The 112,412-nt window shown below is 66.7% G+C and carries 101 protein-coding genes, 2 tRNA genes and 1 pseudogene (2 of these 104 cut by a window edge); 70 read left to right on the top strand and 34 right to left on the bottom strand.

Annotated elements, in window-relative coordinates; all coding sequences use genetic code 11:
• The 6 genes from orn to ACAM55_RS17540 form a co-directional block, all read left to right on the top strand.
• Window positions 1-417 carry the 3' portion of an oligoribonuclease gene (orn, locus tag ACAM55_RS17565; RefSeq protein ID WP_369652773.1) on the top strand. Its footprint begins 180 nt before the window's first position, so 417 of the gene's 597 nt are visible here — the last part of the coding sequence; its start codon lies beyond the left edge, outside the window; the stop codon is at window positions 415-417.
• A gap of 245 nt (window positions 418-662) precedes the next feature.
• Window positions 663-2,585 carry a DEAD/DEAH box helicase gene (locus tag ACAM55_RS17560; protein ID WP_369652772.1) on the top strand — a complete coding sequence of 641 codons (1,923 nt, stop codon included), beginning with the start codon at window positions 663-665 and terminating at the stop codon, window positions 2,583-2,585.
• Window positions 2,586-2,799: 214 nt separating this feature from the next.
• On the top strand, window positions 2,800-3,873 hold the full coding sequence (locus ACAM55_RS17555) for an NAD/NADP octopine/nopaline dehydrogenase family protein (RefSeq protein WP_369652771.1): 1,074 nt from the start codon (window positions 2,800-2,802) through the stop codon (window positions 3,871-3,873).
• A complete protein-coding gene (locus ACAM55_RS17550; RefSeq protein ID WP_369652770.1) occupies window positions 3,863-4,864 on the top strand; it encodes a 3-hydroxybutyryl-CoA dehydrogenase in 1,002 nt (333 codons plus the stop codon). Before ACAM55_RS17555 ends, ACAM55_RS17550 begins: the two co-directional genes overlap by 11 nt.
• On the top strand, window positions 4,861-5,661 hold the full coding sequence (locus ACAM55_RS17545) for an alpha/beta fold hydrolase (protein WP_369652769.1): 801 nt from the start codon (window positions 4,861-4,863) through the stop codon (window positions 5,659-5,661). The genes ACAM55_RS17550 and ACAM55_RS17545 overlap by 4 nt, the downstream gene beginning before the upstream one ends.
• Window positions 5,658-6,536, top strand: coding sequence for a zinc-binding alcohol dehydrogenase family protein (locus ACAM55_RS17540; RefSeq protein ID WP_369652768.1), 879 nt, complete (start codon window positions 5,658-5,660; stop codon window positions 6,534-6,536). Before ACAM55_RS17545 ends, ACAM55_RS17540 begins: the two co-directional genes overlap by 4 nt.
• On the opposite strand, the gene ACAM55_RS17535 is transcribed toward ACAM55_RS17540, so the two are convergent.
• Window positions 6,533-7,009, bottom strand: a complete 477-nt coding sequence (locus ACAM55_RS17535; RefSeq protein WP_126749203.1) for a MarR family winged helix-turn-helix transcriptional regulator — start codon at window positions 7,007-7,009, stop codon at window positions 6,533-6,535. The genes ACAM55_RS17540 and ACAM55_RS17535 overlap by 4 nt on opposite strands.
• Before the next feature lie 159 nt (window positions 7,010-7,168).
• Here ACAM55_RS17535 and ACAM55_RS17530 point away from each other — a divergent pair, with 159 nt between their 5' ends.
• The 23 genes and pseudogenes from ACAM55_RS17530 to ACAM55_RS17420 all read left to right on the top strand — a co-directional run.
• Window positions 7,169-9,361, top strand: a complete 2,193-nt coding sequence (locus ACAM55_RS17530; protein WP_369652767.1) for a thiamine pyrophosphate-dependent enzyme — start codon at window positions 7,169-7,171, stop codon at window positions 9,359-9,361.
• 3 nt (window positions 9,362-9,364) lie between these two features.
• Window positions 9,365-10,870 carry an indolepyruvate oxidoreductase subunit beta family protein gene (locus ACAM55_RS17525; RefSeq protein ID WP_369652766.1) on the top strand — a complete coding sequence of 502 codons (1,506 nt, stop codon included), beginning with the start codon at window positions 9,365-9,367 and terminating at the stop codon, window positions 10,868-10,870.
• Window positions 10,871-10,883: 13 nt separating this feature from the next.
• Window positions 10,884-11,876 carry a 2Fe-2S iron-sulfur cluster-binding protein gene (locus tag ACAM55_RS17520; protein ID WP_369652765.1) on the top strand — a complete coding sequence of 331 codons (993 nt, stop codon included), beginning with the start codon at window positions 10,884-10,886 and terminating at the stop codon, window positions 11,874-11,876.
• A 20-nt stretch (window positions 11,877-11,896) separates the two neighbouring features.
• Complete coding sequence (locus tag ACAM55_RS17515) at window positions 11,897-13,210, top strand: aromatic ring-hydroxylating dioxygenase subunit alpha (protein ID WP_369652764.1); 1,314 nt, start codon at window positions 11,897-11,899, stop codon at window positions 13,208-13,210.
• On the top strand, window positions 13,210-13,698 hold the full coding sequence (locus ACAM55_RS17510; RefSeq protein WP_369652763.1) for an aromatic-ring-hydroxylating dioxygenase subunit beta: 489 nt from the start codon (window positions 13,210-13,212) through the stop codon (window positions 13,696-13,698). The genes ACAM55_RS17515 and ACAM55_RS17510 overlap by 1 nt, the downstream gene beginning before the upstream one ends.
• Before the next feature lie 7 nt (window positions 13,699-13,705).
• Window positions 13,706-15,343 carry an AMP-binding protein gene (locus ACAM55_RS17505; RefSeq protein ID WP_369652762.1) on the top strand — a complete coding sequence of 546 codons (1,638 nt, stop codon included), beginning with the start codon at window positions 13,706-13,708 and terminating at the stop codon, window positions 15,341-15,343.
• Window positions 15,340-16,512 (top strand): thiolase family protein, encoded by a 1,173-nt coding sequence (locus tag ACAM55_RS17500; protein WP_369652761.1) that lies wholly within the window; start codon window positions 15,340-15,342, stop codon window positions 16,510-16,512. The genes ACAM55_RS17505 and ACAM55_RS17500 overlap by 4 nt, the downstream gene beginning before the upstream one ends.
• Window positions 16,509-17,762 (top strand): SDR family NAD(P)-dependent oxidoreductase, encoded by a 1,254-nt coding sequence (locus ACAM55_RS17495; protein ID WP_369652760.1) that lies wholly within the window; start codon window positions 16,509-16,511, stop codon window positions 17,760-17,762. Before ACAM55_RS17500 ends, ACAM55_RS17495 begins: the two co-directional genes overlap by 4 nt.
• Window positions 17,763-17,776: 14 nt before the next feature.
• A complete protein-coding gene (locus tag ACAM55_RS17490; RefSeq protein ID WP_369652759.1) occupies window positions 17,777-18,589 on the top strand; it encodes a cyclase family protein in 813 nt (270 codons plus the stop codon).
• Window positions 18,586-19,317: an SDR family oxidoreductase gene (locus ACAM55_RS17485; RefSeq protein ID WP_369652758.1), complete on the top strand. Its 732-nt coding sequence runs from the start codon at window positions 18,586-18,588 to the stop codon at window positions 19,315-19,317. Before ACAM55_RS17490 ends, ACAM55_RS17485 begins: the two co-directional genes overlap by 4 nt.
• Before the next feature lie 47 nt (window positions 19,318-19,364).
• Window positions 19,365-20,531, top strand: a complete 1,167-nt coding sequence (locus tag ACAM55_RS17480) for an ABC transporter substrate-binding protein (RefSeq protein WP_369652757.1) — start codon at window positions 19,365-19,367, stop codon at window positions 20,529-20,531.
• A gap of 1 nt (window position 20,532) precedes the next feature.
• On the top strand, window positions 20,533-21,675 hold the full coding sequence (locus ACAM55_RS17475) for an ABC transporter substrate-binding protein (RefSeq protein ID WP_369652756.1): 1,143 nt from the start codon (window positions 20,533-20,535) through the stop codon (window positions 21,673-21,675).
• A gap of 19 nt (window positions 21,676-21,694) precedes the next feature.
• The gene (locus ACAM55_RS17470; RefSeq protein WP_369652755.1) at window positions 21,695-23,020 is read left to right on the top strand and encodes an aromatic ring-hydroxylating dioxygenase subunit alpha; all 1,326 of its coding nucleotides are present in this window, start codon (window positions 21,695-21,697) and stop codon (window positions 23,018-23,020) included.
• Complete coding sequence (locus tag ACAM55_RS17465) at window positions 23,017-23,484, top strand: aromatic-ring-hydroxylating dioxygenase subunit beta (RefSeq protein ID WP_369652754.1); 468 nt, start codon at window positions 23,017-23,019, stop codon at window positions 23,482-23,484. Before ACAM55_RS17470 ends, ACAM55_RS17465 begins: the two co-directional genes overlap by 4 nt.
• A gap of 41 nt (window positions 23,485-23,525) precedes the next feature.
• Window positions 23,526-24,689: an ABC transporter substrate-binding protein gene (locus ACAM55_RS17460; RefSeq protein WP_093018569.1), complete on the top strand. Its 1,164-nt coding sequence runs from the start codon at window positions 23,526-23,528 to the stop codon at window positions 24,687-24,689.
• A 43-nt stretch (window positions 24,690-24,732) separates the two neighbouring features.
• On the top strand, window positions 24,733-25,788 hold the full coding sequence (locus ACAM55_RS17455) for a branched-chain amino acid ABC transporter permease (protein WP_369652753.1): 1,056 nt from the start codon (window positions 24,733-24,735) through the stop codon (window positions 25,786-25,788).
• On the top strand, window positions 25,785-27,584 hold the full coding sequence (locus tag ACAM55_RS17450; protein ID WP_369652752.1) for an ATP-binding cassette domain-containing protein: 1,800 nt from the start codon (window positions 25,785-25,787) through the stop codon (window positions 27,582-27,584). The genes ACAM55_RS17455 and ACAM55_RS17450 overlap by 4 nt, the downstream gene beginning before the upstream one ends.
• Window positions 27,581-28,312 (top strand): ABC transporter ATP-binding protein, encoded by a 732-nt coding sequence (locus tag ACAM55_RS17445; RefSeq protein WP_369652751.1) that lies wholly within the window; start codon window positions 27,581-27,583, stop codon window positions 28,310-28,312. Before ACAM55_RS17450 ends, ACAM55_RS17445 begins: the two co-directional genes overlap by 4 nt.
• Complete coding sequence (locus tag ACAM55_RS17440; RefSeq protein WP_369652750.1) at window positions 28,302-29,918, top strand: ATP-dependent acyl-CoA ligase; 1,617 nt, start codon at window positions 28,302-28,304, stop codon at window positions 29,916-29,918. The genes ACAM55_RS17445 and ACAM55_RS17440 overlap by 11 nt, the downstream gene beginning before the upstream one ends.
• Window positions 29,915-30,676: an SDR family NAD(P)-dependent oxidoreductase gene (locus ACAM55_RS17435; protein ID WP_369652749.1), complete on the top strand. Its 762-nt coding sequence runs from the start codon at window positions 29,915-29,917 to the stop codon at window positions 30,674-30,676. Before ACAM55_RS17440 ends, ACAM55_RS17435 begins: the two co-directional genes overlap by 4 nt.
• Window positions 30,677-30,732: 56 nt before the next feature.
• The gene (locus ACAM55_RS17430) at window positions 30,733-31,509 is read left to right on the top strand and encodes an SDR family NAD(P)-dependent oxidoreductase (RefSeq protein ID WP_369652748.1); all 777 of its coding nucleotides are present in this window, start codon (window positions 30,733-30,735) and stop codon (window positions 31,507-31,509) included.
• Entirely contained in the window at window positions 31,509-32,036 is a 528-nt protein-coding gene (locus ACAM55_RS17425) for a MarR family winged helix-turn-helix transcriptional regulator (RefSeq protein ID WP_369652747.1), read from the top strand. The genes ACAM55_RS17430 and ACAM55_RS17425 overlap by 1 nt, the downstream gene beginning before the upstream one ends.
• 2 nt (window positions 32,037-32,038) lie before the next feature.
• Window positions 32,039-32,473: pseudogene (locus tag ACAM55_RS17420) on the top strand (acyl-CoA thioesterase); the annotation flags it as partial.
• Between the two features lie 525 nt (window positions 32,474-32,998).
• Here the strand turns inward: ACAM55_RS17420 and ACAM55_RS17415 are convergent.
• Window positions 32,999-33,074: transfer RNA gene (locus tag ACAM55_RS17415), tRNA-Lys, on the bottom strand.
• A 142-nt stretch (window positions 33,075-33,216) separates the two neighbouring features.
• Here ACAM55_RS17415 and ACAM55_RS17410 point away from each other — a divergent pair.
• The 15 genes from ACAM55_RS17410 (at window position 33,217) to ACAM55_RS17340 (ending at window position 45,044) form a co-directional block, all read left to right on the top strand.
• The gene (locus ACAM55_RS17410) at window positions 33,217-33,924 is read left to right on the top strand and encodes an SDR family NAD(P)-dependent oxidoreductase (RefSeq protein WP_369652746.1); all 708 of its coding nucleotides are present in this window, start codon (window positions 33,217-33,219) and stop codon (window positions 33,922-33,924) included.
• Between the two features lie 269 nt (window positions 33,925-34,193).
• Entirely contained in the window at window positions 34,194-34,340 is a 147-nt protein-coding gene (locus ACAM55_RS17405) for a hypothetical protein (protein WP_369652745.1), read from the top strand.
• Window positions 34,341-34,383: 43 nt separating this feature from the next.
• Complete coding sequence (locus ACAM55_RS17400; RefSeq protein ID WP_369652744.1) at window positions 34,384-34,968, top strand: prepilin peptidase; 585 nt, start codon at window positions 34,384-34,386, stop codon at window positions 34,966-34,968.
• Between the two features lie 36 nt (window positions 34,969-35,004).
• The gene (cpaB, locus tag ACAM55_RS17395) at window positions 35,005-35,847 is read left to right on the top strand and encodes a Flp pilus assembly protein CpaB (RefSeq protein WP_369652743.1); all 843 of its coding nucleotides are present in this window, start codon (window positions 35,005-35,007) and stop codon (window positions 35,845-35,847) included.
• A 24-nt stretch (window positions 35,848-35,871) separates the two neighbouring features.
• Window positions 35,872-37,389 (top strand): type II and III secretion system protein family protein, encoded by a 1,518-nt coding sequence (locus ACAM55_RS17390; RefSeq protein ID WP_369652742.1) that lies wholly within the window; start codon window positions 35,872-35,874, stop codon window positions 37,387-37,389.
• 20 nt (window positions 37,390-37,409) lie between these two features.
• Window positions 37,410-37,697: a hypothetical protein gene (locus ACAM55_RS17385; protein WP_369652741.1), complete on the top strand. Its 288-nt coding sequence runs from the start codon at window positions 37,410-37,412 to the stop codon at window positions 37,695-37,697.
• Window positions 37,698-37,822: 125 nt separating this feature from the next.
• On the top strand, window positions 37,823-38,038 hold the full coding sequence (locus tag ACAM55_RS17380) for a Flp family type IVb pilin (protein ID WP_369652740.1): 216 nt from the start codon (window positions 37,823-37,825) through the stop codon (window positions 38,036-38,038).
• A gap of 113 nt (window positions 38,039-38,151) precedes the next feature.
• Window positions 38,152-38,328 (top strand): Flp family type IVb pilin, encoded by a 177-nt coding sequence (locus ACAM55_RS17375; RefSeq protein WP_369652739.1) that lies wholly within the window; start codon window positions 38,152-38,154, stop codon window positions 38,326-38,328.
• 46 nt (window positions 38,329-38,374) lie between these two features.
• On the top strand, window positions 38,375-39,616 hold the full coding sequence (locus ACAM55_RS17370) for a pilus assembly protein TadG-related protein (protein ID WP_369652738.1): 1,242 nt from the start codon (window positions 38,375-38,377) through the stop codon (window positions 39,614-39,616).
• Window positions 39,613-40,071 carry a TadE/TadG family type IV pilus assembly protein gene (locus tag ACAM55_RS17365; protein WP_369652737.1) on the top strand — a complete coding sequence of 153 codons (459 nt, stop codon included), beginning with the start codon at window positions 39,613-39,615 and terminating at the stop codon, window positions 40,069-40,071. Before ACAM55_RS17370 ends, ACAM55_RS17365 begins: the two co-directional genes overlap by 4 nt.
• Window positions 40,068-40,517 (top strand): TadE/TadG family type IV pilus assembly protein, encoded by a 450-nt coding sequence (locus ACAM55_RS17360; protein WP_369652736.1) that lies wholly within the window; start codon window positions 40,068-40,070, stop codon window positions 40,515-40,517. The genes ACAM55_RS17365 and ACAM55_RS17360 overlap by 4 nt, the downstream gene beginning before the upstream one ends.
• Window positions 40,518-40,545: 28 nt before the next feature.
• Entirely contained in the window at window positions 40,546-41,697 is a 1,152-nt protein-coding gene (locus tag ACAM55_RS17355; protein ID WP_369652735.1) for a CpaE family protein, read from the top strand.
• Window positions 41,698-41,750: 53 nt separating this feature from the next.
• Window positions 41,751-43,124 (top strand): CpaF family protein, encoded by a 1,374-nt coding sequence (locus ACAM55_RS17350; protein WP_369652734.1) that lies wholly within the window; start codon window positions 41,751-41,753, stop codon window positions 43,122-43,124.
• Window positions 43,125-43,133: 9 nt separating this feature from the next.
• On the top strand, window positions 43,134-44,126 hold the full coding sequence (locus ACAM55_RS17345) for a type II secretion system F family protein (protein ID WP_369652733.1): 993 nt from the start codon (window positions 43,134-43,136) through the stop codon (window positions 44,124-44,126).
• Between the two features lie 12 nt (window positions 44,127-44,138).
• Window positions 44,139-45,044 carry a type II secretion system F family protein gene (locus ACAM55_RS17340; RefSeq protein ID WP_369652732.1) on the top strand — a complete coding sequence of 302 codons (906 nt, stop codon included), beginning with the start codon at window positions 44,139-44,141 and terminating at the stop codon, window positions 45,042-45,044.
• Between the two features lie 15 nt (window positions 45,045-45,059).
• Here the strand turns inward: ACAM55_RS17340 and ACAM55_RS17335 are convergent, their stop codons facing one another.
• The 5 genes from ACAM55_RS17335 to ACAM55_RS17315 form a co-directional block, all read right to left on the bottom strand.
• Window positions 45,060-45,179 carry a hypothetical protein gene (locus ACAM55_RS17335; protein WP_369652731.1) on the bottom strand — a complete coding sequence of 40 codons (120 nt, stop codon included), beginning with the start codon at window positions 45,177-45,179 and terminating at the stop codon, window positions 45,060-45,062.
• The gene (locus ACAM55_RS17330) at window positions 45,176-45,298 is read right to left on the bottom strand and encodes a hypothetical protein (protein WP_369652730.1); all 123 of its coding nucleotides are present in this window, start codon (window positions 45,296-45,298) and stop codon (window positions 45,176-45,178) included. Before ACAM55_RS17330 ends, ACAM55_RS17335 begins: the two co-directional genes overlap by 4 nt.
• Window positions 45,299-45,392: 94 nt before the next feature.
• On the bottom strand, window positions 45,393-46,085 hold the full coding sequence (locus tag ACAM55_RS17325) for a response regulator (RefSeq protein ID WP_369652729.1): 693 nt from the start codon (window positions 46,083-46,085) through the stop codon (window positions 45,393-45,395).
• Between the two features lie 22 nt (window positions 46,086-46,107).
• Window positions 46,108-47,796, bottom strand: coding sequence for a sensor histidine kinase (locus ACAM55_RS17320; RefSeq protein ID WP_369652728.1), 1,689 nt, complete (start codon window positions 47,794-47,796; stop codon window positions 46,108-46,110).
• 318 nt (window positions 47,797-48,114) lie between these two features.
• Window positions 48,115-48,190: transfer RNA gene (locus ACAM55_RS17315), tRNA-Ala, on the bottom strand.
• Window positions 48,191-48,278: 88 nt separating this feature from the next.
• Between ACAM55_RS17315 and ACAM55_RS17310 the strand changes: the two genes are divergently transcribed.
• On the top strand, window positions 48,279-49,145 hold the full coding sequence (locus ACAM55_RS17310) for an alpha/beta hydrolase (RefSeq protein ID WP_369652727.1): 867 nt from the start codon (window positions 48,279-48,281) through the stop codon (window positions 49,143-49,145).
• A 25-nt stretch (window positions 49,146-49,170) separates the two neighbouring features.
• Here ACAM55_RS17310 and ACAM55_RS17305 read toward each other — a convergent pair whose 3' ends face one another.
• On the bottom strand, window positions 49,171-50,148 hold the full coding sequence (locus ACAM55_RS17305) for a GMP reductase (RefSeq protein WP_369652726.1): 978 nt from the start codon (window positions 50,146-50,148) through the stop codon (window positions 49,171-49,173).
• A 206-nt stretch (window positions 50,149-50,354) separates the two neighbouring features.
• Between ACAM55_RS17305 and ACAM55_RS17300 the strand changes: the two genes are divergently transcribed.
• From ACAM55_RS17300 to ACAM55_RS17290, 3 genes are all read left to right on the top strand, one after another.
• Window positions 50,355-52,760: a UvrD-helicase domain-containing protein gene (locus ACAM55_RS17300; protein WP_369652725.1), complete on the top strand. Its 2,406-nt coding sequence runs from the start codon at window positions 50,355-50,357 to the stop codon at window positions 52,758-52,760.
• A 147-nt stretch (window positions 52,761-52,907) separates the two neighbouring features.
• Window positions 52,908-56,651, top strand: coding sequence for a DUF2339 domain-containing protein (locus tag ACAM55_RS17295; protein WP_369652724.1), 3,744 nt, complete (start codon window positions 52,908-52,910; stop codon window positions 56,649-56,651).
• Window positions 56,648-58,183, top strand: a complete 1,536-nt coding sequence (locus ACAM55_RS17290; RefSeq protein ID WP_369652723.1) for a DUF3999 domain-containing protein — start codon at window positions 56,648-56,650, stop codon at window positions 58,181-58,183. The genes ACAM55_RS17295 and ACAM55_RS17290 overlap by 4 nt, the downstream gene beginning before the upstream one ends.
• A gap of 18 nt (window positions 58,184-58,201) precedes the next feature.
• On the opposite strand, the gene ACAM55_RS17285 is transcribed toward ACAM55_RS17290, so the two are convergent.
• The 3 genes from ACAM55_RS17285 to ACAM55_RS17275 are packed head-to-tail and all read right to left on the bottom strand — an operon-like array spanning window position 58,202 to window position 60,498.
• Window positions 58,202-59,032: a BPSS1780 family membrane protein gene (locus ACAM55_RS17285; protein WP_369652722.1), complete on the bottom strand. Its 831-nt coding sequence runs from the start codon at window positions 59,030-59,032 to the stop codon at window positions 58,202-58,204.
• Window positions 59,033-59,042: 10 nt separating this feature from the next.
• The gene (locus tag ACAM55_RS17280) at window positions 59,043-60,089 is read right to left on the bottom strand and encodes a homoserine kinase (protein ID WP_369652721.1); all 1,047 of its coding nucleotides are present in this window, start codon (window positions 60,087-60,089) and stop codon (window positions 59,043-59,045) included.
• 43 nt (window positions 60,090-60,132) lie between these two features.
• The gene (locus tag ACAM55_RS17275; protein ID WP_369652720.1) at window positions 60,133-60,498 is read right to left on the bottom strand and encodes a hypothetical protein; all 366 of its coding nucleotides are present in this window, start codon (window positions 60,496-60,498) and stop codon (window positions 60,133-60,135) included.
• A gap of 97 nt (window positions 60,499-60,595) precedes the next feature.
• On the opposite strand from ACAM55_RS17275, the gene polA reads away from it, so the two are divergent.
• Genes polA through ACAM55_RS17260 form a run of 3 tightly spaced genes read left to right on the top strand, consistent with a single transcriptional unit; the run spans window position 60,596 to window position 65,649 of the window.
• Window positions 60,596-63,418 carry a DNA polymerase I gene (gene polA, locus ACAM55_RS17270; protein WP_369652719.1) on the top strand — a complete coding sequence of 941 codons (2,823 nt, stop codon included), beginning with the start codon at window positions 60,596-60,598 and terminating at the stop codon, window positions 63,416-63,418.
• A gap of 34 nt (window positions 63,419-63,452) precedes the next feature.
• Entirely contained in the window at window positions 63,453-64,739 is a 1,287-nt protein-coding gene (locus tag ACAM55_RS17265) for a M20/M25/M40 family metallo-hydrolase (RefSeq protein WP_369652718.1), read from the top strand.
• 7 nt (window positions 64,740-64,746) lie between these two features.
• A complete protein-coding gene (locus ACAM55_RS17260; protein ID WP_369652717.1) occupies window positions 64,747-65,649 on the top strand; it encodes a LysR family transcriptional regulator in 903 nt (300 codons plus the stop codon).
• Window positions 65,650-65,670: 21 nt separating this feature from the next.
• Here the strand turns inward: ACAM55_RS17260 and ACAM55_RS17255 are convergent, their stop codons facing one another.
• Window positions 65,671-66,891: a D-amino acid dehydrogenase gene (locus tag ACAM55_RS17255; protein ID WP_369652716.1), complete on the bottom strand. Its 1,221-nt coding sequence runs from the start codon at window positions 66,889-66,891 to the stop codon at window positions 65,671-65,673.
• 217 nt (window positions 66,892-67,108) lie between these two features.
• On the opposite strand from ACAM55_RS17255, the gene ACAM55_RS17250 reads away from it, so the two are divergent.
• The 5 genes from ACAM55_RS17250 to ACAM55_RS17230 all read left to right on the top strand — a co-directional run bounded on the left by ACAM55_RS17250 (window position 67,109) and on the right by ACAM55_RS17230 (window position 71,256).
• The gene (locus tag ACAM55_RS17250; protein ID WP_369652715.1) at window positions 67,109-67,996 is read left to right on the top strand and encodes a transporter substrate-binding domain-containing protein; all 888 of its coding nucleotides are present in this window, start codon (window positions 67,109-67,111) and stop codon (window positions 67,994-67,996) included.
• Window positions 67,997-68,107: 111 nt separating this feature from the next.
• Complete coding sequence (locus ACAM55_RS17245) at window positions 68,108-68,845, top strand: aspartate/glutamate racemase family protein (protein ID WP_369652714.1); 738 nt, start codon at window positions 68,108-68,110, stop codon at window positions 68,843-68,845.
• 126 nt (window positions 68,846-68,971) lie between these two features.
• The gene (locus ACAM55_RS17240; RefSeq protein WP_369652713.1) at window positions 68,972-69,871 is read left to right on the top strand and encodes a dienelactone hydrolase family protein; all 900 of its coding nucleotides are present in this window, start codon (window positions 68,972-68,974) and stop codon (window positions 69,869-69,871) included.
• A gap of 99 nt (window positions 69,872-69,970) precedes the next feature.
• Window positions 69,971-70,915 (top strand): ZIP family metal transporter, encoded by a 945-nt coding sequence (locus tag ACAM55_RS17235; RefSeq protein ID WP_369652712.1) that lies wholly within the window; start codon window positions 69,971-69,973, stop codon window positions 70,913-70,915.
• Window positions 70,916-71,040: 125 nt separating this feature from the next.
• Window positions 71,041-71,256: a hypothetical protein gene (locus tag ACAM55_RS17230; RefSeq protein WP_369652711.1), complete on the top strand. Its 216-nt coding sequence runs from the start codon at window positions 71,041-71,043 to the stop codon at window positions 71,254-71,256.
• A 9-nt stretch (window positions 71,257-71,265) separates the two neighbouring features.
• Here the strand turns inward: ACAM55_RS17230 and ACAM55_RS17225 are convergent, their stop codons facing one another.
• From ACAM55_RS17225 to ACAM55_RS17190, 8 genes are read right to left on the bottom strand one after another with little or no spacing between them, the layout of a single operon-like run.
• A complete protein-coding gene (locus ACAM55_RS17225) occupies window positions 71,266-72,723 on the bottom strand; it encodes an amidohydrolase family protein (protein WP_369652710.1) in 1,458 nt (485 codons plus the stop codon).
• A 12-nt stretch (window positions 72,724-72,735) separates the two neighbouring features.
• Window positions 72,736-73,731 carry an ABC transporter ATP-binding protein gene (locus ACAM55_RS17220; RefSeq protein ID WP_369652709.1) on the bottom strand — a complete coding sequence of 332 codons (996 nt, stop codon included), beginning with the start codon at window positions 73,729-73,731 and terminating at the stop codon, window positions 72,736-72,738.
• Complete coding sequence (locus tag ACAM55_RS17215; RefSeq protein WP_369652708.1) at window positions 73,728-74,753, bottom strand: ABC transporter ATP-binding protein; 1,026 nt, start codon at window positions 74,751-74,753, stop codon at window positions 73,728-73,730. Before ACAM55_RS17215 ends, ACAM55_RS17220 begins: the two co-directional genes overlap by 4 nt.
• A gap of 8 nt (window positions 74,754-74,761) precedes the next feature.
• Window positions 74,762-75,670 carry an ABC transporter permease gene (locus tag ACAM55_RS17210; RefSeq protein WP_369652707.1) on the bottom strand — a complete coding sequence of 303 codons (909 nt, stop codon included), beginning with the start codon at window positions 75,668-75,670 and terminating at the stop codon, window positions 74,762-74,764.
• A gap of 7 nt (window positions 75,671-75,677) precedes the next feature.
• Window positions 75,678-76,613 carry an ABC transporter permease gene (locus ACAM55_RS17205; protein WP_369652706.1) on the bottom strand — a complete coding sequence of 312 codons (936 nt, stop codon included), beginning with the start codon at window positions 76,611-76,613 and terminating at the stop codon, window positions 75,678-75,680.
• A 21-nt stretch (window positions 76,614-76,634) separates the two neighbouring features.
• Complete coding sequence (locus ACAM55_RS17200) at window positions 76,635-78,212, bottom strand: ABC transporter substrate-binding protein (RefSeq protein WP_369652705.1); 1,578 nt, start codon at window positions 78,210-78,212, stop codon at window positions 76,635-76,637.
• Between the two features lie 55 nt (window positions 78,213-78,267).
• Entirely contained in the window at window positions 78,268-79,719 is a 1,452-nt protein-coding gene (locus tag ACAM55_RS17195) for a M81 family metallopeptidase (protein ID WP_369652704.1), read from the bottom strand.
• A 33-nt stretch (window positions 79,720-79,752) separates the two neighbouring features.
• Window positions 79,753-80,916, bottom strand: a complete 1,164-nt coding sequence (locus ACAM55_RS17190; RefSeq protein WP_369652703.1) for an NAD(P)/FAD-dependent oxidoreductase — start codon at window positions 80,914-80,916, stop codon at window positions 79,753-79,755.
• 203 nt (window positions 80,917-81,119) lie between these two features.
• On the opposite strand from ACAM55_RS17190, the gene ACAM55_RS17185 reads away from it, so the two are divergent.
• Together ACAM55_RS17185 and ACAM55_RS17180 are read left to right on the top strand one after the other, a co-directional pair.
• Entirely contained in the window at window positions 81,120-81,866 is a 747-nt protein-coding gene (locus ACAM55_RS17185; RefSeq protein WP_369652702.1) for a helix-turn-helix domain-containing protein, read from the top strand.
• Window positions 81,867-81,963: 97 nt separating this feature from the next.
• Complete coding sequence (locus tag ACAM55_RS17180; protein WP_369652701.1) at window positions 81,964-83,232, top strand: glutamate carboxypeptidase; 1,269 nt, start codon at window positions 81,964-81,966, stop codon at window positions 83,230-83,232.
• A gap of 21 nt (window positions 83,233-83,253) precedes the next feature.
• On the opposite strand, the gene ACAM55_RS17175 is transcribed toward ACAM55_RS17180, so the two are convergent.
• The 8 genes from ACAM55_RS17175 to ACAM55_RS17140 form a co-directional block, all read right to left on the bottom strand.
• Window positions 83,254-85,260 carry a DUF3300 domain-containing protein gene (locus ACAM55_RS17175; RefSeq protein ID WP_369652700.1) on the bottom strand — a complete coding sequence of 669 codons (2,007 nt, stop codon included), beginning with the start codon at window positions 85,258-85,260 and terminating at the stop codon, window positions 83,254-83,256.
• A gap of 159 nt (window positions 85,261-85,419) precedes the next feature.
• The gene (locus tag ACAM55_RS17170; RefSeq protein ID WP_369652699.1) at window positions 85,420-85,989 is read right to left on the bottom strand and encodes a DUF3299 domain-containing protein; all 570 of its coding nucleotides are present in this window, start codon (window positions 85,987-85,989) and stop codon (window positions 85,420-85,422) included.
• A gap of 131 nt (window positions 85,990-86,120) precedes the next feature.
• Entirely contained in the window at window positions 86,121-87,383 is a 1,263-nt protein-coding gene (locus ACAM55_RS17165) for an ABC transporter permease (protein ID WP_369652698.1), read from the bottom strand.
• Between the two features lie 10 nt (window positions 87,384-87,393).
• A complete protein-coding gene (locus ACAM55_RS17160) occupies window positions 87,394-88,140 on the bottom strand; it encodes an ABC transporter ATP-binding protein (protein WP_369652697.1) in 747 nt (248 codons plus the stop codon).
• A gap of 4 nt (window positions 88,141-88,144) precedes the next feature.
• Window positions 88,145-88,729, bottom strand: coding sequence for a DUF2796 domain-containing protein (locus ACAM55_RS17155; RefSeq protein ID WP_369652696.1), 585 nt, complete (start codon window positions 88,727-88,729; stop codon window positions 88,145-88,147).
• Window positions 88,726-89,634 (bottom strand): sulfurtransferase, encoded by a 909-nt coding sequence (locus ACAM55_RS17150; protein WP_369652695.1) that lies wholly within the window; start codon window positions 89,632-89,634, stop codon window positions 88,726-88,728. The genes ACAM55_RS17155 and ACAM55_RS17150 overlap by 4 nt, the downstream gene beginning before the upstream one ends.
• 38 nt (window positions 89,635-89,672) lie before the next feature.
• A complete protein-coding gene (locus tag ACAM55_RS17145) occupies window positions 89,673-90,590 on the bottom strand; it encodes a DMT family transporter (protein ID WP_369656419.1) in 918 nt (305 codons plus the stop codon).
• Between the two features lie 147 nt (window positions 90,591-90,737).
• Window positions 90,738-91,880, bottom strand: coding sequence for an aromatic ring-hydroxylating dioxygenase subunit alpha (locus ACAM55_RS17140; protein ID WP_369652694.1), 1,143 nt, complete (start codon window positions 91,878-91,880; stop codon window positions 90,738-90,740).
• Between the two features lie 293 nt (window positions 91,881-92,173).
• Between ACAM55_RS17140 and ACAM55_RS17135 the strand changes: the two genes are divergently transcribed.
• From ACAM55_RS17135 to ACAM55_RS17120, 4 genes are all read left to right on the top strand, one after another.
• Complete coding sequence (locus ACAM55_RS17135) at window positions 92,174-92,440, top strand: exodeoxyribonuclease VII small subunit (protein WP_369652693.1); 267 nt, start codon at window positions 92,174-92,176, stop codon at window positions 92,438-92,440.
• The gene (locus ACAM55_RS17130) at window positions 92,437-93,351 is read left to right on the top strand and encodes a polyprenyl synthetase family protein (RefSeq protein WP_369652692.1); all 915 of its coding nucleotides are present in this window, start codon (window positions 92,437-92,439) and stop codon (window positions 93,349-93,351) included. The genes ACAM55_RS17135 and ACAM55_RS17130 overlap by 4 nt, the downstream gene beginning before the upstream one ends.
• A gap of 38 nt (window positions 93,352-93,389) precedes the next feature.
• Entirely contained in the window at window positions 93,390-95,246 is a 1,857-nt protein-coding gene (gene dxs, locus ACAM55_RS17125; protein ID WP_369652691.1) for a 1-deoxy-D-xylulose-5-phosphate synthase, read from the top strand.
• Window positions 95,247-95,358: 112 nt separating this feature from the next.
• Window positions 95,359-96,441, top strand: a complete 1,083-nt coding sequence (locus tag ACAM55_RS17120; RefSeq protein WP_369652690.1) for a TRAP transporter substrate-binding protein — start codon at window positions 95,359-95,361, stop codon at window positions 96,439-96,441.
• Window positions 96,442-96,569: 128 nt separating this feature from the next.
• Here the strand turns inward: ACAM55_RS17120 and ACAM55_RS17115 are convergent, their stop codons facing one another.
• Both ACAM55_RS17115 and ACAM55_RS17110 read right to left on the bottom strand, forming a co-directional pair.
• A complete protein-coding gene (locus ACAM55_RS17115) occupies window positions 96,570-98,360 on the bottom strand; it encodes a TRAP transporter large permease subunit (protein ID WP_369652689.1) in 1,791 nt (596 codons plus the stop codon).
• Between the two features lie 13 nt (window positions 98,361-98,373).
• Window positions 98,374-98,970 (bottom strand): TRAP transporter small permease subunit, encoded by a 597-nt coding sequence (locus tag ACAM55_RS17110; protein WP_369652688.1) that lies wholly within the window; start codon window positions 98,968-98,970, stop codon window positions 98,374-98,376.
• Window positions 98,971-99,164: 194 nt separating this feature from the next.
• On the opposite strand from ACAM55_RS17110, the gene ACAM55_RS17105 reads away from it, so the two are divergent.
• Window positions 99,165-100,457 (top strand): SUMF1/EgtB/PvdO family nonheme iron enzyme, encoded by a 1,293-nt coding sequence (locus tag ACAM55_RS17105; protein ID WP_369652687.1) that lies wholly within the window; start codon window positions 99,165-99,167, stop codon window positions 100,455-100,457.
• 17 nt (window positions 100,458-100,474) lie between these two features.
• Here the strand turns inward: ACAM55_RS17105 and ACAM55_RS17100 are convergent, their stop codons facing one another.
• The 3 genes from ACAM55_RS17100 to ACAM55_RS17090 form a co-directional block, all read right to left on the bottom strand.
• The gene (locus tag ACAM55_RS17100; protein WP_369652686.1) at window positions 100,475-101,914 is read right to left on the bottom strand and encodes an MFS transporter; all 1,440 of its coding nucleotides are present in this window, start codon (window positions 101,912-101,914) and stop codon (window positions 100,475-100,477) included.
• A 36-nt stretch (window positions 101,915-101,950) separates the two neighbouring features.
• Window positions 101,951-103,057 carry a substrate-binding domain-containing protein gene (locus tag ACAM55_RS17095; RefSeq protein ID WP_369652685.1) on the bottom strand — a complete coding sequence of 369 codons (1,107 nt, stop codon included), beginning with the start codon at window positions 103,055-103,057 and terminating at the stop codon, window positions 101,951-101,953.
• A 66-nt stretch (window positions 103,058-103,123) separates the two neighbouring features.
• Window positions 103,124-104,479: an aspartate aminotransferase family protein gene (locus ACAM55_RS17090; RefSeq protein WP_369652684.1), complete on the bottom strand. Its 1,356-nt coding sequence runs from the start codon at window positions 104,477-104,479 to the stop codon at window positions 103,124-103,126.
• Between the two features lie 108 nt (window positions 104,480-104,587).
• On the opposite strand from ACAM55_RS17090, the gene ACAM55_RS17085 reads away from it, so the two are divergent.
• Window positions 104,588-105,556 (top strand): LysR family transcriptional regulator, encoded by a 969-nt coding sequence (locus ACAM55_RS17085; protein ID WP_369652683.1) that lies wholly within the window; start codon window positions 104,588-104,590, stop codon window positions 105,554-105,556.
• Between the two features lie 72 nt (window positions 105,557-105,628).
• Here ACAM55_RS17085 and ACAM55_RS17080 read toward each other — a convergent pair whose 3' ends face one another.
• Window positions 105,629-106,414: a FadR/GntR family transcriptional regulator gene (locus ACAM55_RS17080; protein ID WP_369652682.1), complete on the bottom strand. Its 786-nt coding sequence runs from the start codon at window positions 106,412-106,414 to the stop codon at window positions 105,629-105,631.
• A gap of 189 nt (window positions 106,415-106,603) precedes the next feature.
• Between ACAM55_RS17080 and ACAM55_RS17075 the strand changes: the two genes are divergently transcribed.
• The 6 genes in view from ACAM55_RS17075 to ACAM55_RS17050 are tightly spaced (at most 31 nt apart) and all read left to right on the top strand, a layout consistent with a single transcriptional unit that may run on beyond the window.
• Window positions 106,604-107,809, top strand: a complete 1,206-nt coding sequence (locus ACAM55_RS17075; RefSeq protein WP_369652681.1) for an ABC transporter substrate-binding protein — start codon at window positions 106,604-106,606, stop codon at window positions 107,807-107,809.
• 25 nt (window positions 107,810-107,834) lie between these two features.
• Window positions 107,835-108,695: a branched-chain amino acid ABC transporter permease gene (locus tag ACAM55_RS17070; RefSeq protein WP_215246389.1), complete on the top strand. Its 861-nt coding sequence runs from the start codon at window positions 107,835-107,837 to the stop codon at window positions 108,693-108,695.
• Between the two features lie 8 nt (window positions 108,696-108,703).
• A complete protein-coding gene (locus tag ACAM55_RS17065; protein WP_369652680.1) occupies window positions 108,704-109,666 on the top strand; it encodes a branched-chain amino acid ABC transporter permease in 963 nt (320 codons plus the stop codon).
• The gene (locus ACAM55_RS17060) at window positions 109,663-110,433 is read left to right on the top strand and encodes an ABC transporter ATP-binding protein (RefSeq protein WP_369652679.1); all 771 of its coding nucleotides are present in this window, start codon (window positions 109,663-109,665) and stop codon (window positions 110,431-110,433) included. Before ACAM55_RS17065 ends, ACAM55_RS17060 begins: the two co-directional genes overlap by 4 nt.
• On the top strand, window positions 110,430-111,140 hold the full coding sequence (locus ACAM55_RS17055; protein ID WP_369652678.1) for an ABC transporter ATP-binding protein: 711 nt from the start codon (window positions 110,430-110,432) through the stop codon (window positions 111,138-111,140). The genes ACAM55_RS17060 and ACAM55_RS17055 overlap by 4 nt, the downstream gene beginning before the upstream one ends.
• Before the next feature lie 31 nt (window positions 111,141-111,171).
• On the top strand, window positions 111,172-112,412 hold the 5' portion of the coding sequence (locus tag ACAM55_RS17050) for a Zn-dependent hydrolase (RefSeq protein ID WP_369652677.1). 16 nt of this gene lie beyond the right edge of the window; 1,241 of the gene's 1,257 nt are visible here — the first part of the coding sequence; its start codon is at window positions 111,172-111,174; its stop codon lies beyond the right edge, outside the window.

Here is a 112,412-nt window from a genome sequence, read left to right as displayed (position 1 = left end):
CTGGTCATCCACCAGAGCGACGCGGTGCTCGACGCCATGGATGCCTGGAACAAGGGCACGCACGGCCGCAGCGGCCTGATCGACAAGGTGAAGGCCTCCACGCTGGACGAAGCCGCGGCCGAGCAGCAGCTGCTGGAATTCATTGCCAAGTACATTCCGCGCAGCGGCTCGCCCATGTGCGGCAACACCATCGGCCAGGACCGGCGCTTCCTGGTCAAGTTCATGCCCAAGCTCGAGGCGTACTTCCACTACCGCAACCTCGACGTCAGCACCCTCAAGGAGCTGGCCAAGCGCTGGAAGCCCGCCGCCTACAGCTCCTTCAAGAAACAGCAGGCGCACACGGCGCTGGCCGACGTGCACGAATCCATCGAGGAGCTCGCGCACTACCGGGAAACCTTTCTTAAACTGACGGATTAGGTAAAAACCCCGACTCGTGCCATAATCGAAGGCTTCGCTGATCCGGGCTCCGGTATTTTGGGTTTTCTGGTCAGCGTCTCTTGCATCTCCCTATCTTGCACACCGCGCCCGATCGCATCCGCTGATCAAAAAGGGCCGCAGCCTCCGGCGTAAGCCAGAAGTTGAATGTCGTTGGATGGTTGATGTTTTTAACCACCAACGGGGCGCCGCCTGCGGCAGCGCTCGCGTTTGAGATTGATATTCACATGACCGACGCTTTTGAAGCGCAGGGCGAGTTCGCGCCTGTGCAATCCACCAACAACAACGAATTCATCGCCGCCGCGGACACCGTGTCCGAAGCGCCGATTCTCGAGGCGCTCGAAGCAGCAGCCCCCGAAGCGGCCGTGGCCGAAGAACCCCGCCTGCCCAACGGCTTCATCAAGCTCGGCCTCGCGCCGGAACTGATCGCCGCCGTGGCCGACCTGGGCTTTACCCAGCCGACCACCGTACAAGACAAGGTGATCCCGCTCGCCATGGGCGGTGAAGCCGGCCAGGACGGCAAGGCCCGCTTCGTCGACCTGATGGTCTCCAGCCAGACCGGCTCCGGCAAGACCGCTGCCTTCCTGCTGCCCGTGCTGCACACGCTGCTCAAGCGCCAGGCCGAGGCCGAAGCCGAAGCCAAGGCCGAATTCCAGCGCCTGGCCGCCGAAGCCGCTGCCCGCGGCGAAGCCGTGCCCAAGAAGCCGAAGCGCAAGGACCCGACCAACGCACGCCATTTCAAGGCCGCCACCCCCGGCGCCCTGATCCTGTGCCCGACGCGTGAACTCGCGCAGCAAGTTGCGCACGACGCCATCGAACTGGTTCGCCATTGCCGGGGCCTGCGCGTTGCCAACGTGGTGGGCGGCATGCCCTACCAGTTGCAGATCGCCAAGCTGCAGAACGCCGACCTCGTGGTGGCCACGCCGGGCCGCCTGCTCGACCTGCAGCGCTCGTCGCAGCTCAAGCTCGACCAGGTCAAGTTCCTGGTGGTCGACGAAGCCGACCGCATGCTCGACCTCGGCTTCTCCGACGACCTGGCCGAAGTGAACCAGCTCACCATCGAGCGCCAGCAAACCATGATGTTCAGCGCCACCTTCGCGCCGCGCATCCAGCAGCTGGCCCAGCGCGTCATGCGCGAGCCGCAGCGCATCACCATCGACAGCCCGCAAGAGAAGCACGCCAACATCAAGCAATCGCTGTACTGGGCCGACAACAGCCAGCACAAGCGCAAGCTGCTCGACCACTGGCTGCGCGACACCAGCATCAACCAGGCGATCGTGTTCGCCAGCACGCAAGTCGAATGCGACGGCCTCGCCGGCGACCTGCAGCAAGAAGGCTTCAGCGCCGTGGCGCTGCACGGTGCCCTGAGCCAGGGCCTGCGCAACCGCCGCCTGATGGCGCTGCGCCAGGGCCAGGTGCAGATCCTGGTGGCCACCGACGTTGCCGCCCGCGGCATCGACGTGCCGACGATCACCCACGTCTTCAACTTCGGCCTGCCGATGAAGGCCGAGGACTACACCCACCGCATCGGCCGCACCGGCCGCGCAGGCCGCGACGGCCTGGCCATCACCTTTGCCGAGTTCCGCGATCGCCGCAAGATCATGGACATCGAGCAGTACAGCCGCCAGCAATTCAAGGCTGAAGTGGTCGCCGGTCTCGAGCCGCAGCAGCGCATGCCGCAATCGCGTCCGCCGATGGGCGAGTACCGCGGTGGCCGCGGTGACAACCAATCGCGCGATCGCAAGTTCGGCAATGGCGGCGCGGGCGGCGGCGGTGGCTACCGCGGCGGCAACAGCGGCGGCTACGCCGGTGCCAGCGGCTTCAACGACCGCAACGCACGTGGTCCGGCCCCGAGCCAGGGTCAGGGCCCGCGCGGCTTCCAGGGCGGCAACAATGCCGGCTTCGGCGGTGGCCGCGACGACGGTGGCAATGGCGGCGGCTACGGCCGCAAGCCGGGCTGGGGCGACAGCGCCCCGCGCGGCGGCCATGGCCATGGTGGCGGCCGTGGCGACGGCGGCTTCGCGCCCCGTGAAGGCTTTGCACCCCGCGAAGGTTTCGCACCGCGCGGCAATGGCGCAGGCCATGGCGGCCCGGGCAAGGTGTTCGTGCCCCGCGACGCACAAAAACGTGCGTTCAAGCCCACGCGCTGATCCATTCCGAAGCGGCCGGCCGGCCGCCTCGCCCCAAAAGAAAGCCCGCGCTTCGCAAGAAGCGCGGGCTTTTTCATTGCGGGTTTCCGAGAGGCTCTCCGCAACGGAATTTGATTGACACATGAATCGATGAAAAGTAATGTAATGGCGCATTGCTTCCCCGGTCCGCACCGCGGCCGCCGGTTCATCGACATCTGCTTTTCAAATCTCGAACATGAAAATTGCGATTCTTGGGGGTGGCCACGGCGCCTATGCGGCGGCCGCCGACCTGTCCGAAGCCGGCCACGAGGTGCGCCTGTGGCGCCGCGACGCGGCCGCGCTCGCGCCGGTCGTGCAAGCCGGCGCCATCACGCTGAAGGATGCCGATGGCGCGCGCGAGGTGCCGCTCGCGCTCGCCACCGCCGACATTGCCGCGGCGCTCGAGGGTGCAGAACTCATCGTCGTTCCCACGCCCGCCATCGCCCAGCACGACATCGCTCTCGCCATGGCGCCGCACCTGGCCGACGGCCAGGTCGTCTTCCTGCCGCCGGGCACCTTCGGCAGCTACGTGATGGCAAGAACGGTGAGGCAGGCCGGCAACCTCGCCGACGTGGCCTGGGCCGAGACCGGCACCTTGCCGTACCTCGCGCGCAAGCATGGCGAGCGCGAAGTGAACGTCACGATCCGCGCCATTCGCCTGCCCACCGGCGTGTACCCGGCCCGCAAGGAGGCCGAGGCCATCGAGGTGATCCGCAGGGCCTACCCGGCCGTGCATGCCTGCGGCGATGCGCTCTCCGGCGCGCTCATGAACGCCGGCCCCGTCATCCACCCGCCGCTGATGGTGATGAACGCCGCACCGCTGCAGCACTTCGAGCGCTGGGATATCCACAACGAAGGCACCCAGCGGGCCGTGCGCGACGTGACCGACCGGCTCGACCGCGAGCGCATCGCGGTGCGCGACGCCTTCGGGCAGGGCGCGCCGCACTATCCGCTGGCCGACCACTACAACAACGACCGGTGGATGTACGGCGATGCGCACAAGCAGCTCGTCAAGTCGGGCGACTGGCGCGAGAACATCGACCTGCACACGCACCGCTACATCACCGAAGACACCGAACTCGGGCTCGCGTTCCTGGCCTCGGCCGCGCGCCATGCCGGGGTGGATGCACCCATCGCGCACGGCCTGCTCGCCATCGTGGGCGGCTTTCTCGGCCGCGACCTGCGCTACGGCCCGCGCACCTTCGAAAGCCTGGGCCTTGCCGCGTTGAGCGCGGCGCAGCTCAAGCAAAGGCTGCACGATGGCGAATGAGCCGCTGCCTCGCTTCGCCGCCGTCGGTGCCGGCCGCATGGGGCGCGGCATCGCGATCGCGTTCGCCTATGCCGGCCACCGCATTTCCCTTGTCGACCTGCGCCAGCGCAGCGACGAAGCCTGGGAACGCCTGCAGGACGAAGCCAAGTCCGAGATCGAAGCCAGTCTCGCGAGCCTGGCGCAGCTCGGCGTGATAGACGCGGCGCAGATCCAGCGCATCGCGCAACGGGTGGACTTGGTCAATGCCGCGTCGGCGCCGCAAGCGCTGGCCGCCGCCGAGCTGGTGTTCGAAGGCGTGCCCGAGACCATGGAGGCCAAGCGCGAGGCCTTCGAGCAGCTCAACCGCCATTGCCGCGACGACGCCATCCTGACCTCGACCACCAGCAGCATCCTCGTGACGCAGCTCGCGGCGCTGGTGCGACTGCCGGAGCGCTTTCTCAACATGCATTGGCTCAACCCGGCCTACGTGATTCCGGTGGTCGAGCTCAGCTGCCATCCGGGCACCGACGCCGCCGTGCTCGCGCGCACCAAGGCGTTGATGGAAGCCATCGGCAAGCTGCCCGTGGTCTGCGGTGCATCGCCGGGCTACATCGTGCCGCGGCTGCAGGCGCTGGTGATGAACGAGGCGGCCCGCATGATCGAGGAGGGCGCCGCCACCGCTGAGGAAATCGACAAGGCCACACGCTACGGCCTCGGCCTGCGCTTTGCCGCGCTCGGCGTGGTCGAGTTCATCGACTTCGGCGGCTGCGACATCCTGCACCACGCGAGCCGCGAGATGTCGGCCTCGATCGACAAGGGGCGCTACACCGCGCCGGCCATCGTCGATCGCATGGTCGAGGAAGGGCGGCTCGGCCTGAAGACCGGCAGCGGCTTCTACGACTACCAAGGCCGCGACATCGCAGCCTACCGGCGCGACGTGCTGTCGCGCACGCTCGGCGAGCTGCGGCACGCCGGGCTGTGGCGCGCGCCGGCCGACGAGACACGCTCATGACGATCCGCCGCGCCTTTGCCGACCTGTCGGTGGGGCAGGTGCACTACGCGGCGTGCGGCGATGTGGGCGCGCCGGCCGTGCTGCTGCTGCATCAGTCGCCGCGCAGCTGGGCCGAGTACCGCGGGGTGCTGCCGCTGCTCGGCGCGCGGTACCGGGCCACTGCCATGGACACCGCGGGCTTCGGCGATTCGTCGGACGGCGGCATGCCGGCGAGCATCGCGCAATGGGCACGCGTGGCATGCGAGCTACTCGATGCGCTGGACATCCGGCGGGCCGATGTGGTGGGCCATCACACCGGCGGCGTCGTGGCGATTGAATTGGCTGCGGCTTTTCCTGATCGCGTGCGCGGCCTCGTGTTGTCGTCCACGCCGTACACCGGCGAAGCCTTTCGCTTTGCCAGGGCTCAGCGGCCGCCCATCGACGAGGTCGCGCCAAGTGAAGACGGAAGCCATCTGGCCGCACTCTGGCAAAAGCGCCAGGGCTTCTATCCGCCGGGCCGCCCCGATCTGCTCGAGGCCTTCGTGCTCGATGCGTTGAAGGTCGGCCATCGCGTGGAAGAGGGCCACCGCGCGGTCGCGTCCTACCGCATGGAGGATCGCATCGGCCGCGTGACGCAGCCCGCGCTCATCATCCGCGCCACCGGCGATCCGTTCGCTGCACCGCACGCCGAGGAGCTGCAGCACCATCTGCCAAATGCGCGCATCGTCGACATCGAAGGCGGCATGGTCCCCTTGCCCGACCAGATGCCCGAAGCCTTCGTGCAGACGGTGCTCGACTTTCTCTCGACGCTGCCATGAAAGCCATCCGCATCCACGGCTTCGATGCGGTGCCCGTGCTCGAAGAAGTGCCCGACCCGGTGCAACGTCCGGGCCGCACCATCGTTCGCATGCAGGCCGCCACCGTCGGCCACATCGACCGCACCGTGTGGCGCGGCAGTTTCCTGCGCCATCCGCCGCTGCCCTACACGCCGGGTGTGGAAGCCGCAGGCATCGTCGTCGCGAGCGGCCGCCATGCTGCCGGGGAGCGCGTGTGGCTGCGTGGCAGCGGCCTGGGCACGTTGTTCGACGGCACCTGGTGCGAGCAGATCGATGCACCCGATGAAGCGCTCGGCCTCTTGCCCGACGCTTTGCCCATGACGCTCGGTGCCGCATTCTTCTCGCCCACCACGTCGGCGTGGGTGGCACTGCATGAGGTCGCCAGGCTGCAGGCCGGAGAGCAGGTGCTGGTGACAGGCGCGAGCGGCGCCGTGGGCTCGCTCGCCGTGCAAATGGCGCGCGAGCTTGGCTGCACCGTGGCGGCGGTCGATCCGGAGGCCGACGCCCCGGCAATCGCGAGTGCGGACCTGTTGATCGACACCGTCGGGGGAAGCGTTCTCTCGGCGGTCTTGCCTTCTGTGCGTCCGGGTGGGCGCGTCGTGCTGATCGGCTACACCGCGGGGCCCTCGCTGCAGCTCGACATCGCGCATTTTCTGCAGCGCGACGTGGCGCTGCTGCCGCTCAACATGTTCAGGCGCGAAGCCGCTGGCCGCGCCGCAGCGCCGGAGTTGCTCGCGCGATTGGCCGATGGCCGCCTGCACCTCGATGTGCGGAGCTTCGCGCTCGGTGATGCCGCCATGGCGCTCGAATGGATCGCGCAGCGCGGCCACCGCGGCCGCGCGGTGCTGGTGCCTTAGTCTTCCTCCGGCTCCTCCACCGGCACATGCACGTGCAGGTCGATCATCTGCCGCAAGGTCTGCTTCAGCTCTTCGGCGCGCCTGAGGCCAAAGGGTTCGAGCACGCGCCGCTCGTGGTCGCGCGCCAGTTCCATCAGGTGCTCCACCGCCTTCAGCCCCTTGCGCGTGATGCGCACCAGCGTGATGCGGCGATCACTCTCATGGGGCAGCCGCTCGACCTGTCCGCGTGCTTCCATGCGGTCCAGCAGGCGGGTCACGGTCGGCTGCTTGGTCACGGTCACCTGCGCGAGCTGCCCGATGCTGATCGGCTCGCTGCCGGCGAGCGACGCCATCACGCGCCACTCCGACACAGAGAAACCCTGCTGCCGCGCCACCTCGTGGAACTCCGAGGAGATCAGCTGGCTGGCCTGCGCCAGCAGTGCGGGCAGGTAGTCATCGACGAAGCGATGCGTTTCGGGCGGCTGCTCAGCCATGAAGGCACCTCATGGCCACGCGCCTCACACCAGCCGCGGGCACGCTGCTTGCATGTCTAGGGTAATTCATGATTGTGGATACATTCATTTGTCAACATTATAGAAACCACGGTGCAGCAGCTTGCGCGCATCGTCCCACGAGAGAGAACAAGGACCCACATGGCTGAGCGTTCGTTCGTCGAAGAAGTCAAGAAGCTGCGGCTTTCCGGTGGCGAGGTATTTCGCGGTGAAGGCATTCTGGCGGTCACCAAGGCCCTGCTTGAATCGGGGGTTTCCTATGTCGCCGGCTACCAGGGCGCACCCATCTCGCATCTGATGGATGTGCTGGCCGATGCGCAGGACATCCTTGCAGAGCAGGGCATTCGCTTCGAGAACAGTGCGAGCGAAGCCACCGCGGCCGCCACGCTGGCCGCATCGGTCAATTACCCGCTGCGCGGCGCCGTCACCTTCAAGGCCACCGTGGGCACCAACGTGGCGTCCGATGCACTGGCCAACCTCGCCTCGGGCGGCGTGACCGGCGGTGCGCTGATCATCGTGGGCGAGGACTACGGCGAGGGCTCGTCGATCATGCAGGAGCGCAGCCATGCCTTCGCGATGAAGTCGCAGATCTGGCTGCTCGATCCGCGCCCCAACCTGCCGAGCATCGTCGACGCGGTGAAGCAAGGCTTCGATCTGTCCGAGGCCAGCAATACGCCCGTGATGTTGCAGCTGCGCATCCGTGCCTGCCACGTGCACGGCCACTTCATCGCCGGCGACAACAAGCGCGCCAAGTTCACACTGAAAGACGCGCTCGAGAACCCGCAGCGCGACGTCGGCCGCATCGTGCTGCCGCCCGCGAGCTTCGTGCACGAGCAGGAAAAGGTGAAAGACCGCTGGCCCGCCGCGGTGCGCTTCATCGAGGAGCGCAAGCTCAACGAGTTCTTCTCGGAAGACGCCGACGACATCGGGATCATCGTGCAGGGCGGCAGCTACAACACGCTGCTGCGCGCGCTGGAGCGGCTCGATCTGGCCGATGTGTATGGCAACACCAAGGTGCCGCTCTACGTGATGAACGTGGCTTACCCCGTCATCGAGAGCGAGGTGATCCGCTTCTGCGAAGGCAAGCGCGCGGTGCTGATCGTGGAAGAAGGGCAGCCCAACTTCGTCGAGCAGAACCTCGCGACCATCCTGCGCCAGGCCGGTTCGGCCACCGCGCTGCACGGCAAGGACATGCTGCCGGTGGCTGGCGAGTACACCGCGTCGGAACTGCTGAAGGGCGCGCGCACCTTCTGCGAGCGCTATGAGCGCCTGGCGCCGCTGCCAACGCCCATCGCGCAGCGCAAGGTGATCCCGCTCAAGGAAGTGGCCGCCATCGGCGTCGACGGCGCGCCCGAGCCCGCGCTGCCATCCACGTCGCTCGGCGAAGTGGTGCATGCGCGTCCGCCGGGGTTCTGCACCGGGTGCCCCGAGCGCCCCATCTTCAGCGCCATGAAGCTGGTCGAGCGCGAACTCGGCGCGCACCACGTGAGCGCCGACATCGGCTGCCACCTGTTCTCCATCCTGCCGCCCTTCAACATCGGCAACACCACCATGGGCTACGGTCTCGGCGGTGCCGGTGCCTCGGCGCTGAATGCGACGGCCGGCAAGCGCGCGATCTCGGTGATGGGCGACGGCGGCTTCTGGCACAACGGCCTCACCAGCGGCGTGGCCAACGCGGTCTTCAACAAGAGCGACAACCTCACCATCGTCGTCGACAACAACTACACCTCGGCCACGGGTGGGCAGGACATCCTTTCGTCGAATGCCGTCAACAAGACACGCAGCACCGGCCACGAGATCGAGCGCGCGGTGCGCGGCGTGGGCGTGGAGTGGGTGAAGACCCTGCGCCGCACCTACGACGTCGCGGGCATGCGCGATGCGCTGAAGGACGCGCTCACCACGACGAAGAAAGGCCCCAAGGTCCTGATCGCGCAGTCGGAATGCATGCTCAACAGGCAGCGCCGCGAGAAGCCGCTGGTGCGCAAGGCGATTGCCGACGGCAAGCGCATGGTGCGCGAAAAGTTCGGCGTCGATTCTGACACCTGCACCGGCGACCACTCGTGCATCCGCCTCTCGGGCTGCCCCTCGCTCTCGATCAAACCCAACCCCGATCCGCTGCGCACCGACCCGGTCGCCACAGTGCTGGACAGCTGCGTGGGCTGCGGCGTGTGCGGCGAGGTCTCGCATGCCGCGGTGCTGTGCCCCTCGTTCTACAAGGCGCAGATCGTCAGCAACCCGAGCCGCTGGGATCGCCTGCGCGACCGCGTGCGCGCCGCCGTCATCGGCTGGCTGCAACGCGGCGAAGCACGCCGCCGCGAAGCCTATGCGTTCTGAACGATGAACAAGCCACAACCTATCAAGATCGCGATCCTCGCCATGGGCGGAGAGGGCGGCGGCGTGCTGGCCGACTGGATCGTCGACATGGGCGAGGCCAACGGCTACGTCGCCCAGACCACGTCGGTGCCGGGCGTGGCGCAGCGCACCGGCGCCACCATCTACTACGTCGAGCTCTATCCGACTGCGCAGGCCGAAACGGATGGCGGCTCGCCGGTGCTGGCGTTGATGCCGTTGCCGGGCGATGTCGATGTGGTGCTCGCATCGGAACTCATGGAAGCCGGCCGCGCCGTGCAGCGCGGACTGGTCACGGCCGACCGCACCACGCTCATCGCATCGACGCACCGCGTGTTCTCCATCGCGGAGAAGAGCGCGCTGGGTGACGGGCGCGTCGACAGCGCGCAACTGCTCGCGCACACGGCCAAGGCGGCCAAGCGCTTCATCCGTTTCGACATGGCACAGGCGGCCGAAGCATCGGGCAGCGTGATCAGTGCGGTGCTCTTCGGCGCGCTGGCGGGCTCGGGCGTGCTGCCGTTCAGCCGCGCGCAGTTCGAGGCAACCGTGGAGCGCGGCGGCGTGGGCGTCAAGCCCAGCCTCAAGGCCTTCGGTGCGGCGTTTGCGCGCGCCCAGGGCGGCGACGATGGCGAGACGCCGCCGGAAGCGGTTATTGCCACGCCGGCGCCTCAGCCGCGCCATCCGGCCGTGCGCGCGCTGGTCCAGCGTGTGCAGAGCGAGTTTCCCGCCGCAGCACAGGACTTCCTGCTCGAAGGCGTGCGTCGCCTCATCGACTACCAGGATCCGGCCTATGCGGGCCTGTACCTCGACCGCATGGCCGCCGTTGCCGCGTTGCCCGGCAGCGACGATCACCGCCTGCTGCGCGAAACCGCGCGCCACCTTGCACTGTGGATGTCCTACGAAGACACCGCCCGCGTCGCTGCGCTCAAGACCCGCGCCACCCGCTTCGAGCGCGTGCGCGGCGAAGCCCGGGTGCAACCGGGCCAGGTGCTTGCCATCAACGAGTACATGCACCCGCGCCTGCAGGAAATCTGCGAGACGCTGCCGGGCGGCATCGGCCGCTGGCTGATGAATTCCACGCTGCCGAAGAAGCTCGTCGAACGTTTTACGCAGCATGGCCGCGTGATCCAGACCAGTTCGCTGCACGGCTACCTGATGCTGCGCACCGTGGCGGCATGCAAGGGCTGGCGCCGATCGACGATGCGCTATGCGGAGGAAAACCGCCGCATCGAGGAATGGCTGCAGCGCATTGCCGACACCGCGAAGCGCAACCCCGAGCTTGCAGTCGAACTCGCGCAGTGCCAGCGCCTCGTCAAGGGCTACAGCGACACGCACGAGCGCGGCATCCGCAACTACGACACCGTGATGCGCGCTGTCGAGCGTGCGGGCACGGCGCTCGCACCCGCCACCTTGCGCGAATTGCGCGACGCCGCGCTGGCCGACGAGCACGGCCACAAGTTGCAGGCTGCGTTGACGCTGCACGCGCTGGCCTGACGAAGAGGCACAGATGACCGCCCAACCCGCCACCCTTCACCTGCGCATCGCCGAGGTGCGCGAACTGAATCCGCTGATCCGCATGCTGCGGCTGCGCGCCGAAGACGGCCGCGCATTGCCCGGCTTCGCGGCCGGGGCCCACATCCGCGTGCAGGTGTCGCTGCCGGGCGGAAAGACCGACTGGCGCCACTACTCGCTCGTCAACTTTGCGACCGAGCGCAACGCCACCAACGCGCCGGCCGAATACGTGATCGCCGTGCGCAAGGAAGCCGAAGGCCGCGGCGGCTCGCGCTTCATGCACGAGCAGCTGAAACAGGGCGACATGCTCACCATCCAGGCGCCGAAAAACGACTTCCCGCTGCACACGGGCCCCGGCGGCTCGGTGCTCGTCGCGGGCGGCATCGGGGTCACACCGCTCGCGAGCATGGCGGCGCGGCGCCGCGCGGAAGGTGCACCCGTGCGCATGCACTACGCCGGCCGAAGCCGCGACCTGATGGCCTTCCTGCCCGAGCTGCAGGCATTGCTGGACGGCGACCTGCGCGTGCACGCGGATGCGGAGGCCGGTGCGCCGCTCGACATCGACGCGCTGCTCGACGGCGTGCCCGCCGGCGACCGCCTCTATGTTTGCGGCCCCAAGGTCATGCTCGACGCCGTGCTTGCCCGCACCCAGGCGCGCGGCTGGGAACACGATCGCGTGCACTTCGAACTCTTTACCGAACCCGTCGCGGAAGAGGGCGACCAGCCCTTCGAGGTGGAACTGGCGCAATCGGGCCAGTGCTTCACTGTCGCGGCCGACCAGAGCATCCTCGATTGCCTGATCGACAACGGCTGCGACCCGATGTTCGACTGCAAGCGCGGCGAGTGCGGCGTGTGCGCCACGCCCGTGCTCGAAGGCGAGATCGACCACCGCGACTACGTGCTGACCGCACGAGAGAAGGCGGAGGGCAACGTCATGCAGATCTGCATCTCGCGCGCGAAGGGCGCACGCCTGGTGCTCGACATCTGAAGCAAGGAGCCACGAGCACCATGACCTCGTACCGAAACAACCCCGAAGCCGTCCGCGCGCTGGTACAGAACGACCGCGTTCATCGCGATCTGTACATCAGCCAGCAGCTGTTCGAGCTCGAGCAAGAGCACTTCTTCGCCAACACCTGGAACTACGTGGGCCACGAGAGCCAACTGCCGAAGTCGGGCGACTGGATCAGCAACGAGATTGCCGGCCGCCCGCTGATCGTGGTGCGCCACACCGACGGCAGCGTGCGCGCCATGATGAACCGCTGTGCCCACAAGGGCTCGCGGCTGGTGAGCGCGCCCTGCGGCAACACAGGCAAGTTCTTTCGCTGTCCCTACCACGCCTGGACCTTCAAGACCGACGGCTCGCTGCTCGCGATTCCGCTCAAGACCGGCTACGAGAACACCGCGCTGCACGAATGCGAATCGGCCAAGGGGCTCGTCACGCTGAAGCATGTGCGCAGCTACCGCGGCTTCATCTTCGTGAAGATCAATGACGCGGGGCCCGACTTCGACGAATACTTCGGAGATTCGCTGAGCTCCATCGACAACATGGCCGACCGTTCGCCCGAAGGCGAACTCGAAATTGCGGGCGGGTGTCTCCGTTTCATGCACCAGTGCAATTGGAAGATGTTCGTGGAGAACCTCAACGACACCATGCACCCGATGGTGGCGCACGAATCGTCGGCCGGCACCGCCAAGCGCATGTGGGCCGACAAGCCCGAGGACGAGCCCAAGCCCATGGCGGTGGAGCAGTTCGTGCCTTTCATGTCCGACTACAAGTTCTTCGAGGACATGGGCATTCGCACCTACGACCACGGTCACAGCTTCACGGGCGTGCACTTCAGCATCCACAGCAAGTACAAGGCGATCCCCGCGTACGACGACGCCATGAAGGCGCGCTACGGCGAGGAAAAGACCGCGCAGATCCTTGGCATGGCGCGGCACAACACGGTGTACTACCCGAACCTCACGATCAAGGGCGCGATCCAGGCGATCCGCGTGGTGAAGCCGATCTCGGCCGACAAGACGCTGATCGAGAGCTGGACCTTCCGCCTCAAGGGCGCGCCGCCCGAACTGCTGCAGCGCACCACCATGTACAACCGGCTCATCAACTCGCCGTTTTCGGTGGTGGGGCATGACGACCTGCAGGCGTATCGCGGCATGCAGGCCGGCCTGCACGCGAGCGGCAACGAGTGGGTGAGCCTGCACCGCGACTACGACCCGTCGGAGCTGAAGGGCGGCGAGATCACGACCGGCGGCACCAACGAGCTGCCGATGCGCAACCAGTACCGCAGCTGGGTCCAGCGCATGACGGAGACGATGTGATGGCCGGCACCGAAGTCACCCGCCAGGACCTGATCGACTTCGTCGTGAACGAGGCGCGCCTGCTCGACACACGCCGCTACGAGGAGTGGAACGCGCTCTTCACCGACGACGCCTTCTACTGGGTGCCGCTCGTGCCCGACCAGGAAGACGGCATCAACCACACCTCGCATCTCTACGAGGACAAGCTGCTGCGCGACCTGCGCATCGAGCGCCTCAAGAGTCCGCGTGCCTTCTCCCAGCAGCCGGCGAGCCGCTGCCATCACCTGCTGCAGGTGCCGGTGGTCGAGCAGTTCGACGCCGGGAGCAACCGTTATGTGGTGCGCACCGAATTCCACTACACAGAATCGCAGGGCGACGAACTGCAGTTCTATGTCGGCACCTTTTTCCATCACCTCACGGTGCATGGCGGCGCGCTGCGCATGACGCTCAAGCGCGTCAACCTGCTCAACTGCGACGCTGCCCTGCCGGCCGTGCAGCTCTTCATCTAGGGACGCGATGCAAGACTCCACCGTCCAGGCCACCGTACATCAAGTCTTCACGGCCACTGCGGCGCGCACGCCAGCGGCCGAGTTTTTGTTCACCGAATCGGTGACCGCGGTGGCCTACGGCATCGCGGCTGGCGCCGTTCGCTGGGGCGAGGCTGCGGCCGAGGTCGAGCGGCTGCGCGCGGCCTATGCGCAGGCCGGCTATGGGCACGGCCACCGCGTCGGCCTGCTGCTCGAGAACCGGCCGGCCTTCCTGTTCCACTGGTTCGCACTCAATGCCCTGGGCGTGAGCGTGGTGCCGATCAATGCAGAGATGCGCTCGGCCGAACTGGTCTACCTGATCGGCCACAGCGAGATCGGCCTGGCCGTGACGCTGCCCGAGCGCAGTGCCGACCTGCGCGCCGCGGCCGCACAGGCCGGCGTGGCCTTCGAGACGATGGGGCCTGACGACGCGGTGCCGAGCGCAAGGACCACCGCGCCGCGCGCTCATGAGCCCATCGGCGCCGACACCGAATGCGGCCTGCTTTACACCTCCGGCACCACCGGACGCCCCAAGGGCTGCATCCTCGGAAATGCCTACTTCCTGCGCGCCGGCGAGTGGTATGCCGCGCTCGACGGCGTGTGCAGCATCCGCCGCGATACCGAGCGCGTCATCACGCCACTGCCGCTCAACCACATGAACGCAATGGCCTTCTCCACCATGGTGGTGCTGGTCGCGGGCGGCTGCCTGGTGCAGCTCGACCGCTTCCATCCGAAGACCTGGCTGGCAAGCGCGCGTGAGAGCGGAGCGACCATCGCGCACTACCTCGGCGTGATGCCGGCGATGCTGCTTTCGGCGCCCGCGTCGGGGGCCGACCGCGACCACGCGATCCGCTGGGGCTTCGGCGCCGGTGTGGACCGCAAGAACCACGCGCCGTTCGAAGAGCGCTTCGGCTTCCCGCTGGTCGAGGCCTGGGCCATGACCGAGACCGGTGCGGCCGCCTGCATCATGGCCAACCGCGAACCGCGCCTCGTGGGCACGAGCTGCTTCGGGCGGCAGGAAGATTTTGTTCAGATCCGCCTCGTGGGCGAGGATGGCAACGACGTTGGCATCGACGCACCGGGCGAACTGCTCGTGCGCTCGGCTGGCGACGATCCGAGGCGCTACTTCTTCTCCGGCTATCTGAAGGACGAGGAAGCCACGCGCGAGGCCTGGGCCGACGGCTGGTTCCACACCGGTGACCTGGTGCGCCGCGATGCCGAAGGCAACTTCTTCTTCGTCGATCGCAAGAAGAACGTGATCCGCCGCAGCGGCGAGAACATCTCGGCCGTCGAGGTCGAAAGCGTGCTCAACCAGCATCCCGCCGTGAAAACCTCGGCCGTGGCTGCCACACCCGATGCGGTGCGCGGCGACGAGGTGCTGGCTTGCATCGTGATGCGCGAAGGCACGAACGCATCGCAGCGGGCAGCCCTCGCCGCCAGCATCGTCGAGCACGCACTGTCGCAACTGGCCTATTACAAGGCGCCGGGCTACGTGGCTTTCGTCGATGCGCTGCCGCTCACGTCCTCGCAAAAAATCCAGCGCGGTCGGTTGCGCGAATTGGCCCTGTCCCTGCCGGGGCAGAGCCACTGCATCGACACCCGTTCGATGAAAAAGAGGCAGGCATGACAAGACGACGACTCTCCTACGAAGGCGTCGCGGTGGCCGTGCCGGTCACCGTGCCCTATGTGCGCTACTCCACGCGCACCGCGCACTGGTTCATCGGGCAGGCCATCGAGGCGCTGGTCGATGCCAGCGGCGTGGCCAAGGAGCAGATCGACGGCCTCTGTCTCAGCAGTTTCTCGCTCGCTCCCGACACGGCCGTAGGCGTCACGCAGCACCTGGGCCTGTCGCCGCGCTGGCTCGACCACGTGCCCACCGGCGGCGCCTCGGGCGTGATGTGCCTGCGCCGCGCCGCGCGGGCGGTGCAGGCGGGCGATGCCGACATCGTGGCCTGCGTGGGCGCCGACACCAACCATGTCGACTCTTTTCGCCAGACGCTCGGCAGCTTCAGCAACTTTGCGCGCGATGCGAGTTATCCCTACGGATCCGGTGGGCCGAACTCGATCTTCGCCTTCATCACTGCCAATTACATGCGCACCTACGGCGCGAAACGCGAGGACTTCGGCCGCATCTGCGTGGATCAGCGCACCAACGCGCTGGGCAACCCGGATGCGATGTTCAAGAAGGCGCTGACGCTCGAGGAATACATGGCCGCGCGGCCGATCTCCGACCCGATCCACCTGTTCGACTGCGTGATGCCCTGCGCGGGCGCCGACGCCTTCCTCGTGATGAGCGAGGAGCGTGCGCGCGACCTGGGCCTGGCGCACGTCGTGATCCGCGGTGCCATCGAGCGCCACAACGCCTATGCCGACGACCCGGTGATGGTGCAGGGCGGTTGGCGCAAGGACCGCGACGACCTGTACGCGCAGGCCGGCGTACAGCCCGCCGCGCTCGACTTCGTGCAAACCTACGACGACTACCCGGTGATCGTGATGATGCAATTCGAAGACCTGGGCTTCTGTGAGAAGGGCGAGGGCTCGGCCTTCGTGCAGTCGCACACCATGACCTTCGATGGCAGCTTTCCGAACAACACGGGCGGTGGACAGCTCTCGGCGGGGCAGGCCGGCGCGGCCGGCGGCTTCCTCGGCATGGTCGAGGCGATCCGCCAGCTGACCGGCCAGGCCGGACAACGCGCCGTGCCCGATGCGCAGCTGGGCCTTGTCGCCGGTTTCGGCATGGTCAATTACGACCGTTGCCTGTGTACGGGCGCCGTCATCTTGGGGAGACCGGCATGACGATGCCTCTGATGCGCCCCCCGCGCAAGAACCCGGTGCTGCGCACCCGGCAGATGAACCTGCCACCCGGCGCGCGCGGCCGCGTGGCGCTTGGCCTCACGGCCGCCGCTGCCGAAGGCCGCTTCGAACTTCAGACCTGCAACAACTGCGGCACCGTGCAGTACCCGCCGCGCGAGGTCTGCCACAAGTGCCTCTCCGCCGCCTTGCGCTGGCGCCAGCAGAGCGGCGAGGGCGAGCTGCTCGGCAGCACCACGCTGCATCACAGCAACGACCTGTTCTTCCGCGAGCGGCTGCCCTGGCGGCTGGGCCTGGTGCATCTGGATGCCGGGCCCACGCTCATGGTCCATCTGCATGGCGAGGTCGGCGATGCGCCCACGCGCGTGCGCGTCGGCGCCCGGCTCGACCGCGCGGGCCAGGCCGTCCTCATTGGTTTTCCGAACGAAGGGAGTGCCCATATGGCCGACGACAAGATGCTCCGTGAAATGACCAGCGACCCCAAGTTCCGCAAGGCGCTGGTGACCGACGGCAAGACCGAGGTGGGCCAGGCCATCGTGCGCGCGCTGGTCAAGGCCGGCGCCGACATCGTCTGGGTCGGCCATGCCGAGCACTGGAAGAAGATGGGCGGCGGCCTGGACGACATCTCGGCACTGCCGCAGGTGACGCTGGTGCCACTCGACCTGACCAACGGCCGTCAGGTGACAGAGCTCGCGGGCTCGATCGGCGGCAAGGTCGATATCGTGATCAACAACGCCGAGGTGCACCGCACCTTCGGCATCGGCGCGCGCCGTGGCACCGACGTGGCCAAGGCCGAGATGGACATCAACTACTTCGGCCTGCTTCGCCTGGCACAGGAGTTCGGCCCCGCGCTCAAGGGCCGCTCGGCCGATGGCGCGACGGGCGCCACGGCCTGGGTCAACCTGCTGTCGATCTACGCGCTCAGCAACTTTCCGCCGCACGGCACCTTCAGCGCCTCGAAGGCGGCGGCGCATTCGCTCGCGCAGTGCCTGCGCGCCGAGATGCGGCCCGCCGGTATCCGCGTGATCAACGTGTTCCCGGGGCCTATCGACGACGAGTGGAACCAGCACACGCCGCCGCCCAAGCTGGCGCCAACCGCGCTCGCCAATGCCATGGTGAAGGCGCTGCGCGATGGCGTGGAAGACGTCTATCCGGGCGACGTGGCGCAGGAATGGCTGGAGCGCTGGCGCGAGAACCCCAAGGTTCTGGAGCGCGAGTTGGCGGCCGGCGGCTGAGACAGGAGCACACGATGACGACAACCACCGAACCGATGTCCGCCGCCGAAATTCTCGGCGGCCTGGTGACCGCGATGGCGAGCGGCCGCATCCGCGTGATCGACCTCACGCAGACACTCACGCCCGAGTTCCCGCAGATCGCCCTGCCGCCCGAGATGGGCCAGTGCTGGCCCTTCCGCATCGAGGAAGTGTCGAAGTACGACGAGCGCGGCCCGGGCTGGTACTGGAACAATTTTTCCTGCGGCGAGCACACGGGCACGCACTTCGATGCACCGATCCACTGGATCTCGGGCCGCGACCTGCCGAACAACTCGGTCGACACGATTCCCGTGCAGCATTTCGTGGCGCCGGCCTGCGTGATCGACTGCTCGGCCGACGTGCAGGCAAACGATGACTACCTGCTGAGCGTGGCCGACATCGAGCGCTACGAAGCGGCGCATGGCCGCATCCCCAAAGGCGCGTGGGTGCTGATGCGCACCGACTGGTCCAAGCGCAGCGACCCCGAGGCGTACCAGAATTTCGACGAGACCGGCCAGCACACGCCCGGCCCGAGCACCGAGGCCGTGCGCTTCCTGGTGGAGCAGCGCGACGTGCTGGGCTTCGGCTCGGAAGCCATCGGCACCGATGCGGGGCAGGGCTACCACCTGCGGCCGCCGTATCCGTGCCACTACTACATGCATGGTGCAGGGCGGTACGGGTTGCAGTGCCTGAGCAACCTCGACCTGCTGCCGCCTTCCGGCGCGGTGCTGATCTGCCCGCCGCTGAAGATCGAGAAGGGCAGCGGCAGTCCGCTGCGTGTGCTGGCCCTGGTCGGGGCTTCCGCATGAGCGCGGCGCTCAAGGTCGCAGCCGTCACCGGCGGCAGCGCCGGCATCGGCAAGGCGATCTGCGAAGACCTGCTCGCGCAGGGCTACGAAGTGATCTCGCTCGCACGCCGCAAGGCCGAGATCGACCATCCGAAGCTGCACAGCATCGAGGTCGACCTGAGCGACCGGGCAGCGACCGGCGAGGCGGTGCGCGAACTGGTCGACCGCTTTGCGCCGACCACCATCGTCCACAACGCGGGCGTGATCCGCGCCGCGCTGCTGCCCGAAGTGAAGCTCGATGATCTCGACGCGCTGGTCGACCTGCACTTGGGCTGCGCGATCCAGCTGGTGCAAGGCGCTTTGCCTGCGATGCGCGCACAGCGCTTCGGCCGCGTGGTGCTGCTGTCGTCGCGCGCGGCGCTGGGCCTTGCCACGCGCACCAGCTATTCCGCCACCAAGGCCGGCATGCTGGGCATGGCGCGCACCTGGGCGCTCGAACTCGCCGCGGACGGCATCACGGTGAACGTGGTGGCGCCCGGTCCGATTCGCACCGACATGTTCTACGACGTGGTCGAGGCAGGCAGCGAGAAGGAGCGCTCGCTCGCGGCCTCCGTGCCCGTCAAGCGCCTTGGCGAATCGGCCGACGTGGCACGCGCCGTGCGCTTCTTTGCCGACCCGGACAGCAGCTTCATCACCGGGCAGGTTCTCTACGTCTGCGGCGGCACCAGTGTCGGCAGTCTCGCCCTCTAGTTTTTTCAGCGTTCTTCTCGTTCATCCAACACTTCTGGAGCATCGCCATGAAAGTCCTGAACCGATTCCGTGCCCTCGCGGGCATTGCCATGGGCCTCGGCGCCCTGAGCGCCGCGGGTGCGTGGGCGGCCGATCTCAAGGTCGGTTTCATCACCTCGCTGTCGGGGCCGGTGTCGTCGCTCGGCATCCCCTATGAGAAGGGCATGAAGGCGGCGCTCGCCTACAAGTCGGAGGTGGGCGGCCGCAAGATCCAGCTGGTGCAGCTCGACGATGCGTCCGACCCGTCCACGGCCGCGCGCAACGCCCGCAAGATGATCGACGAGGACAAGGTCGACGTCATCATTGGCACCGCAGGCTCGCCCGGTGCGCTGGCCATTGCCGGCGTGGCGCGCGAAACCAAGACGCCGCTGATCTCGATCGCCAACGCCAACCTGCCGGGCGAGGAGGGCGCATGGATGGTCACGTTGCCGCAGCCTGCGCCATTGATGGTGAGCGCGGTGGTCGAGCGCATGAAGAAGTCGGGCGTGAAGACGGTCGGCTATATCGGCTTCTCCGACGCCTGGGGTGACCTGGTGTACGACGCGCTGCAGAAGAGCGCGGAGCCGGCCGGCATCAAGATCGTGTCGAACGAGCGCTATGCGCGCGCCGATTCGTCCGTGACGGGGCAGGTGCTGAAGATCGTCGCGTTGCGCCCCGACGCGGTGATCACCGGCACCTCGGGCACGCCCGGCGCGCTGCCTTACCTGGCGCTCGCGGAGCGCGGCTACAAGGGCCAGATCTACGGCATGCATGCGCTGATCAACCCCGATTTCGTGCGCGTGGGCGGTGCTTCGGTCGAAGGCCTGCTCGCACCCACCGGCCCGGTGATCGTGGCCGAGCAGCTGCCGAGCGAGAACCCGATCCGCAAGGTGTCCATGGACTTCCGCGCCGCCTACCAGAAGGCCAACGGCGCGCCGCCGACCGATGCCTTCTCGGCCTACAGCTTCGATGCCTGGCTGCTGTACCTCGACGCGGCGCAGCGCGCGCTCGCCACCAAGGCCGAGCCCGGCACGCCGCAGTTCCGCCTCGCTCTCCGCGACGCCATCGTGGCTACCCGCGAGCTGGTGGGAACGCACAGCGTCTACAACTTCAAGCCGAACGATCGCTATGGGTCGGACGAGCGTTCGCGCGTGGTCGTGAAGCTTGAAAAGGGCCAGTGGAAGCTGGTTCCCTGAAATGAAAAAACTCACTCGCATCCTCGGCGCCACGGCCGTCGCGCTGGCGGCCGCACAGGCCATGGCGGCCGATCTCAAGATCGGCTTCATCAGCTCGCTCTCGGGCCCCGTGGCCGCACTGGGCGTGCCATATGAAAAGGGCATTCGCGCGGCGATTGCGGAACATCCCGAGATCGGTGGGCGCAAGGTCCAGCTGATCGTGCTCGACGATGCTTCCGACCCCACCACGGCCGGGCGCAATGCGCGCAAGCTGGTGGTGGAGGACAAGGTCGACGTGCTCATCGGTACCTCGGGCGTGCCCGGGGCGATGGCCATTGCCTCGGTGGCGCGCGAGCTCAATACGCCGCTGATCTCGCCGACGCCGGTCACCATCCCCGGCCCCGAAGGCGCGTGGACCGTGACGGTGTCGCAGCCGTTTCAGCTCATGGTCGCGGGCGTGGTCGACCGCATGCAGAAATCGGGCGTGAAGACGGTGGCCTTCATCGGCTTTTCCGACGCGCTGGGCGACCTGGCCTATGACTCGCTGATGAAGAGCGCCGAAAAGGCCGGCATCAAGGTGGTGGCGAACGAGCGCTATGCGCGCAGCGATTCGTCGGTGGCCGGGCAGGTGCTGAAGATCGTCGCCACCCGGCCCGACGCGGTATTCGCGGGCAACTCGGGCACGCCCGGCGCGCTGCCCTACATCGCGCTGGCCGAGCGCGGCTACAAGGGCAAGATCTACGGCACCCACGGGCTCATCAATGCCGACTTCGTGCGCGTGGGCGGCAACTCGATCGAAGGGCTTCAAGTGCCCAGCGGTCCCGTGCTGGTGGCCGATCAGCTGCCCGACAGCAACCCGATCAAGAAGGTGTCGATGGGCTTTCGCAACGCCTACCAGAAGGTGAACGGCGCGGTGCCGACCGATGCTTTCTCGTCGTACACCTACGACGCCTACCTGCTGCTGGCTGATGCCGCTTCGCGCACTAAGGGCGAACCGGGCACCCCGCAATACCGCACCGCGCTGCGCGACGCCATCGTGGCTACCCGCGAGCTGGTGGGCACGCACGGCATCTACACCTTCAAGCCCGACGACCGCTACGGCTCCGACCAGCGCGGGGTGGTGATCGTGCAGATGAACAAGGGCCAGTGGAAGCTGGTGCCCTGAAGACAGCCCGAGCACGCCGATGACCAGCTACCGCCATCATCCCGAACGCATCGCCGCATTGGTGCAGGATGACCGCGTGCACCGCGACCTGTACTTGAGCGATGAGATCTTCGCGCTCGAACAGGAACATCTGTTCGCGAACACCTGGGTCTACCTCGGCCATGCGAGCCAGGTGTCGGAGCCCGGCGACTTCGTGACGCAGGACGTCGCCGGCCGGCCGCTCCTGATGGTGCGGCAGCCCGATGGCGCGGTGCACGTGATGTACAACCGCTGCGCCCACAAGGGCACGCAGCTGGTGACGGACGAGTGCGGCAACACCGGCCGCTTCTTTCGCTGTCCGTACCACGCCTGGACCTACAAGCTCGACGGCGCGCCGCTCGGCCTGCCGCTGAAGAACGGGTACGAGGGCACGCAGCTCAAGGCCTGCGAGTCGGGGCAGGGGCTCTCGGTGGTCAAGCACGTGAAGGTGTACCGCGACTTCGTGTTCGTGCGGCTGTCCGATTCGGGTCCTTCCTTCGAGGACTACTTCGGCGAGGTGCTGGGCGCCATCGACAACATGGTCGACCGCTCGCCCGAGGGCAAGCTCACCGTCGGTGGCGGCGTGCTGCGCAACATCGTCCACTGCAACTGGAAGATGTACCTCGAGAACATCAACGACACGGTGCATCCGATGTCGACGCACGAATCGGCCACCAAGGCGGCCGAAGCGCTGTGGGAGGGCCGTGCGCCCACCGATCCCAAGCCGATGGCGATGGAGCAGATGCTGCCCTTCGGTTCGGGCTATGAATTCTTCGACAAGATGGGCGGCCGTGTGTTCGCCAACGGGCACAGCGTGCTGGGCGTGAACTTCAGCATCCATTCCAACTACGCGCAGCTGCCCGAGTACGAGGCCGCGATGCGCGCCGCGCACGGCGAAGAGCGCGCGGCCGAGATCCTGCAGCGCTCGCCGCAGAACTCGGTCTTCTATCCGAGCCTGTCGGTCAAGGGCTCGCCGCAGGCCATTCGGGTGATCCGGCCGCTGGCCGCGAACCGTACGCTCATCGAGGCCTGGAGCTTTCGCGCGACGGGTGCGCCCGCGCTGCTGTTCGAGCGCGTGATGAGCTACAACCGGTTGGTGTTCTCGCCGATGTCGGTGGTCGCGCACGACGACGTGCACCTGTTCGAGAGCATCCAGCAGGGCCTTCGCGCCGGTGGCAACGAATGGGTGAGCCTGCACCGCAACTACGATCCGGCCGAACTCGCGCAAGAGACGATCACCACCAACGGAACCAACGAGCTGCTCATGCGCAACCAGTTCCGCGCCTGGGCGAAATCGATGGCGGCGGGCATGGAGGCCGCGGCATGAACGGCGACCCGCGCGACTTCGCCGCCCACGAGGCAGCCCTGCTCGACGAGCGCCGCCTCGACGACTGGCTGGCGCTGTTCGCTGAAGACGGCCACTACTGGGTGCCGCTGCTCGGTGCGGCGCAGGCCGATCCGTTCTCGCACAACTCGCTGGCTTACGAAGACCGGTTGCTGCTGCAGCTGCGGGTCGATCGCCTCAAGAATCCGCGCGCGCATTCGCAGCACCCGGCGAGCCACAGCCAGCATGTGCTGCAGCCTTCGCGCATCGAGCACGAGTCGGCCGGCGAAGTGCGGTTGCGCACACCCTTCATCTACATCGAGGCGCGCGGCGAAAGCCAGGTCCTGCTGGCCGGGACCGCACGCCACCACCTCGTGCGCGCGTCCAGGGGCTGGTCCATCCGCGAGAAGCGCATCGACCTGCTCGACGCCGCCCGCGCGTTGCCGGCGATCCAGTTGTTCATCTGAGTTTTCCCGTTCATTCCATCCTTCCTCACTGGAGCTACGACATGAAGAGCCTGATGCAGACCTTGACGCGCGGTGCCCTCGCCGCGGCGCTGACCGCCTGTGGTGTTGCGAGCGCGTTCGCGGCCGACCTCAAGGTCGGCCTGAGCGTGTCGCTGTCGGGGCCCAACTCCTCGCTGGGCGTGCCCTATGCCAAGGGCATGCAGGCCGCGCTGGCCTACAAGCCGGAAATCAATGGGCGCAAGGTGCAGCTCATCGTGCTGGACGACGGCTCCGACCCGACCACGGCCGGTCGCAATGCGCGCAAGCTCATCGAGGAAGACAAGGTCGACGTGCTCATGGGTACATCGGGCGTGCCCGCCGCCATTGCCATGGCGCAGGTCGGCAAGGAGGCCAAGGTGCCGATGATCGGCCTCACGCCCATCCTTCTCGACCCCAATGAGAACCCCTGGGTCGTGACGGTGGCGCAGCCCACGCAGCTGATGATCGATGCGGTGGTCGAGCGCATGAAGCGCAACAACGTGAAGACCGTCGGCTACATCGGCTTTACCGATGCGTGGGGCGACCTGGTCTACAACGCGCTCATGAAGGCCGCGCCCGAGGCCGGCATCAAGGTGGTGAGCAACGAGCGCTATGCGCGCGCGGATGCCTCGGTGACCGGGCAGGTGCTGAAGATCGTGGCGCTGCGGCCCGACGCGGTGATGACCGGCGGCGCCGGTACGCCGGGGGCGTTGCCGTTCCTGGCGCTGCAGGAGCGCGGCTACAAGGGCGGGGTGTACGGCCAGCACGGCCTGATCAACCCCGACTTCGTACGCGTGGTCAGCGCATCCGGGCAGAACGCGCTGATGCCCACTGGACCGGTGATCGTGGCCGAGCAACTGCCCGACGGCTACCCGACCAAGAAGATCGCGACCGATTTCCGTGCCGCGTTCCAGAAGGTCAACAACGCGCCTACCAGCGATGCCTTCTCGGCTTATTCCTTCGACGGCTGGCTGGTGTTTGCGGACGCCGCCTCGCGGGCCATGAAGAAGGCGGAGCCGGGCACGGCGGAGTTCCGCGTCGCGCTGCGCGATGCCATCTTCAGCACCAAGGAAGTGGTGGGCACCCATGGTGTCTACAGCTTCAAGCCCGGCAGCCTCTATGGCGTGGACGAACGCGCCCGCGTGATCGTCAAGCTCGACAACGGCCAATGGAAGCTCGCACCTTGAACCGCTTGATGCCAATGACGACGATTCCCCGAGGGGCTTTTCTATGACATGGGACGTGGCGCTGATTCTCGTCACCGATGGCCTCGCCAATGGTGCCGTCTATCTGCTGGCCGGGCTCGGGCTGGTCTTGATCTTTTCCGTCACGCGGGTGGTGTTCGTGCCGTTCGGCGACATCGCGGCCTTCGCGGCCCTGTCGCTCGCGGCCTTCGAAACCGGGCGCGTCCCGTCGACCATCGGCATGGTGGCCGTGCTCGCCGCGCTGGCCCTGGCCACGGAAATCGGCAGCCTGTTGCGGCGCGGGGAGGCCGCCCGCATTCCCAAGGCGGTGCTGATGTGGGGCGTGCTGCCCGCCATCCCCTGCCTGCTGGCATGGCTGGCGGCGCGGCCCGGTGTGCCGGTGGCAGTGCACATCGCGGTGGCAGTGCTGCTGGTGGTGCCCATCGCGCCGCTGCTCGCGCGGGTGGTGTTCCAGCCGATCGCCGATGCCTCGGTGCTGGTGCTTTTGATCGTGTCGCTGGCGCTGCACTTTCTGCTGTCGGGCCTCGGCTTGCTGTTCTTCGGACCCGAGGGATCGCGCACCACGCCGCTCACGAGTGCCGTGTTCACGCTGGGCGACGGCTTCACGGTCAGTGGCCAGGTGGTGCTGATGGTGGGCGCGGCCATTGTGCTGAGCGGGCTCTTCTTCCTGGTGTTCGAGCGCACGGTGGCGGGCAAGGCGCTGCGCGCCACGGCGGTGAACCGCATCGGCGCGCGGCTGGTCGGTATCCGGCCGGTGCGCACGGCGCTGCTGGCCTATGGCTGCGCCTCGCTGCTGGCCGGGCTCATCGGCGTGCTGATTGCGCCGGTGACCACCATGTACTACGACTCGGGTTTCATCATCGGACTGAAGGCTTTCGTGGCCGCGATCATCGGCGGGCTCGTGAGCTACCCGATGACGGCCCTGGGTGCGCTCGCGGTCGGCGTGGTCGAGAGCTTTGCTTCGTTCTGGAGCGGCGCGCTGAAAGACGTGATCGTGTTCAGCCTGCTGATACCGGTGCTCATGCTGCGCTCCTTTCTTGCGGCCCATGCCGAAGAGGAAGAAGACGAGGTGGACCAATGAACGACAACAACAACAGAAACCGCAAGCGCATGGCCTGGATTGCCGCGGTGGTCGCCGTGCTGGCGCTGGTGCCGGCGGTGGCGGGCAGCTTCACCGTCTCGCTGCTCAACGACATCGGCATCGGCGCGCTGGTCGCGCTCGGGCTGGTGCTGCTCACCGGCGTGGGCGGCGCCACGTCGTTCGGCCAGGCCGCCTTCGTGGGCATCGCCGCCTATGCCACGGCATGGCTCACCACCACGCAAGGCATGTCGCCATGGATCGGGCTGCTGTTCGCGCTGCTGCTCACGGGCTTGTCGGCGCTCGCCATCGGCATGCTCACGCTGCGGCTGGGCGGCCACTTCCTGCCGCTCAGTACCATCGCGTGGGGGCTGTCGATCGCCATGCTGTTCGGCAATGTCGATGCGCTCGGGCGGCACACTGGCCTGTCGAACATTCCGGCGCTGCGCATCGCAGGCTGGTCGCTGGCCGATCCGCGCGCCATGTACTACCTGATCTGGGCGGTGGTCGGGCTGGCCTGTCTGTTCAGCCACAACCTGCTGCAGTCGCGGCCGGGCCGCGCGATCCGCAGCTTGCGCGGCGGCGCCACGCTGCTGGCGAGCGTGGGGGCCGATGCGTACCGCGTGCGGCTCACGCTGTTTGTCACGGCCGCGCTCTTCGCGGGGCTGGCGGGCTGGCTCTATGCCCACATGAACCGCTTCGTGAGTCCTTCGCCCTTCGATGTGCGTGCAAGCATCGAATACCTGCTGATGGCCGTGGCCGGCGGGCTCGGGCAGCTGGCGGGCGCGCTGGTGGGGGCGGCCCTGGTGCTGGTGCTCAAGAACGGCCTGCAAGACGTGCTGCCGATGCTCACGCAGCGTGCGGGACAACTGGAGGCCGTGGCGTTCGCAACGCTCTTCATCCTGCTGCTGCACTTTGCGCGTGGTGGACTCATGGGCCTGTTGCGGCGCTGGACGCGCCGGCGCGCCGGTGCGCCAGGTGCTTCGCGCTACCAGGCGCCCACGGTCGATCCCCTGCCGCACCGCCAGCTGCCACAGCGCGGCACACAGGTGCTGTCGGTGAAGGGCGCGGTCAAGCGCTTCGGCGGGCTGGTGGCGGTGAACGACGTGAGCTTTGAAGTGAGCGCGGGCGAGATCGTCGGGCTGATCGGGCCCAACGGCGCGGGCAAGTCGACCATGTTCAACCTGCTGACCTGCACGCTGCCAATGAGCGCCGGCCAGGTGCGATTTCTGGCGCACGACATTGCCGGCATGCCGCAGCGGCAGGTGGCGCGGCTGGGCCTGGCGCGCACTTTTCAGCACGTGAAGCTCAGGCCGCACATGAGCCTGCTCGACAACGTGGCGCTGGGCGCGCATTCGCGCACGCGCTCGGGCATCCTCAAGGCGGGCTTGCGGCTCGACCGCACCGAAGAAAAGCAGATCTTGCAGGAAGCGCAGCGCCAGCTCGACCGCATCGGCCTGGGCGACCGCGCGCACGAACTCGCGGGCAGCCTGCCGCTGGGCACGCAGCGCATTCTCGAGATTGCGCGCGCGCTGGCCGCCGACCCGGTGCTGCTGGTGCTCGACGAGCCCGCGGCGGGCCTCCGCCGCAAGGAAAAAATGGCGCTCGGCGACCTGCTGCGCAAGCTGCGCGAGGAGGGCGTGACCATCCTCATCGTCGAACATGACATGGACTTCGTGATGAAACTGGTGGACCGTCTGGTGGTGATGAACTTCGGCTCCAAGCTCGTGGAGGGCGTGCCCTCGGCCGTGCGTGCCGACGAGCGCGTGCAGGCGGCTTACCTCGGGAGCGTCGTATGAGCGCAATGCTGGAGATCGGCGACCTGCACGTGTCCTATGGGCAGGTCGAGGCGGTGCGCGGGGTCTCGCTCGAGCTGCAGCCGGGCCAGATCATCTCGGTGATCGGCCCCAACGGCGCTGGCAAGACCACGCTGCTTGCGGCCGCAATGGGCCTGCTGCCGTGCAAGGGCCAGCTCCGCTTCGAGGGCGAAGACCTGCAAGGGCTCGATGTGGAAGCGCGCGTGGAGCGAGGCCTGTGCCTCGTGCCCGAAAAGCGCGAGCTGTTCGGCGAGCTCACGGTGCTCGACAACCTGCAGCTCGGCGCCTATGCCAAGCGGCTGCGCAGCGATGCGATGAAGCGGCAGCTGCAGTCGGTGTACGACCGCTTTCCGCGTCTGGCCGAACGCCGCTCGCAGCGCGCCGACACGCTCTCTGGCGGCGAGCGGCAGATGCTCGCTGTGGGCCGTGCACTCATGTCCGCGCCGCGCCTGCTGATGCTCGACGAGCCGAGCCTGGGCCTGGCGCCGCTCATCGTGCGCGACATTCTTTCCATCGTTCGCAAGCTGCGCGACGACGGGGTGTCGATCCTGCTGGTGGAGCAGAACGCGCGTGCCGCGCTCGAAACTTCGGACCACGGCTACGTGCTGGAAACCGGCGAGATTGCGCTCTCGGGCGCTTCGGCCCAACTGGCGAGCGATCCGCGGGTGCAGGCCACCTACCTGGGCGGAGGCACGCACGATGACGAATGACCCGCGCGCTGTGCCGGCCAGTGAGCGCACCTTGCCCGGCATGCTGCGCCGGCAGGCGGCGCTCTACGGCTCGCGTCCGCTGCTGCGCATCGCGGGCCGCCAGTGGTCGCATTCCGATGCGGCCGAAGCGGCGGGCATTCGAGCGGGCGTGCTGGCGCAAGCCGGCGTCGCGCGGGGCGACCGCATCGCCGTGATGTGCGGCAATCGCATCGAGTTTCTCGAGACCTTTCTCGGTGCAGGCTGGCTCGGCGCTTCCACGGTGCCGGTCAACACCGCCTCCATGGGGCCTCAGATCGGGTACTTCCTGGCGCACAGCGAAGCCAAGCTGCTGGTCATCGAGGCCGGCTTTCTGGACCGCCTGCAAACGTCGGACCTGGCGCAGACGAAGCTCGAAGAAATCTGGGTGATCGGCGACGCGCCTGCGGGCGACGATGCCGCATGGCACCCGCCGCCCAGTGTGCGCATGCGGGCCTATCCCCCGGGCGGGCCAGCCGTTCCGCCCGCCGAGGTGCAGCCCGGCGATCCGCTGGCCATTCTGTATACCTCGGGCACCACCGGGCCGGCCAAGGGCGTGGTCTGCCCGCACGCGCAGTATTTCTGGTGGGGCGTGAACAGCGCGGAGGTGCTTGGCGTGGGCGCGGACGACGTGCTGTGCACGACCTTGCCGCTCTTTCACATCAATGCGCTCAATACCTTTGCGCAGGCCGCGCTCACCGGTTCAGAGGTCGTCTTCGAAACGCGCTTCTCGGCGTCGGGCTTCTGGCCTTCGATGCGTGCGAACGGCGCCACCGTGGTCTACCTGCTGGGCGCCATGGTTCCGATACTGCTTGCGCAACCCGCGGGCGAGGCAGAGCGCAACCACCGTGTGCGCACCGGCCTTGGCCCCGGCGTGCCCGACGCCGCGGGCAAGACCTTTTTCGAGCGCACCGGCGTGCGCCTGCTCGAAGGCTACGGTTCCACCGAAACCAACTTTGCCATTGCCACGACGCCCGACTCGCCGCGCGGCGGCGTCATGGGCTGGCTTCGGCCCGGCTTTCAGGCGCGCGTGGCCGACGAAAGCGATGTGGAGCTGCCCGCCGGAGAGGCCGGCGAACTGCTGCTGCGCGCCGACGAGCCGCACGCCTTCGCGAGCGGCTACTTCAACATGCCCGAGAAAACGGTCGAGGCCTGGCGCAACCTCTGGTTCCACACCGGCGACCGCGTGGTGCGCGATGCCGACGGCGCCTTTCGCTTTGTCGACCGCATCAAGGATGCGATCCGCAGGCGCGGCGAAAACATTTCGTCGTTCGAGGTCGAGCAGGTGCTGCTGAGCCACACCTGCGTGGCCTCCTGCGCCGTGTATCCGGTGCAATCCGAACTGGCCGAAGACGAGGTGATGGCCGCGCTGGTGCCGCGCGACGGCGAGCGCATCGACCCCGCCGAGCTGGTTCGCTTCTGCGAGAGCCGGCTGCCTTACTTTGCGGTGCCCCGCTACATCGACGTGCTGCAAGACCTGCCGCGCACCGAGAACGGCAAGGTGCAGAAGTTCAAGCTGCGCGAGCGCGGGGTCAGTGCACAGACCTGGGACGGGCGGCCTTCCGCGCGCGCCCCCGCCAAGGCGGCATGAATTCCGCGCCGCCACCGCTTCTAGGCCAGGCTGCGTTCGTTACCGGAGCGGGGCAGGGCCTGGGGGCGGCCATTGCGCGCGGCCTTGCCGAAGCGGGGGCGCGCGTGGTGCTTGCGGACATCGACGCGAACAACGCCGAGTCGGCCGCCGCGAGCTTGTGCAACGCGGGTGCCGACTGCATCGCCATGAGGCTCGACGTGCGTAGCGAAGCCGATTTTTCTCGCTGCTTCGATGCGGCGACGGCACGTTATGGCCCCATCGATCTGCTGGTCAACAACGCAGCGCGCACGCCCTTCAGCTCCATCTGGGACATCACGCCCGACGAGTGGGACGACGTGCTGGCCGTCAACCTGCGCGGCAGCTTCTTCGGCTGCCGCATTGCCGGCCGGCACATGCGCCAGCGCGGATCCGGACGCATCGTCAATCTGTCGTCGATGGCCGGCCAGCAGGCCAGTGCCGCCACCGGCGCGCACTATGCGGCCAGCAAGGCGGCGCTGCTTGCCCTGACGCGCAGCTTTGCGCAAGAACTCGCGCCGCATGGCGTCACGGTGAATGCGTTGGCCCCGGCGGCGGTTGAAGGCCCAGCCCTCGACGCGCTGGCCCTCTCACGGCAGCAGGCGCTGAAAGCAGGCATTCCGCTGGGCCGTTTCGGCCGCCCGGAAGAAGTGGCAGCCGCCGTGGTCTACCTGGCATCACCCGCAGCGGCCTTCATGACCGGTGCAACGCTGGATCTCAACGGCGGCCGCTTCATGCGCTGAACAGGCGATGAGCCGGCCATACGCGCTAAAATCGTTCAGAACTAAATAATTCAGGTATGCAAGCAAATTCATTGATTGGCCGCCACGCCCTCGTCACCGGCGCCGCGCGTGGCATCGGCGCCGAAATCGCCCGCACCCTTGCCGCCGAGGGCGCGACACTGACGTTGCTGGGGCGCGACCTCGACGCGCTCCAACGCGTGGCCGCCACACTCGCCGGGCAAGGCCACGGCATTGCCGCTGCCGACGTGGCCGACGCGCAAGCGGTGCAGTCGGCCTTTGCGCTGGCGCGTGCCGAGCGCGGCCCCGTTGCCATCCTCGTCAACAACGCCGGCGCGGCCGAGAGCGCACCGTTTCTCAAGACCTCGGTCGAACTCTGGCAGCGCATGCTGTCGGTGAACCTGACCGGCAGTTTCCTGTGCGCGCAGGCGGCGCTGCCCGACATGCTCGAAGCCGGCTGGGGCCGCATCGTCAACATTGCCAGCACTGCGGGCCAGAAGGGCTATGCCTATGTTGCGGCCTATTCAGCGGCCAAGCATGGGGTGGTCGGGCTCACGCGTTCGCTCGCGCTCGAAGTGGCGCGCAAGGGCGTTACGGTGAACGCGGTGTGCCCCGGCTACACCGACACCGACATCCTGCGCGCGAGCGTCGCCAACGTGGTGGGCAAGACCGGGCGCAGCGAGGCTGACGCGCTGGCCGAGTTCTCCAGCGTCAATCCGCAGCGGCGCATCGTGCAGCCGGCCGAGGTGGCCGATGCGGTGCGCTGGCTCTGCGGCGACGGCGCCGCTTCCGTCACCGGACAGTCGGTCTCGGTGTCGGGCGGGGAGGTGATGTGATGCGCAACGATGCCTCGCACGCCGCACTCAGCGATGCCGAAGAACTCGGCCACGAGGCCCGGGCGGGCCGCGAAGACCACGCCATGCTCAGGCTGTGGCTGCGCATGCTGGCCAGCACCACGCAGATCGAGGCCGAAATACGGCGCCGGCTGCGCGAGCGCTTCGGCATCTCGCTGGCGCGCTTCGACTACATGGCCCAGCTCTACCGCTATGAACAAGGCCTCAAGATGCGCGTGCTGTCGCGCTACCTGATGGTGACCGGCGGCAACGTCACGGGCCTGACCGACGAGCTCGAGCGCGACGGCTTGGTGGCGCGCGCACACAGCCCCGACGACCGCCGCTCGTGGATCGTGAGCCTGACGCCCAAGGGCCGCACGACCTTCGAGACCATGGCCAAGGAACACGAGCAGTGGATTCTCGAAATGTTCTCGGGCCTCGACATGAAGACTGTCAAGCAGATGCACACGCAGCTCGGCCAGTTGCGCGTGCACGTGATGCGCAGCGAGCCGTCGGGCGAGGAGGGCTGACGATGAGCGAAGCAGGCGAAGCGCAAGCCCCCTTGGCCGAATTCCAGCGCCCGCGGATGATCCGCTTTTCCGATTGCGACCCCGCGGGCATCGTCTTCTATCCGCAGTACTTCGTCATGCTCAATGGGCTGGTGGAAGACTGGGTGAGCGACGGGCTGGGTGTCGACTACCACGCGCTCATCGGCGAACGGCGCATCGGCTTGCCAACGGTGCGGCTCGAAGCCGACTTTCGCGCTGTGAGCCGCATGGGCGACAAGGTCACGCTCGGCCTTTCGGTTGAGCGGCTGGGCTCGCGCTCCATGACGCTCGTGTTGCGCTGCTTCGACCCCGCCAGCGGCGAACTGCGCATGCAGGTGAAGCAGGTGCTTGTGACCACCTCGCTCCAGAGCCATCGCGCTGTCGAAATTCCGCAGGACATGCGCGCGGCTATCCTGCGCGGGGCAGGTAGTGCTTCAACCATTGATCCAGATATGAAAGAGTCCCGGATGGACAAGCAAACAATCATCGAAAGCCTGGAGCGGGCATTGGAAAGCTGGATCCGCCATGCTGTCGCGGCCCAACTGTGGCAGGTTCAGCAGCAAGGTGGTTTGGGTGCGTCCATCGTGGTGGAGGAAGACCTCGTGCGCGTCCGCGTCGAACTCGGCGGTCCACGCAACCCGCTGTCGGAGTTGGGTCGAACCGATGGACGCTTGCCCGTAACGGAGGCCTTTCTCGGCCGCGGCGTCGCATCTTGGGGCACCCCGCCTCCACAGGGAGACGAGGCGCGCGAGGCATGGTTCATGTCGAGCGAACTCGCCCAAGAGCACGCGCGGCAATACCTGCTGGCGGAGGTGAAAGAAAAGCGGGACGTCCTGTCGATGTTTGTCGAGGGCTGGTTGACCGGTGAGTCGTAGCCGTTGAGCCAATAAAAAAGCCCGCTACCGATGAGGTAGCAGGCTTTTCAGCGTTTCCGCGATGTTGGTTGGTGGGCCCTGAGTGACTCGAACACTCGACCTACGGATTAAGAGTCCGCTGCTCTACCAACTGAGCTAAGAGCCCTTGCTGCAAAACGTTTTGCGTTTTTTGGCAAGACCGCAAGTATAGCGTAAAAATTCTGGGGTTCAACGATTTTGTGCGAGGCGGCGTTAGCATTGGCCATCATCCGCCGGGCCCCGGGGCCCTCCACCAGGAGAAATCTTCCATGACAGATACAACCACCATGCCGCATGTTGTGATCACGGGGGCCGCGGGCGCGCTGGGGCGCGCAGTGGCGCAGCATTTTCTGGAGCAGGGCGCACGCCTTGCGCTGGTCGACCACCATGCGGACCGCCTGGCCGAGGTCTTTCCGGGCCTGGACAATTCGCAGCACCTGCTGCTGGCAGGGGACGTGACCTCGGCGTCTGACATGTCGGAGCTCGCGGGCCAGGCCCTCAAGGCTTTCGGCCGCATCGACGCGCTGGTTCACATTGCGGGCGGCTTCGAGATGGGCGAGGCAACCCATGCGCTCACGCGGGCCAGCTGGGACCGCATGATGAATCTCAACGCCTGGTCTTTCGTGGCGGTTACACAAGCGGTGCTGCCTTCGATGATCGAGCACGGCGCCGGCCGCATCGTGGCGGTCACGGCCAAGGTGGCCGCGCGCGGCTTGCCGGCCATGGCAGCCTATATCGCATCGAAGAGCGCGCTGCAGCGGCTGGTGGAAGCGATGGCGGTCGAGGCGGCGCCGCATGGCGTGGCCGTCAACAGCGTGGCCCCCAGCGTGCTCGACACGCCGGCCAACCGGCAGGCCATGCCCGACGCCAATCCCGCGGAATGGGTGTCGACCGCGGTCGCGGCGCAGACCATCGGCTTTCTTGCATCGCCCGCGGCCGCGGCGCTGCATGGCCAGCATCTGACGCTCGACACCTGAAATAGCAGATAGATCAGTAGCTATACAGGGCCCTGGCGCAACGCCAGGGCCTTTTTTTTGTCCCCAGCGGGCGGCCATGGCGCCCCCCCTGGGGGCAGGCGCTTTGTCATGGGTGCGGACGGAGCGGGCGGGGCGCTTGTCTCGCTTCAGAAGGGGCGCATCGCTCATGTGTCTAGGCAGCGCAATTTTTACAGTGACCCCACGGCGAAACGTTTGAGCCCGATGAGGGCAACAAGCAGCGCCGGCCGACCACTTCACTGGGGACACGCATGGAACCGCTCAACTTGCCGCCAAGAAATTTCATGAACCTGCTGCGGGAAGACGCGGGCATGTCGTTCATGGAATTCGCGTTGCTCGGTTCCCTCGTGGTGTTCGTGAGTTTGTTGCTGTTGCTTGCGGCACGGCGCGGGTCCTGAATGCGCAGCAGCAGATCAACAACAACGCCATACGGAGCTGTCCATGCGTGAATTCGATGCCTTCCTCGAGCTGCTGGCGATGCTGGCAACGGATTTCCGCATGATTGCGCTCCTTGCCCTGCTGGTGACGGCCGCGGTCAGCGACTTGCGCACATATCGCATTCCCAACTGGCTGACGTTCGGCGGCATGGTTTTCGCGGTGATCTACGGAACCTTCACGGCGCGCACGCCGCTCGTGGGCGCGACGCAGGCGCTGGGGGGGCTGGGAACAGGCCTTTTGATCATGCTGCCGTTCTATGCGCTCGGAATCATGGGCGCGGGCGACGTCAAGCTGATGGCGATGGTCGGCGCCTTCGTCGGCCCCTCTCAAACGCTGTGGGCCATTCTCTTCACGTGCATTGCAGGTGGTGCAGCGGCGTTGATCGTTGCCATGCACCGGCGTCGCCTCGGCCACATGCTGGCCAACGTGAAGGACACCGTGAACGGCATGGCGATGTCAGGCATTGCGGGCCTGCGGCCCAACGGAACCATCGACATGCAGCAATCCATCGGAAAGCTGCCTTACGGAATCTGCATTTGCGTGGGGACGGTCGCACAGGTCCTGGCGCATCAACTGGGCTACGTATAGCCCGCCACTTTCATCCCACCGCACTCGGAGATTCGCATGAAAAACGTCAAGGCACTCGGGCTGCTGCTGCTGGCCCTCCTCACTGGTCTGGCCGCCGCGGTCTACGCGGCGGGATGGGTTTCGCGACAGGGCGGAATCGCTTCCAACAAAGTGGTTGTGGCCGCGGTCGACATCGAGCTGGGCAGCCGGGTCAACCCGCAGATGCTGTCGCTGGTCGACTGGCCGAGCGGCTCGCTGCCGCCAGGCTCGTTCAAGGACGCCAAGTCGCTCGAAGACCGGGTGGTCAAGGTTGGCGTGCTGCGCGGCGAAGCCATTCTGGAGGGCAAGCTCGCGCCTGTCGGCACCACGGGCGGCCTCTCCGCTGTCATTGCCAGCGGCAAGCGCGCCATGACTGTGCGGGTGAACGACGTGGTGGGCGTGGCGGGCTTTGCCCTACCAGGCAACTACGTCGATGTGATGGTCAACGCCCAGCAAGACAAGAACCATGGCGAAGAGAACCGCCAGATCAGTAAGACAGTGCTTGAAAAAGTGCTGGTGCTGGCCGTAGCGCAAGAGGCCAATCGCGACGAGACAAAGCCGAAGGTGGTCAGCGCCGTGACGCTGGAGCTCTCGCTCGAAGACTCCGAAAAGCTCGACCTGGCACGCAGCGTGGGAACCCTCTCGCTGGTGCTGCGCAACCAGATGGACAAGACCACGGTAGCCACCGCAGGTATCACCAAGGGCCAGTTGTTCGGCGAGAAGGAAATCCTGCCGATCTCCACCACCGTGGCTGCGCGGCAGGTCCCCGCGCGAGTGCCACGGTCCGCTCCAGTGGCGATGCGGCAATCCGAGTGCGTGGAAGTGATCCAGCACGCCGCCCGCACGCTCAACTGCTTCTGATCACCCCCGCAGGAGGAACCACAAGTGCAACATCTCTCTTCTTCTTCACCCGCCTGGCTGCTGGCGGCACTCATGACGCTGGCGGCACCCGCCATGGCCGCGGACGTGGTGGCTGCTGCGCCGGCTGCCGCTGCTGCTGCAACCCCGGCTGCAGCAGCGGCTGCAGCACCGGCCGCGCCTGCCCCTCGGCGCTGCACCGCGATCATCCCGGACGACCAGCCGACCTACGCCGTGCTCGGCAAGTCGGTGGTCATCCCGCTGAAGGCGCGCGTTGCGCGCATCGTGGTCAGCGGCCAGCCGTCGAGCCGCGCAGCCGCGCCAGCAGCCGCGGGGCAACCGGCGCCGTCCCCCGCCACGGCCGCAAACGCGGGCGACGGCATCGCCGATGTCGACGTCACGCTGCTGAGCCCGACCGATCTGTTCTTTCGCGGCCGCCAGGCGGGCTCGATGAACGTCGTGCTGCAAAGCGTCGACGGCACCTGCTACATCAAGGACGTCATCGTCACCATCGATCCGGGCGCGCTGCAGTCCAAGCTCGCCGAGCTGATGCCGGAAGAAAGCCGCATCCGTGTGCGCAGCGCCGAAAAATCGATCGTGCTCACCGGCGAGATCAGCGACGCGCTCAAGCTCGACGACGTGATGAGCCTGGCCATGGCCTATGGCGCGGACGGCAAGAAGGTGGTGAACCTGCTGCGCGTGACGGCGCCGCAGCAAGTGATGCTCGAAGTGAAGATCGCAGAGGTCAGCAAGACGCTGCTGGATCGCCTGGGGGCACGCGTCGGCCTGCAACGCACGGCCAGCGGCGGGCTCAACACCTATTCGCTGATCTCCAACTTCTTGAGCGGCGGTGCCGGCCTTGTCGAGGCGCTGCGCATCGGCCGTGCATCCATTGCCATCGACGGCCAGAAAGACGACGGCCTGGTGCGCATCCTGGCCGAGCCCAACATCATGTCCATCAGCGGGCAGCAGGCCAGCTTCCTGTCGGGCGGAAAGATATTCATCCCGGTTTCGCAGAACTCCAACGGCCGCGCTGGTTCGACCATCACGCTGGAAGAAAAAGAGTTCGGCATCGGCGTGAAGTTCACCCCTACCGTGCTCAACGGCGGGCGGATCAATCTCAAGATGATCTCGGAAGTGTCGGACCTGTCGCAGACCGGATCGCCGTTCACCACAGTGGGCGGTGTGACAGCCGTGCTGCCCTCGCTGACCGTACGCCGCGCGGACACCACCGTGCAGCTCAACGATGGCCAGAGCTTTGTCATTGCTGGGCTAATCAAGAGCAACTCGACCGAAACCGTGAAGCGCTATCCCGGCCTCGGCGAAGTTCCGGTGATGGGGGCGTTGTTCCGCAGCACCGAGTTCCAGAACGACCAGACCGAGCTGATGTTCGTGATCACGCCGCGCCTGGTCCGTCCGCTGGCCGAGACCCCCCGCGTTCCGAACGACAACCACGTGGTTCCCAGTCGCGCCGAGATCTACCTGAACGGCAGCCTCGAAAGCGCCACCCCGGCACCGGTTGCACCGGCCGGCCAAGCCCAATGACACCCCTGAGGAGCATCACCATGTTCATTAAGTCGACCACTCTCGCGCTGACGCTGCTTCTGGGCACCGGATGCTCCCACGTCACGCCCAACTACGACGCGCGCTTTGGCGATGCGGTGCGCGACGCGAAAAGGAAGATGACGATCAATCCCGATGCCGGCAAGGACGGGAACCCGGTTGTCGGCATTGACGGCCGCGCGGCGCGCGAGTCGATGGTGCAGTACCAGAAGTCCTACAAGGCGCCGCCGCCGGCAGTGAACGTCATCAACATCGGCGGCGGAATTGGTAGTGGCGGTGAGGGTCGTTAGGCGGCCTCCGACCGATTCTTGAATTCGAACAGAAAGGAGTTGCCTCACAAAGACAGACGTCAATCAACCCAAAAACCAACGCAAGATTTTTAGTTTTCTTACTGCAATTTTCAAAGGTGAAACAAATGAACCAACTTTTTGTCCGTGCCGGCAACTTCATGTCCTCGTTCGCCAAGGAAGAGGACGGCGCGCAAGTTATCGAGTACGCGCTCATCATCGCAGTCGTGTCGATTGCCCTCGTCATTGCACTGCAGGGCCTGACCACCGGAGGTTACTTCACAACCTTCATTCAACGCGTGGCCGCCTGCCTCTCGGGCAACATGGCCGTCTGCAACCCGTAAGCCCGGTAATCGCACACGCATTTACTGGAACGATGGCGGTGGCGGAGCCGGTTTGTCCGTTGCCCGCCGCCCGTCGTCCATATGACGGTCCTGCACAAAGCGAGGTACTCATCATGTTCAAGTTGCTCCTGAGGGATGAAAGCGGTGCCCAGGTGGTGGAGTACGCGCTGGTCATTGCCGTGATCTCGATCCTGCTAATTGTCGCTTTGCGGCCATTGGTAACGGACACCGGCATTAGCGATCTTGTCGATCTTGTCCGCACCTGCCTCGGCGGCGTGAACTGCGGCTGAAGCGCGGGGCTTTTTCGAACCGACATCACAGCACAGGAAGCCGATCATGAAAGTCCACACCTCCGGCCACCGCCAAAGCGGCGCGGTGATCATCACCGTCGCGCTGGTCCTGCTGTTCCTCCTTGGATTTATGGGCATTGCGCTGGACTTTGGCCGCCTCTTCATCGTGAAAACGGAGTTGCAGACCGCCCTGGACAGTTGTGCCCTGTCTGCCGCGCAGGAACTCGACGGCGCCGGCGATGCGTTGACGCGTGCCACCAGCGCAGGCAAGACCGCGGCCGATCTCAACAAGATCAATTTTCAAGGCGAGGCGACCGGCATCGCCCAGGCCGACGTCGTGTTCAGCGACTCGCTGATCGGCACCTACAGCCATACTTTTACGCCCGTCGCGAATGCCAGGTACGCCAAGTGCCTGCACACGAAGTCGGGCATTGCGCCATGGATCCTCCATGCCCTGAGCGCGTTCAGTGGAGACGCCACGTACGGGGCATCGCAGAGCGTGGCCGCTGTCGCCGTTGCCACCAGGGCGCCGTCACAGACCAATTGCCTGGTTCCCGTCGGCGTCTGCCAAAAATCCACCACGCCCGGCTGGGGGTTCACGCGGGGTGAATGGATTGAAGGCGTGACCAATAGCAACGACGATGTGGAGTCCGGCCAGTTCCGCTGGGTGGATTTTTCTGGAAGCGGCGGCGGGGCACGCGAGATCAAGGACCTCCTGACGAGCAGTGGGCAATGCGGTCTCCCCGGCATGGAGACCGACGTTGGCAAGGCGGGCAAGACCAATGGAGCGGTCGCCGCCTGGAATACCCGCTTCGGTATCTATCAGGGCAGCCTCAACGCCGCGACTGCTGTTCCCGATCAGACCGGATACGCCTGGTATGCCGACAGCGCTGCCGTCACGAAGCCAGGCAGGTATGACGACCCCGGCCCAAACGGATTTGCCGCCAAGCGCAATTCATTCGCGCCTTACGAAGGGGATAACAAGAATCCCGATACCACGAATCTCAAGACCCAAGGAAATTTCAGTTCCACCGACTACACGAAGGGCGCCAATCGACGCGTGGTCACGACCGCGGTGGTCGAATGCCCCGATCACGCTCAAGGGATTTGCCTGCATGCTGATGTTGCATCCGCTGGAGAAGAACGCGAGCGGGAAGAATTCGAAGATGTGGCTCGAGTTCATCGGCGATGCGGAGTCTGCCGGCAGTCCGTGCGCCACCGCAGGTCTGGCTGGCGGCACAAGCGGCCCCAGGGTCCCGACGCTCGTTCAGTAGGAGAGATGCCATGAAGAAGAAGCAGAACGGGGTGGCGCTGGTCGAGTTTGCCCTCATCCTTCCATTGCTGCTCATCCTGACGTTCATCACCACCGAATTCGGGCGGGCGCTGTACCAGTACAACACCATCGCGAAATCGCTGCGCGACGCCTCCCGTTATCTTTCCACGCAGGACCCGTCGATCGCGACCACGGATCCCACCAAGATCACGATTGCCAAGAACCTGGTGGTCTTTGGCAACCCGGCCGGCGGCGTCTCGCCGTTGGTGCTGGGCCTCAGCACTTCCCACGTCCCGACCCCGACCTGGCAATTCAAGGGCAGCGGCCCGGCAATCAATACCGTCACCATCAAGGTGACGGGATACAAGTTCCGCCCGCTCCTCACGGGGTTTTTCGGGCTCACGTTCGGCGATGCGAACGGAGACATCCCGTTCGGGGACATCAGCGCCACCATGCGAGGTCAATCATGAATCGAACAAAGCAGGCCGGTGCGACCGCGGTGGAGTTCGCGTTGGTCCTGATGCTCTTCCTGACCTTCATGCTGGGCATTCTGGATTTCGCGCGCATGTTGTGGACGTGGAATGCGGCCGCCGAAGCGACGCGCTGGGGCGCTCGCGTGGCCGTCGTGTGCGACCGGGACGCCGCCGTCGTGCTTTCCAACATGCAGAAGTTCCTGCCTCAATTGACGGCAGCCAACGTCAGCATCGACTGGTACGACGCCGCAGGCAGCGTCAGCGCGACCTGTACCTCCGCCAACTGCAGCGCCGTGAATGTCAGCATCGTCGATCTCGACTACCAGTGGATCTCGCCCATTGGATTCGGAACCCATGCCCCGATCCCGATGCCGAGTTTTTCCACCTACCTACCGCGCGAAATCATGGGCCAAGACCCCAACAGCAACGCCGTCTGCTCCTAATCTTCACTCAACTCCGAGCTACGTCATCATGAAAATCTCCATCATCTCCCCCAATCCCGCCCATCTGCAGGACATGCGCAAGGTGCTCGAGGCACGCTCGCACGCCGTATCGGTGTTCGAAGGCGGCAAGAGCCGCATGCAATGGGTCGTCGAGCGATCAGCACCCGACCTGATGCTGGTGGACGGCATGTGCTGCGATCCCCAGGAGCTGGAAATGGTCGAGCAGCTCACGATGCGCCACCCCGCCATTGCGGTGGTGCTGCTGTGCGCCATGCAGACGCCCGAGTTCCTGATTCTTGCCATGCGTTCGGGCGTGCGCGAAGTGCTGCCTTCACCGCCCGAGCCCGCGGCGCTTGAGGCGGCGGTGGAGCGCATTGCGCTCAAGATGGCCGGCACGCAGTCGCGCGAGGCAGGCCAGGTGGTGGCGTTCATGCCGTGCAAGGGCGGCAGCGGCGCCACCTTTCTAGCGACCAACATCGGGCATCAGCTCTCGATGCGCCGTTCGGTGCTGCTGATCGACCTGAACTTGCAATTCGGCGATGCGCTTTCCTATGTGAGCGACTTGCGGCCCACCTCCACGCTGGCCGATGTGGCCCGCGACATCGGCCGGCTCGATTCTTCGCTGCTTGCGGCAAGCACGGTGAAGGTCGCGCCGGGCTTCAGCATTCTTGCCGCACCAGAGGATCTTTCGCGTGCCCTGGAGATCAAGGCCGAGCACGTCGATGCGATCCTGCAGGTGGCCGCGGCGCAGTATGACTTCGTGCTGTTCGACCTGGGCCTGCGCATCGATCCGCTCGCCATTCGCGTGCTGGACCGCGCGGACCGGATCTTTCCGGTGCTCCAGCCCAGCCTGCCGCACATCCGCAACGTGACGCGCCTGATGCAGGTGTTCAAGTCGCTCGGCTATCCGGCCGGCAAGGTCGAGCTGCTGGTCAATCGCAGCGCCGGCGGCACGGAGATCGGCTTGTCCGACATGCGCCGCTCGCTGGGCGGGGCCACGCTGGTCAGCGTGCCCGACGGCGGCAAGGACGTGGATGCCTCGATCAACCGCGGCGTGCCGCTGGCGGATATGTCGCGCGGCAGCGCGCTCTGCAAGCGGCTCGTGGAAATCGCCCACACGCTCAGTCCGCGTCAAAAGGAAGCGCCAGGCTTCATCGGCCGGCTCTTCCGCCGAGCCTGACACCCACATTGCCCCCGACGCATCTTCTTCCTCCAACAGCAAGGCAGGTCCACATGTCATTCAGAGAACAGCTCAATTCGATCGAAGCCGCGCCGGTCGCGCGCGCGCCGGTGCTGCCCGTGGCCGAGGGGGCGCTTTCGTCCTTCGCTTCGGATTCCTATAAGCTACTGAAGGAGCGAATGCACCTGAAACTGCTGGACCGGTTCGACCTGGCGGTGCTCGAAACGCTGAAGCCAGAGGTGCTGCGCCACGAGATCTCCACGATGGTCACGCGGCTGCTGCAGGAAGAGCCCGAAGCGCTGAACGACATCGAACGGCGCACGCTCATACGCGACATCCAACACGAGATGCTCGGCTTCGGGCCCATCGAACTGTTGATGGCAGACCCGACGGTCTCGGACATCTTGATCAACTCGCACGACCAGATCTACATCGAGCGCAAGGGCCGCCTGGAGCTGACGGACGTGAGTTTCACGGACGAGAAGCACCTGTTACGCATCATCGACAAGATCGTCTCTCTGGTGGGGCGCCGCATCGACGAATCGAGCCCCATGGTCGATGCCCGACTGCCCGACGGATCGCGCGTCAATGCCGTGATTGCGCCGGTCGCGCTGGACGGCCCGATGATGTCGATTCGGCGGTTCGCGAAGATCCCGCTGAAGATGGAAAATCTGGTGAACGACCTGAAGACGCTGACGCCGCAGATGGGGCTGATGCTCGAAGGACTGGCCAGCTCGAAGATCAACATGCTTATCTCCGGCGGCACCGGAGCCGGCAAGACGACGCTGCTGAACATCCTCTCCGGCTTCATTCCCGCCACCGAACGCATCATCACCATCGAGGACGCCGCCGAACTCCAGCTCCAGCAGCCGCACGTCGCCCGCATGGAAACCCGGCCGATGAACATCGAGGGCAAGGGCGAGATCACGCAGCGTGCACTGGTGCGCAACGCACTGCGCATGCGGCCCGACCGCATCGTCATTGGCGAGGTGCGCGGCGCCGAGGCGGTCGACATGCTGCAGGCCATGAACACCGGCCACGAAGGATCGCTCACGACCATTCACGCCAATACGCCCAGAGATGCGCTGGCTCGGCTGGAGAACATGATCAGCATGGCCAACCTGAATCTTCCGCATCACTCCGTGCGCCAGCAGATCGCGTCGGCCATCACTGTTGTGATCCAGGTCCTGCGCATGGTCGACGGCCGGCGCAAGGTCACCAGCATCCAGGAGATCACCGGCATGGAAGGCGAGGTGGTCACGATGCAGGAGATTTTCGCGTTCCGCCAGACCGGCATGGGCCCCGACGGCCGCGTGCGCGGCTACTTCCATGCCACCGGCGTGCGGCCGAAATTCGTCGAGCGCTTGCACTCCTTCGGCGTGGTGCTGCCCGACACCATGTTCGATCCCGACAAGCACTACGAATAGGAGGCCCCCATGTTCCAGAACCTGGTTGGAGACACGCTCATCACGCTGTCGGTGCTGGTCTTCGTGACGGTGCTGATGGTGATCGAAGGCCTGTACATGCTGTGGCGCTCTTACAGGGGCCCCGGGGTGCAGAAGATCGGCAAGCGGCTGCAGGCTCTGTCGGCGGCCACCGACCGCGTCGCGCAGGCGCGGCTCGTGAAGGACCGCGTGCTCAGCGAGGCGCCATGGATGCAGCGCGTTCTGTTGAAGCTTCCGCGAGCCCACCGCCTGGACCGCTTCATTCTCCAGGCCGGGCTGGAGTGGACCGTGTCCCACGTGCTGCTGGCCTGCGCGCTGTCCGGCATGCTTGTTTTCTTTGCGGTGGCGTCGCTCGCGAACCAGCCCGCTTGGATTGCCATGCTTGTGGGCGCCGCCGGCGCGGCGGTGCCATTGCTCTACCTGAGTTATCTGCGCGGCCGCCGCCTGACGCGGCTTGAAAAGCAGCTGCCGGATGCGCTTGACCTGGTGACACGCGCACTGCGCGCGGGCCATTCGTTCGCGAGCAGCGTGCAGATGATCGGCGAGGAAATGTCCGAGCCCATTGCGGGCGAGTTCCGGATGGTGGCCGACGAGGTCGGCTTCGGCGTCTCGCTGCAGCAGGCGCTCACGAACATGAGCGAACGTGTGCCGCTCACCGATATGCGCTACTTCGTGGTGTCTGTGCTGATCCAGCGCGACTCCGGCGGCAACCTGACCGAGGTGCTGAGCAATCTGAGCCGCCTTATCCGCGACCGGCTCAAGCTGCTGGCCCGGGTGCGGGTGCTGTCTGCGGAAGGGCGCCTGTCGGCCTGGATCCTCGGGCTGATGCCCTTTGCGCTGGTGGCGCTCATGAACGCATTCAACCCAGGGTTCATGTCGCCGCTGTGGACCGATCCGATCGGCATCACCGTCGTCAAGTACATGCTCGGCCTGATGGCCATCGGCGCGGTGATCCTGCGCAAGATCGTGAAGATCCGTGTCTGAAGGAGAATTGCCATGTTGTTTCCCATCCTCGTATTCGTTACCGTATCGCTCGCCATCGGCGGATTCGCGGTCTGGATGCTGCCTACGCGCACCGAGCAGCGCCTGCGGGCGGTGGCGCCCGCGAGCAAGTCGGCCTGGACCGAGACCGCCGTCAAGATCGTCGGCCCCTTCGCCCAGCTGTCTTCGCCCACGGGCGAAGGCGAGACCTCGCCGCTGCGATTGAAATTCCTGAGCGCAGGCATTCGTCACCCGGATGCAAGCCTTTTCTATTTCGGCTTGAAATCGCTGCTGCCGCTCGGTCTTGCCGGCCTGGCCTTTGTGGCGATGCGCGCGGCAGGGGCGGACAACGGGCTCACCACCCTGCTGTGGCTGGCAATGGCTGCGCTCCTCGGCTGCTATCTGCCCAACATCGTGCTGCACGTGATGATCAAGGGGCGCCAACGCGAGATCTTCGAGAACTTCCCCGACGCTGCGGACCTGATGCTGGTGTGCGTCGAGGCGGGCCTCGGGCTCGATGCCGCCTTGGTCAAGGTCACCGAGGAGATCCGCGTCAAGAGCGAAGCCCTGGCGCAGGAGCTGCACTGGACCAATCTCGAGATGCGCGCGGGCGGCACACGCGAGAAGTCGCTGCGCAACCTCGCGCTTCGCACCGGCGTGGAAGAAATCGGAACCTTCGCCACCATGCTGACCCAGGCAGACCGGTTCGGCACCAGCATCGGCGAATCGCTGCGCGTGTTTTCGGACGACCTGCGCCACAAGCGCCAGGTTCGCGCGGAAGAGCTTGCCGCCAAGGTGCCGACCAAGATGCTGCTGCCGCTGGTGCTGTGCATCTTTCCGTGCATATCGATGGTCATCCTGACGCCGGCGATCATCCGCATGGTCCGCGTCATCGCGCCAATGCTCGTGGGCGGGCACTGAGCCCGGCACCCGCGCTCAATGAGGCGCGGCGTCCAGCTGGTGCTTGATAACGTAGATATACAGCTCCAGCCGGTTCGCCACACCAAGCTTCTGGTAGATCGCCGTGAGGTGAATGCGAAACGTGTGCTCGGTCACGAACAGCCGTGCGCAAGCGTCTTGTTCGGAGCGCCGCTACCCTCGACCACGGCACGAATGACCTGCCGTTCCTTCTGCCTCAGGCTGGCCAGCTTGGCTTCTTCCGGATTCACCTTCACGGCTTCTTGGGTGAGGTCAGCTTCACACCATCTTGTCGATGCTCACCGGCCGCTGAGCCGGGCAGTCAACCCGGCGCCGTCGCCCGCCTCGCGTTCAGTGGGGCACCACGTCCAGCTGGTGCTTGATGGCGTAGATATACAGCTCGAGCCGGTTCGCTACGTCCAGCTTCTGGTAGATCGCCGTGAGGTGATTGCGGAACGTGTGCTCGGTCACGAACAGCCGTGACGCAAGCGTCTTGTTCGGAGCGCCGCTGCCCTCGACCACGGCACGAATGACGTGCCGTTCCTTCTGCGTCAGGCTGGCCAGTTTGGCTTCTTCGGGATTCACCTTCGCCGGCTTCTTGGGAGAGGTCAGTTCGGAGAACACGCGGCCCATGGCCTGCGCGTCGATGCACAACTCGCCCTTGTGGACGCGTTGGATCGCGTCGAGCACCTGCTCCGCGGAAGCGTCCTTGCCCAGCACGCCCCTGGCACCGCGCAGCACGGCGAGGTCCAGCGTTTGCTGCCGGCGCTCTGCCGTGAGGACGAGCGCGCGCGAAACGTCGTTCGACAGCAGCTTCGGAAGAATGTCGAGCGAGCATTGGCCGGCCAGGTCGAGATCCAGCACGATGACGTCGGGCACGTAGTGCACGGTGTGCTCCAGCGCCTGTTCGAAGCAGTTTGCAGTGGCGACGACCTTCATGCGCGGCTGTTCTCCGTCGATCAGCCTCGACAGCCCCCATAGCATGGTCTGGTGGTCGTCGACCAGCATGACACCGATGGGATGATCCGTTGTGATGGGTTGCATGTTTTTTCCCCTTTTGTCTTGTTCAGATGGGTATTTCGACCAGGACCGCCGTTGCGCCGCCCATGCCCTGGGTAACCTCCGCGCTTCCCCCGAGGGCTGCCGCGCGTTCGCTGATGGAGCGAGGGCGGAAGTTCGAGAAATTCGTGCCGCATGCTTCGTTCTCGATCCGGATCTGCAGCTTGCCGTCTGTGCAGCCGATGCGGATGCGGCCATGATGGGCATGGGTGTGCTTGCAGATGTTGTTGAGCCCTTCGCGCACCAACTGGAGAACTTCGGCCGTCATCCGGTCGTCCAGATGGACGTCGCCGTCAACGACGATCTGGATATCGATTCCGTAAAGCGTCTTGATGCGCGCCGCCTGGCGGTGTAGATGCGGAAGGATGAATTCGCAGTGGCTGTCGGCGCCGTGCTTGACGGTGCCGGCAAAGTGGCGCAGATCGGCAACCACGCTCTCGGCCATGGCGGCCAGCTTGTCCAGGTCGTCGATCAGCGGATTGTCGGCGCCGGCCTTCTTTCGAAGCGCGCTCAGTCCCAGCTTGAGTCCGATATAGGGCTGGATCGCGGTGTCGTGCAGGTCCAGCGAGAGCTTCAGGCGCTCTTTCGAGGCCGCCTCCGAGGCCATGCCATCGAGCACCCGGATGGTCTCGATGACCGGAAAGACCTGGTTCACGAGGTGCGCCAGAAACAGCGCGTCCGATTTGCGGAACAGTCCTTCATGAGAAGACACGTAGATCCGTCCCTCGCCCTGGCGCATTGGCAGCGGTGCAGTCATGAAGCTGCGCGCCTCCAGCATCGCGGCGACCGCAGCGCTGCGCCGCAGGCCCTGTTCGTCCTGGGGATTCCAGAGATGCGTGCGAGGGTCGTAGGCATGTCCGTGGGCACGCACCATGCTCATCGGCCAGGGCAGGCGGCTGCTCAGCACGATCTGCTCGGCATCCAGCGCCATCAGCGGCGATTCCGCGACGCGGTCGATCGTCTCGACACTGACGGATTCGCCCGTATCGCTCTTTCCGACCGAGCGCAGCACCCAGCCACTGGTATCCGTGTCGCGCATCAGCAGGATGCAGTGGCTTGCCTCGAAGAAGGCCAGGGTCTTCTCCATCGTGCTGGCGATCGTGCGGTTGACGCCGAACCGCGGATTGGACAGCCGGCTCACCTGGCTCAGCAGCGCAAGGCGCTGGCGCAACTCGACCTTCGATCCGCCCCAATGGCCGATCATGTGCCCCAGCGCCAGGAGGAACGTGGTGCGCATGAGCAGTTGCGGCGTGTCGCTTCCCGTGCCTGTTCCGAGCCCGCAGGCGGCGAACGACACCACCGCGGCCATGGTCATGCGGGCACCTTCTTCGTAGCCCCACCGGAAAGACGACGTGAGGATGACGAAGAAGTAGAAGAGAAAGTAGAGGCTGCCGCCGCCGCCCGTCACGAGGACCATCAACGTGAACCACAAGATGTCCAGCCAGTGGATGGCCTTGCCCTGGAAATACGGCTGGCCACTTCGCGTGCAGACGTGAACGCCGAGGCTGTAAACCACAAAGCCCGAGAAGACGAGCCAGACGGTGCTGCCGATGCTCTCCTGTTCTATCTCGCCAGCGTCAACCCCGACCGCCAGCAGCGCCGAAACCGACAGCACCAACCGCATACGTGCCACCATGAGCGCGTCGGCAGTCAGAGAGTCCGTCCCGGAATCCGGGTCGATGGAGGTGGCAGGCATCGCTGGTTTTCCAGTGCATAGAGCGGCTCATATCTCGCCGGCTGTCAACAGCGACGAGACGCCCATGTCCCCGGAAGGGGGGTTGCGGGGCGTTACACCTTGGTTCACTTTTGCGCCAAAATTAATATTGTGAGGATTTCACATTACTACTTTTGTAGTCGAAAGCAATACTTTTTGTTAATGCCCTAGGTCAGTGTGTACTTTTGTTACATTCTGATGCGAAGCGCGAGGGCCGGCCAGCGCGTGTGTCCGGCTCTGGAAGCGGCAGACGCGGGCAAGAAAAAGGGCTCGGAAGAATCCGAGCCCCTGAATGGTGGGTGGTGGAGAGGATGAGGATCGAACTCACGACCTCCGCATTGCGAACGCGGCGCTCTCCCAGCTGAGCTACCCCCCCGACACAGGCCGGATTTTAACCAGAACCTGTCTCCTGGCGCAGGGCCATGCCAAGATTCGCGCCTCGCAAAAGAAGGAGAACGAACCGCATGGCCTCGTACGAACCCGCTTGGCTGGAAGGCATGTACAACAATCTCGCTCGGGTGAAAGATCACCCTGCGTACTTCACGCGCTGGGGCCGCGATTCAGCGGCTGCGCGCGAGACGCTGCCCAGCCGGATCGATGTGCCCTACGGCCTGGGGGTGAACGAAACGCTCGACATCTTTCCCGCACCCGTGGCCGATGCGCCGGTGCTGGTGTTCATTCATGGCGGCTACTGGCGCGCCATGGACAAGCGGGATCATTCCTTCATTGCGCCCGCGTTCAATGATCGCGGCGTGTGCGTGGTGGTGCCCAATTACGCGTTGTGTCCCGGAACGGCGCAGCAGCCAGTGACCGTGCCGGACATCCTCATGCAGATGGTGCGCGCGCTCGAATGGACCTGGCGCAATGCCGCGAGCTTCGGTGCGGACCGCACGCGCATCACCGTCGCGGGCCATTCGGCCGGCGGCCACATGGCGGCCGCGCTGCTCGCCTGCGCCTGGAAGGCTGTGTCGCCCGAGCTGCCGGCGCAGCTGGTGCGCAATGCGCTGTCGATTTCCGGCCTTTACGACCTTCGGCCATTGCAGCGCACGCCGTTTCTCGAGCACACGCTGAAGCTCAGCGATGCGGACGCGCTGCGCGCGAGCCCGGCGCTGTGGCCGGCACCCGCGCGCGGCCAGCTCCATGCAGTGGTGGGAGGCGACGAAAGCGAGGAATTCATTCGCCACAACGCATTGATTCGCGAAGCCTGGGGCCGCAACACCGTGCCGGTGTGCGAAACGCTGGCAGGCTTGAACCACTTCAGCATCGTCGATGCACTGGCCGATCCGGGCCACAGGCTGCACCGGCACGCGGTGCAGCTCCTGGAAGCCTGATGCGGCCCGGCGACCGGGAGGACGCCTACATCAGCAGGTGTTCGCCCGCGTTGTCGCCGCCCAGCGTGACGTAGTTGACCTTGCGAATGTCCATCAGCGTACGGCCGCCCGCGTAGCTGATGGAGCTTTGCACGTCCTGCTCCATCTCGACCAGCGTGTCGGCCAGCTTGCCCTTGATGGGCTCGAGGATGCGCTTGCCCTCGACGTGCTTGTACTCGCCCTTGTTGAAGTCGCTGGCCGAGCCGTAATACTCCTTGAAGAGCGTACCGTCGACCTCGACCGTCCGGCCCGGCGATTCTTCGTGCCCCGCGAAGAGCGAGCCGATCATCACCATCGACGCGCCGAAGCGCACGCTCTTGGCAATGTCGCCATGGTCGCGGATACCGCCGTCGGCAATGATCGGCTTGGTGGCCACGCGTGCGCACCACTTGAGCGCCGACAACTGCCAGCCGCCCGTGCCGAAGCCGGTCTTGAGCTTGGTGATGCAGACCTTGCCCGGGCCGATGCCGACCTTGGTGGCGTCGGCGCCCCAGTTCTCCAGGTCGATCACGGCTTCGGGCGTGCCGACGTTGCCGGCAATCACGAAGGACGCCGGCAACTTCTGCTTCAGGTAGCCGATCATGTTCTTCACGCTGTCGGCGTGGCCGTGCGCGATGTCGATGGTGATGTATTCGGGCACCAGGCCCTCGGCAGCCAGCTGGTCGACGGTGTCGTAGTCGGGCTTCTTCACGCCGAGCGAAATCGAGGCGAACACGCCCTTGCCGTGCATCTCCCTGACGAACTTCACGTTGTCCAGGTCGAAGCGGTGCATCACGTAGAAGTAGCCGTTCTGCGCCAGCCAGAGGCAGATCGGCTCGTCGACCACAGTTTTCATGTTGGCCGGCACCACCGGCAGGCGGAAGCTGCGCGCGCCCAGCGCCACGCTGGCGTCGCACTCCGAGCGGCTTTCCACGCGGCACTTGCGCGGCAGCAGAAGGATGTTGTCGTAATCGAAAATTTGCATGACCAGGCTCCTGGAAAGGAATCGTTGAGAAGAACGAATGAGCGCTTGGTCCGGCCGGTTCCCGCGCCGTTTTCAGAAATGAAACGGGCACAAAAAACCGGACGCAAGAAACTTGGGCCCGGTGATTGATTTTACGCAGTCTGCCGGCGGCGGGTCTTCCGGTTCTTCGTATAACCCGCATACGGGTTGGTTTCTACAATCGACGGATGTTGTTTAACGAACCTGCGGCTGATGCCACCCCCTCGGAACTGCCGTTGCTGCAGAACCTGAACCCGGAGCAGCGCGCCGCGGTCACCCTGCCTGCGGGCAATGCCCTCATCCTCGCCGGTGCCGGCTCCGGCAAGACGCGGGTGCTGACCACCCGCATCGCCTGGCTGCTGCAGACCGGCCAGGTCTCGGCCGGCGGCATCCTGGCTGTGACCTTCACCAACAAGGCCGCCAAGGAAATGATGACGCGGCTGACGGCGATGCTGCCCGTCAACGTGCGCGGCATGTGGATCGGCACCTTCCACGGCTTGTGCAACCGCCTTTTGCGCGCGCACTGGAAGCTGGCCAACCTGCCTTCCACCTTCCAGATCCTCGACACGCAAGACCAGCTTTCGGCCATCAAGCGGCTCATGAAGCAGTTCAACGTCGACGACGAGCGGTTTCCGGCCAAGCAGACGCAGTGGTTCATTGCAGGGGCCAAGGAAGACGGCCTGCGCCCCAAGGACGTCGAGATCCGAACCGAGGACGACCGGAAAAAGGTCGAGCTGTACCAGCTCTACGAAGAGCAGTGCCAGCGCGAAGGCGTGGTCGACTTCGGCGAACTCATGCTGCGCAGCTACGAACTGCTGCGCGACAACGACCCGGTGCGCGAGCACTACCAGCGGCGCTTCCGCCACATCCTGATCGACGAGTTCCAGGACACCAACCGCCTGCAATACGCCTGGATCAAGATGCTCTCGGGCACCACCGCGGCAGGCCAGTTCGCGCCCGGCCAGAACAGCGTGATTGCCGTGGGCGACGACGACCAGAGCATCTACGCCTTTCGCGGCGCCCGGGTGGGCAACATGGCCGATTTCGTGCGCGAGTTCGACGTGCAGCACCAGATCAAGCTGGAACAGAACTACCGCAGCTACAGCAACATCCTCGATTCGGCCAACGAGCTCATCAGCCACAACAAGAAGCGGCTCGGCAAGAACCTGCGCACCGACCAGGGCCCGGGCGAACCCGTGCGCGTGTACGAGTCGCCCACCGACCTGGCCGAAGCGCAATGGATGGTCGAGGAAATGCGCCAGCTCGTGCGCGACGGCTTCGACCGCAAGGAAATGGCCGTGCTCTACCGCAGCAATGCGCAGAGCCGGGTGATCGAGACGGCGCTCTTCAATGCCTCGGTGCCGTACCGCGTGTACGGGGGGCTGCGCTTCTTCGAGCGCGCCGAAATCAAGCATGCGCTGGCTTATCTGCGCCTGCTCGAGAACAAGGACGACGACACCAGCTTTCTGCGCGTGGTCAACTTTCCGCCGCGCGGCATCGGCGCGCGCACGCTGGAGCAACTGCAGGACGCGGCGCGCGCGGCCGGGCGCTCGCTGCACGATGCGGTGAGCGTCGTCGGCGGCAAGGCCGGTGCCAACCTCACGGGCTTCGTTGCCAAGATCGACGTGCTGCGCGAGCAGACACAGGGCGTGAGCCTGCGCGAGATCATCGAGCTGGTGCTCGATCACAGCGGGCTCGTCGAACACTACAAGGCCGACCGCGAAGGCGCCGACCGGATCGAGAATCTGGAAGAACTGGTGAACGCGGCCGAGAGCTTCGTCACGCAGGAAGGCTTCGGCCGCGACGCGGTGGCGCTGCCCATTGACGAACTGCGCCAGTCGCCCGCGAGCCAGGGCATCGATGCGAGCCGGCCGCTCATCGACGAGCCGCTCGCGCCCGACGCCGAAACCGGCGAAACGCTGAGCCCGCTGGCTGCGTTCCTCACGCATGCGGCGCTCGAGTCGGGCGACAACCAGGCGCAGGCCGGACAGGACGCCGTCCAGCTCATGACCGTTCACGCCGCCAAGGGACTGGAGTTCGACTGCGTGTTCATCACCGGCATGGAAGAGGGCCTGTTCCCGCACGAAAACTCGATGAGCGATTTCGAAAGCCTCGAGGAAGAGCGCCGCTTGATGTACGTGGCGATCACGCGGGCGCGCAAGCGCCTGTACCTGAGCCATTCGCAAACGCGCATGCTGCACGGCCAGACGCGCTACAACGTCAAGAGCCGTTTCTTCGAAGAGCTGCCCGAAAGCGCGCTCAAGTGGCTCACGCCGAAAAACCAGGCCTTCACGCCGTCGGCCTTCGGCTATGGCGGTGGCTATGCGAGTACGCGTGGCGGTGGTGGCAGTTACAGCAGCGGCAGCGGCTATGGCGGCAACAAGGACACCTATGCAAGCCCGCCGGTGCCGCCGCAGAAAACTGCGCCCTCGCATGGCCTGCGCTCGGGCATGCAGGTGTTCCACAACAAGTTCGGCGAGGGCACGGTGCTGTCGCTGGAGGGAACGGGCGACGATGCGCGCGCGCAGGTCAAATTCACGCGGCACGGCGTCAAGTGGCTCGCGCTGTCGGTGGCCAAGCTCACGCCGGTGTGAGCGCTGCCATGCCCGGCGCACATTTGCTATTAAACAAATAGCTTAGGCCGTAATAGCCACGGGCGTTCCAAGCGATTCTTGAAGAAGCAATCGCCTTACACTCCATGCTCGCCAAAACAGGGGGAGTTAGGGATGTGGTTCCTTGGAATGATTGCCGGACTCTTCATAGGGGCCCTGGCCGAGTCGGTTCCGGCGGCGCTGATCCTGGCGGTGGTGGGCGCGTTTGCATTGCCGAAGATCGTCGGCAAGAAAACCGCCGCCGAGCCCGCACGAACCGAGGCTGAGAGTGCACAGCTTTCCACCAGTGCGCCGGCGGCCCCGGGGGGCGGTGTGTTGAAGCTGCAGCAGCGCGTGGCCGAACTCGAACAGCGCGTGAGCTTGCTCGAACAGCGGCTGGGGCAGGGCGCAGCAGGCGCTGCAGTCGAGCCCATGCCTTCGCCTGTGTTTGTGCCCGCGCCTGCCAGGCAAGACACCCCCATCGCGCAGCCGTTGCCGATCGCGCGGCCGGCGGCAGCGGCCGCTGCGGGCGTCGCCGCGGCGCACGTTCCGGTGCCGGTCATCCAGCCCGCGGCGGCCAGGACGGCTCCCGAGCCTGCCGCACCCGTGGCCGCCAAGCTGCCACCCACGGCCATGCCCGTGCCGCCCCGGCGTGTGCCGCCACCGCCGCCACCACCGGTGCCGCTGCGCGATCGCCTGCCGGCGCCCATCGCCAACCTGATCTTCGGCGGCAACATGCTGGTGAAGCTCGGCGTGCTGATCCTCTTCCTGGGGCTTGCCTTCCTGCTGCGCTACACGGCCGAGCGGGTCACCGTGCCGGTCGAACTGCGTTACGCGGCGGTCGCCCTCGTGGGCGCGGGGCTGCTGGCGCTGGGCTGGTTCCTGCGCCGCAAGCGCACCGGCTACGCGCTCATCCTGCAGGGCGCCGGCATCGGCGTCTTCTACCTGACGACGCTGGCGGCCATGAAGGTGCATGAGTTGCTGCCGCCGACCGCGGGCTTCGTTTTCCTGTTTGGCGTGGCTGCGCTGAGTGCGGTGCTGGCGGTGCTGCAGAACGCGCCAATGCTGGCCATCGTTGCGGCGCTCGAAGGCTTTGCTGCGCCGGTGCTTGCCTCCACCGGGCAGAATCGGCCGGTGGGGCTCTTCACCTACCTGCTGGTGCTCGATGTCGGCATCGTGCTGATCGCCTGGTTCAAGGCCTGGCGCGTGTTGAACCTGATCGGCTTCATCGGCACCTTCACGCTGGCCGCGGGCTGGGCGCACAAGTACTACACCGATGACCAGTACGGCATCGTGCAGCCCTTCCTCGTGGTCTTCTTCCTGCTGTTCGTGGCCATCGGCCTGCTGTTTGCGCGCCGCACGCTGTTCGATGCGCCCGTGCAGCCCGCACAGCCGCTGGCCGCGCGCGCGCTCGATACCTTGCGCCGCGCGGGCCGGGTCGACAGTTCGCTCGTGTTCGGCACGCCCATGGTCGCGTTCGGCCTGCAGGCGCTGCTGATGCAGCCGTGGGAATACGGCGCCGCGTTCTCGGCGATGGCGCTCGCGGCCTTCTACCTGGTGCTGGGCCGCCTGGTGTTCGCCACGCAACCCAAGGGCCTGGCGCTGCTCGCGGAGGCCTACGCGATCGTCGGCGTGATCTTCGGCACGCTTGCCATCCCGCTCGGCCTCGAGGGCCGGTGGACAGGCGCGGCGTGGGCCGTGGAAGCTGCCGGCATGTACTGGCTGGGTGCCCGGCAGGGGCGCGTGTATGCGCGTGCCTTCTCTTTCCTGGTGTTTGGGGGCGCGGTGTGGAAGCTGCTCGAAGCCACGCAGCTCGATGCAGCGGCGGGACATCCGCTGTTGCAGGGCTCGGTGATCGGCCCGCTGCTGGTGGCGGTGAGCGCCTTCGCGATGTGGACCATTCACCGCCGCGCCAAGCTCGACGAAAGCAATGGCTGGGAAGCGCTGACGGGCACTGCCTTGCCGTGGCTCGGCATGGGCGCGCTCACGCTGCTGTTGTGGCAGTGTTTCACGCCCGCATGGGCGGCGGCTGCAACGGCCGTACTGGCTTCTGCCACCTTTGCCGTGGCGGTGCGCTTCAAGCTGCGGCCGCTGGCCTTCGTGACGTACGGAATGCAGGCGCTGGCAGTGGCCGGCTTCATTGCCACGCTGCATCGCGTGGCCGATGCCCGTGCCGGCGAGCAGGTGCTTGCAACCGGCTGGGAGGGCGCCGTGGCGGCGAGCCTGATCGCGCTCAGCCTGCTCGGCAGCGCCGCATGGTCGATGCTGCAGGCGCACCGCGCCGCATTGGCGCGCGGCATCCAGCCGGTGTGGTCGTTGGGCAATGCGGTCGCGGTGATTGCGGGCGTGAGCCTGCTGCATCTCGCGATGCTGTTCCAGGTGAGCCTTGCTCAGGCTGCTTTGCTGTGGCCACTCACGGCCACGGTCGTGCTCTGGGTGGCGTTGCGCATGGCGCACAAGCCGCTCGCGGCGCTGGCGGGGGTGCTGCAGGTCATTTCGGCGCTGCTGCACGTCTTTGGCCGGATCTGGATCTTCTACGGCAACAGCCCGCCGCCGGCTTTCGCGCACCTGGGGTTCTGGACGCCGGTGGTGCTGGGGCTCGCGGCCCTGCTGGCCGGCAGCTGGATGAGCGGCGAGGCCTGGCGGCGTGCCACCGAAGGCACCACAACCACGGCCAAGCGCACGCGCTGGATCAACGACTGGTGCGCCCATCCGGTCGTGCTGTGGGCGCCGGTCGTCTGGGGCCTGGCCTGGTGGCTCTTCGGCTGGCTGGACGAATCCAGCGAGGTGCTGCGCCGCAACGGGCTGGCCGGCCATCTGGCCGCGGCCGCCATGGCGATCGTGCTCGTGACCTCCGTCCTGTCGGCGGTCGTGGCGCACCGGCGCGGCTGGCCGCAGCTGGGCCGGGCCACCCTGGCCACCTTGCCGGGACTGGTGCTGATTGCCGCCCATGGCGCTGCGTTGGCGGCGCCCGCGGTGTATGTGCCGTCGAGCGCGCTGGGCTGGATCGCCTGGCCGCTCGCGCTGCTCTGGCACCTGCGGCTTTTGCACGCGCAAAAGCGCTGGCTGGCCCCCTCGGCACTGGCGCCCTTGCACGTGGTGGGCTTCTGGTTCTTCGTGCTGCTTGCGGCGCGCGAATGCCAATGGCAGCTAGGGCGCGTGGGCGCGGAATGGTCGAGCTGGCAACTGCTGGGCTGGGCCATCGTGCCCGCGCTCGCGCTGTGGATGCTGCGTTCGCGCGCGTTGCTGCAGCGTTGGCCGGTGTCCGAGTACCGGGCCGCGTACCTCGAGATCGCGGCCATGCCCGTGGCGGCCTACCTGCTGGCGTGGGTCTGGGTCACCAATGCCACCAGCCCGGGCAACGCGGCGCCGCTGCCTTACGTGCCGCTGCTGAACCCGTTGGAGCTGGCGCAATGGCTGGTGCTCTTCGCGCTGGTGCTCTGGTGGCGAGCCTTGCCGCAGGGCTCGTTCGCGCGCGTCCAGCCGATGGTTGCGAAGGGTGTACTCGGCCTCACCGGCCTGGCGCTGCTGACCGGCCTGGTGCTGCGCAGCTGCCATCACTATGCGGGCGTCGAATGGCGGTTCGACGCGCTCTACGCCTCGTGGCTCACGCAGGCGGCGCTTTCCATCACCTGGGCGATCTGCGGCGTGGTCGCGATGGTCCTCGGACATGCACGCGGGGTGCGCACCCTGTGGGTGGCCGGCGCTGCGCTGCTCGGCGTCGTGGTGCTGAAACTGTTCTTCGTGGAACTCGCGGACCGGGGCGGGCTGTTCCGCATCGTGTCGTTCATCGCGGTCGGTGCATTGCTGCTGCTGGTGGGCTATTTCGCGCCCGTGCCACCAACCAGAAAAGATATGGAGAAGGATGTGTTGCCCGAAGGAGGTGTCGCATGAAGCACCATGCAAGGCCGTTGCGCCCCAGGGTGCGTATTCGTCTGGCCGCGGGTTTGGCTGCGGCCTGGTTCGGTGTGGCCGGGGCGCAGCCTCCGATCACGGCAACTGCCTCCATCGCCCTGCAGGGCAACGGTCCCTACCACCGGCTCGCGCTGCCACTCGGCATCTACGCCCATGCCGCATACGGCGATCTGAGAGACCTGCGCGTGCGCAATGCCGCCGGCAACGCCGTGCCCTATGCGTGGCTGCGCAACGAAGCCGCCGCGCCGCACTTCACGTCGAAGGAGGTGCCGATCTTCGCGCTGCCCGCGAGTGCGGGAGGCGCTGCGGACGCATCGGACGACGACGCATCGTTCCGCTTCAAGGTGCGGCCCGACGGCTCGCTGGCGCTGGCCCGCAAGCCGGCGCGCAAGCCAGCTGAAGCGGCGCAATGGCTGATCGATGCGAGCCAGCTCAAGGGCGGCCTGCTGCAGGCGCGCTTCGAAGTGGCGCCGGAAGCGCGCGGCCTGTTCGCCTTCAGGCTCGAAGCCAGCGACGACCTGCGGCATTGGCGGCCGGTGGGAGGCGAAGAGCAACTGGTGCGGCTGGCGCACGGCGGCCAGACCATCGAACGCCTGGCGGTCGACCTGGGCAGCGTGCACGCGCATTTCCTGCGCCTGCGCTGGAGCGATCCGCAGAACGGCGTGCCGCTGACCGGCGTCGCGATCGACAGCGTGCAGGAGATCGAACCCGTGGCGCCGCTCGAATGGACAGGCGCGCTCAAGCCGGAGCGTTGCGGCACCGACCATTGCGACTACGCGCTGCCGCGCGGCCTTCCGGTGGAGAGCTTGCGCATCGACCTGGCCGACGTCAACACGCTGGCGCAGGTCGGTATTTCAGGCCTTCTCGCGGCCACCCCGGCAGCGGCCGAGCCGACGCCCGTGCCGCGCAATCCGCTGTATGCGTTGCGGCATCAGCAACGCCGGCCGGCACCGTCCACGGGCAGCCCGGGCGAAGTGCCGTTGCTCGACAGTGTGGTGTACCGCCTTGCGCAACCGGGCGGCGAGGCGCATTCACCGTTGCTGGCGCTCGACGGCAGGAGCTACTCGCACCTGCGGCTGCGCACGGCCGGGCCGGTGAGCGTGCTGGGCGCAACGCCTCCGACGATTGCGGTGGGCGCCACGCCGCGCACGCTGGTGTTCCTGGCGCAAGGTGCTGCACCGTTTTCTCTGGCCTGGAATGTGGCGCCCGAAAAGAACGCGGTGCAGGGCGGTTCGCCGGGAGCGGCCTTGGCATTGGCCACGCTGGTGCCGGGCTATTCCGCGAACAAGCCCGTTGCGGCGGGCGAAGCCTCCGTCACGCTGCCGCCAGCGCCGGTGGCCGCTGTGGAAGCCGTGGTCGCCGCGGCCGCGCAATTGCCCGTTCCGACGCAGCCCGATGCGTCGCGCAAATGGTGGTTGTGGGGGGCGCTGGGCATCGGCCTGCTGTTGCTGGCCGGCATGGCATGGTCGCTTTTTGCGAGCCTGCGCAGGGACAGGGCGCTGGCAGACTGAGCGCCCTTCGGCCGCGAGTCAGTTCGGGTCGAAGCTGTCGCGGAAGGTGAACCAGGTGGAGCTCATCGACATGGCCGCGAGCACCAGCGCTGTGCCGACGATCAGCACGTTGCCGATGGCCGCGGCGGCTGCGCCTCCGCCCACCGCACCGACGCCGATCAGCACGGTGGCGATCAGGCCGATGCCGATGCCGGCGAGCAAGAACACGCCGAGCCACGCCAGGCCGAACAGCGCATAGGCGCCGAAGTTGCGAAACAGCGCGACCACGCTGAAGAACACGCTCTTCACCGGTTCCACGCGGTGCCAGTGCACCAGCGCGGGGGCGTGCCACATCGCGAGCGAGAGCGGCAGGTTCAGGCACATCAGGAGCATGCGCGCCACCTGGAAGTCGCTGCTCGCCATCACCTCGGGCGTCAGCACTTCGTCGAGCAGGTAGGCGCGTGCCAGCTGGCCGCCGTCGACGAATGTCGTCAGCAGCACGGCCACCACGAAATAGAGCGCGGAGATCACGCCGAGCTTGACCAGCGAACGCCACTCGGCGCGCATGGCGCCGGCCACGGCAACGAACATGGCGGAGCCGGTGGGGCGCTGCGCGTGCCCGTCGGTGCCAATGCCCTCGGCGTTGTCGGTGTACGCCACCGAGGTGGCCACCATCAGGCCCAGCGTCATGAAGGGCAGCAGCACCGGCGCCAGCACGCTGCCGACGAGCGGCAGCAGCGACACCGTCGAGATCAGCGCCATCAGCAGGAAGAACAGCGAGATGAAGGCGAGCGGCTGCCGCCAGAAAGTCTTGAGCCCGAGGCGGACCCATTCGGCGCCGGTTCGCGCCGGCACGAGGTGGAGTTTCATTTTTTGAGAATCAGGCGGCCAGCGGTTCGAGCGACTGCGCCATGGCGTGCGGATGGGCAGCGCGCTCGCGCAGCACGCGCTCGAAGTGCGCCGGGTCGTGCGGCTTCAGCATGCTGGCTTCGCGCGGCAGGTGAAAGTCCCAGAGCCGCGAGATCCAGAAGCGCAGCGCCGCGGCGCGCAGCATGGCGGGCAGCAGGGCGCGCTCGGCCGCGTTCAGCGGGCGCACGTTTTCATAGGCCGACAGCAGCGCGTCGGCGCGTTCGGCGTCGTGCTGGCCGGTCGGGAGGTCGATGGCCCAGTCGTTCAGGCACACGGCCAGGTCGAACAGCCAGGTGTCGGTGCCCGCAAAGTAGAAGTCGAACACGCCGGTGAGGCGCGGTGCCACGCCGGCGTCTTCGCCGGTGGCGAACATCACGTTGTCGCGGAACATGTCGGCGTGCACCGGTCCGCGAGGCAGCGCCGCATAGGCCGACGACTCGGCCACGTGGTTCTGGTAGGCGAGTTCGGCGCGCAACAGCCCGGCCTGCGATTCATCGACGTAGGGCAGCACCACCGGCACGGTGTCGTTCCACCAGGCCAGGCCGCGCAGGTTCGCCTGGATGCGCGGAAAGTCGCGCGCCGCCAGGTGCATGCGCGCCAACAGGGCGCCCAGTTCGGTGCAATGGGCGGCGCGCGGTGCGAGTTCGCTCCGGCCCGAGAGCCGCTGCACCAGCGCGGCCGGCTTGCCTGCCACCTTGAGCAGCAGTTCGCACGGGGCGTTCGCGGGGATTGTCAGTGCGTGTCCCGACGGCGGCTGGATGGCCGGATCGGCCACGGGCTCGGGCACCGGCAGGCCGCGGCCCGCCAGGTGCTTCATGAGACAAAGGTAGTACGGAAGCTGCTCGGCGCCCAGGCGTTCGAACAGCGTCAGCACGAACTCGCCGGTCTCGGTGGTCGCGAAGTAGTTGGTGTTCTCGATGCCACCCTCGATGCCGCGAAGCTCGCGCAGGGGACCCAGGCCCAGGCGCTGCACGAGCGCGTCGGCCTCGCCGAATTCGACTTCGGTAAAAACTGCCATGGCGGTGCTCAGCGTGTCGCTGCAGATTGAAAGCGCGGCACGGTCAGAACTTCATCACGTTCCAGACCCGGGCGCCGTTGCCGTTCGAGTTTGCGTCGCCCGAACCCGTCCGCGCGCCTGGATCGTTCGGCCGCACCTCGTAGCCCGGCACGTTGGCCTTGGGCTTCACGTTGATGCTTTGCGTACGGCCGCCGTAGCGCACCTCGTCGACCGAGGCGCCGCTGTCTTCCGTGTGGATGTGCTCGACCTTCTGGTTGCGCCGGCCGTCGGCCTGCTCCTGATTTTGTAGCGACTCGGGCGGCGCGGAGGCGCCGGCAGGTGCGGGCTGCGCCTGGACGGCGGCAAAAGGGACGGCAAAGGCCAGCGCCAGCAGGATGCGGCGGGCGACCAGGAGTGTGGGGCTAGGCATGCGAGGATTGTAGGCTCGGGGCCGCTTCCAGCGTGTCGGCGGGCGGCGCTTGCCGCCGTGGTTCGGGAGCCCGGTCCGGGCACGGCAAAATGGCCCGATGACCGACAAGAAAACGCTGCTGCTCGTCGATGGCTCGAGCTATCTTTACCGCGCCTTCCATGCCATGCCCGACCTGCGGGCCGTGCCCGGCGATCCGAAAAGCCCCGCGACCGGCGCCATCCGCGGCATGATCAACATGATGACCGCGCTGCGCCGCGAGGTCCGCGCCGACTACGCGGCATGCATCTTCGACGCGCCCGGCAAGACGTTCCGCGACGACCTGTACCCCGAATACAAGGCCAACCGTTCCCCCATGCCCGACGATCTGCGCAGCCAGATCGAACCCATCCACGAGGTGGTGAAGCTCATGGGCTGGCCGGTGCTCTGCGTGCCCGACATCGAAGCCGACGACGTGATCGGCACGCTCGCCAGGACGGCGGCGCTGCAGGGCGTCGAGGTCATCGTGTCCAGCGGCGACAAGGACCTGAGCCAGCTGGTGGACGAGCACATCACCATCATCGACACGATGAATGGCAAGAGGCGCGATGTGGCCGGGGTCACGGCGGAATTCGGCGTGCCGCCCAACCTGATGATCGACTACCAGACGCTGGTCGGCGATGCGGTCGACAACGTGCCCGGTGTCGAGAAGGTCGGCCCGAAGACCGCTGCCAAGTGGCTGCTCGAATACGGCTCGCTCGACGCGCTGATCGAACGCGCCGCCGAGGTGAAAGGCCAGGCCGGCGAGAACCTGCGCAAGGCACTCGACAAGCTGCCGTTGAGCAAGAACCTCGTCACCATCCGCACCGATTGCGACCTGGCCGGCCACGTCACCGGCCTCCCGTCGCTCGAAGGCTTGCCGGTGGGCGCGCCGCAAACCGCCGAGCTCAAGCCTTTCTACGAGAGGTTCGGCTTCAAGAGCCTGGTCAAGTCGCTCGAGGCACTGGAAGTGCCGCCGGAGCTGATCGAGGAAAACATCAAGAAGCAGACGGCCCGCGGCGGCGCGGCAAGCAGCGATCAGGGCGGGTTGTTCGACGAATCGGCTGACCTCGGCGCGATGGAGGCGGCAGCGCCCGCGAGCAACCTGAAGTACGAGACCATCACGAGCTGGGAGCAGTTGGACGCCTGGCTCGCGAAGCTCGAGGCCGCCGAGCTGGCCGCCATCGACACCGAGACCACCTCGCTCGACGAGATGGTCGCGCGCATCGTCGGCGTGAGCTTCAGCGTCGAGCCCGGCGAGGCGGCCTACATTCCGCTCACGCACAACTATCCCGACGCGCCTGCGCAGTTGCCCATCGACGAAGTGCTCGCCAGGCTCAAACCCTGGCTCGAAAACCCTGCGAAGAAAAAGCTCGGCCAGCACATCAAGTACGACCGCCACGTGCTCGCCAACCACGGCATCGAGGTGCAGGGCTATGCGCACGACACCATGCTGCAGAGCTACGTGCTCGAGGCGCACCGGCCGCATGGCCTCGCAAGCCTGGCCGAACGCCACCTGGGCCGCAGCGGCATTTCGTACGAAGACCTGTGCGGCAAGGGTGCACACCAGATTCCGTTCAGCCAGGTCGACATCGCCAAGGCCGCCGAGTATTCGTGTGAGGACAGCGACCAGACGCTCGACGTTCACCTGGCACTGTGGCCCCAGATCGAGCGCGACGAAAAGCTGCGCTTCATCTACCAGCTCGAGATGGATTCGAGCGAGGCGCTCTACCGCGTCGAGCGCAACGGCGTGCTGATCGACGCGCCCACGCTCGCGGCGCAAAGCCATGAACTCGGCACGCGCATCATGGCGCTCGAGCAGGAGGCTTACGAGATCGCGGGCCAGCCCTTCAACCTGGGTTCGCCCAAGCAGATCGGCGAGATCTTCTTCACCAAGCTGGGCCTGCCGGTCGTCAAGAAGACGCCGAGCGGCGCACCGAGCACGGACGAGGAAGTGCTCGAGAAACTGGCCGAGGACTATCCGCTGCCGGCCAAGATCCTCGAGCACCGGGGCTTGTCCAAGCTCAAGGGCACGTACACCGACAAGCTGGGCCAGTTGGCCAACCCGCGCAGCGGCCGCGTCCACACGCACTATGCGCAGGCGGTGGCGGTCACGGGGCGCCTGTCGAGCAACGATCCCAACCTGCAGAACATTCCGATCCGCACGCCCGAAGGCCGCCGCGTGCGTGAAGCCTTCATTGCGCCGGCCGGCAGCGTGATTGCCAGCGCCGACTACTCGCAGATCGAGCTGCGCATCATGGCGCACATCAGCGGCGACGAGTCGCTGCTGCGCGCCTTCCGCGAAGGCATCGACGTGCACCGCGCCACCGCGGCGGAAGTGTTCGGCTCCACGCCCGACCAGGTGTCGAGCGAGCAGCGCCGCTACGCGAAGGTGATCAACTTCGGGCTCATCTACGGCATGAGCAGCTTCGGGCTCGCGCGCAACCTGGGCATCGAAACCAAGGCCGCGGCGTCCTACATCGAACGCTACTTCGCGCGCTACCCGGGCGTGAAGGCGTACATGGACGAGACCAAGGCGCTCGCAAAGGAAAAGGGCTATGTCGAGACCGTGTTCGGACGGCGCCTGTACCTGCCCGAGATCAATTCGCCCAACGGCCCGCGCCGCGGCGGCGCCGAGCGCGCGGCCATCAACGCGCCGATGCAGGGCACCGCGGCCGACCTGATCAAGCTCAGCATGATCAAGGTACAGAACGTGCTTGACGAAGAGAAGCGCGCCACCCGCATGATCATGCAGGTGCACGACGAACTGGTGTTCGAAGTGCCCGAGGCCGAGGTCGAATGGGTGCGCACCGAGATTCCGCGCCTGATGGCCGGCGTGGCGGAACTCAAGGTGCCGCTGCTGGCCGAGATCGGCATCGGTCCCAATTGGGACAAGGCGCATTGACCAGAATCCCGACCAAGAAAGAAGAAGCACGCCCATGAAAATCCAGCCCCGCAAATTCCTCCTCGCCGCCGTCTGCGCCGCATGGCTCGGCACCGCCTTTGCCGCGCCCGATGCCCGCATCGCCGCGCTCGCCGCCAAGGAAAAGCCCGCCCTGCTCGAGACGCTGAAAGAACTGGTCTCCATCGAATCGGGCAGCCGCGATCTCGAAGGGCTCGAAAAAATCTCCGACCTCATCGCCGCCAAGTTCAAGGCCATGGGCGGCGAGGTCGAGCTGATCGACCCGAGCGCCGACGCCTACCGCATGGAAGACACGCCCGAGAAGATCGGCCGCGTTGTGCGCGCCACCTTCAAGGGCACGGGCAAGAAGAAGATCATGCTCATCGCGCACATGGACACGGTCTACACCGTGGGCATGCTCAACAAGCAGCCGTTCCGCGTCGAAGGCGACAAGGCCTATGGCCTGGGCATTGCCGACGACAAGCAGGGCGTCGCGGTCATCACGCACACGGTCGCGATGCTGCAGGCGCTGAAGTTCAAGGACTACGGCACGCTCACGGTGCTGATCAATGGTGACGAGGAAATCAGTTCGCCGGGTTCGCGCACGCTCATCACGCGGCTTGGCGGAGAGCACGACGCGGTGCTGTCGTTCGAGGGCGCTTCGGTCAAGGAAGACAAGCTCTCGCTCGCCACCGCGGGCATTGCCTCGGTCACGCTGAACGTCACGGGCAAGGCCTCGCATGCAGGGTCGGCGCCGGAGCAGGGCGTGAACGCGCTCTACGAGCTCTCGCACCAGATCCTGCAGATGCGCGACCTGTCCGACCCCGCGACCGGTCTCAAGATGAACTGGACCATCTCGCGCTCGGGCAGCAACCGCAACGTGATTCCGGCCAGCGCCACCGCGGGCGCCGACGTGCGCGTGCTCAAGGTGAGCGACTACGACCGCATCGAGCAGCAGGTGCAGGAGCGCGTGAAGAAGCAGCTCGTTCCCGAGGCCAAGGTCGAGATGAAGTTCGAAAGGCGCCGCCCGCCGCTCGAGGCCACCGATGCCTCGCGCGCACTCGCAAAGCATGCGCAGCAGATCTACAGGGACGAGCTCGGCAGGCCGCTGGGCGCCGACGACGCGGTGGCCGGCGGCGGCACCGATGCCGCCTTTGCCGCGCTCAAGACCAAGGCGCCGGTGGTCGAGCGCTTCGGGCTGCAAGGCTTCGGCGCGCACTCGGCCGATGCCGAATACGTGCTGGTCGATTCCATCGAGCCGAGGCTCTATCTTGCAACCCGCATGGTGATGGATCTCTCCCGCAACAAGCTCCCTGGCAACTGACCCGGCCATGCGCCTGCGCCACATCGAGGTCTTCAACGCCATCATGCTCACGGGCAGCGTGAGCGCGGCGGCGCGGCTCATCAACATCACGCAGCCGGCGGTGAGCCGTACCTTGCAGCATGCCGAGCTGCAGTTGGGCTTTCCGCTGTTCCAGCGTGCCAAGGGCCGGCTCACGCCGACCACCGAGGCACTCACGCTGTATCCGCACATCGAGCGGCTGTTTGCGCAGCTCGACGAGGTGCAGCGCCTTGCCGCCAACCTGCGCGCGGGCAGCGACACCGGCGAACTGCGCATCCTGAGCGTGCTCGCGCTGAGCTACGAGGTGCTGCCGCGTGCGCTCAAGGCCTTCCGCGAAAAGCACCCGGGCTATTCGATCACCGTGGAGTCGCTGCACTCTCCGCAGATCATGTCGGCGCTGCTGCTGCAGGAGGCCGACGTGGGTTTTGTCTTCAGCCCCGCGGTGCATCCCTCGCTCACGCAGGAAACGCTGGCCGATACGCGCATGGTGTGCGTCGCGCCCAAGGGAATGCTTTCGCGCGCGCTGGTGCGCAACGGGTCGGTGGCGCTGCACGACCTGGTCGACCGGCCCGTCATCGGGCTCGACAGCCGCGACCCGGTGGGTACCAGCCTGAGCCAGGCCTGCCGCCAGGCGGGCGTGGGCTTCCAGCAGGCGGTGGTCACGGTGCAGACCTATCACGCCGCGCTGTCGATGGCGCACCACGGGCTGGGCGTGGCGCTGGTCGATGGATGCACGGCCCGTTCGGCCGACAGCACCAAGGTCGACGTGCTGGCGCTGGAGCCGCACATTCCGGTGCCGGTGCGCGCGCTGCGTTTTGCGGGAAAGCCCGATTCGGTGGCGGTGCGCGGCATCACGCGCTGCATGCGCGAGGCCATAGAGCAGGCGGTCTGACGCGATCTGTGTGCCGGCCGTTCAGGAGGCCGCGGGCTCCAGGGCTTGTGCAATCCGCCGCGCCGAGCCGAAGGCCAGCGTGAAACCCAGGGCGCCGTGGCCGGTGTTGAACAGCATGTTCGCCGGGGCGCCTGGCAGCCGTCCGATGATCGGCAGCCCCTTGGGCGTGGCTGGGCGCATGCCTGTCCATGGGTGCAGTTCTTGGAGCCGGCTTGCATGCGGAAAGAGGGCACGCGTGGCCGCCGCCAGCGTCTCGATGCGGGTGGCCGGAATGCTCGCATCGTGCCCCACCAGTTCCGCCATGCCGGCCACGCGCAGCCTCGAGCCGATGCGTGCGAACACCACTTTGCGGGCGCTGTCGGTCACGTTCACGCGGGGTGCGGCGCCCGGAGAAGGATCGACCTCCACCGTGATGCTGTAGCCCTTGAGCGGATACACCGGCAGGTAGGCGCCAATGGCGCGCCCCAGCTTGTGCGAGGCCGAGCCCAGCGCCATCACGAAGGCATCGGCCTCGATGTCGCCCGCGCTCGTCGTTACCGCCGCCACGCGGCCTTCGCTGCGGGCGAAGCGGTGCACGTCGGCGCCGAGCAGAAAGCGCACGCCGCGCCCGCTGAGCACGCGCATGAGTTCGGCGCAGACCTTGAGGCAGTCGGCCGCGCATTCGCTCGGCGTGTAGACCCCACCGGCCATCTGGCTGCGATAGCCCGCGAGCGCGGGCTCGATGGCGACGCACTCGTCGGACGACACGATGCGCTGCTCGCTGCCCATGGTGCGCTGGAGTTCGAGCTGCGCGCGCGCGCCTTCGAGCGATGCGGGGGTGGCGTAGAGCACCAGCTTGCCGGTGGCCGAAAAATCGCAGTCCGGCGCGATGTCCGCCTGCATCGCCTCGAATTCGGTCCGGCTCAACGCGGCCAGTGCGAGCAGCTGCGCCGTGGTGTCGTGCGAGGTTTGTGCATTGCAGGCCGCGAGAAAGGCCAGCCCCCAGCGCCACTGCAGCGGATCGAGTTGAGGCCGCAGCTTGAGCGGAGAAGAGGGCGAGAGCAGCAGCTTGGGCAACTGGCGCCAGATCGACGGGTCGGCCAGCGGCTGCACGTACGAGTAGCTGAGCTGTGCGCCGTTACCGCCGCTTGCGCCCGCACCGGGGGCTGCGCGGTCGATCACCGTGACTTGATGGCCCTGGCGTTCGAGTTGCCAGGCGGTGGCCAGGCCCACGATACCGGCACCGAGCACACACACATGCATGAAGGCAACTTTCCGGAAGTGAGGAAGAGAGACAGTTTCGACTGTAGGGGCCCGCCACGCCGGCCGGAAATGCCAAAAGCGCCGTGGCCCATAGCCAAACCGCATGCCCTGCAGCCCATAACCTTTGGGTATGGCCCAGGGTTCAATTGGAATTGTCGGAGTGCGTCACTCCTTCTTACACTGGCCGTTCCGTTCAACCCATCTGAAGAAGGCTCGCATGAAACTCTCCGCATTGATGGCCGCCGCTGCCGTGGTGCTGTTTTCCGCCACCGGCGTCCAGGCCGCCGACACGCTGGCCAAGATTGCCGAGTCCGGCAAGATCACGCTCGCCTACCGCGAGTCGTCGGTGCCCTTCAGCTACCTGGACGGCCCCAACAAGCCGATCGGCTTCTCGGTCGAACTCTCCAACGCCGTGGTCGAGGCAGTGAAGAAGAAGCTCAACAAGCCCAGCCTGCAGGTGCAGCTGATGCCCGTCACCTCGCAGAACCGCATTCCGCTGATCACCAACGGCACCGTGGATCTGGAGTGCGGCTCCACCACCAACAACAGTGCACGCGGCAAGGACGTGGCCTTTGCCGTCAACCATTTCTACACCGGCACGCGGCTGCTGGTGAAGAAGTCTTCCAAGATCAAGAACTACGCCGACCTGGCCAAGAAGACGGTGGCCAGCACCACCGGCACCACCAATGCGCTGGTCATGCGCAAGTACAACACCGAGAAGAATCTCGACATGGACATCGTACTCGGCAAGGACCACGCCGACGCATTCCTGCTGGTGGAAAGCGACCGTGCCCTGGCGTTTGCGATGGACGACATCCTGCTGTATGGCCTCATTGCCAACGCCAAGAACCCGGCCGACTACGAGGTGGTGGGCGAGGCACTCCAGGTCGAGCCCTATGCCTGCATGCTGCCCAAGGACGACCCGGCTTTCAAGAAGCTGGTGGACGACACCTTCATCGGCATGATGAAGAGCGGCGAGTTCGAGAAGCTCTACACCAAGTGGTTCATGTCGCCGATCCCGCCGAAGAACGCGCCGCTGAACCTGCCCATGAGCCAACAGCTCAAGGACAACATCAAGGCCCCTTCGGACAAACCGGCCATCTAAGCTCGCCCCAGGCTGCGCGCACTTCGTATCGCTTCGCCCACCCCCTACCGGGGGCAATACCAGCGGCCCGGCAAAGCCGGTTCCGCGGTATTCCTGAAACAGAGAAAGACCATGGTTTCGACAAACGTAGTTGGCATTCTGGGCGGCATGGGACCTGCGGCGGGGGCCGACTTCGTGCGGCTGTTCGTGCAGGCCTGCGCCCAGCAGATGCGCGCGCGGGGGGAGCCGGTGCGGGACCAGTCTTTTCCGGAGCACTGGCTGGCGCAGGTGCCGGTGCCCGACCGCACGGATGCGCTGAGCTCGGCCGAGAACGGCGCGCACCAGCCGCTCGAACCGATGCTGCAGGCGTTGGGGCGCCTTGCCGCGCTGGGCAGCCAGGCGGTGGCCATTGCCTGCAACACCGCGCATGCCTGGCATGACCGGTTGCAGCAGCGCTTTCCGCAGGTCGAGCTGCTGCACATGGCGCGCGAGGTGGCGCAGCATCTTGCCGCGCAGGGTGCGGGCAACGTGGCGCTGATGGCCACCGAGGGCACCTACCGCGTGCGGCTCTACGAACAGGCGCTGGCCGAGGCGGGGCTCGATTGCCATGTGCCGCTGGCGGAAGAACGCCGCATCATCACGCGCGGCATCTTCGACGGCGTGAAGGCGGGCAACATGCGGCTTGCCGAAGAATGCTTTTCGCACGTGGCGCTGCGGCTCGCGGAACGCCACGGGCCGGTCACCATCATCATGGGCTGTACCGAGGTGCCGCTCGGGCTGCAGGGTTCGGCCGCCGCGGCCGGGCTGAGCCTGGTCGACCCGGCGCAGGTGCTGGCTTCCGCGCTGGCCCGGCGCGCGTATCGCGGCTAGCGCAGCTAGCGCGGCTCGGCGGGCATCAAGCCCTGCCGACGTACGGGCCGGGCTGATTTCGCCTACATTGCGGCGTGCGTTTTGGCGCATGCCCCTTTGTTCGACGATTCAACTGGAGCTCCACCCATGTCCCTTCGCGACGACAGCCGTTCCGATTTCGATTCGCTTCGCCCCGGCGAGAGCACAGAGCAGGGCGCCACGCGCCGCACCGCACTCAAGGCCGCCATCGGTGTGGGCTATGCGGCCGCCGTCATGCCGGTCATGGCGCAGACCGCGATCAGCACCTCGGCCGAAGGCCTGAAGGCCGGGCCGATCAAGTACACCGTCAACGGCTTCGAGGTGCCGGCCTATGCGGCCGCGCCGGCCGGCAAGACCGGGCTGCCCGTGATCCTGGTGATCCAGGAAATCTTCGGCGTGCACGAGTACATCGCCGACACCTGCCGCCGCTTCGCGCAACTGGGCTACCTGGCCATCGCCCCCGAACTCTATGCGCGGCAGGGCGATCCGCGCAGCTACACAGACATCCCGAAGCTGCAGGCCGACATCGTGAGCAAGGTGCCCGATGCCCAGGTGCTGGCAGACCTCGATGGCGCACTTTCGTATGCATCGGCCAATGGCGGCAACGTGGCCAAGGCCGGCATCACCGGCTTCTGCTGGGGCGGTCGCTTCGTGTGGCTCTATGCCGCCACCGGCAAGGTGAAGGCGGGCGTGGCCTGGTACGGGCGGCTGGTCGGCCAGCCCAGCGAACTGACGCCCCGGCACCCCATCGACGTTGCGGCCAACCTGCAGGCCCCGGTGCTCGGCCTCTACGGCGGCAAGGACCAGGGCATCCCCCTTGACACGGTTGATAAGATGAAAGCAGCGTTGGCAAATGGAACCCCGGCTGCCAAGGCTTCGAGCTTCGTCGTGTATCCCGAAGCAGGCCACGCGTTCCATGCCGACTACCGCCCGAGCTATGTAAAGAGCGCGGCCGAAGACGGATGGCAGCGCGCCACCGCCTGGTTCAAAGCCAATGGCGTCGTCTGACGACAGCCTGTAGCCACCCACCGCCGAAGGCCGTCCCAGTGACGGCCTTTCTCTTTTTATGAACGGTATCGGGCATCGATGCCCATCGATATTGCAGCTATGAATTTGATAGTGATCATCCTGGCCACCCTGGTCGCCGGCATCGGAAGCGTGTGGCTGGCCGCCTTGCTCCTGCGCGTGGGCGTGCGCAGCGGATCGGGCGGCGTGAATTCGCAGCACCTGCTCAGCCTGGCCGCGGGCGCGCTGCTCGCCACGGCCTTCATGCACCTGCTGCCCGAAGCCTTCGAGAGCCGCATCGAGCCCGCGATGCTGTTCGGCGTGCTGCTGTTCGGACTGGTGTTCTTCTTCCTGCTCGACAAGGCCGAGCTGTGGCACCACGGACACGAGCATCACCACGGCGACGCGCTGCCGGGACCGATCGGGCAGCAGGCGGCCGCGCATGCGCATGACCACGGTCATGGCCATGCGCACCACGACCACGGCGATCACGGCCACGGCCATGCGCCCCGCGCGGGCGGCGGCTGGGCGGTGCTCACCGGCGACAGCGTGCATTGCTTCGGCGATGGCATCCTCATCGCGTCGGCCTTCATCGCGGACATCCGCCTCGGGCTGGTTGCGGCCGTGGCCGTGCTTGCGCACGAAATCCCTCATCACATCGGCGATCTGGTGGTGCTGCGCCAGAGTTCGGCCAACCAGCGTGCGGCGCTGGTCAAGGTATCGCTGGCCGGCACCATGACCATGCTCGGCGGCATCGTGGGGTGGTGGCTGGTCGATCGGCTGCACGGGCTGTTGCCGTACTTTCTGGTGCTGGCCTCCAGCAGCTTCGTCTATGTGGCGCTGGCCGACCTGATTCCCCAGTTGCAGAAACGACTGCCCGCGCGGCAGACCGCCGCGCAGATCGCATGGCTGATCGTCGGCATTGCACTCGTCACGCTGGTGAGCCGGCTCGCCCACGGCGAGCACGACCATGGCCATGCGGAACACGGCCACGCGGAGCATGGCCAAGCGCACGAAGGCGAGGGCAACCCGGCGCACAAGGACTGACCGGCAGCGAATGGATACTTTCCGAAACCGACGCCGATCAGGGGAATGACGCAAAGCACCCGAAAGAGGTGCACCATTGGGGGTATGACGAATGTCTCGCCCATGCCATCGCCGAGGAACCGATCATGAACAACGTCGACGCCCAGAAGCGTTCTGCTCCGCCATCGACAGAGGATGACGACGACGACTCGCCTGTCGAAGATTTCGAAGAATCGGAATCCGAAGCCACCGACGAGCTGTCGGACGAAACCGGCATCGACCTGACGGATGCCAGTGAACTCGACGCGGACAACGTTCCCGCGGACGAAGAGTTCGACCGGGTGATGAACGCACCCGATTGATCATCCCCGTCAGCCCGCTTCGCGCCTCGTGATCACCTGCCCGTTGCGCGCGCCGCTGTGCGCGCCGTGCCGCCAGGTGACGGCACCGTTCACGATCACCGCATCGATGCCTTCGGCCGGCAAGGTCGGAGTCGCGTAGTTGGCAGTGTCACGCACCGTCGCGGCATTGAAGATGACCACGTCGGCATGATGGCCCGGCTTCAGCGCGCCGCGCTCGTGCAGCCCGAAATTGCGCGCGGTCAGCCCGGTCATCTTCCATACCGCCGTCTCCAGCGGAAAGAGCCCGATGTCGCGGCTGTAGTGGCCCAGCACGCGCGGAAAGGTGCCCCACAGCCGCGGATGCGGCTTCTCGCCGTGCGGAATGCCGTCGGAGCCGATCATGGTGTCTTCGAAGGCGAGGATGCGCTGCACGTCGTCCTCGTCCATCATGAAATAGATCGCGCTGCCGGGTGAAAGCCGCTTCGCGGCTTCTTCGCCGGAGATGCCCCATCCGGCGGCAATGTCCTTCAGGTCGCGGCCCGCGCACTCGGGGTGTGGCACGCTCGACGCGATCAGCACGCGGCCTTCCATCATGCCGCGGTCGGTGCGGATCATGGTGGAGCCCGCCGTGTACGGGTAGCAGTCGAGTCCGATGCACTGGTGCCGCATGGCCTCCTCGATGAAGGGCAGCGTGACCGTGCTCTTGCCGAAGTTCCGTGCGTTCTGCACCTTGTGGTGCGACACCACCACGGGAACGTCGAGCGCCCGGCCTATGTGGAAGGTTTCCTCGAGCGACTCCATCACCCGGTCCGCCTCGTCGCGCATGTGGGTCACGTAGAGCGCCTTGCGCGGCGTGAGCGGACGGCCGACCTCGATGATCTCCTCGGTCGTCGCCTTCACGGCCGGCGGGTAGAAGGTACCGGTCGAAAGGCCGATCGCGCCGGCCTGCATGGCTTCCTCGACCAGCGCCTGCATCGCGGCAATCTCGGTGCCGTTCGCAGGCCGGTCGAGGTCGGACATGACGACGGCGCGCAAGGTCGAATGGCCCACCATCGCGGCCACGTTCACCGACGACGGGCTGGCGCGCAGCGCATCGAGGTACGCCGCGAAGGTCGTGAAGCGGCCCTCTGCCGGCGTGTCGAGCAGGCTGAGCGGCATGGGCAGTTCCATGTCCTGCCGCAGCGGCGCGGCGCTGATGCCGCAGTTTCCCGCAATCACGGTGGTCACGCCCTGCGACACCTTGAACGGCATCTGCGCTTGCGAAAGCACGGCCTGGTCATCGTGCGTGTGCGAGTCGATGAAACCCGGCGCGACGATGCGGCCGGTGGCGTCGAGCGTCTGGTCCGCCGTGTGGCCCGCGAGCCGGCCGATGGCGGCAATGCGGCCCGCGACGATGCCCACGTCGGCTTCGAAGCGTGGCGCCTTGGTGCCGTCGATCACGGTGCCGCCGCGGATCAGCAGGTCGTAGTGGGGTGTCTTGTCGGTCATGTATGAAGCCTTTCAGCGGAAGTGGCAGGCGACCCAGTGGCCGCCGTTCGAAGACGAAGCGCGCTCGCTCAACTCGGGCAGTTTTTCCTTGCACACCGCCTGCGCCATCGGGCAGCGCGTGTGGAAGCGGCAGCCCGATGGCGGATTCGCGGGGCTCGGCGGATCGCCCTGCAGCAGCATGCGGCGCGCCGGAGTGCGCGGGTTCGGCACGGGCACTGCCGAGAGAAGGATCTCCGTGTACGGATGGCGCGGGGCCGAGAACAGCGTGTCGCGATCGGCGATCTCGACGATGTGGCCGAGGTACATCACGGCCACGCGGTGGCTGATGTGGCGCACCACGGCAAGATCGTGCGCCACGAAGAGGTAGGCGATGCCCAGCTCCGCCTGCAGGTCCATCAGCAGGTTCACCACTTGCGCCTGCACCGACACGTCGAGTGCGGACACTGGCTCGTCGCAGACGATCAGCTTGGGGTTGAGCGCCAGCGCGCGCGCAATGCCCAGCCGCTGCCGCTGTCCGCCCGAGAATTCGTGCGGGAACTTCTTCGCCGCCTCGGGCCGCAGGCCGACGCGCGAGAACAGCCACTGCACGCGTTCGCGCCGCTCGGCCGCCGCACCCATGCCGAAGTCGCTGAAGTTGCGCATCGGCTCGGCCACGATCTCGCCGGCCGTGAGGCGCGGGTTGAGCGAGGCATACGGGTCCTGGAAAATGATCTGCAGCTCGCGCCGCCGCAGCCGCATCTCGTTGGCGGAGAGCGTCAGCAGCTCCTCGCCATCGAGCGCCACCGAGCCCGAGGTGGGCTCGATCAGCCGCATCACCGACTTGGCGGTGGTCGTCTTGCCGCAGCCCGATTCGCCCACCAGAGACAGCGTTTCGCCGCGCGCCACCGAGAACGAGACCCCGTCGACCGCCTGGATCGCGGGCCTTGCCGGCCGCAGCCAGCGTTGGGGCGAGATGTAGTGCTTGCGCAGGTCGCGCACCTGGAGCAGCGGAGCGGCGGTTGCGGTCATGCGGTCACCTCCGCATCGGCCCGGTTTTCCTCGACAGCAAAGCAGGCCACCACGTGGTCGCCGCCCTGCAGCGTGAGCTGCGGCGTCTCGGTGCGGCAGCGTTCGCGTGCGTGGCTGCAGCGCGCCGCAAAGGCGCAGCCTCGGCCCAGTTCGTGCGCAGCCGGCACCAGCCCCGGAATCTCGGCCAGCCGCGTGCTCGCCGTGTTCATCGACGGCATCGAGGCCATCAGCGCGCGGGTGTAGGGATGCAGCGGCCGGTCGAACAGGTCGACCACGTCGGCTTCCTCCACCTTGCGTCCCGCATACATCACGACCACGCGGTCGCAGCTCTCGGCCACCACGCCGAGGTCGTGCGTGATCATCACCACGCCCATGCCCAGTTCCTTCTGAAGCCGCTTGATGAGGTCGAGGATCTGCGCCTGGATGGTCACGTCCAGCGCCGTGGTCGGCTCGTCGGCGATCAGCACCTCGGGGTTGCAGGCCAGCGCCAGCGCGATCATCACGCGCTGGCGCATGCCGCCGGAGAGCTGGTGCGGATACTCGTTCACGCGCCGCTCGGGTTCGGGGATCTGCACCACGCGCAGCATCTCGACCGCGCGCTGCAGCGCCTCGGCGCGGCTGGCCTTCTGGTGCAGCTGCACCGTCTCGGCGATCTGCCGGCCCACGGTGAGCACCGGGTTCAGCGAGGTCATCGGCTCCTGGAAGATCATCGAGATGCGGTTGCCGCGGATCTGCCGCATCTCGCGCTCGCCAAGCTGCATCAGGTCGGTGCCGCGCAGGCGCACCGCGCCCATGTGGCGGCCGGGCGGCGTGGGCACCAGCCGCAGGATCGAGAGCGCGGTCACGCTCTTGCCGCAGCCCGATTCACCGACCACGCCGAGCGTGCGGCCGGCGCGCACCGTGTACGAAACGCCATCGACCGAGCGCACCACGCCGGCCAGCGTGTGGAAATGGGTGCGCAGGTTGTCGACTTCGAGCAGGGGCTCGCCGGGCGCGAGCGCGAGGTGGGACATGGGTGCCATGGGAGGCCTCACAGTTGCCGCGCCAGGCGCGGGTCGAGCGCATCGCGCAGGCCGTCGCCCAGCAGGTTGATCGCCAGCACCGTGGCCGCCAGCAGCAGCCCCGGGTACAGGATGATGTGGAACGCCACCGCCACGAAGTTGCGGCCCTCGGCCATCATGTTGCCCCAGCTCGGCGTCTGCGCAGGCACGCCCACGCCGAGGAAGGAGAGCGCCGCTTCCGTCAGCACCGCGGCGGCGGCCACGAAGGTCGATTGCACGATCAAAGGCGCCACCATGTTGGGCAGCACATGGCGCAGCAGGATCACCGGCAGCCGCGTGCCGACCGCGTGCGCGGCTTCCACATACAGCTGCTCGCGCAAGGTGAGCGCGAGCGAGCGCACCAGCCGCACCACGCGCGGAATCTCGGGCACGGTGATGGCGACGATCACCGTCGTGAGGCTGGCGCGCGTCACCGCCATGAGCGCAATGGCCAGCAGGATGCCGGGAATGGCCATGAGCCCGTCCATCACCCGCATCACCGGCCCGTCGGCCCAGCGCACGAAGCCCGCGACGAGGCCGATCAGCACCCCGAAGAAAGTGGCGAGCAGCGCCACAGATGCACCCACGATCATCGACACCTGCCCGCCCCATACCGCGCGGCTGAACACGTCGCGGCCCAGCGCGTCGGTGCCGAACAGGTGCTCGGCCGAGGGCGGCTGCATGCGCGCGAGCGGGTCGATGTCCTGCGGATCGAAGGTGGCGATCCATGGCGCGGCGATGGAGACGGCAGCCACCGCGGCCAGCAGCAACCCGCCGACGATCAGGGTCGGATGCTTGCGCACCCAGCGCCAGCGCGGCGGCGCGAAGGGCGCGTCGTCGGCCGTGGCGGCGGGTGCGATGGGCATCGGGAGTTCGCTTGTCGGAAGTACGCTGGACATGAGGTCGTCAGTACGTGATGCGCGGATCGAAGAGGCGGTAGCTCAGATCGATCAGCAGGTTGATGAGCACGTACACGCCGGCCGACAGCAGCAGTACGCTCTGGATCACCGGGTAGTCGTGGCGCTGCACCGAATCGATCACGAGCCGGCCCACGCCCGGGATGGCGAACACGGTCTCCGTCACCACCACGCCACCGATCAGCAGCGCGATGCCCACACCCACCGTGGTGGCGATGGGAATGGCCGCGTTGCGCAGCGCATGGCCCAGCACCGGCAGCACGCCGAGGCCCTTGGCGCGCGCGGTGCGGATGTAGTCTTCGTGCAGCACCTCCAGCACGGTGGCGCGTGTCATACGGGTGACCAGCGCGATGTACACCAGCGCCAGGTTCACACAGGGCAGCACCAGGCCGCGCAGCCATTGGGCCGGGCTGTCGGAGAAGCGCACGTAGCCCTGCACCGGGAACCACGGCAGCTGGATCGCGAAGGCATAGATCAGCAGGTAGCCGACCAGGAACACGGGCACCGAGAACGCGAGCACCGCGAACAGCATCACGAGCCGGTCGATCCAGCTGCCCGCGCGGTAGGCCGCGAGCGTGCCCAGCGGCACCGCCAGCACCAGCGTGAGCGCCATGGTCAGCACGGCGATCGACACCGTGGGCTCCAGCCGCTGCGAGAGCAATTGCGCCACCGGCACCTGAGTGAAGATCGACGTGCCGAGATCGCCGGTGAAGAGCCTGCCGACCCAGATGGCGAACTGCTGCCACAGCGGCAGGTTCAGGCCCAGGGCGGCGCGCAGCTTCTCGATGTCTTCGACCGAGGCCAGGTCGCCCGCGATCAGCGCCGCGGGGTCGCCCGGCGAAAGGTGGATCAGCAGGAAGACCACCACCGCCACGACGGCCATCACCGGCAGCGTCGAGAGAAATCGCCTGAGGATGTAGCCCATGGTGCTGCCGGGAGGGTGCCGTTACTTGTCGAGCATCCAGACCGTCGGCATGCCGGCCCAGAGCTTGTCCGTGCCCTTGAGGCTGGCGCGGGCGGCAAATGCCGCCGAGTACTGGCCTGCGTTGATGTACGGCACTACTTCGTAGGCGCGGGCCTGGAAGGCGTCGAGTATTTCGCGCCGCTTGGCCGGTGCGGTTTCCTTGAGCCAGGCGTTGCGCAGGTCGTCGAGCGGCTTGTCGCAGGGCCAGCCGGGCAGCGTGTTGCCGCAGGCCGCGCTCAGGTAGGCATTGGTGATGGGGGAGTTGACGTCGAACTCACCGGCCACGGTGACGTACATGTTCCATCCGCCGGCCTCCGGTGCGTCGCGCTTGGCGCGGCGCGCGCCGATGGAGGCCCAGTCCATGGTCTGTGCGTCGACGTTCATGCCGATGCTGCGCATGGTCTGCGCGGCCATCAGCGCTTCGGCATTGAGGTAGGTGACGTCGCTCGGCACCAGGATGGTGACCTTCTCGCCCTTGTAGCCGGCGTCCGCGAGCATCTTCTTGGCCTTGGCCACGTCGGCCTTGCGGTAGGGCTCGGCGCCCGCGGCGGTGTCGTTGGGGCTGCCGCAGATGAAGAAGGTCTGGCAGTAGGCCATGCGCATGTCCAGCGGATAGCCCATGGCCGCGACGATGCGTTCCTGGCTCACGGCCTGCAGCAACGCCTGGCGCACTTTCGGGTTGTTGAAAGGCGGCAACAGGTGGTTCATGACCAGGAAGCCCTGGTAGGTGCCGCCCGAGCCGATCTTCACGCTCGAATCGGTGCGCAGCGGCGCGATGTAGTCCGGCGGCACCTGTTCCACCAGGTCGACCTCGCCGCGCTTGAGTGCGGCAATGGCGCTGTTGGCATCGGGCAGATAGAGCCATTCGACGCGGTCGAAGGTGGTCTTCTTGCTGCCGGCCAGGCCACTGGGCGGTTCGCTGCGCGGCACGTAGCCGGGGTTGCGCACGAACACGGTCTTGTTGCCCGGCACCCATTCGTCGCGCTTGAAGATGAAGGGGCCGGAGCCGATCACTTCGGGCAGCGGCGCGGTCGCGGGCATCTTTGCGAGCCGTTCCGGCAGGATCACCGGCGGAAAGCTCGACGGCTTGGCCAGCCCTTCGAGCACCAGGCCGAAGGGCTCGGTGAGCGTGAGCGTGAAGGTGCGCGCGTCCACCGTCTTCCATTCGGCGCCGCCGGCCACCATGGCGCGGCCGATGCTGTCGCGCGCGGCCCAGCGCTGCAGCGAGGCAATGGCGTCGGCTGAAGTCACGGCGCTGCCGTCCGAGAACTTCAGGCCCGGGCGCAGCGTGAAACTCCACTGCCTGCCGTCCTTGGAGGTGGTGTATTTTTCGGCCATCTGCGGCTGCGGCTTGCCGTTCGCGTCCTGCGCGAAGAGCGTGTCGTACACCATGTAGCCGAAGTTGCGCGAGATGTAGGCGGTGGTGAAGGTCGGGTCGAGGATCTTCAGGTCGGCATGCGCCACCACCTTGAGTGTCTTGGGCGGCGTCTGGGCGAGCGCCGGCAGGCACGCGGCTGAAAGCGCCAGGGTGGCAAGGGCTGCGAGCGTTCGTCGTTTCATCGTCGGTTCTCCGGTGGGGCAATAAGCAGAGAGAGAGAAAGAAGGAGCGCGCGGGTCAGGCGGCAGCGCCGATGGGCCACTTGGGCAGGCGGGCCTTCCGGTAGGGCAGCGTGTTCAGGTCGAGCGTCACCGCACCGGGAGCGCCCGCATAGATCACGTGCCTGGCGACCTTCGAGTAGGAGGCGTAGAAGTGCTGCGACGACTTCACGACGACGATCTTCTTGGCCGCGAGATCGCAGCCCAGCTGCGTGAACAGGTCGGTGCCCATGGCCTGGTTGCGCAGCGTGATCAGCACGATCTCGATGCCGTTGGCCTCGACCAGCGCGCTGTCGCCCATGAGCGTGGGCGTGCCCGCGAGCCCCGTCATCACCAGGTCGTGCCGCAGCGCTTTCACGGTGCAGTCGAGGTCGATCGGGTCGCCCGAGAGCGGGCTGATCTTGCCCCCGATGCGCATCGCGAGCTTGGCGCCCACGCCGGCATCGAAAGCGATGCGCACCGCGATCGGGTCCCACATCGGGCCGATGGCCGCGTTGGCGATGCCGCGCTCGACCATGCGGCGCAGGATGAAGGTGGAGTCGCTGGCGGCGCCGCCGCCGGGGTTGTCGGCGCCGTCGGCCAGCACCACGGGGCCGCCGTCGAAGGCCAGTGCCTGGTCGAGCGAGGCATCGATGTCCGGGTAGTCGATCGCGAGCCCGTCGCGCATGGCGATGACTTCATCGGCGAGCTGGCGGGCCAGCGCATCCGCCTTGGCCTTGTCGCCGTCGGTGTAGACCAGCACCTTGGTGCCCATCTCGGGAACGTCGCCCCAGGAGAAGCCGTGCGTGAGCGAGATCGACAGCACGCCGTCCTTGCCTTCGAGCGACTGCATGCGCTCGACGAAACCGCGCGCCGGCTGGCGCGAGGTGTGGACGGTCACGATCATGTCGCAGTCGACCACCGCGGCCACCGGCTTCACCTTGCCTTCGACCGTGGCGGCGCAGATGTCCACCAGTTCCAGGCCGCGTTCGAGCACGTCGGTGTGCGGATATTCCTTGAACGAGATCATCACGTCGGCGTTGGCGACCATCTCGGGCGTCAGGTGGTTGTGCGGATCGAGCTCGGCGCCAACCACCACGCCGGGTCCGACGATCCGCCGGACGTGCGCAAGCAGGTCGCCTTCGCAGTCGTCGTAGCCGTCGGCCACCATGGCGCCGTGCAGGCCCAGCAGCACCATGTCGACCGGCAGTGCCGCGCGCAGGTCGGCCAGCAGCTCGTCGCGCAGCGTTTCGTAGGCGTGGCGTGTGGTGGTGCCGCTGGGCTGCGCGCCGGCCACCATGCCCTCGAACAGCTCCCAGCCCTTGTCGGCGCCGCGCATGCGCGCGGCCCACAGCGGGCCCGAGAACAGCGTCATCGCGTCCGGGTGCTGGCCGGCCGGAAAGTAGCCCCGGTCCCTGAACGACGCGAGGCCGGTCGGCATGGGGCCGAAGGTGTTGGTTTCGGTGGCAAGGGAGGCACTGAAGACACGCATGGTCGAGATCCTGATGGTTGGTGTTGGTTTCGATCAGCCCGCGGCGGCCGCCGCGCGCAGCCGCTGCGGCCCGAGCATCCCGGCCGTGAGGCCGAAGCCCGCGATGCGTTCGGGCAGCGGCAGCCCGCGTGCCAGTGCGGCACACGCCTCGCCCATGGCCGCGGAAGTCTGGATGCCGTAGCCGCCCTGCGCCGCAACCCAGAAGAAGCCCGGCGCATCCGGATCGAAGCCGCCCACCAGGTCGCCGTCGGCCACGAAGGTACGCAGGCCCGCCCAGGTGCGGGTGGGGCGGCGGATGGCGAGCGTGGTCGCTTCCTCGATGCGATGGATCGCGAAGGCGATGTCCAGCTCCTCGGGCTGCACGTCCTGCGGCTCCACCGGATCGGCGTTGGCCGGCGAGCCGAGCAGCATGCCGGCATCGGGCTTGATGTACCAGCCTTCGTCGGCGCCGAACACCATGGGCCAGTGCGCGACGCTGCTGCCTTCGGGCGGCGCGAAGATGAAGGCGGAGCGTCGGCGCGGCTCGATGCCGATGGGCTGCACGCCCGCCATCTGCGCGATGGTGTCGACCCAGGCCCCCGCGGCATCGAGCACCACCGGCGCTTCGTAGACGGCGCCGCCAGCCGTCACGCGCCAGTGGTCGCCGATGCGTTCGATGGCCGTCACGCCCGCATCGCACACCAGCTTGCCGCCGGCCTGCCGCATGCCGCGCAGATAGCCTTGGTGAATGGCATGCACGTCCATGTCCGCGGCATCGGGTTCGTAGACGGCGCCGGCCACCTGGTCGGGCCGCAGCACGGGGACCATCGCGAGCGCTTCTTCGCCGCTGAGGCGCTTGGCGCCCGTGTTCATGGCACGCAGCACGTCCCAGTGCGCCTCGAGCTCCGGCAGGTGCGCCTTGCTCGCGACCATCATCGCGCCGCGCGGCGTGAGCAGCGGGTGTTCGGAAAAGCCTTCGGGTGGATGCTCGAGAAAGGCGCGGCTCGCCATGGTGAGGGCGCGCACCTGCGCCGTGCCATAGCTTTCCATGAAGAGCGCGGCCGAGCGGCCGGTGGAGTGATAGCCCGGCTGGGCTTCGCGTTCGAGCAGGATCACGCGGGCATGGGGCGCGAGCCAATAGGCCACGGAAGCCCCGGCAATGCCGCCGCCGATCACGAGGTAATCGGCCACCGTGGGCGCTGGAGAGTTGGAGGTCATCGGCGAAAAGTGTAGGTAGAAATTTGCGGATACGCAAATAAAATACGAGCTACCAAGGGGAAACCATGGTGCACTGCATCGGGGAATTTGCGTCAACGCAATTCTCGTATACGCAAATTGCGGGCCTGCGGCGAGCGGGCCGGCATGGAAGGGCGCGGCACCGGGCTGGCAGAATTGCGGTGCATTACAAGAGAAAGCCAAGCGTGAATCCACACACAGGGACCAAGCCGGGGACAAAGCCGAAGGACGAGGCACCCACGCTGGACCGCACCACTTTCGGCCATCGCCTGCGCGCGGCGCGCAAGCGCTTCGGCTGGACGCTGGCGCAGTTGGCCGAGCGCTCGGGCGTGTCGATCACCACCATTTCCCGCGCCGAGCGCGGGCAGCTGGCGCTCGGCTACGAGAACTTCACCGCGCTGGGCCGCGCGCTGGAGATGGACATGAACGCCATGTTCGCGGGCGCCGGCGTCAAGCCCGCGCAACTGGACGGACCGGTCGTCACGCGGGCCGGGAAGGGCGTCGTGTACCGCGGCCTGTCGATTGCATATGAATTCCTCGGCACCTCGGCGGCCGGCAAGCAGATGAGCCCCATCGTGGGCACCGTGCATGCGCGCCGCATCCATGGGCCGGAAGATTTCGTGCGGCACTCCGGCGAGGAATTCGCCTATGTGCTGTCGGGCGAGATCGAGGTGCACTTCGACAACGGCGAAATGGTGCGCCTCGGGCGCGGCGACTCTCTGTATTTCGACAGCCGCATCGGCCACGCCTATGTGAGCGTGAGCCGGCAGCTCGCGAAGATCGTGGGCATGACCACGGCGGAGAGCGGGCACATGAGGTCGGCGCGGGAGGCGCCCGCGGCCAGGCCGGTGGAAAAGGTGTCATCCAAACCTACGCCCAAATCCAAGCCCGCAGTCGCCACAAAGAAAGCCACGCGAGGCCGCGGGGCCTGACGCTTCTCCGCACCGTCCTGCTGTCGCCGATTTGCGCGTGAATCCTGGCGAGGATCGCTATGCTGGCGCCCGCCGATCACTCCGACAAGAAATCATCATGACCCTGCATTCGTCCTTCCTTGCCCTGCGGTCCGTGTCGCTGGCCTGCAGCCTCGCCCTTGGCGCTGCCGCCGCCGTGCACGCCGCGCCCGATGCCAAGCTGCTCGCCGCCGCCGAGAAGGCGCAGCCCGCGGTGATCGAGAGCCTCAAGGAGATGGTGCTGATCGAATCGGGCAGCCTGAATGTCGATGGCCTGCTCAAGATGGCCGATGCGGTGGAGACGCGGCTCAGGTCTGCTGGCTTCAAGACCGAGCGGCGCAAGGCCACGGCCGGCGCGGGCGCCGACATCGTCATCGGCACCATCAAGGGCACGGGCAAGCGCAGGATCATGCTGCAGGGCCACATGGACACGGTGTACGCCGCAGGCATCCTGAACAGCCAGCCCTACAAGGTCGATGGCAACCGCATCTACGGACCGGGGATTGCGGACGACAAGGGCGGGCTCGCGGTCATGATGGCTTCGCTGAAGATCCTGGCCGACGCGGGCTGGCGCGACTACGACACGCTCACGGTGCTCATGAACCCCGACGAAGAGGTGGGCTCGGTCGGCTCCGGCGAGCTCATCGCGGCCATAGCCGATCAGCACGACACGGTGCTGTCGTTCGAGCCGACGGCCGCCAAGTCGGTGGCCAAGGGTGAATCGCTGCTGCTGGGCGCGGCCGGCATCGCGCAGGCCACGCTCGACGTGAAGGGCCGTGCGTCGCATGCGGGTGCGGCACCCGAGCTGGGGCGCAATGCCCTGTACGAGCTGTCGTACCAGATGCTGCAGACCAGGGACGTCGCGAAAGACATCCCCGGCGTCGCGCTCAACTGGACCGTGGCGCGCGCGACCGGCCCGATCAACCAGATCACCGAAAAGGCCCAGGCACTCGGCGACATCCGCATCACGCAGCCCGGCGCCGAGAAGAAGCTGGAGGCGGCATTGCAAGCGAAGCTCGCGAGCGGCAAGCTGGTGCCCGATACCGAGACCACGGTCAAGGTCGAAGTGGGTCGCCCGGCCTTTGTGGCAGGCGAGAAGGGCCGCGCGCTGGCCGAGAAGGCCCAGGCCATCTACAAGGAAATCGACCGCGAACTCGCGCTCACGCCAATGACCGGTGGCGGCACTGATGCGGGCTATGCGGGCCGCTCGGGGAAGGCGACCGTGGTCGAGAGCTTTGGCCTGGCGGGCTTCGGCTATCACGCACGCGACGAATACATCGAGGTCGATTCGATCGTGCCGCGCCTCTATCTTGTCACTCGGCTGCTGACGGAAATCGGCAAGCAGTAACAGGCCTCGCGGCAGCCGCTTTCAGGGCTGCTCCTTGGGAGGTTCGCCGGGGCGGCCGGGCGGGCGGCGATGGGCTGCTGCGGCCGCGGCAGCCGCGTGCTGCTGGGCCTGTTGCTGCTGCTGGCGGATTTGCTGAGCCTGCTGCGCCTGTTGCTGCTGCTGGCGGACTTGCTGAGCCTGCTGCGCCTGTTGCTGTTGGCGTTGCTGCTGCTGTTGCTGCTGTTGCTGCATTGCCTGCTGCCGTTGCCGTTGCTGTTGCTGTTGCTGTTGCTGTTGCTGTTGCGCGGCCTGCGCCTGTTGCTGCTGCCGTTGCAATTGTTCTTGATGCTGCTGTTGTCGGGCCTGTTGCTGCGCCTGCTGCCGTTGCACCTGTTGCTGTTGAGCCTGCTGCTGGAGCACGCGGGCCTGCTGCTGGGCTTGCTGTTGCTGTTGCTGTTGCATCTGCTGGCGCCGTGATTGCTCCTGCTGTGCCGATGGCCTATGTTGCTGGGGGTCCTGCGTTGCGTGCTGTTGTTGTTGAGCCTGACGGCTGGCCGCACGTGCCTGTTGCTGCTGTTGCTGCTGTTGCTGGGCCTGTTGTCGCCGCGCTTGTTCTTGCTGTTGTTGAAGCAGGGCCTGCGGCGGCGGCTGATGGGTGTCAGGCGCCTGTAGCTGTTGCCGTGGTTGTTGCCGCTGCTGTCGCTGCGCCTGTTGGGCTTGTTGGCGCTGCAACCGATCCTGCTGCTGCTGAAGGCGCCCCTGCCGCTCCTGCTGTTCTTGCTGGCGCTGGCGTGCCTGCAATTGCTGGGCCTGTTGCCCCGCTTGTTGCTGCTCCTGCTGCTGGCGCATGAAGGCTTGCTGTTGCCGTGCTTGCTGTTCTCGTTGTTGTTGCTGTTGCTGTTGCTGTTGCTGTTGCTGCGCCAACTGGGCGTTCTGTTGCTGAGCCATGCCCGGTCCGGGGCCGCCCGCGAAATTGGCCGCGGGAGCGCCAGTCGGCACGCCGCGCGGCGCGTTGTTGTTGTAGACGTTGCGCACGTTGTTGACCACCGTCGTCGAACGCGAGATGTAGGTGCTGTTGTTGTAGACCACCGCGGGCCGGGCGTAGGCCGGCTGCGCCGCGCGGTCGCGGTCGCGATCCCGGTAGCGCGGGGCGCCCCAGTTCATGTCCCATGAGCGCCAGCCCCAGTCGTGGCGTTCAAGTGCGGCGCCCACGACCACGCCGAGCCCGAAGGTGAATGCGCCGGCCGCCGCCATCTGGCCGCGGCTGTAGCCGGGCGCGGCCTCGACGGGCGGGGCATACGCATAGCCGGGGTACACGGGCACCGGCTCGCCGTAGATGCGCTGCGGGTCGTAGCTGGGCACGTACACCACGTCGGGCTGCGCCGGCTCGATGGTGATGAACTGCGGTGGTGGCTCGATCACGGCGGGGCCGGCGTAGACGGGTTGCATGTCGGGCGCCGGGCTGTAGTTCTGCGGTGTCGCGGCGCTCGCGATGCGCAGCTTGTCGTTGTTCTTGAGCCGGCCCGCCGCCGATGCGCGCTGGCGCATGACCTGGATGGCGTTCATCACGTCGGCCGGATCGTTGTAGTAGGCCTGGCCGAGCGCCTCGGTCCACGCGATGTTGCCGGCCATCTGGCCCAGCACCGGTCGGAATGCGGTGAGCGACTTGACGCTCGGATCCCAGGGCTGCCGGTTGGCTGCGTCAGCGAGCGGACCACCCTTGAGTGCGGCGTTCTGCAGGAGCCAGCCATGCGCCGCGGTGATCTGGTCGGGATAGGTGGAGCCGGCCAGCACCTGTGCCACCAGCTTGTCGGGATACAGCGCGATGGGTGCCACGAGCTGGTAGAGCTGCTCGGCCGAGGGCGGCGTGTAGGCTGCGGGCGCTGGAGCGGCCGGTGCGGGTGCGGGCGCGCCAACCGCTGGAGGTGCAGGCACCTGGGCGCCAGGGGCGTTGTCGTTCTTGCTGCAGCCGGCGACGGCGAGCGCGCCGATGCACAGCGAAATCGTCAATAGCTGCGCGGCCGGCGTGCGGCGAAATGGTGTTGTCATCTGGAGTTCCTGTGGGCGCCGACCTTGTCACGCCCTGAACTCTTTCAACGGCGTGCCACCTGTGGCGACGACGCCAGCTTGCATCGCCGATGCAACGGTCTGTGTCGGTGCTGCGCCGCCCGCGCTGTCGGCGCAGAACCACAGACCCGCTCGGGAGGCCTACTTTGCGCCGCCCGCGTACTTGGTGACGCTGGTTGCGTTCACGTGATAACCGCTCACGCCCATCATCGAGTCGTTGCGCAGCGTCTGCAGCTTGCCGGTGACCCACACGGTGTCCATGGCGCGGAACTTGGCGCCCTTTGGCGTGACCACGTGCAGGATCTGGTTGGCCGGCGGCGGCGGCGTGTGGATGCAGGCGCCGAAATAAGGCACCAGCAGGAACTCGGTGACCTCGCCCTTGGCTTCTTCGAGCGGCACGATGAAGCCCGGGATCTTGATGTCCGCGCCGTTCATGGCCGGATTGGTCGGCGCATTGTTCGACACTTCCTGCATCTTCATGAGCAGCTCGTTGGCGCGCGGGTCGCCGTCGTTGAGCGCGGCGAGGTCCATGCCCTTGAATTCCTTGGCCGGGTCCCAGTCCTTGGGCACCAGTTCTTCCCAGGTGATCTGGCGCGGCTGGCCCGGCGTGGCCTTGGCGGTCGCGGCTGGTGCAGCCTTGCCGCCGAGCGGGTTCGATGCGGTCGTGTCCTTGGGCGCGGGCTCGGCGGCCCATGCAGCCAACGAAAGCATCGATGCTCCAAGTGCCAGGGCAACCGTTCCAGGAATACCGCGGAACCGGCTTTGCCGGACCGCTGGTATTGCCCCCTGCAAGGGGGTGGGCGTAGCGACACGAAGTGCGCGAAGACTGGGGGTGTACATGTCTAAATCCTCGGTGAGAGGCCGTCGGCCAACGAGAGCCGGTAGGCACGGATGCCGGGCAGCAGGCTTGCGAGCCAACCCGCCACCAGCAGGCTTCCCATCAGCAGCCATTCGTTCAGTGTAGGTTCTGAAAGACTCAATGTCAGCCCGAACTGCGACTGCAGCCATGGCGCGAGCAGGGCGATGCCGAGCACGGCCATGACCACGCCAAAGGCCACGCCCAGCACGGTGACCATGGCGCCCTCGAGCGCGAGCAGCGCCAGCACATGGCGCAGGCTGGCGCCGACAGCACGCAGCACGGCCAGCTCGCGCCGCCTTTCGTTCAAGCCCGCCATCACCACGGAGACAAGGCCTGCAAGGCTCACCAGCGCGACCAGCGCGGACATCAACAGCAGCGCGTTCTCGCCGATGCCGATCACGCTCCACAGTTCGTCGAGCGCCACGCCCGGCAGGATGGCCATCAGCGGTTCGCCGTTGTAGGTCGAAATCCAGCGCTGCACGCCGAAGACGGCGGAGCGGTTCTTCAGGCCCACGAGCGCGGCCGTCACGTTCTTTGGCGTGAGGTCGAACTTGCGCACCTGCTCGGCCGGGATCTTCACGCCCGGCATCGGCGCGCCGCCCACCCATTCGAGGTGGATCGCTTCCATGGCTTCGAGGCCGATGTGCACCGTGCGGTCGACCGGCGTGCCGGTGCGCGCGAGCACGCCGACCACCGTGAATGGCTTGTCGGCATGTTCGGCCGTGTTGAGCTCGCCGCTGCCGTGCGCGAGCGTGATCTTCCGGCCGACGTGGTAGCCCAGCTTGTCGGCCACTTCGGCGCCCACCACCGCATCGAACAGCTCGCTGAAGGGCTTGCCTTCGCGCAGCTTCAGCAGCTGGCGGTCGCCATAGCGAAAGCGTGTGAAGTACTCGGGCGAGGTGGCCAGCACCGCGAAGCCGCGGTGCGAGTCCCCCAGCGAAAGCGGCACCACCCAGTCGACGCCCTGGTGCGCGGCCAGCGCCTGCACACTCTTCCAGGAGATGTTGTTGGTGGCCGCGCCGATGCGGAACACCGAGTACAGCAGCAGCTGCGTGGAGCCTGCGCGCGCCCCCACGATCAGGTCGGTGCCAGACACGGACGACGCGAAATTCTCGCGCAACTCGGTGCGGATGCGTTCGACGCCGAGCAGCAGAAAGGTCGACAGCGCAATCGAGAACACCGTGAGCGCGAGCGTGAAGCGCCGGTTCCAGGCGCTGTGCCAGGCGATCGAAAAAAGTGCCCTCATCGGCAGGCCTTCATGCGTCCACCGCTATCGCAGCCGAAGCCGCACGGTTGATCTCGGGCAGCAGCACATGCCGGGCAAAGCGCTGCGCGATGCGCTGGTCGTGGCTCACGAACACGAGCGCGCTGTGGTTCACCGCGCAGGCCGTCAGCAGCACGTCGAGAAAGGCTTCGCGCCGGTCTTCGTCGAGCGCGGACGTGGGCTCGTCGGCAATCACCACTTCGGGCTGGCCGATGAGCGCGCGGGCCGCGGCCACGCGCTGCTGCTGGCCGACCGACAGCTGCACGGCCTGGCGCTTCCACAGGTGGCGGTCGAGTCCCATCTGGTCGAGCAGGTGCTCCGCCTCTTCGCGCGAGCTGCCGCCGCGCGCGGCCTGCGATTCGCGCCGCTGCGAGAAGCGGCAGGGCAGCAGCACGTTGTCGAGCACGCTCAGATACGGCAGCAGGTTGAACTGCTGGAAGATATAGCCCACGTGCGCCACGCGGCAGCGGTCGCGCGCGGCACCCGAGAGCTGGGACCAGTCGTGCCCCAGCAGCGTGACGCGGCCTTCGTCGGCCACCAGCACGCCGGCCAGCAGGGACAGCAGCGTGCTCTTGCCGCAACCGCTCGGGCCGTGCAGAAAGACCGACTCGCCGGCCGTGATGCGAAAGGCCTCGATGTCGATGCACGGCGCCTTCATGCCGGGCCACGCGAAGCGCAGCGCTTCGATGGCGAGCACCACGCGCAGCGGCGACGCCTCGCCCTGGGAGACGGTGCTCACAGCGTCACTTGCCCCAGCTCAGGCGTACGGGCTGGTTCGCTTGCGCAACCGCAGGGCGCTTGAGCTGGCGCTTGAACTGGCCTTGCGCCGAAGCGATCTGCGAATCGATCTGGCGCGTGCCCTTGAAGGCGGCGAAAAGATTCACGTCGATGAACTTTGCCGCGGCCGCGTTGGTGCAGTTGAAGGAGAAGGTGGCGTCGAGGTCTGCATGGCCCGGGGGCTCGCTCGGGTCGGGGTTGCCGAGGCCGAGCGCGCCGGAGCGCAGGTCGACCGGGCCGAGCTTGCAGTTGGCGGCGGGGTCGATGGCAAAGAGCTTGTCCGCCGCGCGCAGCTGGGCGACGGCATCTTCGACGGTCTTTTTCTCGGCATCGGTCTTGGGCGCGCGCTCGAAGCCGACGATGTTGTCGAGCGGCGACTCCATGTTGATCACGACGGTGGGACCGTCGATGGCCACGTCAAGCTTGAGCTGGCCGTGCACGTGTGCGTGCTGCTGCTGGGCCTGCGCTGAAAGAAAAGGGGCCGCTGCGAACAATGCCGCGGCGAATGCGAAGCCGGATGAAATGCGTCGTCGAAGTCGGATCTGTTTCATGGTTCTGCGCCTTGCCGGGTCGGCAGCCCCGGCGTGTTGCTCCACTCGCTCCAGCTGCCGGCATAGAGCGCGGTGGTCCCCAGCCCCGCGATCTGCATTGCAAGCAGGTTGGGCACAGCGCTCACGCCGCTGCCGCAGTGGTGGACGACCGTCGCCGGATCGCGTCCCGCGAGCAGCGCTTCGAACTCGGCACGCAATTGCGATGCCGACTTGAACTTGCCGTCGGGGCCGAGGTTTTCGGCGAAGGGCCGATTGAAAGCCCCGGGGATGTGACCCGCGATCGGGTCCAGAGGTTCCACCTCGCCGCGAAATCGTGCGGCGGCGCGCGCGTCGATCAGGTTCTGGTCAGGCTGGCCGAGCCGGCGCACCACGGCGTCGGTGGTCACGAGCTTCGCGAGCGGCTCGCCCGGCACGAAATTCGACTGGAAGTGCGCCGGCTCTTCGCGGTTCGTGACTTCGCCGCCCGCGGCCTGCCATGCCTGCAGGCCGCCGTCGAGCACGGCCACCGCGTCGTGGCCCATCCACTTGAGCATCCACCAGAGCCGGCCGCAATAGTTGGCGCCGTTGCGGTCATAGACCACGGCCTGCATGTCGTTGGAAAAACCGATGCTCGACAACCAGGCTGCGAACTTCTCGCGGCTCGGCAGCGGATGGCGTCCGCCCGAGGCCGGCACGCCGTCTTCCTGCGCAATGACCACGTCCCCCAGTGCGCCCGGTACGCCGTGTTTCGCGCTGAGGTCGGTGTCGAGGTTCGCATACACGGCGCCGGGGATGTGCGCGGCGGCATATTGCTGTGCGCCCGCCTCGGGCTTCATGAGGTCGAAGCTGCAGTCGAAAACCATGAGAGGTACGTCGCCAGCCTGCAGTTGCTGGAGTTGTTCGACGCTGACGAGGGTGGTGTACATGGCGGGGTTCCTTCGTTGTCGATTCGGTTCGATGCGGTTCAGTGTTCTTCGGCCGGCGCCTTGGGCACAGCGCGCTGGCGCAACACGGTGGCTGCGATGCCGCTCACGATGATGAGCGCCATGCCGGCCCAGCCGGCGGCGTCGATGCGGTCGTCGAACAGCACCACACTGTAGAACGCCGCAAAGACAATACCGGAATACTGCAGATTGGCCACCACGAGCGTGCCGGCCTGGGTCTTGGCCGTGGCGTAGGCGCGCGTCATGCAAAGCTGCCCGAGGGCGGCCAAGAGGCCGATCGGAAGCAGCCACAGCGCATGCTGCCACGTCCACGCACCCCCGCCCGAAAACCCGGTGGCGGCTGTGGCAATGGCACCCGCCACTGCCGAGCCCACCGCGAAATAGAAGACGGTACGCAATTCGGGTTCGCCGATGCGCGAGAGTGCCACCACCTGCATGTATGCGAACGCCGCCGTGAGGCCCGAAAGCAGCCCCAGCAGGCCCGCGAAACCTTCGTTGCCATTGACCGAGGGCTTGAGCATCAGCACCACGCCCGCGAAGCCCGCGAGCACCGTCAGCACCAGCGGCCCCTGCAGCGGCGGGCGCTGCACGCGGCCGTCGCGGCCGGGCACCGGCACCCACGCGAGCAGCGCGCCGCCGACCAGGAAGGCCGCGATCCAGACGCTGCTCATGTAGTTGAGCGTGACGGCCGTGGCCAGCGGCATGTGGGCGATGGCATAGAACCATGCACCCAGCGACACCACGCCGATGGTGCTGCGCCAGGCGTGCATGCCGGGGTAGCGGGTGGCCATCGAGACACCGCGGCTGCGCGCCAAAAGCCACAGGAGCACGATGCCGATCAGGCCGCGTCCGAGCACCATCTCGCCACTGTTGAACCAGGCCGAGGCAACCTTGACGACCACGCTCATGGTGGCGAACAAGAAGGCGCCGAGCACCATCCAGAGTGCTTGCACTATCGGCTCTCCCCCAGGCTTCGCGCACTTCGCGTCGCTTTTCGACCCCCCTCGCCGGGGGCAACGCCAGCGGCCCGGCAAAGCCGGTTCCGCGGTGTTCCCGGCACACCGTGCGAAGAGGCGCTCATCGATTCAGGCAGTAGTCTGCATTGCGGCTCTGTACCACTCGTGGAACTGCTGCATGCCGTCTTCCATCGGGCTCTGGTAGGGGCCGCTCTCGTCGTCGCCGCGCAGCATGAGGGCGCGGCGCCCGGCGTCCATGCGCTCGGCGATCTCGTCGTCTTCGACGCAGGTTTCCATGTAGGCGGCCTGCTGGGCCTCGACGAATTCGCGCTCGAAGGCCACGATTTCCTCGGGGTAGAAGAACTCGACCATGTTGAGGGTCTTGGTGGGGCTTACCGGATGCAGCGTCGACACCGTGAGCACGTGCGGATACCACTCGACCATCACGTGCGGATAGTAGGTGAGCCAGATGGCACCGTACTTGGGCGGCTTGCCCTCTCGGTACTTGAGCAGCTGCTCCTGCCACTTCTGGTAGATGGGGCTGCCCGCGCGGCCGAGCCGGTTCGCCACACCCACGGTCTGCACCGAGAAGTTGCGGTTGAACTCCCAGCGCAGGTCGTCGCAGGTGACGAAGCTGCCCAGGCCCGGGTGGAAAGGGCCGACGTGGTAGTCCTCGAGATAGACCTCGATGAAGGTCTTCCAGTTGTAGTTGCACTCGTGCAGCTCGACCCGGTCGAGCGCGTAGCCCGTGAAGTCCAGGTCGGCGCGCGGGCCGAGTTCGGCCATGTCGGCCGCCACGTCGCGGCCCACGCCGTTCGGGCCGCCCTCGAACAGCAGGCCGTTCCACTCGGTGAGCGGATAGTTGTGCAGGTTCAGGCAGGGGTCCTGGTCGAAATGCGGCGCACCAATGAGCGTGCCCGTGGCGCGCGGGTCGGCGGCCGCGTAGGTCCAGCGGTGCAGCGGGCAGACGATGTTGCCGCCGGTCTGGCTGTCGAGCTGTCCGCGGCCTTGCAGGATAAGAGCCTGCCGGTGGCGGCACACGTTCGAAATGAGTTCGACACCCTTGGGCGTGTGCACCAGCGCACGGCCCTGGTGCTCCTGCGGCAGGGTGTGGTAGTTGCCCAGCTCGGGCACCGCGAGCCGGTGGCCGACGTAGCGCGGCCCTTGCGCGAACAGCGTTTGCATTTCGCGCGCGTAAAGCGACTCGTCGAAGTACGCGGAAACTGGAAGTTGGCTCGCGGCCTGCTGCAGTTGAAGACTTAAATCAGACATGGAGGACCTGACCAAGCTCCCCACAGGGAGAAAAAGGAGAAAAAACGGAAGGCGCCGACTGGAGTCCGAAAGGGCGACGGCCCGAAGAGTTGTGCCGGGTTAGCCGGCAAGTGAAGCTGGGATTGTACCCAAGGGGGCACCGCAGCGCCCATGGCTTTGCATATGCCCGCGCCGGACGGGCCGTGGCCGACACTCATGGGCCATTCGGCCGCCATCTGCCGCATGCTTCGGGGCGGCCGGCGGCCCTTTGGTTCCCCGACCTAAAATGCTTGATTTCACACTCGTTCGCTCGCATGCCCAAGGTCCCTTCTTCCGCCACGTCCAGCCCGGCAGCCACGCCCGACACGGGGCCGCTGCCGGCCAGCTACGAAGCCGGGCTCCAGGAGTTGGAACAATTGGTTGCAGAACTCGAGTCCGGCCAGCTGCCGCTCGATCAGTTGCTTGGCAGCTATCAGCGCGGCGCCACATTGCTCGCTTTCTGCCGCGAGAAGCTGCAGGCGGTCGAAGACCAGATCAAGGTGCTCGACGCGGGGAGCCTCAAGCCCTGGGCGGCCGAATGAGCGGGGCTGTGGTCAATTGGGATGCTGGCCGGCTGGCCGGCTGGAGCGAACCGCATCTGGTGCGCGTCGAAGCGGCGCTTTCGCGCTGGGTCGGGGTCGATGCGCCGGTGCTGCTCGGTGAAGCGATGCGCTACGCCGTGCTCGACGGTGGCAAGCGGCTGCGTCCGCTCCTGGTGCTGGCCGCGAGCGAAGCGGTGGGCGGCAATGCGGCCGCGGCGCTGCGCGCGGCTTGCGCAACGGAACTGATTCACGCCTACTCGCTGGTGCACGACGACCTGCCGAGCATGGACAACGACGTGCTGCGGCGTGGCAAGCCCACGGTGCATGTCAAGTTCGGCGAGGCCGATGCGCTACTCGCCGGCGATGCATTGCAGGCGCTGGCCTTCGAACTGCTGACGCCCGACGGCGACGAAATTCCGGCTTCGACCCAGGCCATGCTGTGCCGCCTGCTGGCGCGCGCCGCAGGCAGCCAGGGCATGGCGGGCGGCCAAGCCATCGACCTTGCCAGCGTCGGCATGGCGCTGAACGAAGCGCAGCTGCGCGAAATGCATCGCCTGAAAACCGGCGCGCTGCTGCAGGGCAGCGTCGAGATGGGCGCCGCCTGTGCCGGTGCCGTGGCGCCTGCCGCGCTGAATGCATTGCGTGACTACGGCGCGGCCATCGGCCTGGCGTTCCAGGTGGTCGACGACATCCTCGACGTCACCGCCGATTCGCAAACCCTCGGCAAGACGGCCGGCAAGGACGCGGCCGCCGACAAGCCCACCTACGTTTCGCTGTGGGGCCTCGACGGTGCGCGGGCACAGGCACGGCAGCTGCTTGCCGAAGCGCTTGCAGCGCTGGACCGCAGCGGCCTTGCCGACACCGCGGCACTGCGCGCACTGGCCCACATGGTCGTCGACCGCGACCGATGAACAGTTCACTGATGGATAAGAAGAACCACGACGATCCCATGGCTCCGCTGCTTCCCACGCTTCACGATCCGTCGCCGATCCGCCACTACGACCGCGCCCAGCTCAAGCAGCTGTCCGACGAGGTGCGCGCCTGCGTGCTCGACAACGTCTCACGTACCGGCGGCCACCTGAGCTCCAATCTCGGCACGGTCGAGCTCACGGTCGCGCTGCATCATGTGTTCAACACGCCGCACGACCGGCTGGTGTGGGACGTGGGCCACCAGACCTATCCGCACAAGATTCTCACGGGGCGGCGCGAGCGCATGCCCACGCTGCGGCAGATCGGCGGCATCTCGGGCTTTCCGCAGCGCAGCGAGAGCGAATACGACACCTTTGGCACCGCGCACTCGTCCACCAGCATTTCGGCCGCGCTCGGCATGGCCATGGCGGCCAAGCAGAAGGGCGAGGACCGCCACACCGTGGCCATCATCGGCGACGGCGCGCTCACGGCCGGCATGGCTTTCGAGGCGCTCAACAACGCCGGCGTATGCGACTGCAAGCTGCTGGTGATCCTGAACGACAACGACATGTCGATCAGTCCGCCGGTGGGCGCACTCAACCGCTACCTCGCGCAATTGATGAGCGGCAATTTCTACGCCGCCGCCAAGAACGTCGGCAAGAGCGTGCTGCGCGCCGCGCCGCCGTTGTTCGAACTGGCCAAGCGCCTCGAGCAGCATGCCAAGGGCATGGTGGTCCCGGCCACGCTGTTCGAACAGTTCGGCTTCAACTACGTGGGCCCGATCGACGGCCACGACATCGATTCCCTGGTGCCCACGCTCGAGAATCTCAAGCATCTCGACGGCCCGCAGTTCCTGCACGTGGTCACCAAGAAAGGGCAGGGCTACAAGCTCGCCGAGGCCGACCCGGTGGCCTACCACGGCCCCGGCAAGTTCGATCCTCAGGTCGGGCTGGTCAAGCCCACCGCGGTGGCCAAGCAGACCTTCACGCAGGTCTTCGGCCAGTGGCTGTGCGACACGGCGGCGCACGACGGCCGGCTCGTGGGCATCACGCCCGCGATGCGCGAGGGCTCGGGGATGGTCGAGTTCGAGCAGCGCTTTCCGGACCGCTACTACGATGTCGGCATTGCCGAGCAGCATGCGGTGACGTTTGCGGCCGGCCTGGCCTGCGAGGGCCTGAAGCCGGTGGTCGCCATCTACTCGACCTTTCTGCAACGCGCGTACGACCAGCTCATCCACGACGTCGCGATACAGAACCTGCCGGTGGTGTTCGCACTCGACCGCGCAGGCCTCGTGGGTGCCGACGGCGCCACGCACGCGGGTGCCTACGACATCTCGTTCTTGCGCTGCATTCCCAACATGAGCATTGCCTGCCCGGCCGATGAGCGCGAGTGCCGCCAGTTGCTGTCGAGCGCCTACGAGCAGAACCACCCGGTGGCCGTGCGCTATCCGCGCGGAGCGGGTGCCGGCGTGACGCCGCACCTCGCGCTCGACGCGCTGCCTTTCGGCAAGGGCGAGGTGCGCCGCGAAGGCAAGCGCATTGCCATCCTCGCGTTCGGCAGCCTGCTGTACCCGGCGCTCACCGCGGCCGAATCGCTCGATGCCACGGTGGTCAACATGCGCTGGGCCAAGCCGCTCGACGTCGACCTGCTGCTGCAGGTGGCAGGCACGCACGACGCCATCGTCACGCTCGAAGAGGGCGCCGTCATGGGCGGCGCGGGCAGCGCGGTGCTCGAGGCGTTGCAGGCTGCCAACGTGCAGAAGCCGGTGCTGCAACTGGGCTTGCCCGACCGATTCATCGAGCATGGCGATCCGGGCAAGCTGCTCGCATCGATCGGCCTCGATGCAGCGGGCATCGAAGCCTCGATCACGCAGCGCTTCGGCTCCGTCGCAGGGTAAACCCGGGCCGGCCGCGTGTAAGCGCGTTTTTACAATCACGACGACTTACAAAAGTCGTCGACGCGGCCACAAGCCGCGTTTCGTTTTTTCCAATGCACTCGGAGTGAATTCAATGGATCGTCGTTCCCTCATCAAAAACGCCGGCATCGCTGGCGTTCTGGCCGCCGGCATTGCGCCCGCAGTACATGCGCAAGCCGCCGTCCGCTGGCGCCTGGCGTCGAGCTTTCCCAAGTCGCTCGACACCATCTACGGCGGTGCGGAAGTGTTCGCCAAGGCGGTCAAGGCCATGTCGGGCGGCAAGTTCGAAATCTCGGTTCATGCCGGTGGCGAGCTGATGCCTCCCTTCGGCGTGGTGGACGGCGTGCAGAACGGTTCGGTCGAGATGTGCCACACCGTGCCTTACTACTTCTATGGAAAGAACCCCGCGTTTGCGCTCGGCTCGGCCATTCCGTTCGGCCTGAACTCGCGTCAGATGAACGCGTGGATGATGCACGGCAACGGCCGCAAGCTCATGAACGAGTTCTACGCCAAGTACAACATGCTGAGCTTCGGCGGCGGCAACACGGGCTGCCAGATGGGCGGCTGGTTCCGCAAGGAGATCAAGTCCGTTGCCGATTTCAAGGGCATGAAGATGCGCCTGGGGGGCGGCCTGATCGGTGAAGTCATGCAGAAGCTGGGCGCCGTGCCGCAAAGCCTGCCGGGCGGCGAGATCTACCAGGCGCTCGAAAAGGGCACCATCGATGCCGCCGAATGGGTGGGACCGTACGACGACCAGAAGCTCGGCTTCAACAAGGTGGCGCCGTTCTACTACTACCCCGGCTGGTGGGAAGGTGGTCCGGAAGTGGACTTCTTCATTAACCAGAAAGCATTCGACGGCCTCTCGGCCGAGAACAAGGCCATCGTGGAAGCAGCTGCGGCCGTGGCTTCGTCCGATATGCTCGCCAAGTACGATGCGCTGAACCCCGTCGCGCTCAAGCAGCTCGTGGCAGCCAAGACCAAGGTGCTGCCGTTCTCGCAAGCCATGATGGACGCCGCCTACAAGGCTTCGCTCGAGGTGTACGCCGAGAACGACGCCAAGAGCCCCGAGTGGAAGAAGATCTACGCCGACTTCCGCAACTTCCAGCGCGACCAGGTGCTCTGGTTCCGTTTTGCGGAATCGCGTTTCGACTCGTTCATGTCCACGCTCAAGCTCTGATAGGCGGTCATATTCCGGTCAACAAAAAGCCCCGCATCGCGGGGCTTTTTGTTGGGGGCTAGCCAAGGAGAGAAGGAGAGAGAAGGAAGAGCGGCGCGAGCCCCTGAGGGCTCGCTGCAGCTTTCGGGCTACTTCTTGCCGGCGTCCCGGTCGAGCTGTTCCTGCATCGCCTTCATCGGATCTTCTTCCGCGGCCGAGGGCGCAGGCGCTTCGCCACCGGCCGGTGCCGACGCACCGGGTTCCGGCTCGGGGGCGGGCTGCGAATCGTCCTTCGGCATGTTGGCCTGCATCTCGGCACCGATCTTGTCGAGGTCGATCGCAACCTCCTTGTCGAGTCCGCTCGAGACGATGGCCGGGAACGCGATGATCAAGCCGACCATGATGATCTGGATCAGCACGAACGGCACCGCGCCCCAGTAGATCTGCATGGTGGTGACGGGTTCGATCCGTTCGTTCGTGACCTTGTCGTTGTAGGCCTTGGTCGGTGCCACGCTGCGCAGGTAGAACAGTGCAAAGCCGAAGGGCGGATGCATGAACGAAGTCTGCATGTTCACCGCCAGCAGCACGCCGAACCAGATCAGGTCGATGCCGAGCTTGTGCGCGACCGGTGCCAACAGCGGCACGACGATGAACGAGAGCTCGAAGAAGTCGAGGAAGAACGCCAGGAAGAAGATCAGCACGTTCACCAGGATCAGGAAGCCGAGCTGGCCGCCGGGCATGCCGGTCAGCAGGTGCTCGACCCAGCGTGGTCCGTCCACGCCCTGGAAAACCAGGCTGAAGATGGTCGAGCCGATCAGGATGAACACCACGAAGCAAGACAGCTTGGTGGTGGTATTGAGCGCCTGCTTGAGCAGCCGCATGCTGAGGCGGCCGCGCACCATGGCCATGATGAAGGCCCCGAGTGCACCCATTGCGCCGCCTTCGGTGGGGGTCGCCACGCCGAGGAAAATGGTGCCCAGCACCAGGAAGATCAGCAGCAATGGCGGGATCAGCACGAAGGTCACGCGCTCGGCGATGCGCGACAGGAGGCGCAGCCGCAGCAGGCGATTGGCCACCGCAATCAGGAAGGCCAGCAGCACGCCGACGCACATCGACACCACGATCGTTTCGTCGGTGGCAACGGTGGCCACAGGCTGACCGGTCCACCAGGTGTGGACGTCGGCGATGTGCTTGGCGAAGAACACGGCTGCCGCCGTGGCGATGGTGGTCAGCACCAGCAGCGACGGCAGGCCGCTGCTGCCGTTCGGTTCGCGAAAAGTGCGTGCTTCGAGCGGCAGGGCCGGAACCCACTTGGGCTTGAAGATGGCCAGCAGGATCACGTAGCCCGCGTACATGGCGGTCAGCATGAAGCCCGGCACGAATGCGCCCTTGTACATGTCGCCGACGCTGCGGCCGAGCTGGTCGGCCATGATGATCAGCACCAGCGAAGGCGGAATGATCTGCGCCAGCGTGCCCGATGCCGCAATCACCCCTGAGGCAAGCCGCCGGTCATAGCCGTAGCGCAGCATGATCGGCAGCGAGATCAGCCCCATCGAGATGACCGAGGCCGCGACCACGCCGGTGGTGGCCGCGAGCAGCGCACCCACGAAGATCACGGCCAGCGCCAGGCCGCCGCGCACGGGGCCGAAGAGCTGGCCGATCGAGTCGAGCAGGTCTTCGGCCATGCCGCTTCGCTCGAGGATCAGCCCCATGAGCGTGAAGAACGGAATGGCCAGCAGCGTGTCGTTCTGCATGATGCCGAACACCCGCAGCGGCAGCGCCTGCAGCAGCGCTTCGGGCAGCAGGCCGAGCTCCACGCCGACGAAGCCGAAGAACAGGCCGCAGGCACCGAGGCTGAACGCCACCGGGAAGCCGAACAGCAGGAAGACGATCAGCCCCGCGAACATGATCGGGGCGAAGTTTTGTGCAATGAATTCCATGGGGTTCTACCGCTCAGCCTTTGGCGTTGGATTCAGCAAGCCGGCGGATCGACTCGGCCAGTTCTTCTTCGGCGGTTTTCTCTTCGCGCTTGTGCGTGGGGTCGTCGATGCGGCCCTGCAGGAAGGCGATGCGCTTGATGAGTTCGGACCACCCCTGCAACATCAGCAGCCCGAAGCCCAGCGGGATCATGGCGTAGACGGGCCAGCGGATCAGCCCGCCGGCGTTGTTCGACATTTCGCCCGAGCGCAAGCCCTGCAAGAAGAATGGAATGCCATACCAGAGGATGGCCAGGCAGACCGGCGTGAGAAAGAAGGTGAAGCCGATGATGTCGACCCAGATCTGGCCGCGCTTGGAGAGGCGGCTGAGGATCACGTCGATCTTCACGTGTTCCTGGTTCAGGAGGGTATAGCCCGCGGCGATCAGGAAAGACGCGGCGAACAGGTACCACTGAACCTCGAGATAGGCGTTGGAACTGACGTTGAAGACCTTCCGGACCACGGCATTGACGCCGCTGATGAGGGTGGACGCAAGGATGAGCCAGATCACGTACTTGCCGATCTGGCCGTTCAGCCAATCGACCGCGCGCGAAAATCTGAGCAGGAAATTCATGCTCTTCTCCAGAGGGAAATGGATGCGTTGGATGCAAAAGCGCCCGGACTCCACCGGCGGGCGGCGGTCGGGGCTTTGGCGGACGCGCGATTTTATCGGTGCAACAAGCTGTTTTCGTCCAGGGCCGGGCGGTGTATTCCCGTAGGCGCAGGGGCGATGTGCCGCGGCAACGCCGCGGCTCGCGATAATGAAACATGCCCTCGTCGTCGCCGCCCCTGCTGCCCGCGGGCTTGCCGCACTCCATCGATTCGCCCGACATGCAGCGGGCGGGCCGCGAACTGCTGTCGCTGGCCCTGATCGATGCGCGCAACCACACGCTCCACCTCTTGTCGCTCTACGAGCAGGCGCTGGGCTCGCCCGCGCTGGCAGTGGCGCGCACCGACGACGCCAGCGTCGTTCCGCCCGTCTGGCTTGCCGGGCACATCGGCTGGTTCGCCGAATGGTGGATAGGGCGCAATACGCAGCGGGCCTTCGGCGCCGATTGCCCGGTGCGGCCGACCCGGCTGGCCGCCATCGATCCCAACGCCGACGACTGGTGGAATCCGGCCCACGCGTCGCGGGCACAGCTGTGGTCACCCGGCATGCCGGACCTCGGCCAGACCAAGGCCTACCTGCTCGAGACGCTGGAGAGCACGCTCGAACTGCTCGAGCATGCGGCCGAGACCGATCCGGGGCTGTACTTCTACCGCCTGGCGCTGTTCCATGAAGACCTGCGCGGAGAGCAGCTCATCGTCATGGCGCAGACCCTGGGGCTGCCGCTGGGCATCGAGCCGACGCCCACCTCCGTCACGCGCGAGCCATTGCTGCTGCCCGCCACGCGCTGGGAGCTCGGCCTGCCCGAGGGCTGCGGCTTCGCATTTGCGCAGGAGCGCGGCGTGCACCGTGTCGACGTGCCCGAGTTCGAGATCGACGCCCAGCCCGTCACGTGGAACCAGTACATCGAGTTCGTCGACGAAGGGGGCTACGACCGCGAGGAACTCTGGCACCCCGAAGGATGGCGCTGGCTGGCTTCGCAGATCGAGGGGCGGCGCGGGCCGCGCCATGTCGAGCAGATCGGGGCGGCGCGCCACGGCACGGGCGGCTCGGTGCTGCAGCACCGTTTCGGCTCCACCGTGCGCGCGGCCGGCCACCACAGCGCGGTGCACCTGAGCTGGTGGGAGGCCGATGCCTGGGCGCGGTGGGCCGGCCGGCGCATCGCGACCGAGGTCGAATGGGAGATTGCGGCGCTGACGGCGGCACGCCGCGGCTTTCGCTGGGCCGACGTGCACGAGTGGACGGCCAACACGCTGCGGCCTTGGCCCGGTTTTCGGCCCGATCCGTGGAGTGCGGGCAGCGAGTTCGATCCCATCCCCGCATTCGGCCGGGCGCGCGTGCTGCGCGGCGCCTCGTTCGCAACCCGCGCGCGCCTGCGCTCGCCGCGGCGCCGCGGCTTTGCACTGCCGGGCCGCGACGACGGCTTCTTCGGCTTTCGAACCTGCAGTCCGTGACTCACCCTCGGCGCCCGCTAGGGAATGCCGCCTGATGAGAGCGGCGGCGCCACTTCCTCCAGCGGCTTGCACTCCGCATCGGCCGCATAGCGCAGGGCCAGCAATCCCGCGACGATGACCAGCGTGGCGCCGATCGCGTAGCCCACCATCACCGCGCCGCGGCTGCCGGTTTCGATCAGGATGCCGAACAATACCGGGGCCGCGAAGCCGCCCGCGCCCATGCCGATGGCGTAGAAGATCGCGATGGCCATGGCCCGCATCTCGAGCGGAAAGACTTCGCTGACCGTGAGATAGGCCGAACTCGCAGCGGCCGAGGCCAAAAAGAACACCGCCGACCAGCACAGCGCCTGGCTGCGCGCGTCCAGCCAGCCCATCATGAAGGCCCAGCCGGTGAGCGCGAGCCCGACGCCGGCGAGCACATAGGTGAGCGCGATCATCTTGCGCCGGCCCACGCTGTCGAACAGCGGGCCCAGCAGCAGCGGGCCGAGCACATTGCCGAGCGCGAACGGAAAGATGTAGAGCGCCACGTTGTCTTCAGCCACGCCGTAGAAGCGCGTGAGCACCAGCGCGTAGGTGAAGAAGATCGCGTTGTAGAAAAAAGCCTGCGAGACCATCAACGCCACGGCCACCACGCTGCGCTCGCGGTAGCGGCGCAGCAGCACGTGCGCCACTTCGCGCATCGACGGGCTGCGGCGGCGCTCTGCGGCGTACGCGACGCGGCCTTGCGCCACCGCCAGCGGGCCGTGCTGTGCACGAACCTGGGCCTCGATGTTCTCGACGATGCGCAGCGCCTCGTCGGCGCGGCCGTGCGCCATCAGCCAGCGCGGGCTCTCGGGCACGTCGCGCCGCACCAGCAGGATCGCCACGGCCAGCACCGCACCCAATGCGAAGCCTGCGCGCCAGCCCCACACGGGTCCGATCACGCGCGCATCGAGCAGCACCAGGCTGAGCCCCGCGCCCAGCGCTGCGCCCACCCAGAAGCTGCCGTTGATCGCCAGGTTGACGCGGCCGCGCACGCGCGCGGGAATGAGTTCGTCGATGGCCGAGTTGATGGCTGCGTATTCGCCGCCGATGCCCAGGCCCGTGACGAAGCGGCAGAACGCGAAGAAGGCGAAGTTCGGCGAGAACGCGGTGGCCAGCGTGCCCAAGGTGTAGACCACCAGCGTGACGAGGAACAGTTTCTTTCGGCCGAGCCGGTCGGTCAGGCGTCCGAAGACCAGGGCGCCGATGACCGCGCCCGCGATGTAGATCGAACCCGACCAGCCGATCTGGCCGGCGCTGAGCCCCAGCGTGTCGGGCCGTTCGAGCACGGCGCCGATCGAGCCCACCAGCGTCACCTCGAGTCCGTCGAGCACCCAGGCCACGCCGAGTGCGATCACCACGCGCCAGTGCCAGCGCGACCAGGGCAGGCGGTCGAGACGGGCGGGAATGTCGCTGTGCACCGCAGCTGTCGTCATGGGCCCAACCTTAACCCAAGTGCCTGGACGGCCCTTTCAGCGGCTGTGCTTCTTCTCGCGCGGGAAGGTCCACCAGGGCAGCAGCGCGCGCAGCGACTGCACCTCGCCGCTGGCCGCGGTTTCGTAGCCGGGCAGCGTGCCCAGCAGGTGCTGCCAGTTCTCACTGCGCAGCACGGCCAACAGCGCCTGCATCGCGGGCTGCTCGAGCGCCGACTTGAGGCAGGCGAGGTGGTAGCGCTCGTGCACCAGGGGCACGAAGCCCAACCCCACGGCGTGGGCCGCCGATTCGAGCCCGAGCCCGGCATCGGCCTGGCCCGACGCCACGGCCTGCGCCACCGCGGCATGCGAGGTTTCAGAGCGTTCGTAGCCCGCAAGCGCGCTGCCATCGAGCCCGGCCTGCGCCAGCAGTTCGTCGAGCAGCACGCGCGTGCCGGTGCCGATCGCCCGGTTGACGTAGCGCGCCCGCAGCCGTGCCACGTCTGGCAGCGAGTGCAGGCGCAGCGGGTTGCCCGGCGCCACGATGAGGCCCTGCGTTCGCCGCGCAAAGCCGATCAGCTTGTGCTGCCCGGGCTTGAGCAGCGGCTGGTAGGTGCGCTGGGCCAGCGAGCCGCGCTGCGGATGTTCCAGCGTATGAAAGCCCGCCATCACGCAGCGGCCCTGATTGAGTGCGCGGATCGCATCGACGCTGCCGGTGAAATGAATGTCAAGGTGCAGTTGCGCGGTGCCCGCCGCATGGGTGCGCAGCAGCGCCAGCGCGTCGTCGTGGCTCGCCTGCAGGCTCAGTACGTGGGTGCGGTCATCGAAGGCGAGGGCGAAGGCGCGCTCCAGTTCGGCATGCAGCGCCTCGATCTGCGGCGCCAGCCGGGCCTGGGCCTGGCGCTCGGCCCACAGCAGCTTGTCGCCGAATTCGGATAGCTGTGCGCGCTGTCCCTGTTCGCCCTGAATCAGGGGATGGCCGAGCGCTTGTTCCCAGTGCTTGAGCTCGCCCCACACATGGCGATAGGAAAGGCCGAGCGCACGCGCGGCGGCCGAGATGGAACCGTGCTCGCGCACCGCCTGCAGTATCTGCATCAGCGGATTGCGGATCTGCCGCGATCCGCTGCGGCGGGGCCGGATCGCGTAGGAAAGGTCGATCTGTTGCACGAGGGCTGGCGGGGAAATGGAGGCCGGCTCATTATGCAGAGCCGTCCGTTGCCCGCCCGCCGTGCGTCAGGCCGTCTCTGCGAGCGCGTCGCCCAGCGCGTTGACGAGGCGGTCGATCTCGGCCTTCTCGGCGATGAAGGGCGGCGCGAGCTGGATCGTGTCGCCGCCGTAGCGCACGTAGAAGCCCTTCTTCCAGCAGTTCATCGCGATCTCGTACGGGCGGCGCGCCGGTTCGCCCGGCAGCGCGGCGATGGTCAGGCCCGCGGCCAGGCCGTAGTTGCGGATGTCCGCCACGTGCTTGCTGCCCTTGAGGCTGTGCACCGCGTTCTCGAAATGCGGAGCGAGCGTTTTCACGCGGCCGATCATGTCTTCCTTCTGAAGCACGTCGAGCGCGGCGATGCCGGCGGCGCAGGCCACCGGGTGCGCGCCGTAGGTGTAGCCGTGCGGAAACTCGAGCATGTAGTCGGGACCGCCGGCCGCCATGAAGGTCTCGTAGATATCCTTGCTGGCAATCACCGCGCCCAGCGGCTGCGCGCCGTTGGTCACCTGCTTGGCGATGTTCATGATGTCGGGCGTCACGCCGAAGGCTTCCGCGCCCGTGAGCGCGCCGCAGCGGCCGAAACCGGTAATGACTTCGTCGAAGATCAGCAGGATGTTGTTCGCGGTGCAGATGTCGCGCAGGCGCTTGAGGTACCCCTTGGGCGGAATCACCACGCCGGCCGAGCCAGCGAAGGGCTCCACGATCACGGCCGCGATGTTCGATGCATCGTGCAGCGCGATCAGGTCGAGCAGGCGGTCGGCCAGCTCGGCGCCGTTCTCCGACATGCCGCGCGTGAAGGCGTTGCTTGCAATCTGCGTGTGCGGCAGGTGGTCGGCTTCCACGCCTTGGCCGAAGAGCTTTCGGTTGGCCGCAATGCCGCCCACCGAAATGCCACCGAAGTTCACGCCGTGGTAGCCCTTCTCGCGGCCGATCAGGCGCGTCTTGCTGGCAAGGCCCTTGGTACGCCAGTAGGCGCGCGCCATCTTGAGCGAGGTGTCGGCGGCCTCGGAGCCCGAGCCGGTGAAGAAGACGTAGTCCAGGCCCGCGGGCGTCAGGTCCTTGACCTTGTTGGCCAGCTCGAACGAGAGCGGGTGGCCGAACTGGAAGGCGGGCGAGTAGTCGAGCTTGGCGATCTGGCGGCTCACCGCCTCGGTGATTTCGGGGCGGCCGTGGCCGAGGCCCGAGCACCAGAGGCCCGAGAGGCCGTCGAAGATCTTGCGGCCGTCGCCATCGGTGAAGTAGGCGCCCTTGGCCTCCACGATCATGCGCGGATCGGCCTTGAAGTTGCGGTTGCCGGTGTAGGGCATCCAGTGCGCGTCGAGCCAGGCGGCGTCGGTGCGCAGGGCGGGCGTCGGTTCGATGGCGGGTGTGGCGAGGGTCATGGCGCTTCCCGCTCGGGGCGGGCTCCAAAGGGGTAATGAGGTAGGCAGATTGTTGGCACAGCCATCAGTGTGGAGAATGGCGCAATATCAATGTTCACTTGACACTTCATGCAAGTAAAGGCCAAGACCCGAATCCATGCCCAGAACGGTGCCCCGGGCACCCGGAACCGCGCCGTGTTGGGGCAGCTCAGCGACATGGACCTGCGCCTGCTCAAGGTGTTCAAGAGCGTGGTCGACTGCGGCGGCATGGCGGCGGCCGAGCTGGAGCTGAACATCGGCACTTCCACCGTGAGCCGGCACATGAAAGACCTGGAAACGCGGCTCGGCCTGGTGCTGTGCCGGCGCGGCCGGGCGGGCTTCGCGCTCACGGCCGAAGGCCAGCGCGTGTATGACGAGACGCTGCGGCTGCTGGCGTCGGTGGATGCGTTTCGCGGCAGCATCGACGACATCCACAACCGCATGGGCGGGCAGCTGGAGGTGGCGCTGTTCGACAAGACGGCGACGAATCCGAAGGCACGCATCGGCGATGCCATTGCGCGCTTCACCGAGATTGCGCCCGAGGTGAACCTGGCGGTGCATGTGGGTTCGATCAACGCGATCGAACAGGGCGTGCTGGAGGGCAATTTCCAGATCGGCATCATCCCGGCGCACCGTGCCTCGAAGAGCCTGGTGTACGCCGACCTGTTCGACGAGACGATGCTGCTGTATTGCGGTGCGGGGCATCCGCTGTTCGACAGCAACAACGCGAAGCTCACGTGGGCCAGGCTGCGGGAGCATCACTTCGCAGGCCTGGGCTATCACTCGCCCAATATGGAACTGAGCCACCGCGCGAAGCTGTCGCGCAAGGCCACTGGTTTCGACCAGGAGGCGATCGCGACGCTGATTCTTTCGGGGCGGTTCCTGGGATTTTTGCCGGACCACTACGCCCAGACCTTCGAGGAGCGCGGGCTCATGAAGGCGGTGCTGCCGGCGCGATTCAACTATGTTTGCCGGTTCGTCAGCCTGCTGCGGCGGTCGCCAAAGCCGTCACGCGCGGTGCTGGCGTTTCAGGAGTGTCTGGAGAAGGCGCACCAGTAAAGCTTGTGCGCGACCTCTCGGTCTTTCTCCCTCGGGGACTGGAAAAAGCGGGACTGCTCTCAACTCGGCCGGTCACCGCTGCCCGCTAGGCAGCAACAAATGCTTGGCCCCAATATGCGCCTCCATCTCGTGCATGTGCGCCTCGGCGTCGACCATGTGCTCGGCCATCAGGCGGCGCACGGTGTCGGCGTCTTCGCGGCGGTAGGCGTCGAGCAGCTGGGTGTGGTAGTCGACATTGGCCTCGCCGAAGTGGTGATGGTCCAGCGCCTTCTTGTAGACGACCAGGTCGCGCAGCAGGTCGTTGAGAAAGCGGCACATGAAGGACAGCACCGGGTTGGGGCATGCCTCGGCCAGCATGGTGTGGAACGCGAGCTCGGCCTCGCGCTGGCTGCGCAGCTCGTCTTCGTTGGTGGGCTCTATGGTGCAAAGGCGCACGTTGGCTTCGAGCCGTTCGAAATGTTCGGGCGTCAGCTTGCCGACCACGCTCACGGCCAATTCGGGCTCCAGCACCTTGCGCAGCTGGTAGATGTGGTGCCCGTCCAGGTGATGAAAGTGCAGGAAGTTGCGCAGCGGCTCCGACGCATGGTCGACCGACACCTGCTGTAGATAGGCGCCGCCGCCGGGGCCGGTGCGGATGGAGATCAGTCCGCGCACCTCGAGCGCCTTCAACGCCTCGCGCACCGTGCTCTTCGAGTAGCCGAAGAGCTCGATCAGTTCCTTCTCGTTCGGCAGCCGGTCGCCCGGCTGCTTGCGCTCGGCAACGATCCAGCGCTTGACGTCCTCGACGATGACATCGGAAAGCTTCTGCCGCTTGGCACGGTTGTGCCCGATGGTCATGGCGTCCTGCGTCGATTTCATGCGTAAAGGGTCATTTCAGGAGTGATGAGGCGCCCAGGAGCAGGTATCGGGCCCGGGCCTTCACGGGATTTTGGCACGGCCATTGCTAGCGGGTTTTTACCAGCATATTAATCCTATTTATCCGCTTAAATTCGCTGCCGACTCAGGCCGCACCTTTTCTCTTACTCCCAACCTCGTCCGGAGAATTCCATGCAACGCAGACACCTTCTTCAGCTGGCCGCCCTGTCGGCTGCTCCCGCCTCGCTCCTGGCCGGGCGCGCAGCCTTCGCCCAGTCGGCCGACGCCATCCGCTTCGGCTGCCCTGTCCCGATGTCGGGCGCCTTCGCGGCCAACGGCAAGTTCGCCGACCTGGGCATGAAGCTGGCTATCGAGCAATACGGCAGCGTGCTCAAGCGCCCGCTGGCCTACACGGTGCTCGACACCGAAGGCAAGCCGGCCACCGCCGTGCGCAAGGTGCAGGAAGCCTCGCAGCAGCAGGGCGCGAAGTTTTTCGCGGGCGGCATCCTGTCGTCGGAAGCACTGGCCATGGGCAAGGAGGCCGAGAAGGCCGGCGGCATCTTCATCACCACCGCGGGTGCCGACGAGATCACGGGCAAGGACTGCAACCCCGCCACTTTCCGCTGGTCGGTGCCCACCTTCGGCGCCATCGAGCAGACGGTGCGCCCGCTGATCGCCACCATGCCGAAGGCCAAGCGCTGGTACACCATCACGCCGCAGTACGTTTTCGGCGAAGGCCTGCTGGGGGCGGCCAAGAACATCTTCCAGGAGAAGGGCATCGAGCACGTGGGCAACAGCTACCACTCGCTCAACGAGAAAGAGTTCAGCGGCTACCTCACCAACGCCATGGCCGCCAAGCCCGACGTGCTGCTGCTCTTGAACTTCGGCGCGCAGTCGTCGGCCGCGCTGCGCCAGGCGGTGAGCTTCGGCATGCACAAGAACATGACGATCCTCATTGCCTGGGCCTCCGGGCTGGAGCAGTTCGACGAACTGGGCGCCGACCTGTGCGACGGCGTCTACTTCGGCGCGCAGTACTGGCACACGGCCGACACCCCGCTCAACAAGGAACTGGCGAAGCTCACGGCCGACAAGCTCAAGATCGTGCCCAACTACAGCCTCGCGGGCTCATATGTCTGCACCAAGATCCTCATCGACGGCATCGTAAAGGCCGGCACCGTCGACCAAAAGGCCGTGATCGCGGCGCTCGAAGGCATGAAGTACGAAGGGCTCACGGGCACCGAGGAAATCCGCAAGGCCGACCACCAGGTCATCAAGGACTACTACCTGCTCAAGGGCAAGGCCAAGTCGAAGATGAAGAACCCGGCCGACTTCGTCGACGTGGTCAGCTCGGGCAAGTCCTTCTTGTCCCTCGACAAGACTGGCTGCAAGCTGGCCTGAGGCCGCCAAGGACACTGGCGCGCCCATGACCGTCTACCTGCTCCAGACCATCAACGGAATCGGCATCGGCATGCTGTATTTCCTGCTGGCCGTTGGCTTGTCCATCGTGTTCGGCCTGCTGCGCTTCGTGAATTTCGCGCACGGGGCTTTCTATCTGCTGGGTGCGTACCTGTGCTTCCAGGCCATGCAGTGGGGGCTCGACTTCTGGGCCGCACTGGTGCTGGTGCCGCTGTTCGTGGGCGGGCTGGGCTGGCTCGCGGAGAAGCTGCTGCTGCGCCGCGTGTACGCCAAGGCGCACGAGTTCCACATCCTCGTGACCGTGGGGCTCGCGCTGGCGGTGCAGGAGATCGTCATCGTGTTCTGGGGGCCTCTGGGCAACAGCGTGGCGACGCCCGACCTGCTGCAGGGCGTGGTGATGTGGGGCAGCTTCATCTATCCCAAGTACCGGCTGTTCGTGATCGGCTTCACTGCCGTGCTGGCGGTGCTGCTGTGGTGGGTGCTCGAAGGCACGCGCCTGGGCAGCGCGGTGCGCGCGGGCAGCGAGTCGACCGAGATGGTGTCGCTGCTCGGCATCAACGTGTTCCGCGTGTTCAGCCTGGTGTTCGCGCTGGGCGCGGCCACGGCGGCGCTGGCCGGTGTGCTGGCGGCGCCGATCCGGGGCGCGGAGCCGTTCATGGGCGTCGAGGCACTCGGCGTGGCCTTCGTGGTGGTGGTGATCGGCGGGCTCGGCAGCTTCGGCGGCGCGCTGGTCGGCGGCTTGCTGATCGGCATCGTGCAAAGCCTCATGAGCACCATCTGGCCGCCGGGGGCGAGCTTGATGATCTACATCGCAATGGCGGCCGTGCTGCTGCTGCGCCCGCATGGCCTGCTTGGCCGGAGCACATGAAACACCCCATGCCAAGAAAAATCACTTTCCTCCTGGCGCTGATCGTCGCGCTGGGCCTGCCGCTGGTGCTGCGCTCGGGTTCGCTCGCGAGCGAAGTGCTGATCTATGCGCTTGCCGCGCTGGGCTGCAACCTGCTGCTGGGCTACACGGGCCTGCTCTCGTTCGGGCAGGGCATCTTCTTCGGGCTGGGCAGCTACACCATCGCGATCCTGCTCACGCGTTTGCAACTGCCGATGCCGCTCGCCCTGCTCGCTGCCATTGCCATGGGCGCATTGGGCGCGGCGGTGGTGGGCTGGGTCGCCATCCGCCAGCGCGGCACCTACTTCGTGATGCTCACGCTGGCGTTCGCGCAGATGTTCTACTTCGTGGCGTACACCGCTTCCGGGCTCACCGGCGGCGACAACGGGCTGCTCGACGTGCCACGCCCCGCGTTCATGGACACGCCCTGGAAGTACTACGCCTTCGTGGCCGTGATGTTCCTCATCGCCTTCGGCCTGTTGCTGCGCGTGACCGATTCGGTGTTCGGCCGCACGCTGCTGGCCATTCGCGACAACGAGGACCGCGCCGCTGCGGTGGGCTACAACCTCAAGCGCTTCAAGCTGCTGGCCTTCGTGATCTCCGGCGCCGTCACCGGCCTTGCCGGCGGCCTGCACGCGATGATGACCGGCATCGCGCCGCTGTCGAATGCCGAATACCACACGAGCGAGATGATCCTGGTCATCACGGTGATCGGCGGCACCGGCAACCTGTTCGCCTCGGTGCTGGGCTCGGCCTTCTACGTGCTCCTGGCCGACTGGCTTTCCACGCTGTGGCCGCGCTGGCTGCTGCTGCTGGGGTTGTTGCTGATCGGCGTGAGCATCGGCATGCAGCGCGGCCTCTGGGGTTTGGGCGAAAGCGCATGGCGCCGCATGTTCCGCAAGGCGCCGCCTGCGGCGCCGGCCGTGCCTGAGGTGCAGGGAGAAAAAGCATGACGCAACCCGTATTGATCGAAGCCATCGGTGTCACCAAGCACTATGGCAAGTTCGCCGCGCTCGGCGGGGTCGACCTGAAGATCAGGCGCAACACCGTGCACTCGGTGATCGGCCCGAACGGCGCCGGCAAGACCACGCTGTTCCACATGCTCACAGGCACCGGCACCACCACCGGTGGCCGCATCATGTTCGACGGCCACGACGTGACGCATGAGCCCGATCACAAGCGCGTGCAGCGCGGCATGGCGCGTTCCTTTCAGGTGACCAGCCTGTTCGCGAGCCTCTCGGTGCGCGAGAACCTGCGCGTGGCGGCGCAAGGCGTCGCACCGCGCCAGGCGATGAACTGCTGGCGCGCGCCGGTCGGCGAACGCGCGTGCGCCGAAACGGTCGCCGAGGTGCTGGAGCGCGTGGGCCTCCAGCGGCTGGCCGACGTGCCCGCCAGCGAGCTCTCGCATGGCCAGCAACGCCGCCTCGAAGTGGGCATGGCGCTGGCGGCAAAGCCCAAGGCCATCTTCCTGGATGAGCCGACCTCGGGCATGGGCATCGACGACCTGGACGACATGAAGCGGCTGATCCGCGGCCTGCGCGATGCGCACACCGTGGTGCTGATCGAGCACAACATGAACATCGTGATGGACATTTCCGACACTGTGACGGTGATGCAGCTGGGCCGCGTGCTGGCCGAGGGGCTGCCGGGCGACATCCGTTCCGATGCCCGAGTGCGCACGGCTTATCTTGGCAACATGATCACCGGGGGGAAGGCATGAGCGGCCCTGTTCTGGAAGTTGAAGGCCTCCACGCCCACTATGGCAAGAGCCATGTGCTGCAGGGCGTGTCGATGACCGTTGGCGAGGCCGAACTCGTCACGCTGCTGGGCCGCAACGGCGCGGGCAAGTCGACCACGCTCAAGAGCATTGCCGGCGCGGTCACGCCCAGCGGCGGCCGCGTGCGCTTCCAGGGCGCGGACATCGCGGGCCTGCCGCCGCACCGCATTGCGACGCGCGGCGTGTGCCTGGTGCCCGAGCATCGCGGCGTCTTCAAGCTGCTGACGGTGGAAGAGAACCTGCTGCTCGGCCAGCGGCGCGATTCGCCCTGGCAGCTCGACGACATCTACCGCATCTTTCCGCGGCTGAAGGAGCGGCGCCGCAATGGCGGCGGCCAGCTCTCGGGCGGCGAGCAGCAGATGCTGGCCATCGGCCGCGCGCTGATGAACCATCCGCGGCTGCTGATTCTCGATGAGCCGGTGGAAGGCCTCGCGCCAGTCATCGTGGAAGAAATCGTCGCGCAGCTGAAGCTCATCAAGGCGGCGGGCGTGGCCATCCTGCTGGTCGAGCAGAACCTCGAAGTCTGCGTGCAGCTGGCCGACCGCCACTACATCCTGGAGCAGGGTGTGATCGTGCACGAGGCCGGCAATGCCGCCTTCATGGCCGACCATGAAGTGAAAGACCGCTATTTGGGCGTGGGCCTTGCTTGAGGCCCCGTATTCCTTCTTCTCCAGCAAAGCCATGAACTCACAGACCCCACTCCGCATCAACGGCGAGCGCCTCTGGAACTCGCTGATGGAACTGGCGAAACTCGGCGCCACCGAGAAGGGCGGCGTCTGCCGCATCGCGCTGACCGACCTCGACCGCCAGGGCCGCGACCTCTTCACCCGCTGGGCGCGCGAAGCCGGCTGCGAAGTGCGCGTCGACCAGATCGGCAACATCTTTGCGCGCCGCGCCGGCCGCGACAACGCGTTGCCCCCGGTCGTCACGGGCAGCCACATCGACACCCAGCCCACGGGCGGCAAGTTCGACGGCAACTACGGCGTGCTGGCCGGGCTCGAGGTGATCCGCAGCCTGAACGACGCCAACGTCGTCACCCAGGCGCCGCTGGAAATCGCCGTGTGGACCAACGAGGAGGGCTCGCGCTTCGTGCCCGTGATGATGGGATCGGGCGTGTTCGCCGACGCCTTCACGCTCGAGCATGCGCTGGCGCAGTGCGACAACGACGGCATCAGCGTGGCCGAGGCGCTCGCTTCCATCGGCTATGCGGGCGCCGCGCCGGCCTCGGCCACGGCGTCGCCCGTGGGCGCATATTTCGAGGCGCACATCGAACAGGGTCCAGTGCTCGAGGCGAACGAACGCGTGATCGGCGTGGTCGAGGGCGCGCTCGGCCAGCGCTGGTACGACGTGGTGCTGCAGGGCATGGAAGCCCATGCCGGCCCGACGCCGATGGAGCTGCGCAAGGATGCGCTGCTCGCGGCCTCCGAACTCGTGATCGAGGTGAACCGCATCGCGCTGGCTCATGCGCCGCATGCACGCGGCACGGTCGGATGGATCGAGAACTATCCCAACTCGCGCAACGTGATTCCGGGCCGCGTCAAGCTCAGTGTCGACTTGCGCGCGGCGGACGACGTGGTGCTGTCGGCCATGGACGCCGAGCTGAAAGCGCTGGTGCAGCGCATCGCCATCAAGGGCAAGGTCGAGGCCACGGTGGAGCAGGTCGTCTACTTTCCGCCGCAGCCCTTCACGCCCACGCTGGTGTCGGCCGTGCGCGAGGCCGCGAAGGCGCAGGGCATGACCTGGATGAACGTGATCAGCGGCGCGGGGCACGACGCCGTTTACCTAGCGCGCGTGTGCCCCGCGGCGATGATCTTCGTGCCCTGCCTTGACGGCATCAGCCACAACGAGATCGAGGACGCGCAGCCCGGCCACCTGGAGGCAGGCTGCAATGTGCTGCTGCAGGCGATGCTGCAAAGCGCGGG

Source organism: Variovorax sp. V213 (assembly GCF_041154455.1).
Lineage (GTDB): Bacteria > Pseudomonadota > Gammaproteobacteria > Burkholderiales > Burkholderiaceae_C > Variovorax.
The sequence above is the reverse complement of the archived record's forward strand: the minus strand, read 5'-3'. Positions and strand labels throughout refer to the sequence as shown.

Coding starts and splice junctions, on each gene's coding strand:
- ACAM55_RS17560 (WP_369652772.1), top strand. CDS start 663: ATGACCGACGCTTTTGAAGCGCAGGGCGAGTTCGCGCCTGTGCAATCC.
- ACAM55_RS17555 (WP_369652771.1), top strand. CDS start 2,800: ATGAAAATTGCGATTCTTGGGGGTGGCCACGGCGCCTATGCGGCGGCC.
- ACAM55_RS17550 (WP_369652770.1), top strand. CDS start 3,863: ATGGCGAATGAGCCGCTGCCTCGCTTCGCCGCCGTCGGTGCCGGCCGC.
- ACAM55_RS17545 (WP_369652769.1), top strand. CDS start 4,861: ATGACGATCCGCCGCGCCTTTGCCGACCTGTCGGTGGGGCAGGTGCAC.
- ACAM55_RS17540 (WP_369652768.1), top strand. CDS start 5,658: ATGAAAGCCATCCGCATCCACGGCTTCGATGCGGTGCCCGTGCTCGAA.
- ACAM55_RS17535 (WP_126749203.1), bottom strand. CDS start 7,009: ATGGCTGAGCAGCCGCCCGAAACGCATCGCTTCGTCGATGACTACCTG.
- ACAM55_RS17530 (WP_369652767.1), top strand. CDS start 7,169: ATGGCTGAGCGTTCGTTCGTCGAAGAAGTCAAGAAGCTGCGGCTTTCC.
- ACAM55_RS17525 (WP_369652766.1), top strand. CDS start 9,365: ATGAACAAGCCACAACCTATCAAGATCGCGATCCTCGCCATGGGCGGA.
- ACAM55_RS17520 (WP_369652765.1), top strand. CDS start 10,884: ATGACCGCCCAACCCGCCACCCTTCACCTGCGCATCGCCGAGGTGCGC.
- ACAM55_RS17515 (WP_369652764.1), top strand. CDS start 11,897: ATGACCTCGTACCGAAACAACCCCGAAGCCGTCCGCGCGCTGGTACAG.
- ACAM55_RS17510 (WP_369652763.1), top strand. CDS start 13,210: ATGGCCGGCACCGAAGTCACCCGCCAGGACCTGATCGACTTCGTCGTG.
- ACAM55_RS17505 (WP_369652762.1), top strand. CDS start 13,706: ATGCAAGACTCCACCGTCCAGGCCACCGTACATCAAGTCTTCACGGCC.
- ACAM55_RS17500 (WP_369652761.1), top strand. CDS start 15,340: ATGACAAGACGACGACTCTCCTACGAAGGCGTCGCGGTGGCCGTGCCG.
- ACAM55_RS17495 (WP_369652760.1), top strand. CDS start 16,509: ATGACGATGCCTCTGATGCGCCCCCCGCGCAAGAACCCGGTGCTGCGC.
- ACAM55_RS17490 (WP_369652759.1), top strand. CDS start 17,777: ATGACGACAACCACCGAACCGATGTCCGCCGCCGAAATTCTCGGCGGC.
- ACAM55_RS17485 (WP_369652758.1), top strand. CDS start 18,586: ATGAGCGCGGCGCTCAAGGTCGCAGCCGTCACCGGCGGCAGCGCCGGC.
- ACAM55_RS17480 (WP_369652757.1), top strand. CDS start 19,365: ATGAAAGTCCTGAACCGATTCCGTGCCCTCGCGGGCATTGCCATGGGC.
- ACAM55_RS17475 (WP_369652756.1), top strand. CDS start 20,533: ATGAAAAAACTCACTCGCATCCTCGGCGCCACGGCCGTCGCGCTGGCG.
- ACAM55_RS17470 (WP_369652755.1), top strand. CDS start 21,695: ATGACCAGCTACCGCCATCATCCCGAACGCATCGCCGCATTGGTGCAG.
- ACAM55_RS17465 (WP_369652754.1), top strand. CDS start 23,017: ATGAACGGCGACCCGCGCGACTTCGCCGCCCACGAGGCAGCCCTGCTC.
- ACAM55_RS17460 (WP_093018569.1), top strand. CDS start 23,526: ATGAAGAGCCTGATGCAGACCTTGACGCGCGGTGCCCTCGCCGCGGCG.
- ACAM55_RS17455 (WP_369652753.1), top strand. CDS start 24,733: ATGACATGGGACGTGGCGCTGATTCTCGTCACCGATGGCCTCGCCAAT.
- ACAM55_RS17450 (WP_369652752.1), top strand. CDS start 25,785: ATGAACGACAACAACAACAGAAACCGCAAGCGCATGGCCTGGATTGCC.
- ACAM55_RS17445 (WP_369652751.1), top strand. CDS start 27,581: ATGAGCGCAATGCTGGAGATCGGCGACCTGCACGTGTCCTATGGGCAG.
- ACAM55_RS17440 (WP_369652750.1), top strand. CDS start 28,302: ATGACGAATGACCCGCGCGCTGTGCCGGCCAGTGAGCGCACCTTGCCC.
- ACAM55_RS17435 (WP_369652749.1), top strand. CDS start 29,915: ATGAATTCCGCGCCGCCACCGCTTCTAGGCCAGGCTGCGTTCGTTACC.
- ACAM55_RS17430 (WP_369652748.1), top strand. CDS start 30,733: ATGCAAGCAAATTCATTGATTGGCCGCCACGCCCTCGTCACCGGCGCC.
- ACAM55_RS17425 (WP_369652747.1), top strand. CDS start 31,509: ATGCGCAACGATGCCTCGCACGCCGCACTCAGCGATGCCGAAGAACTC.
- ACAM55_RS17410 (WP_369652746.1), top strand. CDS start 33,217: ATGACAGATACAACCACCATGCCGCATGTTGTGATCACGGGGGCCGCG.
- ACAM55_RS17405 (WP_369652745.1), top strand. CDS start 34,194: ATGGAACCGCTCAACTTGCCGCCAAGAAATTTCATGAACCTGCTGCGG.
- ACAM55_RS17400 (WP_369652744.1), top strand. CDS start 34,384: ATGCGTGAATTCGATGCCTTCCTCGAGCTGCTGGCGATGCTGGCAACG.
- cpaB (WP_369652743.1), top strand. CDS start 35,005: ATGAAAAACGTCAAGGCACTCGGGCTGCTGCTGCTGGCCCTCCTCACT.
- ACAM55_RS17385 (WP_369652741.1), top strand. CDS start 37,410: ATGTTCATTAAGTCGACCACTCTCGCGCTGACGCTGCTTCTGGGCACC.
- ACAM55_RS17380 (WP_369652740.1), top strand. CDS start 37,823: ATGAACCAACTTTTTGTCCGTGCCGGCAACTTCATGTCCTCGTTCGCC.
- ACAM55_RS17375 (WP_369652739.1), top strand. CDS start 38,152: ATGTTCAAGTTGCTCCTGAGGGATGAAAGCGGTGCCCAGGTGGTGGAG.
- ACAM55_RS17370 (WP_369652738.1), top strand. CDS start 38,375: ATGAAAGTCCACACCTCCGGCCACCGCCAAAGCGGCGCGGTGATCATC.
- ACAM55_RS17365 (WP_369652737.1), top strand. CDS start 39,613: ATGAAGAAGAAGCAGAACGGGGTGGCGCTGGTCGAGTTTGCCCTCATC.
- ACAM55_RS17360 (WP_369652736.1), top strand. CDS start 40,068: ATGAATCGAACAAAGCAGGCCGGTGCGACCGCGGTGGAGTTCGCGTTG.
- ACAM55_RS17355 (WP_369652735.1), top strand. CDS start 40,546: ATGAAAATCTCCATCATCTCCCCCAATCCCGCCCATCTGCAGGACATG.
- ACAM55_RS17350 (WP_369652734.1), top strand. CDS start 41,751: ATGTCATTCAGAGAACAGCTCAATTCGATCGAAGCCGCGCCGGTCGCG.
- ACAM55_RS17345 (WP_369652733.1), top strand. CDS start 43,134: ATGTTCCAGAACCTGGTTGGAGACACGCTCATCACGCTGTCGGTGCTG.
- ACAM55_RS17340 (WP_369652732.1), top strand. CDS start 44,139: ATGTTGTTTCCCATCCTCGTATTCGTTACCGTATCGCTCGCCATCGGC.
- ACAM55_RS17325 (WP_369652729.1), bottom strand. CDS start 46,085: ATGCAACCCATCACAACGGATCATCCCATCGGTGTCATGCTGGTCGAC.
- ACAM55_RS17320 (WP_369652728.1), bottom strand. CDS start 47,796: ATGCCTGCCACCTCCATCGACCCGGATTCCGGGACGGACTCTCTGACT.
- ACAM55_RS17310 (WP_369652727.1), top strand. CDS start 48,279: ATGGCCTCGTACGAACCCGCTTGGCTGGAAGGCATGTACAACAATCTC.
- ACAM55_RS17305 (WP_369652726.1), bottom strand. CDS start 50,148: ATGCAAATTTTCGATTACGACAACATCCTTCTGCTGCCGCGCAAGTGC.
- ACAM55_RS17300 (WP_369652725.1), top strand. CDS start 50,355: ATGTTGTTTAACGAACCTGCGGCTGATGCCACCCCCTCGGAACTGCCG.
- ACAM55_RS17295 (WP_369652724.1), top strand. CDS start 52,908: ATGATTGCCGGACTCTTCATAGGGGCCCTGGCCGAGTCGGTTCCGGCG.
- ACAM55_RS17290 (WP_369652723.1), top strand. CDS start 56,648: ATGAAGCACCATGCAAGGCCGTTGCGCCCCAGGGTGCGTATTCGTCTG.
- ACAM55_RS17285 (WP_369652722.1), bottom strand. CDS start 59,032: ATGAAACTCCACCTCGTGCCGGCGCGAACCGGCGCCGAATGGGTCCGC.
- ACAM55_RS17280 (WP_369652721.1), bottom strand. CDS start 60,089: ATGGCAGTTTTTACCGAAGTCGAATTCGGCGAGGCCGACGCGCTCGTG.
- ACAM55_RS17275 (WP_369652720.1), bottom strand. CDS start 60,498: ATGCCTAGCCCCACACTCCTGGTCGCCCGCCGCATCCTGCTGGCGCTG.
- polA (WP_369652719.1), top strand. CDS start 60,596: ATGACCGACAAGAAAACGCTGCTGCTCGTCGATGGCTCGAGCTATCTT.
- ACAM55_RS17265 (WP_369652718.1), top strand. CDS start 63,453: ATGAAAATCCAGCCCCGCAAATTCCTCCTCGCCGCCGTCTGCGCCGCA.
- ACAM55_RS17260 (WP_369652717.1), top strand. CDS start 64,747: ATGCGCCTGCGCCACATCGAGGTCTTCAACGCCATCATGCTCACGGGC.
- ACAM55_RS17255 (WP_369652716.1), bottom strand. CDS start 66,891: ATGCATGTGTGTGTGCTCGGTGCCGGTATCGTGGGCCTGGCCACCGCC.
- ACAM55_RS17250 (WP_369652715.1), top strand. CDS start 67,109: ATGAAACTCTCCGCATTGATGGCCGCCGCTGCCGTGGTGCTGTTTTCC.
- ACAM55_RS17245 (WP_369652714.1), top strand. CDS start 68,108: ATGGTTTCGACAAACGTAGTTGGCATTCTGGGCGGCATGGGACCTGCG.
- ACAM55_RS17240 (WP_369652713.1), top strand. CDS start 68,972: ATGTCCCTTCGCGACGACAGCCGTTCCGATTTCGATTCGCTTCGCCCC.
- ACAM55_RS17235 (WP_369652712.1), top strand. CDS start 69,971: ATGAATTTGATAGTGATCATCCTGGCCACCCTGGTCGCCGGCATCGGA.
- ACAM55_RS17230 (WP_369652711.1), top strand. CDS start 71,041: ATGAACAACGTCGACGCCCAGAAGCGTTCTGCTCCGCCATCGACAGAG.
- ACAM55_RS17225 (WP_369652710.1), bottom strand. CDS start 72,723: ATGACCGACAAGACACCCCACTACGACCTGCTGATCCGCGGCGGCACC.
- ACAM55_RS17220 (WP_369652709.1), bottom strand. CDS start 73,731: ATGACCGCAACCGCCGCTCCGCTGCTCCAGGTGCGCGACCTGCGCAAG.
- ACAM55_RS17215 (WP_369652708.1), bottom strand. CDS start 74,753: ATGGCACCCATGTCCCACCTCGCGCTCGCGCCCGGCGAGCCCCTGCTC.
- ACAM55_RS17210 (WP_369652707.1), bottom strand. CDS start 75,670: ATGTCCAGCGTACTTCCGACAAGCGAACTCCCGATGCCCATCGCACCC.
- ACAM55_RS17205 (WP_369652706.1), bottom strand. CDS start 76,613: ATGGGCTACATCCTCAGGCGATTTCTCTCGACGCTGCCGGTGATGGCC.
- ACAM55_RS17200 (WP_369652705.1), bottom strand. CDS start 78,212: ATGAAACGACGAACGCTCGCAGCCCTTGCCACCCTGGCGCTTTCAGCC.
- ACAM55_RS17195 (WP_369652704.1), bottom strand. CDS start 79,719: ATGCGTGTCTTCAGTGCCTCCCTTGCCACCGAAACCAACACCTTCGGC.
- ACAM55_RS17190 (WP_369652703.1), bottom strand. CDS start 80,916: ATGACCTCCAACTCTCCAGCGCCCACGGTGGCCGATTACCTCGTGATC.
- ACAM55_RS17180 (WP_369652701.1), top strand. CDS start 81,964: ATGACCCTGCATTCGTCCTTCCTTGCCCTGCGGTCCGTGTCGCTGGCC.
- ACAM55_RS17175 (WP_369652700.1), bottom strand. CDS start 85,260: ATGACAACACCATTTCGCCGCACGCCGGCCGCGCAGCTATTGACGATT.
- ACAM55_RS17170 (WP_369652699.1), bottom strand. CDS start 85,989: ATGCTTTCGTTGGCTGCATGGGCCGCCGAGCCCGCGCCCAAGGACACG.
- ACAM55_RS17165 (WP_369652698.1), bottom strand. CDS start 87,383: ATGAGGGCACTTTTTTCGATCGCCTGGCACAGCGCCTGGAACCGGCGC.
- ACAM55_RS17155 (WP_369652696.1), bottom strand. CDS start 88,729: ATGAAACAGATCCGACTTCGACGACGCATTTCATCCGGCTTCGCATTC.
- ACAM55_RS17150 (WP_369652695.1), bottom strand. CDS start 89,634: ATGTACACCACCCTCGTCAGCGTCGAACAACTCCAGCAACTGCAGGCT.
- ACAM55_RS17145 (WP_369656419.1), bottom strand. CDS start 90,590: ATGGTGCTCGGCGCCTTCTTGTTCGCCACCATGAGCGTGGTCGTCAAG.
- ACAM55_RS17140 (WP_369652694.1), bottom strand. CDS start 91,880: ATGTCTGATTTAAGTCTTCAACTGCAGCAGGCCGCGAGCCAACTTCCA.
- ACAM55_RS17135 (WP_369652693.1), top strand. CDS start 92,174: ATGCCCAAGGTCCCTTCTTCCGCCACGTCCAGCCCGGCAGCCACGCCC.
- ACAM55_RS17130 (WP_369652692.1), top strand. CDS start 92,437: ATGAGCGGGGCTGTGGTCAATTGGGATGCTGGCCGGCTGGCCGGCTGG.
- dxs (WP_369652691.1), top strand. CDS start 93,390: ATGGCTCCGCTGCTTCCCACGCTTCACGATCCGTCGCCGATCCGCCAC.
- ACAM55_RS17120 (WP_369652690.1), top strand. CDS start 95,359: ATGGATCGTCGTTCCCTCATCAAAAACGCCGGCATCGCTGGCGTTCTG.
- ACAM55_RS17115 (WP_369652689.1), bottom strand. CDS start 98,360: ATGGAATTCATTGCACAAAACTTCGCCCCGATCATGTTCGCGGGGCTG.
- ACAM55_RS17110 (WP_369652688.1), bottom strand. CDS start 98,970: ATGAATTTCCTGCTCAGATTTTCGCGCGCGGTCGATTGGCTGAACGGC.
- ACAM55_RS17105 (WP_369652687.1), top strand. CDS start 99,165: ATGCCCTCGTCGTCGCCGCCCCTGCTGCCCGCGGGCTTGCCGCACTCC.
- ACAM55_RS17100 (WP_369652686.1), bottom strand. CDS start 101,914: ATGACGACAGCTGCGGTGCACAGCGACATTCCCGCCCGTCTCGACCGC.
- ACAM55_RS17090 (WP_369652684.1), bottom strand. CDS start 104,479: ATGACCCTCGCCACACCCGCCATCGAACCGACGCCCGCCCTGCGCACC.
- ACAM55_RS17085 (WP_369652683.1), top strand. CDS start 104,588: ATGCAAGTAAAGGCCAAGACCCGAATCCATGCCCAGAACGGTGCCCCG.
- ACAM55_RS17080 (WP_369652682.1), bottom strand. CDS start 106,414: ATGAAATCGACGCAGGACGCCATGACCATCGGGCACAACCGTGCCAAG.
- ACAM55_RS17075 (WP_369652681.1), top strand. CDS start 106,604: ATGCAACGCAGACACCTTCTTCAGCTGGCCGCCCTGTCGGCTGCTCCC.
- ACAM55_RS17070 (WP_215246389.1), top strand. CDS start 107,835: ATGACCGTCTACCTGCTCCAGACCATCAACGGAATCGGCATCGGCATG.
- ACAM55_RS17065 (WP_369652680.1), top strand. CDS start 108,704: ATGCCAAGAAAAATCACTTTCCTCCTGGCGCTGATCGTCGCGCTGGGC.
- ACAM55_RS17060 (WP_369652679.1), top strand. CDS start 109,663: ATGACGCAACCCGTATTGATCGAAGCCATCGGTGTCACCAAGCACTAT.
- ACAM55_RS17055 (WP_369652678.1), top strand. CDS start 110,430: ATGAGCGGCCCTGTTCTGGAAGTTGAAGGCCTCCACGCCCACTATGGC.